Below are 114,181 nucleotides of genomic sequence, written 5' to 3'. Positions count from 1 at the left end.
ACCAGGTGTGGGCCGATGCCGACCCGGCCGATGAGCACGACCAGGACCGTACGGCGGCGCTCCAGGCCCTCGTCGGGCGGCTGCGCCGGGCCCTGGGCCGGGAGGCCGTCGCCGCCGCGCCCGGTGGTTACCGGCTGGCCGCCGACGCGGACGCCGTCGACCTGTACCGCTTCGAGCGCCTCGCGGCCGAGGGGACCGCCGCCCTCGCCGCCGGGGACCCGGCCGGGGCGGCCGCCCTGCTCGACGAGGCCCTCGGGCTGTGGCGCGGCCCCGCCCTCGCGGACCTCCCCGGCCGGGACACCGACCCCCTGGTCGTACGGCTCGACCAGCGGCACACCCAGGCGCGGCGCGACCGGTTCGCCGCCGATCTCGCCCTGGGGCGGGCGGGCCAGATCCTCGCACCGCTCGCCGCCCTCGCCGCCGCACATCCCCTGGACGAGCCGCTCCAGGCGCTGCGGATCCGCGCGCTGCGGGCGGCCGGACGGCCCTCCGAGGCCCTCGCCGCGTACGAGCGGGTCCGCACCGGCCTCGCGGACCGGCTGGGCACGGACCCGGGGCCCGAACTCCGCGCCCTCCACGCGGAGCTCCTCACGGACGGGGCGGCCGCCCCGACCGAGGCGCCGGCGAAGGCCCGGCCGGCCGCCCTGCCCGCCCGGCTGACCTCGTTCATCGGCCGGGACGACGAACTCGGCGCGCTCGCCGCCGACTGGGACGCCCTGCGGCTGGTCACCCTCACGGGACCCGGGGGCGTCGGCAAGACCCGGCTCGCCCTCGAGGCCGCCGAGACGTACAAGGACGGCCCGGTCCACCTCGCCGAACTCGCCTCCGTACGGGAGGAGTCCACGGTCGCCGCCGCCGTGCTCAGCGCGGTCGGCGCGCGCGGGACGCACGTCTGGCACCGCGCGTCGGCCGCCGAGGGGGACCGGGACGACCCGTTCGCCGAGCTCGTCGAGCACTGTGCCGGGCGGCGGATGCTGCTGGTCCTCGACAACTGTGAGCACGTGGTCGCCACCGCGGCCGCGCTCACGCAGGCGCTGCTCACCCGCTGCCCCGGAGTGACCGTGCTCGCGACGAGTCGGGAGCCGTTGGGGGTGCCGGGGGAGGTGGTGCGGCCGTTGGGGCCGTTGCCGTTGGGGATGGCCTTGCGGTTGTTGGGTGAGCGGGGTGCGGCGGCGCGGCCGGGGTTCTCGGTGGGGGAGGACCGGGGTGCGGCGGAGGAGGTGTGTCGTCGGCTGGACGGGTTGCCGTTGGCGATCGAGTTGGCGGCGGCGCGGTTGCGGTTGTTGTCGGTGCGGCAGATCGCGGATCGGCTGGACGACCGGTTTCGGTTGTTGACGTCGGGGGCGCGGACGGTGTTGCCGCGGCAGCAGACGTTGCGGGCGGTGGTGGACTGGTCGTGGGAGTTGCTGGAGGACTCGGAGCGGGCGGTGCTGCGGCGGTTGGCGGTGTTCACGGGGGGTGCGGATCTGGCGGCGGCGGAGGCGGTGTGCGGGGCCGGGGCCGGGTTGGACGTGCTGGATGTGCTGGGTGCGCTGGTCGACAAGTCGCTGGTGGTGGCGGGGGTGGGCCGGGACGGTGAGGAGACGCGGTTCCGGCTGCTCGAGACGGTGGCGGAGTACGCGGGGGAGCGGCTGGCGGAGTCGGGGGAGCGGGCGGCGACGGAGCGGCGTCATCTGACGTACTACCGGGAGCTCGCCCGGCGGACCGATCCCGAGCTGCGCGGAGCCGGCCAGGTCGCCGCCATCGCCCGGCTGGAACGCGAGCACGACAACCTGCGCGGCGCCCTGCGGACGGCCGTGGCGCTCGGCGACGAGCAGGAGGTGCTCTGCCTCGTCCACTCCCTCAGCTGGTTCTGGCAACTGCGCAACCACCAGATCGACGCCCGCACCTGGGCCGTCGAGGCCGGCCGGCTCGGACCCGACCCGTTCCGGGCGCCGGTCCGTCCCGCCGAGCCCTTCGACGGCCGGTGCACGGACGTACCGCCGCCGTGGAGCGGCGAGCGGCTCCGGGAAGCCCGGCGCGGCGGCCGGCTCTACGCGCTCGCCACCCAGGGCGGCGGGGGTTCCGCCGCCTTCGAACGCCCCGAGACCCGCGCCCGGCTCACCGCGCTGGTCTCGGCCTACCGCCCCGGGCTGCCGCAGGTCTGCCGTCAGCCCGGCTCGATGTGGTTCTTCGCCCGCCTCATGACCGGGGAACTCACCGGCCTCGACGAGGCGCTCACCGCGATCGTCGACGCCTGCCGCGACCACGGCCCCGGCTGGGACCTCGCCGTCGCCCTCCTCATCAGGGCCAAGCTCGTCGTCCACGGCCCCGAGGACGCCACCGAGGCACTCACCCTCTTCGAAGCCGCCGGCGACCCCTGGGGCATCGCCGAATCCCTCGCCGCCCGCGGCGAGGCCTACGAGCGGGCGGGCCGGCTCGCCGAGGCCGCCGCCGACTTCGAGCGGGCCACGGACGCCGCCGCCCGGGCCGGCGCGCGCTCCCAGGTGCCGCTGTTCACCGCCCGGCTGGCCTCCGTACGGCTCCGGCTGCGCCCCGAGGGGGACCCGGCGGCCGAACAACTGCTCGCCCGAGCCGCCGAGGAGGCGGGGGAGTGGGGCGCCGAGGGCGCCGGAGCGGCCCGGCTGCTGCTCGCCCAGCACTACGGCCACACCGGTCGCACCGGTCGGGCCAGGGCCCAGCTCGCCCGCCTTGAGGACGAGTTCGGCGATGTGACCCCGGCGCTCTTCTGGGGCCTCGTCGGCGGCACATGGGGCTGGCTCGACTGTCTGGACGGGGCGTACGACAGGGCCATGGAACGGATCGGCAAGGCGCTCGTGGACGTGGAGACCCTGGCCCACCTGGTCGCGCCCTACCTGATCGTCGTCCAGTTCGCCACGGCCGCATGGGCCCTCGGCGGGCGGGGCGGCCCCGGCGACGCCGAGACCGGAGCGCGGCTCCTCGGCGCGTACGACGCCCACGTGGCCGCCGAACCGGGCGGCGGCTTCCGGCCCTTCACCGAGGTGACGGAGACCATGATCAGGACCCGCGCGGAGGCGACCCTGCGGGCGGCGCTGCCCCCGGAGGCGTACACCCGCCGTTACGACGAAGGCAGCGGCCTCGACCTCCGCGCGGCGGCGGCCCTCGTCCACACCGCGGCGGAGACCCCGGCGAGGTGACCGCCGGGGTCTCCCCGGCGCCCCACCGTCAGCCGAGCCAGTGGCGCCAGCGGGCGGCCGGCGGCTCGCACGTCCCCGCGGCGACCATGTCCTGGTAGGCGCTCTCGCCGAGCTCCTCCCAGGTCACCCGCTCGCCGCCGTCACCGATGGGCTGCCCGTCGGCGGTGGTGAACGCGCCGACGGCGACCTTGCAGTCGGGCGGCCGGACGGACCGGGTGGCGTACCACCCGAAGCCGACGAGGGCGACGAGGCAGACGACGGACAGGAGGCGGGCGCGCTGGCTGGGCTTCACCCGCGCATGGTAGAGCGTCTGTTCGACACCGCAGGGGGCAGGTGGTCAGCCGGCGGCAAGCCGCTCCCGGGCCTCCGCGAGGTCCTCGGGCGTCGGGGCGTGATCCTGGGTGAGGCTCTGGCGCCAGTACCCGGTGAAGTGCACGGAGCGCCGGTCGACGCCGCGCTCCTCCACGAGGTGGCGGCGCAGCCCCCGCACCGCCGACGCCTCTCCCGCCAGCCAGACGTACGGCCGCCCCGCCGGCAGCGGTTCGGCCCGCAGGGCGTCGACCGCCGAGACCCCCTCGTACAGCGGGCGCACGGTCAGGTCGCCGGCCGTGGGCAGGGGCTGCAACTCGGCGGCGTCGGCGACCTGGACGCAGGCGAGCGCCCGGTGGCCGGGCGGCAGCGCGGCCACGACGGTGGCCAGCGCGGGCAGGGCGCAGGCGTCCGCGTACAGGAGCGTCCAGTCGCCCGCGCCGGGATCGACGGGTACGGCGAAGGCGGCGGACGGGCCGAACATGCCCACCACGTCCCCGGGGCGGGCGGCCCGCGCCCAGCGGGTCGCGGGCCCCTCGTCGCCGCCGTGCAGGTGGAAGTCGATGTCCACGGTCCCGGCGGCCGGATCGTGGGCCCGCAGGGTGTAGCTCCGCATCCACGGCCGTACGGCCTCGGGAAGCGCCGAGTAGGCCGCGTACCAGCGCATCACGTCCCCGTCGGCCCCGGGCACCGGCAGGACGGGCTCGGCCTGTCCGGGCCGGGGGAAGAACAGTTTGACCTGCTGGTCGGGCCCGCCGAGCGAGAACCCGGCGAGCGCGTCTCCGCCGAGGGTGACGCGCCGCATACGGGGAGTGAGGCGGCGAGCGCCGGTCACGCTCAGGAGCCGAATGGGGAGGGCGTCGGGGGTGGGCCGGGTCTGGGGCATGGACGGACTCCCGGTGAGAGAGGGGCGGGGAACGCCCCCACGTTCCCCGCCCCTCCCGACAGGCCGTCGACACGGCGTCGACACGGCCCCCGTCGGCGCCCGGATGCGGTCCCGGGGGCGGGACACGAGAATGGCGAGTGCCGGACGAACAGTAGGAGGCGGCATGAACGCTGAGCCCGACAAGACGTCCCCGGGGGACTACCCGACGCCCGACCGGCTGCTGCATTCCGGGTCGGAGGGCGAGTTCACGGCGGAGGACCTGGTCCTCGCCTCGGGCCGTGACGTGAACCCGAAGAGCCTGGCCTGGGCGGAACGCCGCATGGCGGAGAAGGGCCGCGCCTCCATGGACGAGCTCCTGCCGTAGGCCGAGCACGGCCCAGGGCAGGGCCCCGGATCGGCGTGCCGGTCCGGGGCCTCGGGCTGTCCGGGGGCGCCGCGAGGCTTCCCCATTTGTGGAACACGTTCTACCGTGGCCGCCGTCGCGCGTCGCACCGCACCGAGGACGACGGCGAGGACGCCGCAGGACCGCCGCCACGGGAGGCCCCATGCACCTCGAGTACACGCCCGAGCAGAACCGCCTGCGCGCCGAGCTGCGTGCGTACTTCGCCGAACTGGTGCCGGACGACGTCCACACCCGCTACGCGGACCCGGCCGCGCAGAAGCGCTTCTACCGGGAGACGGTGCGGAAACTCGGCGCCGACGGCTGGCTGGGGGTGGGCTGGCCGACCGAGTACGGCGGGCGGGGGCTGACCCCGATGGAACAGTTCATCTTCTTCGACGAGGCGGCGCAGGCGGGCGTTCCGCTGCCGCTGATGGCGCTGAACACCGTCGGCCCGACGATCATGAGCTTCGGCACCGACGAACAGAAGGCCTTCTTCCTGCCCCGGATCCTCTCCGGCGAGATCGACTTCGCCATCGGCTACAGCGAGCCCGACGCGGGCACCGACCTCGCCGCGCTGAAGACCCGCGCGGTGCGGGAAGGGGACGAGACCACCGGCACGTACACGGTGAACGGCCAGAAGATCTGGACCACGAACGGCGACACCGCCGACTGGGTCTGGCTCGCGGTCCGCACCGACCCGGACACCCCGCCGCACAAGGGCATCACGATGCTCCTCGTCCCGACGAGCGATCCCGGCTATTCCTGCACGATCATCAACACCCTCGCCTCGCACGACACCACGGCCAGCTACTACGACAACGTCAAGGTCCCCGCCTCGCGCCGGGTCGGCGAGGAGAACAAGGGCTGGCGGCTCATCACCAACCAGCTCAACCACGAGCGCGTCACGCTCGCCGCCCACGGCACGATGGCGATCCGCGCGCTCCACGACGTCCAGCGCTGGGCCGCCGGTACGGAACTCACCGACGGCCGCCGCGTCATCGACCTCCCATGGGTCCGCCGCGGCCTGGCCCGCACCCATGCCCGCCTCGACGCGATGAAACTCCTCAACTGGCAGATGGTGAACGCCGTCCAGCAGGGCACCCTCACCCCCCAGGACGCCTCCGCCGTGAAGGTCTACGGCTCCGAGGCCCGCCGCGACGCCTACGCCTCCCTCATGGAGATCGTCGGCGCCGCGGGCGCCCTGAAGGAGGGCTCGGCGGGCACGGTCCTCCACGGCGAACTGGAACGCGGCTACCGCTCGGCCGTCATCTTCACCTTCGGCGGCGGCAACAACGAGATCCAGCGCGAAATCATCTCCTGGATAGGCCTGGGCATGCCCCGAGTCCGCCGCTAGAACCCCGGGGCACGCCCCGGCACGGAGTCGGGGCGGGCGTAGGACATCGGGTGGTCAGGCGGGGTCGGGCCTGCTGAACTCCTCGATCAGCACCGGGTACTGCTCCTTCCCGTGTCCGGCGGCGATCGCTCGGTCGGCCATCGCCTTGAACAGGCGGGGGAGCTCGGCGTTGACTCCCAGCGCCTCGCTCTCTTCGATCAGGTGCGTCATCGCCCGGGCGTCGGTCTCCAGGGCCGACACCTCGGCCGGGTACGAACCGCTGTCGATCTGCTCGGCGTACCCCGGCAGCCACTCGGCCACCCCGGCGGCGATCTGCCGCGCGAACGGCGCGTACGTGACGGCGTCCACCCCGGCCGTGCGGAGCATCGCCGTCCCCTGGAGCCAGGCGTTGAGGACGCTCCACATCATGGCCAGGCCCGCCACGTCGTACAGGGACGCGAGTCCGTGGTCGGCACCGAGGTGGGTGACGGTGCCGAGGGCTTCGAGGGTGGTCCGGTGGGCCGCGAAGTCCGCCTCCGGCCCGCTGTGCAGGATCACCGCCTCGGCCGTCCCGATGACCGGCGGGACCGCCATGACGGCGCCGTCCAGGTAGCGGGCGCCGCGCCGGCCGGCCCAGCGGGCGGTCTCGCGGGCCTCGGCCGAGTCGCCCGAGGTGAGGTTGACCAGCGTCGTGCCGTCGAGCACGACCCCGTCGCCGCCCAGGAGTTCGCGTACGGCTTCGTAGTCCGTCACGCAGACGACGGTGAGGGGGCTCGCCGCGACGGCGGCCGCGACGGAGGGCGCCAGGTGCGCGCCCGCGGCCACCAGCGGGGCGGCCTTGGCGGGGGAACGGTTCCATACGGTGGTGGGATGCCCGGCCTTCAGGAAGGCGGCGGCCAGGGACCGCCCCATCAGTCCGAGTCCGATGACGGTCACAGCTGCGGTGTTGTCGTTGGTCATGGCAGCATCGTGAACGTTGATACCGGTGTGAAGGTCAAGCGAGGTCGCGATGCTCATCGGGGAACTGGCTCGCCGAACGGGCGTCCACACCCACCAGTTGCGCTACTACGAGGCCCAGGGCCTCCTCGACGCCGGTCGCGGCGCGAACGGATACCGCGAGTACGACGAGAGCGCGCCGCTCCGCGTCCAGCAGATCCGGCACCTGCTCGCCGCCGGGCTGTCCTCCGAGGACATCGCCTATCTGCTGCCCTGCGCGGTCGGCGAGGCCCCGGTCCTGGTCGGGTGCCCCGAGCTGCTGGCCGCCATGCGGTCGCGGCTGCGGCGCATCGAGGACCAACTGGAGAGCCTCGCGCAGTCCCGCGCCGCTCTCGCCGTCTACATCGACGCGGCCGAGCGCGAGGGCGCCGAGAGCTATCCCCCCTTCGACGGCTCGGACCGGGACCCCGTCCCGGCCTGAGGGGAGCGCCTCCGTACGGCCGGTCCGGTATCCGCCCTTCCGGCGTAACCTGACCCGGACGAGGGAGGACGCGCCATGACACAGCACGCCGACCCCGGCCTCTTCGGCCCCCGTTCCGTGACCTGGCAGCTGCACAGCGACCCCGTCATGTGGATCGCGGGCGTGCGCGCCCTGTGGCTGCAGGCCCTGCACCCCGTCGCCGTGCGGGGCGTCATGATCAACAGCAGCTTCCGGCAGGACCCCTGGGGCCGGCTCATGCGCACCGCCACCTTCGTCGGGACCCTGAGCTACGGGACCACCGAGGCCGCCGAGACCGCCGGCGCCCGGATACGCCGGATCCACCGGCGGCTCGGCGTGGACGATCCCGAGCTGCTCCTGTGGGTGCACTGCGCCGAGACCGACTCGTACCTGTCGGTCGCCCGCCGCTCCGGCATCCCGCTCACCGACGCCCAGGCCGACCGGTACGTCGACGAACACCGCACCTCGGCCCGGCTCGTCGGGCTCGACCCCGCCACCGTCCCCGGGTCCACCGCCGAACTCGACGCCTACTTCGAGGCCGTACGGCCCCGGCTCTCCGCCGGCGAGGACGCCCGCACCGTCGAGGACTTCCTGCGTCGACCGCCGGTGAAACCCGCGCTCGTACCGGCGCGCGAGGTGATCTGGCGGCGCGTCAGCGCACTCGCGTACGACACCCTGCCCCCGTACGCCCACGCGCTCTACGGCCGCCCCGCCCCGCCGCCGGAAACCGTCACCCACCGCCTCGTCGCCACGGCCAACCTGCTCCGCTGCGTGCCCGCCCGCCTGCGCTGGCGGCTGCCGCCCCAGCACATCCTGCGCGCCATGGACCGGCTCGGCCCGCAGACCCGACCCGACCCTTACGCGTACCCCGCCCCGTACCCACTGTCCGAACCGACCTCCATACTGGAGGGGCCGGGTAAGGCGCGGAAAATCGACGGGGGCGGCAGCACACGATGGGGGACTCGAGACTGATCCACGGCCGGTACCGCCTGCACGAGGTCATCGGTCGCGGCGGCATGGGCGAGGTGTGGCGGGCCACCGACGAGGCGCTCGGCCGCGGGGTCGCCGTGAAGTGCCTCAAGCCGCTCGGACCGCAGCAGGACCCGCAGGTCCTCACCGTGGTCCGCGAGCGCTTCCGGCGCGAGGCCCGGGTCGCCGCCGCGCTCCAGCACCGGGGCATCACCGTCGTGCACGACTTCGGCGAGTACGACGGGGTCCTCTTCCTCGTCATGGAGCTCCTCGAAGGACGCAACCTCAGCCAGCTCCTCGCGGCCAACGCCCAGCACCCGCTGCCCGTCCAGGACGTCGTCGAGATCGCCGACCAGGTCGCCGACGCCCTCGCGTACACCCACCGGCACGGGATCGTGCACCGCGACCTCAAGCCCGCGAACATCATGCGGCTCGCGGACGGGACGGTGAAGATCTGCGACTTCGGGATAGCGCGCCTCGGCGCGGACATGGGCTTCACGTCCAAGCTCACCGGGACGGGCATCGCCATGGGCACGCCCCACTACATGTCACCCGAGCAGATCGGCGGCGGCGAGGTCGACCACCGCAGCGACCTCTACTCGCTGGGATGCGTGCTGTACGAGCTCGCCACCGGCGCGCCGCCGTTCGACCTCGGCGACTCCTGGGCCATCCTCATCGGCCACCGGGACACGGCGCCGCGGCCGCCGCGCGCCCATCGCGCGGAACTCCCCGACTACTTCGACCGGATCGTCCTCGACCTGCTCGCCAAGGTCCCGGAGGAGCGGCCCGCCGACGCGGGCGACCTGCGCCGCCGGATCGTCTCGGGCCGCGTCTCCCCGCCCCCGGGGGAGACCGCCCCGATCGTCCCGCCGCTCCCCGGCGCCACGGTGGTGCCAGGACCGGGACCGGGGTCGGGGTCGGTGCCGCGGCCAGGGTCGGGACCGGACTCGGGGCTGCGGCCGGGACCGAGCGCGGGGCTGCGGCCGGACGCCGGGCCTGGGACTGGACCCCGACCCGGGCTGGGCGTCGGGCATGGGCATGGACATGGACCGGGAGTGGGCGTCGGTCTTGGGCCTGGGCCTGGCGTGGGCGTCGGTCTTGGGCCTGGGCCTGGGCTTGGCGTGGGCGTCGGCCCTGCGTCTGGCGTGGGCGTGGACGCCGGGACCGGGCCGGGCCTTGCGCCCGGGACCGGGGCCGGCTCCGGTCCCGGCCCCGTCCCCGCGTGGCTCCGGGGCATCACCGGTGGTCACCGGCCCGCTGACGCCGCCGCCGCGCCCCGCCCGGTCGCCCACGACCCCGCCGCGGCCGTCCTCACCACCGAGTGGACCACCGCGACCGCGGCCGGTGCCGCCTCCGTCCCGGCGGCCCCCTCCGGCGGCTCCGTGCCGGACGCGCCCGCCGCTCCTCCCGCCTCCGCCGAACTGATCGCGGTGCTCGCCGGGCGGTACCGGGCCGGCATGGGGCTCGGCCGGCTCGGCCGCTGGGGCGAGGCCGAGGCCGTGCACCGGTCCGTCGCCGAGCACCGCGAGGCCGCCCTCGGCGCGGACCACCCGGACACCCTCGCCAGCCACTACGAGGTCGGCTTCGCCCTCGCCCGGCTCGACCGCCCCGCGGACGCGCTGCGCGTCTTCGACCGGGTCGCCGCCGCCCGGGCCCGGGTCCTCGGCGACGACCACCCCGACACCCTCGCGGCCCGCCAGGAGCGGGCGTACGCGCTGGGGCGACTCGGGCGGCACTCCGAGGCGTACGAGGGGTACGTCGCCGTGCTCGCCGCGCGCGAGCGCACGGTGGGACCCGACCATCCCGACACCCTCCGCTGCCGGCACAATCTGGCCTTCACGCTGGGCCGCCTCGGCCGCATGGAGGAGTCGTACCGCACGGCCCGCGAGGTCGCCGAGGCCCGCGCCAGGCTGCTCGGCGAGGACCACCCCGACACCCTGGTGACCCGGCACGAAGTGGCGTACACGCTGGGACGGCTGGGGCGCGGTGACGAGGCACTCGCCCAGTACCGGGCCGTCGCCGACGCGCGTGCCGCCGCCCTCGGCCCGGACCATCCGGACACCCTCGCCGCCCGGTACGAGACCGGGGTCTTCCTCGGCCGGCTCGGCCAGGCGGCGGACGCCCTCGCCGTCTGCCGCGAGGTCGTCGCCGCCCGCACCCGCGCTCAGGGCGCCGACGGGCACGAGACGCTGCGCGCCCGCCACGCCCTGGCCGTCAACCTCGGCCGGCTCGGCCAGTGGCAGGAGGCGCTCGCCGAGTCCGAGAGCGTCCACGACGACCGGGGACGGGTCCTCGGGCCCGACCATCCGGAGACCCTGCTGAGCCGTCGCGAGACGGCCGTCGCCCTCGGCCGGCTCGGCCGCTGGGAAGAGGCCCTCGCCGCGCACCACGAGGTCTCCGCCGCCCGCACCCGGCTCCTCGGCCCGGCGCACCCCGACACCCTCGCCGCCCTCGACGACGAGGCCCACTGCCTGGAGCGCCTGGGCCGCCACGCCGAGGCGGCGGCCCTCCACCTGAAGGCGGCGACCCTGCCGCCGCCCGCGTAGATCCCGGTGGTCGCCCTTTCATGCGAAGGCACCGGCCCAGTCGCCGTCCTCAGCCGCCGCCCGCGTAGGCCCCCGCGCCCCTTCACCGGTAGGCACCCCGGCCCCGCGCCCTTCCCCGGCTCCTCGGCCCCGTGTGAGCATGAGCCATGACCGTCCCCGCACCGTTCCCCGGCGGCCCGGCCGCCGCCCGTTCCTACGATGCCGTCGTCGTCGGAGGCGGCCACAACGGCCTGGTCGCCGCCGCCTATCTGGCCCGGGCCGGGCGTTCCGTGCTCGTCCTGGAGCGGCTCGGATCCACCGGCGGCGCCGCCGTCTCCACCCGGCCCTTCGCCGGGGTCGACGCCCGGCTCTCCCGCTACTCCTACCTCGTCTCGCTCCTCCCGCAGAAGATCGTCCGCGAGCTCGGGCTGCGGTTCGCCGTGCGGAAACGGTCCATCTCCTCGTACACCCCGAAGGGCGACGGCGGCCTGCTCGTCGGCGGCGGCCCCGACCGCACACGCGCCTCCTTCGCCGCGCTCACCGGCTCCGACCGCGAGTACCAGGCCTGGCAGGCCTTCTACGACCGCACCGGCCGCGCGGCCCGCCGGATCTTCCCCACCCTCACCGAGCCGCTCCCGACCCGCGACGCGCTCCGCGCCCGCGTGGACGACACCGACACCTGGCGGATGCTCTTCGAGGAGCCGCTGGGCGTCACCGTCGAGCGGGAGTTCGCCGACGACCTGGTCCGTGGTGTCGTCCTCACCGACGCCCTCATCGGCACGTTCGCCGACGCCCACGACCCGGGGCTCCTCCAGAACCGCTGCTTCCTCTACCACGTCATCGGCGGCGGCACCGGCGACTGGGACGTGCCCGTCGGCGGCATGGGCGCCCTCACCGACGCCCTCGCCGACGCGGCCCGCGCCGCCGGGGCGCACCTCCGCACGGGGCACGAGGCCACCCGGATCGAGACCGATGGGCGGCGCGCCGCGATCACCTACCGCACCGCCGACGGCGAGGGCACCGTCGAGGCCGGCCACGTCCTCGTCAACGCCTCGCCCCGCGACCTCGCCGCCCTCCTCGGCGACCCGCCCCCGCCCGCCCCGGAGGGCGCACAGCTCAAGGTCAACATGCTGCTCACCCGGCTGCCCAAGCTGCGCGACCGCTCCGTCGACCCGCACGAGGCCTTCGCCGGGACCTTCCACATCGCCGAGGGGTACGGGCAGCTGGCCACCGCCCACGCCGAGGCGGCGGCCGGACGGCTGCCCTCCGCCCCGCCCTCCGAGATCTACTGCCACTCGCTCACCGACCCGACGATCCTCGGCGCCGAGCTCGCCGCCTCGGGCCACCACACCCTCACCCTCTTCGGGCTGCACACCCCCGCCCGGCTGTTCGCCGCCGACAACGACGGCACCCGCGCCGCGCTGCTCAGGGCGACCCTCGACCAGCTCGACGCCCATCTGGACGAGCCGATCGCCGACTGCCTCGCCGTCGACGCGGACGGCCGCCCGTGCATCGAGGCGAAGACCCCGCTCGACCTCGAACGGGAGCTGCGGCTGCCCGGCGGCCACATCTTCCACCGGGACCTCTCCTTCCCGTACGCGGCGGAGGGCACGGGCCGGTGGGGCGTCGAGACCGGTCACGCGAACGTGCTGCTGTGCGGCGCGGGCGCGGTCCGGGGCGGCGGGGTCAGCGGCATCCCCGGCCACAACGCGGCGATGGCGGCGCTGGGGCGGTGACGCCCGAGCGGCCGTGTTGACGTCGCCGCGTCCCCGCCTGTGGTGTGAAGCTGATCTGCGAGCGCGCTTAAGAAATCCTCGATGGACCCCGAGCGCTCCGTACGGAAGATTCTCTTCCAGGGATCTTGGGCGCGCACTCGTGCCCGCACCCCGCACATCACAGGACACGCACGTCGGGAGCCGTGGCATTGAAGGCGTTGGTCAAGCTGAAGGCGGAGCCGGGACTCTGGCTCACGGACGTGCCCGAGCCGGAGACCGGTCCCGGAGACGTGCTGATCAAGGTGAAGCGGACCGGGATCTGCGGCACCGACCTGCACATCCGCTCCTGGGACGGCTGGGCGCAGAGGACGATCGCCACGCCGCTGACCGTCGGCCACGAGTTCGTCGGCGAGGTCGTCTCCGTCGGCCGTGACGTCGCCGACATCACCGTCGGTGACCTGGTCAGCGGCGAGGGCCACCTGGTCTGCGGCAAGTGCCGCAACTGTCTGGCCGGCCGCCGCCACCTCTGCCGCGCGACCATCGGCCTCGGCGTCGGCCGTGACGGCGCGTTCGCCGAGTACGTGGCGCTGCCCGCCTCGAACGTGTGGGTGCACCGCGTCCCCGTCGACCTCGACGTCGCCGCGATCTTCGACCCCTTCGGCAACGCCGTACACACCGCGCTGTCCTTCCCGCTCGTCGGCGAGGACGTCCTGGTCACCGGCGCGGGCCCGATCGGCATCATGGCCGCCGCCGTCGCCAAGCACGCCGGCGCCCGCAGCGTCATGATCACCGACGTCAGCGAGGAGCGCCTGGCCCTGGCCCGCAAGACCGGAGTCACGCTCGCCCTCAACGTCGCCGAGCAGACCATTGCCGACGGCCAGCGCACCCTCGGTCTCAAGGAGGGCTTCGACGTCGGCCTGGAGATGTCGGGCAACCCGCGCGCGATGCGCGACATGGTCGCCAACATGACCCACGGCGGCAAGATCGCCATGCTGGGCCTGCCCAGCGAGGACTTCGCCGTCGACTGGGCGAAGATCGTCACCTCCATGATCACGGTCAAGGGCATCTACGGCCGCGAGATGTTCGAGACCTGGTACGCGATGTCGGTGCTCCTGGAGGGCGGTCTCGACCTGGCCCCCGTGATCACCGGGCGCTACGCGTACACCGACTTCGAGGCCGCCTTCGACGACGCGGCCTCCGGCAAGAGCGGCAAGATCATCCTCGACTGGACTGCGGGAGCCTGACCCATGTTCGATTCCGTACGCGACGACATCCGTGCCACCCTCGACGAGATCCAGCAGGCCGGGCTCCACAAGCCCGAGCGCGTCATCGGCACCCCCCAGTCCGCCACGGTCGCCGTCACCTCCGGCGGCCGCCCCGGCGAGGTGCTCAACTTCTGCGCCAACAACTACCTGGGCCTCGCCGACCACCCCGAGGTGATCGCCGCCGCCCACGAGGCGCTCGACCGCTGGGGCTACGGCATGGCGTCCGTCCGCTTCATCTGCGGCACCCAGGAGGTCCACAAGGAGCTGGAGGCGCGTCTCTCCTCCTTCCTCGGCCAGGAGGACACGATCCTCTACTCCTCCTGCTTCGACGCCAACGGCGGCGTCTTCGAGACAATCCTCGGCCCCGAGGACGCCGTCATCTCCGACGCCCTCAACCACGCCTCGATCATCGACGGCATCCGCCTCTCCAAGGCCCGCCGCTTCCGCTACGCCAACCGCGACATGGCCGACCTGGAGCAGCAGCTCAAGGAGGCCACCGAGGGCGGCGCCCGCCGCAAGCTCATCGTGACCGACGGCGTCTTCTCCATGGACGGCTACGTCGCCCCGCTCGAAGAGATCTGCGACCTGGCCGAGCGCTACGACGCCATGGTCATGGTCGACGACTCGCACGCCGTCGGCTTCGTCGGCCCCGGCGGCCGCGGCACCCCCGAGCTGCACGGCGTCATGGACCGCGTCGACATCATCACCGGCACCCTCGGCAAGGCCCTCGGCGGCGCCTCCGGCGGCTACGTCGCGGCCCGCGCCGAGATCGTCGCCCTGCTGCGCCAGCGCTCGCGCCCGTACCTCTTCTCGAACACCCTCGCCCCGGTGATCGCCGCCGCCTCCCTCAAGGTCCTCGACCTGCTGGAGTCCGCCGGTGACCTGCGCGACCGGCTGCGCGCCAACACCGAGCTGTTCCGCACCCGGATGACGGCGGAGGGCTTCGACATCCTCCCCGGCGACCACGCCATCGCCCCCGTCATGATCGGCGACGCCTCCGAGGCCGGCCGGATGGCCGAGCTGCTCCTGGAGCGCGGCGTGTACGTGATCGGCTTCTCGTACCCGGTCGTGCCGCAGGGCCAGGCCCGCATCCGCGTCCAGCTCTCCGCCGCCCACTCCACGGAGGACGTGAACCGGGCCGTCGACGCCTTCGTCGACGCCCGCGCCGCCCTGCGGGGCTGAGGCGGGCGCAGGCCCCGTGGCCTGCGAGACTAGGGGCATGATCGAAGCGCGGCGGTTGCACATCCTCCGTGCGGTGGCCGACCACCGCACGGTCACGGCGGCGGCCGCCGCGCTCTATCTCACCCCGTCCGCCGTCTCCCAGCAGCTCGCCGCCCTGGAGCAGGAGACCGGCCACCGGCTGGTGGACCGCAGCGCCCGCGGCGCCCGCCTCACCCCGGCCGGCGAGATCCTGCTCAGCCACGCCAACGCCGTCCTCGCCCAGTTGGAGCGAGCCGAGTCCGAACTCGCCGCCTACAGCTCCGGCGAGGCCGGTACGGTCACGGTCGCCGCCTTCGCCACCGGCATCGGACTCGTGGTGGCCCCGGCGATCAGGGCACTGGCCGACTCCGCCCCCGGCATCCGGGTCAGAGTCCGGGACGCCGAGGGCGACGAGAGCCTGCTCATGGTCCTCGACCGGCAGGTCGACGTGGCCGTCGCGGTCGAGTACCGGGGCGCGCCGGGCGAGGACGACGCCCGGCTCACCCGCGTCCCGCTGTACGCGGAGCCCTTCGACGCGGTGCTGCCGTCCGGCCATCCGCTGGCGGCCGGCGAACGGGTCGCGCTCGGCGACCTCGCGAAGGACGCCTGGATCGGCCAGTCCGTCGGCAACCCCTGCCATGATGTGACCGTCCTGGCCTGCGAGTACGCCGGATTCACCCTCAACCCAGAGCACTCCTCCGACGACTTCCGTGCCGTCGTCGCCCTCGCGGCCGCGTCCGCCGGGGTGGCGCTCGTGCCGCGCTCGGCCCTGCGCGGCGTGGACCTCACGGGCGTGGAGGTCCGGCCGATCGAGGGCGTCGCCCCGACCCGCAGGGTGTTCGCCGCCGTCCGGCGGGGCGCGGAGGACCACCCCCTGATCAGCCCGGTGTTGACCGCCCTGCGTGCGGCGTCCGGATCCGGTGCCTGAAGGGCTCGTTGTCGGCCGAACACCGTTCGCCTGCTGGCGGGGCCCTGTGGGGCCCCACCAGACTGGGGACCGTGGAAACCATGGTCTCTGTCACTCACGGTGAAGTCTGGGCGGACGACGCGGGAGCGGAAGGCGACGGCCCGCCGCTGGTCCTGCTCCATCCCGGGGTCGGCGACTCCGCGGTGTGGGACCCGGTCCTGCCGGCGCTCGCCGCGCGGCACCGGGTGATCCGCTACGACGTGCGCGGGTACGGACGCTCGCCCGCGCCCACCGCCGCGTACTCCCCGGTCCGTGATCTGGCCGAGCTCCTCGACCACTTCGCCGTCGACCGGGCGGTACTGGTGGGCTCCAGCATGGGCGGAGCCACCTCGCTCGACTACGCCCTGGAGGCGCCCGAGCGGGTGGCCGGCCTCGCCCTGCTCGTGCCCGGGGTCTCCGGGTACGACGGCCTGGTGACGGGCGAGTTCTTCGAGCGCCTTGAGCCGCTGGCCGCCGCCGGCGACCTGGACGGCATCGTCAGGCTCGGGCTGCGCGCGTGGGCGAAGGCGGGGGGCGGCACTCCCGAGACCGACCCGGTCGCGGCGGAGCTCTGCCGGGCCGTGCTCCCCGCCTGGTTCAGCAACATCGGCCACCAGCTCACCGGCCCGCCCGCCTTCGACCGGCTCGGGGAGATCTCCGCGCCGACCCTGCTCGCGCTCGGCGAGCTGGACCGGCCGGAGGTCGTGCGCTGCAACGAGGAGATGGCCGAGCGCATTCCGGGCTGCCGTCTCGTCCGGCTGCCCGGCTCCGACCACTATCCGACGCTTCGGGAGCCGGATCACGTCGTCCGGCTGATCGAGGAGCTGTACGCCGAGACGGCCTGAGCGCCCGGACCCGTACGCCGGCTACCAGCAGGTCCGCGCCCCGGGCCGGCGGGTGGTACCCCGCCGGCCGGGGGTGGGACCGGTTACCAGATGGTGGTGAAGCCGAGGCGGAGCTTCTCCCGGTCGGTCGCGACGTCGAGGGCGCCGGCCTTCACCCTGGCCGCTTCGGCGTCGGTGAGGGCGGTCCTGAAGAGCCGCACGTCGTCCAGGGTGCCGTGGAAGAGCTGGGCCACCCCGGCCGGCTGGTTGGGGAAGTCGGGACGGGCGCCGATGTGGATGTTGAACTCGGCGGCCGGAGTGACGTTCCGGTCCGCGGCGGAGTTCCCCGCCGGCATGGTCGCGGTGGCCGCCGGCTGCCCGTCCACGGCGAGGCCGATGGTGAGGCCCTGCCGGGTGAAGACCACGTGGTGCCACGTGCCGTCGTTGTACGAGGACGGGAGCGTCACCTCGGTGGAGCCGATGTCCGTGCCGACCGTGGCCCGCAGGAGATTGCCGCCCGGTTCGGCCCGGACCGAGAAGTGACGTCCCTTCTTCAACGGGTCGGTGCCGGGCATGCCGTACGCCCAGATGATCGGCAGTGTGCCGGTCGCGGCGGAGTGCCTGAACCAGGCCGTGACGGTGAAGTCCTTGTCGTCGACCCGCAGCGACGGCGAGCAGACGAGGCGCAGGTAGTCGTCCTGGCCGTCGAACTCCATGGCGACCCCGTCGTGACGCGTTCCCAGCCGCGCGCCGCCGTGGACGATGGCGTGGTTGCCGGCCTCGCCGGCGGCGCGGACGTGGGTGTCGCCGGTGCGCGGGCGGCGCAGCTCGGTCTCCGAGTCCTGCATGGCCTGCTCGGTGAAGGCGCCGAACGCCACGTTGCCGTGCGGGATGTTGCCGGCCGTCTCGTACAGAATGCCGATCGAGCCGCTCGGCAGCAGCGTCAGATCGGAGTAGCCGGTGCGGGCGGCGGAGACGAGGGTGCCGACGGTCCGCCAGGTCTTCCCTTCGTCGTACGAGGAGCGGATGGCCAGTTCGCGCCGGTCCTCCAGCGGGCTGGGGCCGAGCCGGGAGGCACCCGAGTACAGCAGCCTGTTGGGCTTCGCGTCCTGGTCCTGGGCGTGGAGCCGCAGCAGCGAGCCGAACACCGGGGAGGTGTCCAGGTTGGCCACCGGGGTGAAGGGGGCCGCGAAGGAGTCGCCGCCGTCCGGGCTGACGGTCTCCAGCCGGTGCTCGTTGGTGAGGCAGCGCGTGGGCTCGGAGTTGCGGGCGTTGACGTAGACGCCGCCGTCGACGGTCTGGGCGACGGTCAACTCGCCTGGGTAAGCACCGGACTTGGCCGACTCGGACCGGGCGCCGATCGCCCAGGTGAGGCCGCCGTTGTCGCTGATGTACAGCTGACCGCCGGCGGTCGTGTCACCGCCGGCCGTGTGGTCGCCGGGGACGATCAGCCGGCCGTGGTGCGGTCCCCGGCCGAGCTGGATGCCGTGGCCTGGGCCGGTGGAGACCCAGCCCCAGCCGGCGGCCTTGAGCTGCGGCTGCGGCACGCTCGCGGACCAGGTCGCCCCGTCGTCCGTGCTGTGGATCGCGTGCACCGTGCGTGCGTAGCCCGCGCGGGAGGGCTTGGCGCCGTCGTGGTTCCACTCGCTGCTGGAGTACAGCAGGGTGATCCGGCCGGAGACGGCGTCGACGACCGGAGCGGGGTTGCCGTGGGCGAGCTCGTCGCCCGCGCCGACGACGACCTGGAGGGCCTGCCAGGTCGCACCGCCGTCGAGGGACCTCTTGAGCACGAGGTCGTTGTCGCCGACGTCGTGGCAGCCGGTCGTCGTCAGCCGGTTGCGGCCCTCGGCGAAGGCGAGGAGCACGCCCTTCGTGCTGGTGACGAGGGCGGGTATGCGCGTGCAGTAGTAGTTCTCGCGCGCCTTGAACGGCGTGTTGGAGACCTGGGTGGCGAGCGGCGGGGTGGTGGTGCCCGCCGTCGCCGCGGTCGCGGGCGACGGCGGCGACACCGCGAACGCGACCGCGGCCAGGAGGGTGAGGGCGAGCGCGCACAGCCACGCGGACCGTGCGAAGCGGCGCGCGTCCGGTGGACGGCGCTCGGACAGGGACGTCATCGAAGGAACACCTCGTGAGGAAGGGCGAAGGACGGTGGCGCGGCTGGGCCTCGAAGCGGTCGTGCCGCTCGTCGGCGGGCCGGTCGCGGCGGCCCCCGCGGGCCGGAAGGGCACCGCGAACGGGCGACGCGACAGACGCTCGCCCACGCGCTCGTCCCATCCCCCCGGTGAGATCTTCCCGCCGGGACGTTACCTCACAAGATCACTTGTACGTAGTTCAACCAGCTGTGCGGGCGGGGTCAATCGGCCGACCGGGTCCAGCCGTTGGCCTCGATCCGGGACCCGTCCGCCGGCCGGGCCTCGTCGAACACCGGCCGCCCCGTTCCGTCGAACAGCCGGAGGCCGTCCACGTAGACGCCCCGCCCCACGTAGCGCCGGTCCGTCGTGTACCGCCAGCGCAGCCGCGCGACCGGGCCGGGCAGCGCGGCGGACACGGTGTGCCAGACGCGGCCGGACCAGCCGCCGGCCGCGCCCGTCGGGTGTTCGGTGTGCCCGTCGGTGGTGAAGGGCACCGGCTGCCAGGTCGTGCCGCCGTCGGCGGAGGACTCCAGCACGGCGGAGTCGGCGCCCGGCTCGGTGTCCCACCACAGGGCGCAGGCGAGCCGCGCGGCCCCGGGCACCGACGGCAGCGTGAGCGTGCCGGTGGTGCCGCTCGTCATGCCGGAGAACCAGGCCGTACGGCCCCGGGCCGGCCGTACGGGGACGGCCCTGGCAAGGTCGTCGGCGGTGGCGACGCGGGGGGCCGACCCGGAGCGCCAGGAGCGCACCGGGTGCACGGAGTTGCCGAGCACGATGAGGAAGGAGTCGGTCGTCGGGTCCAGGACGAGGCTGGTGCCGGTGAAGCCGGTGTGCCCGGCCGTCCGGGGCGTGGCCATCGCGCCCATGTACCAGTGCTGGTGGAGCTCGAAGCCGAGGCCGTGCGCGTTTCCGGGGAAGGCGGTGTTGAAGTCGGTGAACATCAGCTCCACCGAGGCGGGGGAGAGGATGCGGGCCCGGCCGTAGGCGCCGCCGTTGAGCAGGGTGCGGGCGAGGACCGCGAGGTCCCAGGCGCGGGAGAAGATTCCGGCGTGGCCGGCGACGCCGCCCATTGCGTGGGCGTTCTCGTCGTGGACCTCGCCCCACACCATGCCCCGGTCGAGGCCGGACCAGGGTGGCCGGGCGTCCTCGGTGGCGGCGATCCCGGGCCGCCAGGAGAGCGGGGGATTGAATCGAGTGCGGTGCATCCCGAGCGGAGCAGTGATCTCGTCGTGGAGCAGGACATCCAGACCGAGACCGGTGATCTCCTCAAGGATCAGCTGAAGCGTGATCAGATTGAGGTCCGAGTAGAGGTACGCCGAACCCGGCGGGTTCGCCAGGACCTCGTTCCACAGCAGCCGCAGCCTCCCCTCCCGCGTCGGCTCCTTGTACAGCGGGATCCAGGCCCGGAACCCCGAGGTGTGGGTCAGCAGCTGACGCACCGTGACGTCCTGCTTCCCGCCGCCCCCGAACTCCGGCAGGTACGCGGTGACCCGCGCCTCCAGCTCCAGCGCCCCGCGCTCGATCTGCTGCACCGCAAGGATCGAGGTGAACAGCTTGGAGACCGACGCGAGGTCGAAGACGGTGTCCTCGGTCATCGGGAGCCGCCGCTTCGGCGGCAGCTCGACCCCCGTGTCGGTCTTCTCGTCGTACGCCGCGTACCGCACGGCCGAGCCGATCGCCCGGTGCAGCGCGACCGTACCGCCGCGCCCGGCGAGCAGCACGGCACCCGCGTACCAGGGGTGGTCGGGGGAGGGGGCGAGGAAGCTCTCGGCTCGCGTGACGAGCCGGTCCAGGTGGGGGGCGAGCAGTCCGGCCCGCTCCGCCGAGCCGCGCCGCAGCGTGGTCCGCCGGGCTGCCCCGCCCCCGGGGCCGCCGTCCGACCAGGGGCCACTCCCGTACCCGGAGCCGCCCGTGGGGCCGCCCGGGAGGCCCGCCCCCGGTCCCGGCTCCGAGGCGGCCGCCGCCCCCGGCACCGTACCGATCACCACCGCACCTCCCAGGGCCAGCAGCCCGCCGCCGAACGCGCGGCGGCTCGGTCCGCCCTGACCTCTCGTCGTGTCGCTCGCCATGCCCACCCTCTCCCACCGGGGGCGGCGGCGAAACGCCGACAGGCCGCCAGGCCGCCCCGACAAAGAATCTGACGATGCATCAAAAACCTCTTCCCTCCGGCGCGCCGCTGCGGCATCCTGCCGCCCATGAAGACGGAGCTGAGTCGCACCCTGGGGATCGAGCACGCCATCTTCGGCTTCACGCCCTTCCCCGCGGTGGCCGCCGCACTCACCAGAGCGGGCGGGTTCGGCGTCCTCGGCGCGGTCCGCTACACCGCCCCCGACGACCTCGCCCGCGACCTCGACTGGATGCAGGAACACACCGACGGCCTGCCCTACGGCCTCGACGTCGTGATGCCCGCCAAGAAGGTGGAAGGCCTCACCGAGGCCGAGGTCGAGGCCATGATCCCGGAGGAGCACCGGGCGTTCGTCCGCGCCACGCTCGCCAAGCACGGCGTGCCCGAACTCCCCGACGGAGAGGCCTCCGGCTGGCGGATCACCGGCTGGATGGAGCAGGTCGCCCGCAACCAGCTCGACGTGGCCTTCGACTACCCCATCAAACTCCTCGCCAACGCCCTCGGCTCACCGCCCGCCGACGTCGTCGCCCGCGCCCACGACCACGGCGTACTCGTCGCCGCTCTCGCCGGCAGCGCCCGCCACGCCCGCCACCACGCCGACGCGGGCATCGACATCGTCGTCGCCCAGGGCTACGAGGCCGGCGGTCACACCGGCGAGATCGCCTCCATGGTCCTCACCCCCGAGGTGGTCGACGCCGTCTCCCCGCTGCCCGTGCTCGCCGCGGGCGGCATCGGCAGCGGCGAGCAGATCGCCGCCGGACTCGCCCTCGGCGCCCAGGGCGTCTGGCTCGGCTCCCTCTGGCTCACCACCATCGAGGCCGAGCTGCACTCCCGCGCCCTCACCGCCAAACTCCTCGCCGCCGGCTCCGGCGACACCGTCCGTTCCCGCGCCCTGACCGGCAAACCCGCCCGCCAGCTCCGCACCGAGTGGACCGACGCCTGGGACGACCCGGCGGGCCCCGGCCCGCTCCCCATGCCGCTGCAGGGACTCCTCGTCGCCGAGGCCGTCTCCCGCATCCAGCGGCACGAGGTCGAACCGCTCCTCGGCACCCCCGTCGGGCAGATCGTCGGCCGGATGAACTCCGAGCGCAGCGTCCAGCAGGTCGTCGACGAGCTCACCCGCGGCTTCGAGAAGGCCGTCGACCGCATCAACCGCATCGCCGGAAGGAGCGAGGGATGACCCAGGCAGCCCCCGGATTCTGGGCCCAGGCGACCGTCGACCCGGGCCGTACGGTCCTGGTCGCGCCCGACGGCGAGGAGTGGACCGCCGGCCGGCTGCACGCCGACGCCAACCGGCTCGTCCACGGACTGCGCGCCGCCGGACTCGAACGCGGCGACGCCTTCGCCGTCGTCCTCCCCAACGGCCCCGAGTTCTTCACCGCCCATCTCGCCGCCACCCAGGCCGGGTTCTACCTCGTCCCGGTCAACCACCACTTCGTCGGCCCCGAGATCGCGTGGATCGTCGCCGACTCCGGCGCCAAGGTGCTCATCGCCCACGAGCGGTTCGCCGAGGCGGTGACGCTCGCCGCCGACGAGGCCGGACTCGCCGCCACCCACCGGTACGCCGTCGGGACCGTCCCCGGCTTCCGCCCGTACGCCGAGCTGCTCGAAGGCCAGGACGCCGGCGCGCCCGCCGAGCGCACCCTCGGCTGGGTCATGAACTACACCTCCGGTACGACCGGACGGCCCCGGGGCATCCGGCGCCCGCTCCCCGGGAAGCTCCCCGAGGAGACCCATCTCGGCGGCTTCCTCGGCATCTTCGGCATCCGGCCGGCCGACGGGAACGTCCACCTCGTCTGCTCGCCGCTCTACCACACGGCCGTGCTCCAGTTCGCCGCCGCGGCCCTGCACATCGGACACCCGCTGGTCCTGATGGACCGCTGGGCGCCGGAGGAGATGCTCCGGCTGATCGACCGGTACGCCTGCACCCACACCCATATGGTCCCCACCCAGTTCCACCGCCTGCTCTCCCTCCCCGAGGAGGTACGCGCGCGGTACGACGTCTCCTCCATGCGGCACGCCATCCACGGCGCCGCGCCCTGCCCCGAGCACGTCAAGCGGGCGATGATCGACTGGTGGGGCCGCTGCGTCGAGGAGTACTACGCGGCAAGCGAGGGCGGCGGCGCCTTCGCCACCGCGGAGGAGTGGCTGAAGAAGCCCGGCACGGTCGGCCGGGCCTGGCCCATCAGCGAGCTCGCCGTCTTCGACGACGACGGGGTGCGGCTGCCGCCGGGCGAACTCGGCACCGTCTACCTGAAGATGAACACCGGCGGCTTCCAGTACCACAAGGACGAGGCGAAGACGGCGAAGAACCGCATCGGCGACTTCTTCACCGTCGGCGACCTCGGCGTCCTCGACGAGGACGGCTACCTCTTCCTCCGGGACCGCAAGATCGACATGATCATTTCCGGCGGGGTCAACATCTATCCCGCCGAGATCGAGGCCGCCCTGCTCGCCCACCCCGCCGTCGCGGACGCCGCCGCCTTCGGCATCCCGCACGCCGACTGGGGCGAGGAGGTCAAGGCGGTCGTCGAGGCGGCCGAGGGCCACGAGCCGGGCCCGGCGCTCGCCGACGAGATCCTGGCCCACTGCGCCGACCGCCTCGCCGGGTTCAAACGCCCGAAGTCCGTCGACTTCGTCCCGGCCATGCCCCGCGACCCCAACGGCAAGCTCTACAAGCGCCGCCTCCGCGACCCGTACTGGGAAGGCCGCGAACGACCGCTCTAGCGGCGCCGGTTGGGGCGTCTCACAAATTCGTTTGAGCTCGGGCGCCGGCTCGGACAGGATCGGGCCGACACCGATGAGTTCTTCCAGGCGCCACGGTCTGTGAGTGTGACCTGCCCATGCGGAGGACACCCAGACCACGGAAGGCGCCATGCTCGCACCGCAATCCCCACCGACCCCCTCGCCCGCCCACGTCACCGCCGTGCTGCGGATCCTCGTGCTGTCCACGTTCGTCGTCCTCCTCAACGAGACGATCATGGTCAACGCGATCCCGCGCCTCATGCGCGAGTTCGAGGTCACCGCGGCGGCCGCCGGATGGCTCTCCACCGCCTTCATGCTCACCATGGCCGTCGTCATCCCGGTGACGGGATGGTTCCTCCAGCGCGTCACCACACGGACCGCCTTCGGCCTGGCCATGACGCTCTTCCTCGTCGGCACCGCCCTGGCGGCCGCCGCGCCCGTCTTCCCCGTCCTGCTGGCCGCCCGCGTCATCCAGGCCGGCGGCACGGCCGTCATGATGCCGCTGCTCATGACCACGCTGATGACCCTCGTGCCCCCGCACGACCGCGGCCGCGTCATGGGCAACATCACCCTCGTCATCTCCGTCGCGCCCGCCCTCGGCCCCGCCGTCTCCGGTGTGCTCCTGCAGGCCGGATCGTGGCGCCTGCTGTTCCTGGCCGTGCTGCCCATCGCCGCGGCCATGGCCGTCTTCGGCCGGAGCAAGCTGACCAACATCGGCGAGCCGCAGGCCGGACCGATCGACTGGCCGTCCGTCCCCCTCGCGGCGGCGGGCTTCGGCGCCCTCGTGTACGGGCTGAGCGGACTCGGCGCCGAAGGCGCGGCGGCGGCCCCGCTGCCGCCGGAGGCCACCACCGCCGCCGGCGCCGTGCTCGTGGGCCTGTTCGTCTGGCGACAGCTGGCGCTGCAGCGCTCGTCCACACCGCTGCTCGACCTGCGGGCCCTGACCTTCCGTCACTTCTCCGTGGCGCTCGGCCTGATGTGTCTGTCCTTCATGGCCCTCATGGGCGCGTTCATCCTGCTGCCGATCTACCTCCAGGAGGTGCGCGGCCTGTCGTCACTGCAGACCGGGCTGCTCCTCATCCCCGGCGGACTGACCATGGGCCTGCTCGGGCCGCAGGTCGGCAAGTTGTACGACCGACTCGGCGCGCCCCGCCTGGTCATACCCGGAGCCGCGCTCACGGCGCTCTGCCTCGCGCTGTTCGCCCTCACGGACGCGGGGACCTCGCCGTGGCTGGTGCTGGCCCTGCACGTGGTCCTGAGCGCCGGCATGGCGTTCGTCTTCACCCCCGTCTTCACCTCCGGCCTGGCCGTCCTGCCGCCGCACCTCTACCCCCACGGCTCCGCCATCCTGGGCTCGCTCCAGCAGGTCGCGGCCGCCGCCGGCACCGCCCTGGTCATCAGCGTCATGTCGGGGCACGCCGCCACGGCGGCGGCCGAAGGCGCCGACCCCACCGGCGCCCTGGCCACCGGCATCCGCTGGGGGTTCGGCGTCGGCGCGGTCATCGGTCTGCTGGCCGTAGTGGTGGCGCTGCTGGTCCGCACCCCGCCCGTCCCGCAGCAGCCCGCCGAGCCGGAGACCGAGAACGACGGCGACGGCGCCGGCGCCACGACGGACAAGACCGCCCCCACCCCCGGCTGACCGCCGCGACGAGGCGCCCGCCGCCCGGTCGCGTCACCTCACGAGGTGACGGGGACGGGGGCGGGCGCCTCGTCGGATTCCGGTTCCGGGCTGTCCTCGCCGAGCTGCTCCCGCAGGTAGTTCCAGACGACCGCGACGAGCGCGGCCACCGGGACGGCGAGCAGACTGCCCACGATCCCGGCGAGGCTGCCCCCGAGCGTCACCGCCAGCAGGACGACGGCCGCGTGCAGACCGAGCCCACGACTCTGGATCATGGGCTGGAACACGTTTCCCTCCAGCTGCTGCACCACGACGATGACCGCCAGGACGATCAGCGCGTCGGTCACTCCGTTCGACACCAGCGCGATGAGTACGGCGACCAGGCCGGCGAACAGGGCGCCGACGATCGGCACGAACGCCGACACGAAGGTCAGCACCGCGAGGGGCAGCACCAGCGGGACGTCGAGGATCCACAGCCCCAGACCGATGAGCACGGCGTCGAGGATGCCGACGAAGGCCTGGCTGCGGACGAAAGCGCCCAGGGTGTACCAGCTCCGCTCCACCACCACCGGGACGTCGACGGCGAGCCGGCCGGGGAGCTGGCGGGTGAGCCACGGCACGAACCTGGGCCCGTCCTTGAGGAAGAAGAACATCAGGAAGAGGGCGAGGAACGCGGTGACCAGACCGCTGAACACCGTGCCCACGCCGGTCGCGACCGCGGTGACCATGCTGCCGACACTGTCCTGGACGCGGGCCATCGCCGTGTCGAGGGCGCCGGAGATCTCGTCCTCGCCGATGTTCAGCGGCGGTCCGGCCGCCCACTCGCGCAGCCGCTGGATGCCCTCGACCACGCCCCGGGAGAGCTCCCCGGACTGGGACGCGACCGGGACCGCGATGAGCGCGACGATCCCGGCGACGAGCAGCACGAAGGAGACCGTGACCGCTCCCGCGGCCACGGCGGGAGGCCAGCCGTGCCGCCGCAGGAAGCGGGTCAGCGGCCAGGTGAGCGTGGTGAGGAACAGCGCGACGACGAGCGGCCACACCACCGACCACATGCGGCCCACTATCCACAGGGCCACCCCGGCCATCAGCGCGACCAGCAACGCCTCGGCGGACACACGGGCCGCGGTGCGCAGAGCGGCGGCGGCTTTCCTGGAACTCAACGTGGCAGACATGCGCCCACCCTAGGGAGCCCCGGCCCGCGACCCATCAGCGGGCGGCCTCCGCGGGTGGCGGGGCGTCCCCGGCCGCCGGCTTCGCCGAGAGCGGCGTCGCGATGTCCTCGAGCGAGCGGCCCTCCGCCGCGACGGCGAAGAAGAGGGCCACCAGGCCCGCGAGGACCATCAGGGCGGCACCGACGCAGAAGGCGATCACGGCGTCCCCGACGACCCCGCTCTCCGTCAGTTCGGCGAAGAGCAGCGGCCCGGAGATGCCGCCGGCCGCCGTACCGATGGCGTAGAAGAAGGCGATCGCCATCGCCCGGGTCTCCATGGGGAAGATCTCGCTGACGGTAAGATAGGCCGAACTGGCGCCCGCCGACGCGAAGAACAGGACCACGCACCAGCAGGCGGTCATGGTCGTGGCGTTCAGGCTGCCGCGGTCGAAGAGCCAGGCCGTGCCGAAGAGCAGCAGTCCCGAGAGGATGTACGTCCCCGCGATCATGGGGCGCCGGCCGACCGTGTCGAAGAGGCGGCCGAGCAGCAGCGGACCGAGGAAGTTGCCGAAGGCGATGACGGCGAAGTAGTAACCGGTGTTGCCGGTGGGCACGTCGAAGAACTTCACCAGGATGGAGCCGAAGCCGAAGGTGATGGCGTTGTAGAGGAACGCCTGCCCGATGAAGAGCGAGAAGCCGAGCACCGCCCGTTTCGGGTACGCGTGGAAGAGCGTCCGGGCGATCTCGACGAAGCCGATGGAGCGGCGCTGCTCGATGGTGATCGACCGGCCCGGTTCCGGGAGTCGGACGTGCTTCTCCTCCTCCACCCGGTGCTCCACCGCGTCCACGAGTTCCTCGGCCCCCTCCGAGCGGCCGTGGATGAGCATCCACCGGGGGCTCTCGGGCACGTGGCGCCGCACGAGCAGGATCACCAGGCCGAGCACGACACCGAGCCCGAAGGTGAACCGCCAGCCGACGTCGATGGCGAAGATGTCGGTGTCGAGCGCCACGACGGACAGCAGGGCGCCGCCCACGGCGCCGAGCCAGTAGCTGCCGTTGATGATGAGGTCGACCCGGCCCCGGTACTTGCTCGGGATGAGTTCGTCGATGGCGGAGTTGATGGCCGCGTACTCGCCGCCGATGCCGAAGCCGGTGAGGAAGCGGAAGAGGAAGAACCACCACACGGAGAACGACAGCGCGGTCATCGCCGTCGCCGCCAGATAGACCGCGAGGGTGATCAGGAACAGCTTCTTGCGCCCGTACCGGTCGGTGAGCCACCCGAAGAACAGGGCTCCCGAGCAGGCGCCCGCCACGTACAGCGCCGCTGCCGTGCCGGTGACCTGTGCGTCGGTGATGGGCAGTCCGCTGCCGTCCTCGGAGAGCCGGCCGGCCATGCTGCCGACGATGGTCACTTCGAGGCCGTCGAGGATCCACACGGTCCCCAGCCCGATCACGATCATCCAGTGCCACCGTGACCAGGGCAGGCGGTCGAGCCGCGCCGGGATCCTGGTGGTGACGGTGCCGATCACCTCGTCCTCATGAGTACTCATGACGTGGCTCCTTCCCCGCTTTCGTCGAGAGGCACGTGCCAGGCTGTCGTACGCGGCGCCGCTCCTCGTACGGGGACACGGCCGACGGCGCGCGAACCCGTCGGCTGGCCGAACCCCGACCGCCCCGCCGGCGCGTATGACGCCCCCTTAGACTGCGGCGCATGGAGCAGGAGAGGCACGACACGACGGCGGGCCGCGATCCCTTCGTACTGGACGACCCGGTGGGCGAGTCCCTGCGGGGGCGGCACGCGCGTCTCGCCCGTCGTGTCGGCGGCGCCGCCACCTACCTGCCCGACGTCTCGACCTTCGCCGCCGTGGCCCCCGAGCCCGGTCCGGCGCGGTGGGCCGACCTCGTCGAGCTGCTCGGCCGGGGCGAGTTCGCCGACCTGTTCAGCTGCCCGGTGCTCCCGCCCTCGGACTGGGAGCCCGTCTTCGTCCTGGAGGGCCGCCAGATGATCCGGCCCGGCGGCGGTGCCGCCACCGGGCGCCCGGGCGAGGGGCCGGACGACGGCGTGGTCGAACTCGGCGCGGACAGCGTGCCCGAGATGCTGGACCTCGTCGAACGCACCCGGCCCGGACCGTTCTGGTCCCGCACCCCCGAGCTCGGCACCTATCTCGGCATCCGGGAGAAGGGCACGCTCGTGGCCATGGCGGGCGAGCGGCTGCGGCCTCCGGGGTGGACCGAGATCAGCGCGGTCTGCACCGCGCCCGAGGCTCGCGGGCAGGGTCACGCCGCCCGGCTGGTCGGCGCGCTCGCGGCGCGCATCGAGGCGCGCGGCGAAGGGCCCTTTCTGCACGTCGCCGAGGCGAACACCGGCGCGATCGCCCTGTACGAGAAGCTCGGCTTCGTGACGCGCAGGCCCGTGACCTTCCGGGGCTTCCGCACGCCGTAGCCGCCCCGCCCGGCCTCAGGGGCGGGGCGCCGTCAGCTCGTCCACCTCGGCCCTGAAGAGCAGGGCCGGGTCGAGGTCCATGCCGCTGAAGTGGCCGGCGAGTTCCAGCGACAGGACGCCGTGCAGGCGGGTCCAGAAGACCAGGAACCGGTGGAGGGTGCCGGGCGGGGCGGGGTGCCCTGCGGCCCAGTCCCGGTGGTCCGCCAGATGGTCGCCGAAGGCGCTCGCAAAGGCCGCCCCGGGGAGCGCCGCGCAGGCGTCGAGCAGCGTCGTCATGATCTCGGAGGAGATGGCGGTGGTGTCCTCGGGCGCGTGGTAGCCGGGGACGGGCGTGCCGTAGACGAGGAAGTACCGCTGAGGGTCGGTCAGGGCCCAGTCGCGCAGGGCGTGGGCGAGCGCGGACAGGTCGGCGCCGGCGGCCGCGGCCTCGCGGAGGGTGTCGGCGAGGCTTCGGTACGCCTCCCGGACGAGTGCGGTGATCAGCTCGTCGCGGCCGGCGAAGTAGCGGTAGAGCGCCGGTCCGCTCATGCCCATCTGTTTGGCGATCGCGTTGAGGGAGAGCGCCGAGGCTCCCGCCGTGGCGATCTGCTCCCAGGCGTGTCGGGTGATCTCCGCCCGGATCTGGGCGCGGTAGCGCTCCCGTGGGGTGTTCGTGCCCGTCGCCGTCATGGTCTCCGCCACCGTCCCCGTCCCATCGGCTACACCCTCAAGGGTTGGTGAGAAGTTATCACGCCCCTGTTGACCCGTCAGCGCGCGGTGCGTTAGAAGTTGTAACGAAAGCGTGAGCCTCTATCGCCCGCCGGGCGGGCGGGCTCACGCCCTACCAACACAGGAGAACTCCATGTCCGGCACCCGCGCCCCGCGCACCACCCCCAACTCCCGCCTTCGCGCCGCCCTTTTCGCCGTCCCGGCCGTCCTCGGCCTCCTCGGCGCCGCCGCGGCCCCCGCCGCACCGTCCCCGGCGCCCTCCACCGGCTTACGCGCCATCGCGCCCCTCACCTGCCGCGGACAGGGCGTGGACCCCGACGCACCGGTCCGGCACCGGACCGAGATCGTGATCGACGCCCCGCTGCGCACGATCTGGAAGCTGCAGACCGACGTGGAGAACTGGCCCTCCTGGCAGCCCTCGGTCGAGTCCGTGGACCGGCTCGGCCACGGCCCCCTCCGTCCGGGCGCGGCCTTCCGGTGGACGCTGCCGATCCCGCCGCACCCCTCGACTCCCGCAACGAGCCTGGACATCACCTCGACCGTCCGGCAGATCAAGAACCAGGCGTGCGTCCGCTGGACCGGTCCGGCGATCGGCGAAGGGCTGCGCATCGACGGCGTCCACGTGTGGACCTTCACCGAGGTCGAGGGCGGCGTCCGGGTCGCCACCGAGGAGAGCCATGCCGGCCCGCAGGTCGAGGCGGACGTCCCCACCGCGAGCCTGCTCCTCCGGCAGGGCCTGGAGACCTGGCTCCAGGACCTGAAGTCCGCCGCGGAGGCCCGCACCCACCGGTAGTCGAGCCGATCCGTCGCGCCGCTCAGCTGTCGGGCGGCGCACCGCGCCGCCATCGACGGCTGGCTCGGTCGCAGCGCCGGCGCCTGGCGCGTGGCCCTCGCGCCGCTCGACGCGGCGCAGCGGCGGATGTTCCTGGAGACCCTCGGCGCGTACGAGCACGCCCTCAGCGACCCCCTGGATTGACCGAACCGGGCGAAAGCCCCCTTTGTGGCAGGATGCGGATCATGAGTTCGAGCACGGCGTCATTGACACGGCAGTGGACCACCTGGGGGCCGGTGGTGGCGGCGCTTGCGCTTGTCGCGGCCTGGGGCCGTGACCTGCCCGGCTTCGCCGTCGGCCTGATCGCGCTCTGTCTGATCGCCGCCGTCCTCGCCGCGGTCCACCACGCAGAGGTCATCGCCCACCGGGTGGGCGAGCCCTACGGCTCGCTCGTCCTCGCCGTGGCGGTCACCGTCATCGAGGTCGGACTCATCGTCTCGCTGATGGCGGGAGGCGGCGAGAAAACCTCCACCTACGCGCGCGACACCGTCTTCGCCGCCGTCATGATCACGTGCAACGGCATCGTCGGCCTCTCCCTCACCGTCGCCGCGCTCCGCAACCGGGTCGCGGTCTTCAACGCCGAGGGCTCCGGCGGCGCACTCGCGACGGTCTGCACCCTGGCCACGATGACGCTGGTCCTGCCGACCTTCACCACCAGCCACCCGGGCCCCGAGTTCTCCTCCGCCCAGCTCGCCTTCGCCGCCGTCGCCTCCCTCTGTCTGTACGCGGTGTTCGTCGGCGTCCAGACCGTACGGCACCGGGACTACTTCCTCCCCGTGCCGCGCCCCGGCCAGGACTCGGCGGACGACCACGCGGACCCGCCGACCCGGCGCGACGCCTGGACCAGCCTCGGCCTCCTCGTGGTCGCCCTCGTCGCGGTCGTCGGCAACGCCAAGCTGATCTCGCCCACCATCGAGGACGGCGTCCAGTCGGCCGGCCTGCCCAAGGCGGTCGTCGGTGTCGTCATCGCCCTGATGGTGCTGCTGCCCGAGACCCTCGCCGCCGTCCGCGCGGCCCGCCGCGACCGCGTGCAGACCAGCCTCAACCTCGCCTACGGCTCCGCGATCGCCAGCATCGGCCTGACGATCCCGGCGATCGCGCTCGCCTCGATCTGGCTGTCCGGGCCCCTGGTGCTCGGCCTCGGCCCGCTGCACATGGTGCTGCTCGTCCTCACCGGCGTGGTGAGCGCCCTGACCGTGGTGCCCGGACGGGCCACCCTCCTCCAGGGCGGCGTCCACCTCGCGATGTTCGCCGCCTTCGTGTTCCTGTCGTTCAGCCCCTGACGAGCCCTAAGCCCGGTCTCGCCAGGGGCCGAGCAGAACCGTTCAGCCCCTGGCGACCACCACCCGCAGCGCCGGCGAGCGCAGGATGTCCTTCTCGCAGAACCGGGAGGTCACCCAGCGCTCGCCCGCGTACAGCCGGGTCTGGTCGCTGGAGTGCGGCGACGAGGGGTTCGACGACTGGGAGTACGACAGCAGCGTGCGGGCCACCGGGCAGCGGCTGCCGTCCCAGCCGACCGCCTGCACATGGCTGGTGCCGTGCGCGACCTCGGTGTAGCCGCCGCCCGCCGGGTTCCACACGGGCTCCGCCTTGTTCCAGACGCCCAGCGACTCGGTGCCGCCGCTCACCGGGATCCGGACCCCGTTCCGTACGACGAACTGGTGGTCGCCGAGCGGGGCGTCCAGCGCGATCCCCGCGCCCCGCAACTCCGCCACCGCGTCCGCCAGCGCCTTCGCGAACCCCGGCGCGGCCGTGTTCACGGTGTTCGGGGTACGGACCGGGTCCGCCGGCGAGAACGGCACCGTCCACTGCTGCGCCGACGGCACGGTGGACGTGAACTTCCGCCAGAAGCGGTCGAAGAGCAGCGCGCCCCGGCTGTCCGTGTCCACCGTCCGGTCCCAGGCGCCGATCACCCGACAGGCCTCGGGGTCGTCCGGCAGCGCCGTCGCGCACGCCCGTGCCACATCGGCCGCCGCCAGGTCACCGGCCGGAGCCCGGTTGGCGAACTGCTGGCGCTGGAGGTCGGCGACCGTCAGGCCCCCGCGCGCCGCCATCGCCGCCACGTCCTCGACACCGCCCCGGGTGCGCAGCGAGCGCTGCGTCGCGATCGTGCCGAAGACCCGCTCATAACCGGTCAGCGGCCGGTCGGCGTTGGTCAGCCAGGCGCTGTCGTTGGAGTTCGCCACGTACGGGGTGTCCCGCAGCACCGGCATCCTCGCCGGTCCGAAGACGCCCGGCTGCAGCGCGTCCGGGTCGGAGCCGAGCGCGCAGTCCGACCGCGAGCCGTCGAGCACCGCGACACCCGACGAGGGATAGGTGGCCCGGCCGAGCGGGGTGGAGCAGCGCGCGGCGAGGTCGTCGGTGATCCGGGGGAGCACCTGCGACTGGGTGAAGAGCGAGTGCCCCGCCGAGTCGGCCGCGATCGTGTTGACCCAGGGCAGCCCCTGGGTACGCCGCAGGGTCTCGGCGATGTCCCGGGTGGAGCGCGCCTTGCCGAAGCCGAGCGCGGTGTCGGAGCCGCGCAGGTTGCTCGCGTTGGGGTCGTGGAGCGCGTACGCCGTGGTCGTCGTCCACGGCAGCGGGAGCTGCGGGCCGAGGCCGCCGACGACCGGGCCGTACCGGGTCCACCACTGGGTACGGGTGACGGGGGCCGCGTCCTTGACGCGGACGGTCACCTGACGCGGGGTCATCCGCTCCGGCCGGCCGTCCACCAGGTACGAGGTCGGGTCGCCCGGGGCGAGCGTCAGCTGGTGCAGGTTGAGCGGCACGCCGGTGGCGACGGTGTGGCTCCACGCCACCTTGTCGTTGAAGCCGATGTTGACGACGGTCGTGCCGAGGAGCGAGGCACCCGAGACGTTCAGCTCGCCGGGGATGGTCTGCTGCGACTGCCAGAAGCGCCGGCCGCCCTGCCAGGGGTAGTGGGGGTTGCCCAGGAGCAGCCCGCGCCCGTTCGCCGTGGTGGCGCCCGAGAAGGCGACGGCGTTGGAGCCCATGGTGGCGTTCTCGGCGGCGAACAGCTCCCGGGCGGCCTCGGCGGCCCGGGCGGGATCGGGGTCCTGCCCGGAGGCCCGGGTCGCCGGGGCGGCGGGAGCCGCCGGCGGCCGGGCGGCGGTGATGCCGTCGACGGCACGGCCCTGGCCGCCCAGGACCGAGACCGCGAAGCCGCGCCGGGCCACGTCGAGGGCGGTCACCGGACGGACCCAGTCGGCGTTCGCGCAGGCGGGGTCCGTGACGCGGTTCTTCCGCAGCCAGGCGTTGTAGCCGGCCGCCCAGCCGCGCATGAGTTCCTTCAGGTCGCGGCTGGGGCCGGCCGGCGCGGGGGTCGCGAGCAGCGCCTCGACGGTGCCGGCGTCCTTCACCCCGCGGAAGTACAGGTCGCTGGAGAGGTTCGTGGCGGCGGAGGAGAGCGAGCCGTCCGTGGCCGCGTCGGGGCCGAAGTACCGGGAGCGCTCCCCGTTCACCGTCAGGAAGCCGTCCGCGAGCGTGCAGACCTGGTCGGCGGCCTGGGCCCAGCCCGTCCCGAAGCCGAGGCCGGCATAGTCCGCGGCCACGATGTGCGGGATGCCGTACTCGGTGTACCGGATGACGGCCGAAAGGCCCCGGTCGGACGGGTGGTGGCCCCGGTCCCCGGAGTCGGCGGCCGCCGCGCCCGGCAGGGTGGCGGTGACGGCGGCGAGGGCGGCTCCGGCGAGCGCCAGGCGTTTCAGACGGGTACGGAGGTGCAAGGTTCCTCCCAACGGACGGGTGTGCACTGCGGGTTGGACCATGCACCCAGCTGCGCGCCCCCTTGTCAACATCCCGTTCGGTATCCGAGGTCCGGGCATGTGCGGCGCGCCGCACGGTACTTGACCCGCCACCCGATGCGCGCCGAGGATCACCGCATGGACCGACTCCTGAGCAGCGCCGTCGACGGTGTCCTGCGCACGACCGCCCAGCGCGTCCCCGACCGGATCGCCCTCCGCTACGCCGACCGGACCTGGACGTACGCCGAGCTGGACACGGCCGTCTCCACCGCCGCGGCCGTCCTGCGGGAGCCGCACCACCTGGGCCTTCCCGCGTCCGCCCGGGTCGCCACCTACGGGCACAACTCGGACGCGTACCTCATCGCGTTCCTCGCCTGCGCGCGGGCCGGACTGGTCCACGTGCCGGTCAACCACCATCTGACCGGCGACGACCTCGCGTACCTCCTGGAGCAGTCGGAGACCTCGCTCGTGCTCGCCGACCCGGCCCTGGCGGAGCGCGTACCGGACGGCTTCACGGTCACGGCGCTGCGGGACGCGCCCGGCTCGTTCCTGGACGCGCTCGCCGTACCGGAGGCGTACGACACGGACCGGGACCCACGGGACCTCGTCCAGCTGCTCTACACCTCCGGCACCACCGCCCTGCCCAAGGGCGCGATGATGACCCACCGCGCCCTGGTCCACGAGTACGCGAGCGCCATCGAGGCGCTCGACCTGCGCGAGGACGACCGGCCGGTGCACGCGCTGCCGCTCTACCACTCGGCGCAGACGCACGTCTTCCTGCTGCCCTACCTGGCCGTCGGCGCCGAGAACACCCTCGTCGACGGGCCCGATCCGGCCGTCCTGTTCGACCTCGTCGAGACCGGCCGCGCCGACAGCCTCTTCGCCCCGCCGACCGTCTGGATCGGCCTCGCGAACCACCCCGACTTCGCGAGCCGGGACCTGTCCGCCCTGCGCAAGGCCTACTACGGGGCCTCGATCATGCCCGTACCGGTCCTGGAGCGGCTGCGCGCCCGCCTCCCCGGCCTGCGCTTCTTCAACTGCTTCGGCCAGTCGGAGATCGGCCCGCTCGCCACCGTCCTCGGCCCCGAGGAGCACGAGGGCCGGATGGAGTCGTGCGGCCGCCCCGTCCGCCACGTCGAGGCCCGGGTCGTCGACGAGGACGGCGAGGACGTCCCCGACGGCACCCCCGGCGAGATCGTCTACCGCTCCCCGCAGCTGTGCGAGGGGTACTGGCGCAAGTCCGAGGAGACCGAGGCGGCCTTCCGGGGCGGCTGGTTCCACTCGGGCGACCTCGCCGTCCGCGACGCCGAGGGCTACCTCACGATCGTCGACCGGGTGAAGGACGTCATCAACTCCGGGGGAGTGCTCGTCGCCTCCCGCCAGGTCGAGGACGCCCTCTACACCCACCCCGGCGTCGCCGAGGTGGCCGTGATCGGCCTCCCCGACGAGCGCTGGATCGAGGCGGTCACGGCGGTGGTCGTCCCCCGCGGCGAGGTCACCGAGGAGGAACTGCTCGCCCACGCCCGCGAGAAGCTGGCCCACTTCAAGGCCCCGAAGCGCATCCACTTCCGCACCGAACTCCCGCGCAACGCGAGCGGAAAGATCCTCAAGCGGGAACTGCGCGACCGGTACGCGGGAGCCTGAGACGACCGGCTCCGGCGCCGGGCCCCGGCTACTCCGGCTTCCGCAGGTCCACGATCCGCTTGATCTTGCCCACCGAGCGCTCCAGGGTCTCCGGGTCGACCACCTCGACCCCGACCGAGACGCCGATGCCGTCCTTCACCGCCGACGCGATCGTCCTCGCCGCCTCCGCCCGCTCCTCGGGCGTCGCGCCCGCGCGGGCCTCCGCGCGGACCGTCAGGGTGTCGAGGCGGCCCTCGCGGGTCAGCCGGAGCTGGAAGTGCGGGGCGACGGCCGGGGTGCGCAGGACGATCTCCTCGATCTGGGTGGGGAAGAGGTTCACCCCGCGCAGGATGATCATGTCGTCGCTGCGGCCGGTGACCTTCTCCATCCGCCGGAACACCCGCGCGGTGCCCGGCAGCAGCCGGGTCAGGTCGCGGGTCCGGTAGCGGACGATCGGCATGGCCTCCTTGGTGAGGGAGGTGAAGACCAGCTCCCCCTCCTCGCCGTCCGGCAGCACCTCGCCGGTGAACGGGTCCACGATCTCCGGGTAGAAGTGGTCCTCCCAGATGTGCAGGCCGTCCTTGGTCTCCACGCACTCCTGCGCCACGCCGGGGCCGATCACCTCCGACAGGCCGTAGATGTCGACCGCGTCGATCGCGAAGGCCTCCTCGATCTCCTTCCGCATCGACTCCGTCCACGGCTCCGCCCCGAAGACCCCCACCTTCAGGGAGGTCGAGCGCGGGTCCACGCCCTGCCGCCGGAACTCGTCGAGCAGCGTCAGCATGTAGGAGGGGGTGACCATGATGATCTCGGGCCGGAAGTCCTGGATGAGCTGCACCTGGCGCGCCGTCATGCCGCCCGAGGCGGGGATCACCGTGCAGCCCAGGCGCTCCGCGCCGTAGTGCGCGCCGAGTCCGCCGGTGAACAGGCCGTAGCCGTACGCCACGTGGACCTTGTGTCCGGGGCGGGCGCCGGCGGCGCGCAGCGAGCGGGCGACGACGTCGGCCCACAGGTCGAGGTCGCCGTCCGTGTAGCCGACGACGGTCGGCCGGCCCGTGGTGCCGCTGGAGGCGTGGATGCGCCGGATCCGGGACTGGTCGACGGCGAACATCCCGAAGGGGTAGTGGTCGCGGAGGTCGGCCTTGGCGGTGAAGGGGAAGCGGGCCAGGTCCGCGAGCGTACGGCAGTCGTCGGGGCGCACCCCGGCCGCGTCGAAGGAGTGCCGGTAGAAGTCCACGTTCTCGTACGCGTGGCGCAGGCTCGCGCGCAGCCGTTCCAGCTGGAGCGCCCTCAGCTCCTCGCGCCCGAGCCGCTCGCCGCTGTCCAGCCGTTCCGTCATCGCGCCACTCCTCCACGGTCCTAAAACGGACGACCGATCATTCGGTAGATCCGTTCGGGGTCAGTAAATCCGGAGGCCCCCGGGGGTTGGCAAGGGGGCGGAGCAAGGTTCCCGGCTCCTGCCCCCATCACACCTTGGGGTGTTTTGGGCGGATCCGGGCAAGGCGGGCAGCTTCCGCGGGGAAGGGTGGCCCCGTGACCACCACCACGACCAACGACCCCGACACCCCCCAGGTCCACTTCTGGGCCGTCCCCGACCTCACCGGCCTCGACTTCGACCCGCTGCTCGCCAAACTGCTGCACGAGGACCCCGTCACCCGCGTCCGGCTGCCGCACGGCGAAGGCCACGCCTGGCTCGTCACCCGCTACGAGGACGTCAAGTTCGTCTCCGTCGACCCGCGCTTCAGCCGCCAGGCCGTCTGGGGCCGTTCCATCACCCGCGTAGCCCCCCACTTCATCCCGATGGAGGGCGCCGTCGGCTTCGCCGACCCGCCGGACCACACCCGGATGCGCCGCGTCGTCGCCCGCGCCTTCAGCGCCCGCGCCCTGCGCTCCCTGCGCGACCACGCCCAGGACGTCATGGACCGGCTCCTCGACCGGGTCGAGGAGCACGGCGCGCCCGCCGACCTCATGGAGCTCGTCAACCGCCCCTTCCCCCTCGCCATGGTCAGCGAACTCATGGGCGTCCCCGAGGGCGACCAGCCGCTGATGGCCCACTGGTCCGACACCATCATCTCGGCCGGCGCCGGCCGGGAGGCCAGCGAGACGGCCAAGGCCGAGATGGGCCGGTACTTCACCGAACTCATCGGCCGCAACCACGGCACCGGCAAGGAGACCCTCGCCGCCGTCCTCGCCGACGCCGTCGACGACGACACCCTCACCGAGCACGAGGCCGTCGGCCTCGCCGTCCTCATCCAGATCGGCGGCGCCCACGCCGTCCGGAACAACAGCGCCAACATGGTGTACGCGCTGCTCACCCACCCCGAGCACCTCGCCCGGCTGCGCGCGGAGCCGGAGCTCGTCCCCCAGGCCGTCGACGAGCTCCTCCGCTACATCCCGCACCGCAACGCCGTCGGCCTCTCCCGGATCGCCCTGGAGGACGTCGAGGTCGGCGGGGTCACCATCCCCTCCGGCGACCCCGTCTACGTCTCCTACCTGACGGCCAACCGCGACCCCGCCGTCTTCCCCGACCCCGAGCGGCTCGACTTCGACCGCGCGTACAACCCCCACGTCGCCTTCGGCCACGGCCCCCACTACTGCCCCGGCTCCGCCCTCGCCCGCATCGAGTCGGAGATCCTCGTCGACACGCTGTGGACCCGCTTCCCGAACCTGCGGCTCGCCGTCCCCGAGGACCAGCTGCGCTGGCAGCGCGGCGCCCTCATCCGCGGCCCCGAGACCCTTCCGGTCACCTGGTGACCGGGCGCCCCGTGAGAGGAACCCGCACCCCGTGACAGCCACCGCCATCGGACCGGGCGGCGGCCTCATCGTGCCACCCGGCCACGGAAAGACCCTCACCACCGCCGCCCAGCACGTCACCTTCAAGGTGACCGGCGAGCACACCCGTACCGCCTCCACCTTCGAGGTCGTCGTCCCGCCCGGCTTCGACGTCGGCGCCCACGCGCACGGCCACAGCGAGGAACTCTTCTACGTCCTGGAGGGCGAACTCGACGTCCTCGCCTTCGAACCGCTCGTCCGCACCAAGGACAGCTGGCGGGAGTGGGAGTCCCCCTCCGGCCAGCGGGCCGTACGCGCCACCGCCGGCACCCTCATCCTGGTGCCGCCCGGCTGCCCGCACGCCTTCGCCAACCCCACCGGCGACCCCGTCCGCATGCTCTTCCAGGCCTCGCCCCCGCCCGACCACGAGCGGTACTTCGAGGAACTCATGGACATCCTGGGCTCCGGCGGCGAGGTCGACCACGCCGCCGTCGAGGCGCTCCGCATCCGCTACGACATCGACCAGATCACCCCGCTCCGGCACGACGCCGGCGTCCGGGAAAATCCCGTTGCGGGCCGCTGACCAGGGGTGTTGAAGTGGCCGCATGGAACCCCAGCACCTCCGTGACCTCTACGACCGCCAACTGCGCCGCGAGGCCCGCCCCGACGGGCCCGGCTGCCGCGTCGAGCGGGTCGGCGACGTCGTCCGCCAGACCGGACCCGCGCACGCCTGGAACGGCGTCCTCTGGTCCGGGCTCGACGCCTCCGGCGCCGACCGGGCCATCGCCGAACAGCTCGCCCACTACCGGGCCGAGGGCCTGTCCTTCGAATGGAAGCTGTACGCCCACGACACCCCCGCCGACCTCGGCGACCGGCTCCTCGCCGCGGGCTTCACCGCCGAGGCCCCCGAGACCCTGATGGCCGCCGAGGCCACCGCACTGCCCCACGACGTACCGCTGCCGGAAGGGGTCGAACTCCGCGCCGTCACCGACGAGACGGGCGTACGGCAGGTGGTCGAGGTCCACGAGCGCGCCTTCGGCACCGACTCCGCCCACATCGGACGCCAGCTCCTGGACCGGCTCGCCGCCGACCCCGACACCGTCACCGCCGTCGTCGCCCTCGCCGACGGCGAACCCGTCAGCGCCGCCCGCCTCGAACTCTGCCCCGGCACCGACTTCGCCGGACTCTGGGGCGGCGGCACCGTCGAGGCCTGGCGCGGCCGGGGCCTCTACCGCGCCCTCGTCGCCCACCGCGCCCGGATCGCCGCCGAACGCGGCCACCGCTACGTCCAGGTCGACGCCGCCGACACCAGCCGGCCCATCCTCCACCGCCTCGGATTCCACACACTCTCCACCACGACCCCCTACACGTACGGCGGTTGACGGACCGCCGTCGGACCGGCCCCAGGGCGCGCGGCAGGCGCGGGCCCCGGTGACGGTAGGGTGCCGTCCGGCAACAGAGGTCTGCGTGGGGAGACACGGGTACATGAGTGGTCAGCAGTCGGGTCGGGGTGGCGCGGGAGAGGTCTTCCAGCCTCTCGCGACGGACGATCCCACCACCGTCGCGGGGTACCGCCTCGCAGCGAAGCTGGGCGCGGGCGGCATGGGCAAGGTGTACCTGTCGTACACGCCCGGCGGCCGTCCGGTCGCGATCAAACTGATCCGCCCGGAGTTCGGCGAGGACGCGGAGTTCCGCCGCCGCTTCGCCCAGGAGGTGCGCTCCGCGCAGCGCGTCCAGGGGCTGTTCACCGCGCCCGTGATCGACGCCGACCCCGAGGGCGCGCAGCCCTGGCTGGCCACCGCCTACGTCCCGGGCCCCTCGCTCGCCGACGCGGTCGTCGCGCACGGAGCGCTGCCCGTCGAGACGGTGCTGCTGCTCGTCGCCGGCATGGCCGAGGCCCTGCACGTCATCCACGGCGCCGGGATCGTCCACCGCGACCTCAAGCCGTCGAACGTGCTGCTCGCCGCCGACGGACCCCGGGTCATCGACTTCGGCATCGCCCACGCGGCCGACGCGACCTCGCTCACCGGCAGCGGAGTCACCATCGGCACCCCGTCGTTCATGGCGCCCGAGCAGGCCGCCGGCCGCAAGGTCACCCCGGCCACCGACGTCTTCGCGCTGGGGCAGGTCGCGGCGTACGCGTCGACCGGAGTCCCGGCCTTCGGCGAGGGCACCTCGCACGGCGTCCTCTACCGGATCGTGCACGAGGAGCCGGACCTGAGCGCGGTCCCGGAGCGCCTGAGCGAGCTGGTCACCCGGTGCCTCGCCAAGGACCCCGAGGCGCGGCCGACGCTGGCCGAGATCATCCGGCTCTGCCAGGAGGCGAACGCCTCGACGGTGCTCCGCCGCCCCGAGGACTGGCTGCCGGGTGCGGTCTCCGCCGACATCACGGCGCGCGCCGCCGCCCCGGCGCCGGTCCAGACCCCGCCGCCCCCGACGACCGCACCCGTCGCCGGGTATACGCCCACCGCCCCGGCCGGGCCGCCCGCCCCCGGCGCGGCCTACTCGCCCACCGCGCCGTCCGGCCCGGCGACCCCGGCCCCGCCGGCCGCCCCGCCCGGCGCCTACGGCCCAGGCCACCAGGCGACTCCGCCGCCCGGCCCGTACGGCCCGCCGGCACCGACCGCAGCACCGACGCACGCCGCACCGGCCCACACCGCGCCGACCCACGCGGCAGCGGCGGCCCACACCGGACCGGTCCACACGGGAGCGCCGCACACCGCGCCGACCCACGCCTACCCGCACGCGCAGGGCCCGTACCCGTACCAGCACCCCGGAGCCCCGGGCGGGCCGATGTCCACGCCGCCCGGCCGTCCGCGGAGCTCGGCCAAGAAGGGCCTGCTCATCGCCGTCGCGGCGGTGCTCGCCTTCGGTGCCGTGGGCGGTGTGACGGCCTACACGCTCCTGAAGGACAAGGGGCAGCCGAACGCCTCGGGCAGCGACAAGCCGAGCGGCACCGGCGCACCGGCGACCACCGGGGCACCGGCGACCTCGGCGACCACGGGCACCGGCGGCAGTGGCGGCAGCAGCGGTACCAGCGGCACGCCGAGCGCGAAGCCGCCGGCGGCGGCCGACCCCACGGCCGCCGAAACCAAGAACATCAACCTCGTCGCCGGGTACCACCTGACCTTCGGGGACGAGACGCTGCGGCCCCAGAAGGGCGAGGACGGCGGCTACGAACTCTCCTACGACACCGGTGGCTACCTCGACGCCGAGAGCAAGGGCGGCAGCCTGGTGCTCCTCGACCCCGGGCAGACGGGCTCCCTCGAAGTGTGCCGCGCGGAGACCCGCTTCACCGAGAACGTGGAAGTCAACCGGCTCTCCCAGGGCCGTCAGGTCTGCGTCACCACCGGGACGGGCCACATGGGCCTCGTCACGGTCAGGGGCGTCTCACCGGAGGACTCGCCCAGCACGTACCTGACGCTCGACGTGGCGGTCTGGCGGAACGCGGCCCCGGCCTCGTAGCTCAGGACGCCCAGTGCGCGGGGCGCTCGAAACCCTCCGGGAGGCGGGTCTCGGCGTTCCCGCGCGCCGCGTTCAGCTGGGGCTGCGTCAGGAAGAGGGCGCCCGTCAGGTCCGCCCCGGAGAGATCGGCGTCCCGCAGGTCGGCGCCGATCATGTCGGTGAGCGTCAGATCCGCCCCCGTCAGATCGGCGGCGATCAGCAGCGCCCCGCGCAGATCGGTGCCGCGGAGCTTCGCCCCGCGCAGCCGCTTGCCGATCAGGTCCGCCCCGCGGCGGCTCTTCGGCTTCCCTCCGGCCGTGGCGCGGACCAGCTCGCTCGTCCGCAGCAGCAGCGGGTTCACCTCCGCCCGCACCGCCGCCACATCGAGCTTCTCCAGCTCCTCCGGGGTCCCCCCGGTGAGCTCCTCGACGCGGGCGAGCACGGTCCGCAGCCGGGCGTGGACGGGACTCGCCGTCGGCAGCGCCAGGGCCTCCGTGACGTACCGCAGCAGCTCGTGCAGCTGACGCACCACCGGGAACACCTCGTACATCTGCCGCGCGGTCTCCGGCGCCTCGCGCCAGGACACCCCGCCGAAGGTGACCTGCGAGACCTGCTGGCCCGCCCCGAAGCAGTCGTACACCGTGCAGCCCTGGAACCCGCTCGTCCGCAGCCGGGTGTGGATGCCGCAGCGGAAGTCCTCCTGGAGGTTCCGGCACGGCTCGCCCGACGCCTTGTTCACGGCGAAGTCGGCCGACTTCGCGAAGGGCAGCGCCACACAGCACAGTCCGAAGCAGTTGGCGCAGTCGCCGCGCAGTGCGGACTCCCGGGTCTCGGGCACGATGGAACGGTTCCTTCGCTGGTCGGGGACGATGTCACCCACCGTATCGCGCTCCCGGCGAAATCGATTGCGAAGATCGTCCGGGGCCGGTGAGGATCGGCGGCATGCCGACATTCACGACGTACGACGGAACCGAACTCGCCTACCGCATCGAGGGCGACGGCGAGCCACTGGTCTGCCTGGCGGGCGGGCCGCTGCGCGATTCCGCCTATCTGGGCGACCTGGGCGGACTCACCGCCCACCGCGCCCTCGTCGTGCTCGACGCCCGGGGGACCGGTGCGAGCGCCGAGCCCGCGGACCCGGGCACGTACCGCTGCGACCGGCAGGTCGGTGACGTCGAGGCGCTCCGCGTCCACCTCGGCCTCGACCGGATCGACCTCCTCGGCCACTCGGCCGGCGGGAACCTGGCCACCCTGTACGCCGCCGCCCACCCCGAGCGGGTGCGCTCCCTCGTCCTCGTCACCTCGGCCGCCCGCGCACTCGGCGTCGAAACCACCGACGAGGAGTGGGACGCGGCCGTCGAGGTCTTCGCCGACCAACCCTGGTACGCCGCGGCCAGGGCGGCGCTCGACACCCTCGGCCCGGAGACCCCGCTGCGGCGCGAACGCGAGATCGTCGCCCCCTTCGGGTACGGCCGCTGGGACGAGGCCGCGCGGGAGCACGCTGCGGGCGACGCCACGCAGACGAACTGGGCGGCCGCCCCCGCCTACCACGGGGCCGGCGCGTACGAGCCGGAGACGACCCGCCGCGCGGTGACCGCGCTCACCGCCCGGGTCCTCGTCCTCGCCGGGGAGTACGACGCCGGCCCGACCCCGGCCAAGGCCGCGGAGGCCGCCGCCCTCTTCCCGAACGCCGAGCTCGTCGTGCTGCCCGGCGCCGGACACTTCCCCTGGGTGGACGACGCGGACGCCTTCCGGCGCGCGGTCGCCGCCTTCCTCGACCCGGAGGTCGGCACGGTCACGGTGGACGGGGTACGCCTCGCCTACCGGGTACGGGGCCCGGAGGACGCCCCGCCCGTCGTCCTGGTCCACGGACGCGGCGAGAACAGCACCACCTGGACGCGCGTCGCGGCGGAGCTCGCCGCCGACCACCGGGTGTACGCGGTCGACCTGCGCGGCCACGGCCTGAGCGACCGGCCCGGCGGCTACGGCTTCGACGCCTTCCGCGACGAACTCGGCGGCTTCCTCACGGCACTCGGCCTCACCGGCGCCACCGTCGTGGCGCACTCGATGGGCGGTGGCGCCGCGTACCTGCTGGCCGCGCGGGAACCGGCCCTGATCGGCCGGCTCGTCCTGGAGGACGTCCCGGTGTTCTTCCCGCTGGACCCGCCGCGACCGCGGGCCGTCCGGCCCGGCGGCCGCCTCGGCTTCGACTGGGAGATCGTCCCGTCCACCGACGCCCAGCTGAACGACCCCGACCCGGCCTGGCGCGAGGAGCTCTCCGCGATCACGGCCCCGACCCTCGTCGTCGCGGGCGGCCCGACCAGCCACGTCCGCCAGGACCAGCTGGCCTGGCTGGCCGACCGCATCCCGGACGCCCGGCTCGTCACGATCGGCGCGGGGCACCTCGTCCACACCGACGCCCCGGCCGAATTCCTCTCGGCGCTGCGGGAGTTCGGGGTCTAGGGCCTGTCTTCGGCGTCAGGCCGGCCACGGCGGGGGCGGGTCACCCGCCGTGGCGCTCCTGCGCGGCCATCACCTCGTCGCCGTGCTCGAAGGCCCACGCGCCGAACGCGTCGATCGGACCGAGCAGGGTCCGTCCCAGATCGGTGAGCGCGTAGCTGATCCGGGCCGGCGTGCCGTCCGCGACGCGCCGCTCCACCAGACCGTTGAACTCCAGCCGCCGGAGCGTCTCGGTGAGGACCTTGGAGCTGATCCCGCCGATCCGCTCCCGGAGTTCGCCGTGGCGGCTCTCGCCGCGCCCGAGGGACCAGAGCACCACGGCGTTCCAGGTGTTCGACAGCAGGTCGAAGGCGAGGCGGGCACGGCAGTCGGCGAGATACGCGTCGGAAGTCACGTACCAGATGGTGCCCGACCCGCGCCCTAGTGTCGTTCCCGAGGCGCTGGGAACCGGCGCGGAAAGGGGACCGCGAGGATGCGGATCGGGGTACTGGGAACGGGCGCCATGGCGGATGCCCTGGCCACCCACTGGGTGCGGGCGGGACACGAGGTGTTCGTCGGGGGCCGCGACGAGGGCAAGGCGCGGCGGCTCGCGAGCCGCCTGGGCGGTGGAACGGGACACGGGAGCCTGAGCGCGGCGGCCGGGGCCGGCGACGTGGTCCTCGCCGCCCTGCCGTACGGGGTGGGAGCGCAGGTGGTCGGTGACCTGCGGGCGCAGCTGGACGGGAAGGTGCTGCTCGACTGCTCCAACCCCGTGGGACCCGGTTTCCGGCTGCTCACGGACGGCGGCCCCTCGGCCGCGCGGCGCCTCGCGGAATCCGCGCCCGGGGTCCGGGTCGTCAAGGCCTTCAACCTCTGCCACGAGGACGTGTGGCGGATGTCCCCTCCCGTCTTCGATGGTCAGCGCCTGGCGGTACCGGTGTGCGGCGACGACGACACGGCGCTCGCGCTGGTACGGGAGTTGGTGCGGGACGCGGGCTGCGAACCCTTGTCCGGTGGCGGTCTCGACCGGGCCGGACTGGTCGAGGCGACGGCCGCGCTCTTCATCGGGCTGTGGGTCGGTGAGGCGGCGGACGTCCGGGCGATGGCCCCTCCGCTGGCCTTCGCGACAGGGCCGGGGGGAACGCCGACGGACTCCTGAGCATGCCCGGCCGGAGGCGGTCCGGTGTGCCGTGTGCCGTGCCGTGGGCCGATCGGCCCACGGCACGGCGCGCCTCGGCCGCCCGGGCGGGCATCGGTGGAGGATCGGACGCGCCCACGACGACACCGTTACGGCACGACACGACAGGAGCCAGGTGTGGCCACTCGCCTCAACCCCTACCTCACCTTCACCGGTGAGGCGAAGCAAGCCTTGGAGTTCTACCAGCAGGTCCTCGGCGGCGACCTCAGCCTCAACACGTACGGAGGCTTCGGCGCCGAGGCGCCGCCCGGATTCGAAGAGAAGATCATGCACGGCATGCTGGAGACGCCCAGCGGCTTCACCCTGATGGCCGCCGACAACCCGCCCGGCATGGAGCACACCCCGGGGAACGACTTCGCCGTGAGCCTGAGCGGCGACGACGCGGAGGAGCTGCGCGGCTACTGGAGCAAGCTGTCCGACGGCAGCACCGTGTCCGTCCCGCTGGAGAAGCAGATGTGGGGCGATGTCTTCGGCATGTGCACGGACAAGTTCGGGATCACCTGGATGGTGAACATCACCGAGCAGGGCTGATCGTCTCCCCCGCGACGCCTCAGCCGCGTTCCTCGCCGTCCGCGTCCGCCTCCACCGCCACCGCGCGGGCCCAGCGGTAGTCCGCCTTGCCGCTGGGGGAGCGCTGGATGCGGTCGGTGAGGACGAGCTGGCGGGGCACCTTGTACCCCGCGAGCCGCGGGCGGCAGTGGGTCTGGAGGGACTCCAGGTCCAGCGGGGGCGCGTCCTGCCGGAGCTGGACGACCGCGGCGACGTGGTTGCCCCAGCGGGCGTCGGGGACGCCGGCGACCAGCGCGTCGTACACGTCGGGATGGGACTTCAGCGCCTGTTCCACCTCCTCCGGATAGACCTTCTCCCCGCCGGTGTTGATGCACTGCGAGCCGCGCCCGAGGACGGTGACCACGCCGGTCTCGTCGACGGTCGCCATGTCGCCGAGGAGCGCCCACCGCACCCCGTCCCGCTGGAAGAAGGTCTCGGCGGTCTTGGCCGGGTCGTTGTAGTAGCCGAGCGGCACATGGCCGCGCTGGGCGAGCCTGCCGATCTCGCCGGGGGCGACGGGGGCGAGGGTGACCTGGTCGACGACCTGGGTGCGCTCGTTGACGTGCAGCCGGAAGCCCTTGGCGGGGCCCGAGTCGTCGGTGGCGCGGCCGTTGGAGCCGGACTCGGTGGAGCCGAAGTTGTTGAGGAGCAGCACGTGCGGCATCAGCTCCTGGAGCTGCGCGCGTACGGTCTCCGACATGATCGCGCCGGACGAGGAGAGGCTGAACAGCGCCGACAGGTCCGTGTTCCGCTGCGGCCCGCGCAGGGCGTCCACGAGCGGCCGCAGCATCGCGTCGCCGACCAGGGAGATGCTGGAGACCTTCTCCTTCTCCAGGGTGCGCAGGACCTCCTCCGGGACGTACTTGCGGTGCAGCACGACCCGCTGGCCGTAGTTGAAGGCGATGAAGGCGGTCAGCGTGGAGGTGCCGTGCATCAGCGGCGGCGCGGGGAAGAACGTGATGCCGGCGCCGCCGGCCGCGACCCGTTCGGCCAGCTCCTCGGGGCGTTTCACCGGCTCCCCCGAGGGGTCGCCGCCGAAGAGCCCCGCGAAGAACAGGTCCTCCTGGCGCCACAGGACGCCCTTCGGCATCCCCGTCGTACCGCCGGTGTAGATGATGAAGAGGTCGTCGCCCGAGCGGGGGCCGAAGCCGCGCTCCGGCGATCCGGCGGCCTCCGCCTCGGCGTACGGGACGCAGTCCAGTGCGGCCGCTCCCTCGGGCGGGGTCCCCACCCGCACGAGGTGCCGCAGCTTCTCCGTCTGCGGCAGCGCGGCCGCGACCCGGTCGGTGAACTCGGCGTCGAAGACGAGTCCGGCCAGGTCGGCGTCCCGGTAGAGGTAGACGAGCTCCTCCTCGACGTACCGGTAGTTCACGTTGACCGGCACGATCCGCGCCTTGAGGCAGGCGAGGACGGTCTGGAGGTACTCGACGCCGTTGTAGAGGTGGAGGCCGAGGTGTTCGCCGGGCCGGATGCCCGCGTCGGCGAGGTGGTGGGCGATCCGGTTGGCGGCGGCGTCGAGTTCGGCGTAGGTCAGGCGGCGCTCCGCGCCCGTCCCCGGATGGTCGACGTACACCAGCGCCTCGCGGTCGGGAACCACGTCGACGACCGATTCGAACAGGTCGGCAAGGTTGTACTCCACCATTCCTCCTGACCCCGGTTCGCACTGACTCGGCGGTCATTAGAGCGCCGACCGGTCCAGGGGGGAAGGGGGTGCGCGGAAGAATCTGACTGAGTGTCAGAAAACTATTGAACTGGACCCCCGGCTCCTGCAACCTGTTCCAGAACTGGAGACGGGAGACCCCATGGGTGGCACCGAACACCTCGGCGTGCGGCGCGAGGGCGCCACGCTCGTACTCACCTTGAACCGGCCCGAAGCCAAGAACGCCCTCTCGCTGCCGATGCTCGTCGGCCTCTACGACGGCTGGCTGGAAGCCGACGCCGACGACGGCATCCGCTCCGTCGTCCTCACCGGCGCGGGAGGCACCTTCTGCGCCGGCATGGACCTCAAGGCCCTCGCCGGCAAGGGCATGGAAGGCGAGCAGTACCGGGACCGGCTCAAGGCCGACCCCGACCTGCACTGGAAGGCGATGCTCCGCCACCACCGGCCCCGCAAACCCGTCATCGCCGCCGTCGAGGGGTACTGCGTCGCCGGCGGCACCGAGATCCTCCAGGGCACCGACATCCGGGTCGCGGCCGCCTCCGCCACCTTCGGCCTCTTCGAGGTCCGCCGCGGCCTCTTCCCCATCGGCGGCTCGACCGTCCGGCTGCCCCGCCAGATCGCCCGCACCCACGCCCTCGAAATGCTCCTCACCGGCCGCCCGTACACGGCGGAGGAAGCCGCCCGCATCGGCCTGGTCGGCCGGGTCGTCCCCGACGGCACGGCGCTCGACGCGGCCCTCGACATCGCCGAACGCGTCAACGCCTGCGGGCCGCTGGCCGTCGAGGCGGTGAAGGCCTCCGTGTACGAGACCGCCGAGATGACCGAGACGGACGGGCTGGCCGCCGAACTGAAGCGGGGGTGGCCGATCTTCGACACGGCGGACGCCAAGGAGGGGGCGAGGGCGTTCGCGGAGAAACGACCGCCCCAGTACCGGCGGGAGTGACCCCTCCAGGCCCCGCGCAGCGGCCCACCCCGTCCCACACCCCTTCGCGAAGGAGCCGTCGCATGACAGCCGTCACCCCGCCGCCGGAGACCCTCCGGGCCCCCCTCGTCGTCGAATTCCCCTTCACCCGTTCTCTCGGCCCCGTCCAGTCCGCCTTCCTCACCGGACTCCGCGAGCGCACCGTCCTCGGCGTCCGTACCGGGACCGGCGAGGTCCTCGTCCCGCCCGTCGAGTACGACCCCGCCACCGCCGCCGAACTGCGCGACCTCGTCGAGGTCGGCGCGACCGGCACCGTCACCACGTGGGCCTGGAACCACGAGCCCCGCCCCGGACAGCCCCTCGCGACCCCCTTCGCCTGGGTCCTCGTCCGGCTCGACGGCGCCGACACCGCCCTCCTGCACGCCCTGGACGCCCCCGGGCCCCACGCCGTCCGCACCGGCATGCGGGTCCGCGTCCGCTGGGCCGACGAACGGGCCGGCGCGATCACGGACATCGCCTGCTTCGAGCCGCACGACAGCGACCCGGTGGCCGAACCGCGGCCCCACGACGGCCTGTTCGCCGACCCCGTCACCGGCATCGTCGCCCCCGCCCGCCTCGACTACACCTACAGCCCCGGCGGCGCCCAGACCCGCTACCTGCGCGCCCTCGCCGAGCGCCGCACCGTCGGCGAACGCTGCCCCTCCTGCTCCAAGGTGTACGTGCCGCCCCGCGGCGCCTGCCCCACCTGCGGCGTCGCCACCACCGACCAGGTCGAGGTCGGGCCGCGCGGCACCGTCACCACCTACTGCATCGTCAACATCAAGGCGAAGAACCTGGACATCGAGGTCCCCTACGTCTACGCCCACATCGCCCTCGACGGCGCCGGGCTCGCCCTGCACGGCCGGATCGGCGGCATCCCCTACGACCAGGTCCGGATGGGGCTCCGGGTCGAGCCCGTGTGGAGCGACGACGGCCGCTACCCCGACCACTACCGGCCCACCGGCGAGCCCGACGCCGACTACGACACCTACAAGGAGCTGCTGTGACCCCGCACCGGCCCGACCGGGAGGTGGCGATCGTCGCCTTCGCCCAGAGCGACCACCGCCGCCGCACCGACGACCTCTCCGAGGTCGAGATGGTCATGCCGGTCCTCCACGAGGTCCTCCGGCAGACCGGCCTCAAGACCTCCGACATCGGCTTCACCTGCTCCGGGTCCTCCGACTACCTGGCCGGACGCGCCTTCTCCTTCACGATGGCCCTCGACGGCGTCGGCGCCTGGCCCCCCATCTCCGAGTCCCACGTCGAGACCGACGGGGCCTGGGCGCTGTACGAGGCCTGGGTGAAACTCCTCACCGGCGAGGCCGACACCGCCCTCGTCTACTCCTACGGGAAGGCCTCGCCCGGCTCCGTCCGCGACGTCCTGACCCGCCAGCTCGACCCGTACTACCTCGCCCCGCTCTGGCCCGACTCCGTCGCCCTCGCCGCCCTCCAGGCCCAGGCGCTCCTCGACGCCGGCGCCACCGACGAGCCCGCGCTCGCCGCGATCGCGGCCCGCAGCCGCCAGGACGCCGCGGACAACCCGCACGCCCAGCTGCCCGGCGCCCGCCCCCAGGGCGAGTACCTCGTCCAGCCCCTGCGGACCGGCGACTGCCCGCCCATCGGCGACGGCGCCGCCGCCGTGATCCTGGCCGCCGGGGACCGCGCCCGGGAGCTCTGCTCCCGCCCCGCCTGGATCCGGGGCATGGACCACCGCATCGAGGCCCACTCCCTCGGCGTCCGCGACCTCACCGACTCGCCCTCCACCCGCCTCGCCGCCGAGCGCGCCGGAGCGTTCGAGGCGCCCGTCGACACCGCCGAGCTCCACGCGCCCTTCACCTCCCAGGAGGTCGTCCTGAGGCGGGCCCTCGACCTCGACGAGAGCGTGCGGGTCAACCCCTCCGGCGGAGCACTCGCCGCCAACCCCGTCATGGCCGCCGGCCTCATCCGGCTCGGCGAGGCCGCCGCCCGCATCCACCGGGGCGACTCCGACCGCGCCCTCGCCCACGCCACCTCCGGGCCCTGCCTCCAGCAGAACCTGGTCGCCGTCCTGGAAGGAGAGCCGCATGTCCGGTAAAGCCGTGACATCGAAAGAGCCCGTGGCCGTCGTCGGCATAGGCCAGACCAAGCACGTCGCCGCCCGCAGGGACGTGTCGATCGCCGGACTCGTCCGCGAGGCCGCCGTCCGCGCCCTGGAGGACGCGGAGCTGACCTGGGCGGACATCGACGCCGTCGTCATCGGCAAGGCCCCCGACTTCTTCGAGGGCGTGATGATGCCGGAGCTGTACCTCGCCGACGCCCTCGGCGCCGTCGGCAAGCCCATGCTCCGGGTCCACACCGCCGGGTCGGTCGGCGGCTCCACCGCGCTCGTCGCCGCCAACCTGGTCGCCGCGCGGGTCCACCGGACCGTCCTCACCCTCGCCTTCGAGAAGCAGTCCGAGTCCAACGCCATGTGGGGCCTCTCGCTGCCCGTCCCCTTCCAGCAGCCGCTGCTCGCCGGCGCGGGAGGCTTCTTCGCCCCGCACGTCCGCGCCTACATGCGCCGCACCGGCGCACCCGACACGATCGGCTCCCTCGTCGCGTACAAGGACCGGCGCAACGCCCTCAAGAACCCGTACGCCCATCTCCACGAGCACGACCTCACCCTGGAGAAGGTGCAGGCCTCCCCGATGCTCTGGGACCCGATCCGCTACTCCGAGACCTGCCCCTCGTCGGACGGCGCCTGCGCCATGGTCCTCACCGACCGTACGGGCGCGGCCCGTTCGCCCCGGCCGCCCGCCTGGGTGCACGGCGGGGCGATGCGCAGCGAACCCACCCTCTTCGCCGGCAAGGACTTCGTCTCGCCGCGGGCGGGCCGGGACTGCGCGGCCGACGTCTACCGCCAGGCCGGCATCACCGACCCGCGGCGGGAGATCGACGCCGTCGAGATGTACGTGCCGTTCTCCTGGTACGAGCCGATGTGGCTGGAGAACCTCGGCTTCGCCGAGGAGGGCGAGGGCTGGAAGCTCACCGAGGCGGGCGTCACCGAACTCGACGGCGACCTGCCCGTGAACCCCTCCGGCGGCGTACTCTCCACCAACCCCATCGGAGCCTCCGGGATGATCCGCTTCGCCGAGGCCGCGCTCCAGGTACGGGGGGAGGCGGGCGAGCACCAGGTCGACGGCGCGCGCCGGGCCCTCGGGCACGCGTACGGCGGCGGCGCGCAGTTCTTCTCCATGTGGCTCGTGGGGGACACCCCGCCCGCCGGCTGAGCCCTGGCGGCGGGGCGCGGCTACCCTGACGCCATGGCAGCGGAACGTGACCTGACCCGGCTCCTCGCCGGGATGCGGCCGGAACTCGACCCCGGCCGCTATGTCTTCACCACGGTGGACGGCCCCGCCCCGGCCGGGGTCGCCCCGGTGGTCACCGTCACCGAGAGCGAGGGCCTCACCCTCGTCGTACGCCAGGAGGAGGCGGACACCGCCTCCCTCCCGTACGACTACGTGGCGGCCCGGATCACGCTGCGCGTGCACTCCGCGCTCGACGCCGTCGGTCTCACGGCCGCCGTCGCGGGGGCACTCGCCGAGGCGGGCCTCAGCTGCAACGTGGTGGCCGGCTTCCACCACGACCACCTCTTCGTGGAGCACGCCCGCGCCCAGGAGGCGCTGGCCGTACTCGACCGACTCGCGAAGGCCACCGGCGCGGGCACCCCGGAGTCGGCGTAGCCGGACCAGGGGCCGCAACCTCCATCGACGGCGAACGACAGGTCACCCTGTCCGTCAACACCGGTCTGACCTTGACCGACTCGGCTGGCACGGCCGCGATGAAGGTGCTCACCACCGCTCTGTGCAGGCCTTAATGACCCTTCGGGGTCAACCTGCGGCGTGGCTTGGCGGTTTGCCCGTCCTTGTTCACTCCATCGGGCGTACGCTGGGACTTTGGCGGGGCCACCCGTCCGGCGCTCCCGACTGTGCGCCGGGCGCGCGCCCCCTGTGTGGGGGTGGAACGTGGCACGTCAGGACGGCGGTTCGGCCCGTCAGGGATACGGCCTCTTCGAGCGCGAGGCGGCGCTCGCCGCGGCCGAGGAGGCTCTCGACCTCCTCACGGGCCTGGCCGAGAGCCCGCCGTGGACCGAACACGTCCCCGCGCCCCGCGAACCCCGAGGCCCGCGCCTGGTCGCGGTACCGGACCCCGGCACCGAGCCCCGGACCGGCCACGAAGCCCGGGACGCAGAGGACACGGCGGACCCGTCGGCATCCGCGGCCGGCCCCGGGCGCGCGGCGGCTCCGCACGCCGGTTTCGACGGACCCGCTCGCCCCCAGGTCCTGCGCCGCGGCGGCATACTCGCGTACGCCGCCCCCGCCGGGCTCGGCAAGACCACCCTGCTCGCCGAGATCCGCCGGCGCGCCGCCGCCCGTGGCTGCACCGTGCTGTCCGCCCGCGGCGGCGACCAGGAGCAGCGGGTCGCGTTCCACGTCGCCCGGCAGCTCCTCCAGCCGCAGCTGGCCCACGCCACCGACACCGAACTGCGCGAACGCCTCGGCTCCTGGTACGACATCGTCGGCCCCGCCCTCGGGCTCCGCGCCTCCGTGGAGGGCTCGCCGCCCGACCCGCAGGGCCTGCGCGACGGGCTCGACTGGGTCCTCACCCATCTCGCCGTACGCCGCGCACCCCTCGTCGTCGTCCTGGACGACGTGCACTGGGCCGACCCCGAGTCCCTCGGCTGGCTCGCCGCCTTCGCCCCGCGCGCCGAGGAGCTGCCCATGCTCCTGGTCGTCGCCTACCGGCCCGACGAACCCCCGAGGAGGGCGTCGAGTTCACCGGGCGCAGGTCCGGGCAGCGGCCGCACGGCCTCGCCCCGCTCACCTCGTCGGCCGTGGCCCGGCTCGTCCGCGACCGCGTCGGCACCCACGCCGACGACGCCTTCTGCCACGACTTCTGGGCCGTCACCTCCGGCAATCCCTTCGAGGCGGTCGAACTCGCCGCCAACGTCCGCGACCGCGGCATCGCACCCACCGCCGACGGCGCCCACGAACTCCGCGACCTCTCCGCCGCCCTCAAGGGCACCGGCCTCGTCGCCCGGCTCGAACGGCTCGGCCCCGCCACCGTCCGGCTCGCCTGGGCCTGCGCCGTCCTCGGCACCGAGATCTCGCCCCAGCTCGCGGGCGCCGTCGCGGGACTCGGCGGCGAGGCCGTCGCCGACTGCGCCGCCCGGCTCCGGGAGGCACGGGTCCTCGCCGAGGCCGAAGGGCCCGACGACCCCCTCCAGTTCGTCCACCCGCTCATCGCGACCACCGTCTACCGGTCCATCCCCGACGCCACCCGCGTCGCCCTCCACGGCCAGGCCGCCTGGTGCGTCGTCGACGCCGGACTCGGGCCCACCGCGGCCGCCCGCCATCTCCTGGAGACCCACCCGGAGGGCGACCCGTGGGTCGTCAACCAGCTGCGCGCCGCCGCCGGCGAGAACCTCCGCGCCGGAGCCCCCGACGCGGCCCGCCGCTTCCTCGCCCGCGCCCTGCGCGAACCGCCCGCCCCCGAGCTCCGGGCCGCCGTCCTCTACGAGCTCGGCTGCTCCTCGCTCCTCACCGAACCCGCCACCACCGTCAACCACCTCCGCGCCGCCCTGGAGGAGCCGGTCAGCGATCCGGCGCTCCGGCACGGCATCGTCTACCGCCTCGCCCAGGTCCTGGCCCACAGCGACCGGCTCGTCGAGGCCTCCGAGCTCCTCGGCCACGAGGCGCAGAAGGCCCCCGACGCCCGCAGCCGACTGCGGATGCAGGCCGAGAAGTTCATGTGGGACGCCCTGCGCGCCGACGAGCCCGAGTCGCCCGCACGGTCCCGGCGGCTCGCTGCCCTCGCCGACCGGCTCCCCGGCCGCGACGTCACCGAGCGGTACATCATCGGCCTCCGTGCCTGGGACGCCACCCTGCGCGCCGAGCCCGCCTCCGTCGCCCTCAAGCATGCCGAGCGCGCCCTGGAAGGCGGCCTGACCTGGGCCGACGAGAGCCGGGGCTTCGAGGTGCCGGTCCTCGTGGCCCTGCTCCACCTCTACGCCGACCGGCCCGGCCGCGCCGAAGAACTGTTCGCCGCCGGAACGGCCGAGTTCGAGAAGCAGGGCTGGCGCGGGGCACACCTCGCCTTCGCGTACACCCTCATCGGCTACATCCGCTTCCGGCGCGGCCGGCTGATGGAGGCCGAGGACTTCGCCCGCGCCGGACTCCGCCTCGCCGAGCGCGTCGGCGCCCGCACCCCGGCCCTCTGGTACGCGACCGGCGTCATGATCGAGGTCCTCATCGCCCGCGGCCGTACGGACGAGGCCGAGCGGGTCGCCCGCGAGCACGACTTCGGCGAGCCGTTCCCCGCCGCCGTCACCATCCCCGACTGCGAGACCGTCCACGCCGAACTCCTCCTCGCCACCGGACGCACCAAGGAGGCAGCGGAGGAGCTGGCCGCCGTCGGCCGGCGTCTCGACCCGCGCGGCAAGCGCAACCCGTCCAGCTGCACCTGGCAGCTGCACCTCGCGGTCGCCGAAGCGGCGACCTCCCCGGCGAAGGCCCTCGCCACCGCCCAGGAGGCCGTCGCCCGCGCCCGCCAGTACGGGGCGCCCTCCGCGATCGGCCAGGCGCTCCGGGTGACCGCCGAGGTGTCGGAGCCCTCCGAGCGGGTGAAGCTCCTGGAGGAGTCCGTCGACTGGCTGGACCAGTCGCCCGCCGCGTACGAGCTGGCCCGCTCCCTGGTCGCCCTCGGCGCCGCCCTGCGGCGCACCGAACGGGCCGGGGAGGCCGCCGAGCACCTCCACCGTGGTCTGGAGGCCGCCCAGGACTGCGGGGCCGACGCCCTCGTCGAGGTGGCGCGGGCCGAGCTCGCGGCGGCCGGACTGAGCCCCCGCGCGCTCCATCCGGCGGCCACCGACACGCTCACCGCCCGTGAGCGCGCCGCCGCCGAGATCACCGTCCGCGACCAGGACGCGGCCCTCGTCCTCGGCGTCGACGCGCCCACCGCGGCCCGGCTCCTCTCGGCCGTCTACCGCAAGCTCGGGACCGACCGCGCCGGGCTCGCCCAGGCCCTGGCGAACAGCGGACGCACGCCCCGGGACCCCGTCGGAGAGGGCTGACCGCCCGGAGCCGCCCGGCGCGTCGCATCGCGCGCCGGGGCACGTACCATGGCCGTATGTCCTTCCTCCGCCGCCGCAGCGCCGCCACACCCGCGGGCCCGGACTTCGACGTCCTGGCCATGGATCCGGGGGACTGGCCCGGCAATCTCGGCGCCGGTCTGCTGCCCGCGCCCGACGGCTCCTGCCAGGGTGTCTTCCTCCGGTACGACCTGTTCGGCGGCCGCGGCCCCGCGATGATCATCGGCAACCTCCCCGAGGGCTCCCCGGCGCGCGACCTCTCCGACGGGCAGATCCCCTTCGAGGTGGCCCAGCTCCTCGCCGCCCTGGAGAACGACGAGCCGGTCGAGGTCCTCGACACCGAGGACGTCCCCGTCATGCAGGGCGACAACCTGCTGATCGTCCGCCGGCTCAAGCTCTCCGAGAGCCGCATCTCCTGCGTCCAGTTCGACCGCAGCGACAACGTCCTCGTGACGATCGCCAGTTGGGACCGGCCGATCACCGACGACCTGTACGCACTGCTCAAGCCGCTGCCCGCCGAGCTGTTCCAGCAGGGCTGACGGGGGAGCGGGGGCCGATGAGCGCGCGCGTCGACAGCTGGATCTGGGCGGTCCGTCTCACCAAGACCCGCTCGCAGTCCGCCGCGGCCTGCCGGGCCGGACACGTCAAGGTCAACGGCGAACGGGCCAAGCCCGCCCAGCCGGTGAAGCCCGGCGACGAGGTCCGGCTCTTCCACGGCGGGCGGGAGCGGATCGTCGAGGTCAAGGAGCTGCACACCAAGCGGGTCGGCCCGCCCGTCGCCGCCGAGGCGTACGTCGACAACAGCCCGCCCCCGCCGCCCCGCGAGCACGTGGCCGTCGCCGCCGTACGGGACCGGGGCGCCGGGCGTCCCACCAAGCGCGACCGCCGAGAGCTCGACGAACTCCGCGGCCGCCGCGCCTGACCACGGGAGGGGAGCGGCCCACGGACCGCTCTTCCCCCCGGTCACAGGCCACGGACCGCTCTTCCACCCGGCACGGGCCAGGGGCCAGCTCTTCCACCACCTCGCCGCCTCAGCGGCCCAGCAGGGCCGCCACCCGCGCCGTCGAGGTGCCGAGCCCGGTCGGCCCGCGCAGTAGCGTGCTCCCGCTGCCCGAGCGCACGTCCTCGGCGCCGTAACGCCGCACCTTCCGGTGCCAGTTGAGGATGCCCGCGAGCCAGTCCTCCAGCTCCCGCAGATACGCCTCGAAGGCCTGCCGTCCCGCCGCGTCCAGACCGAACTCCTCGTACATCAACGGGACTTCGCGCGCCTTGAGGTGCTCGTACTGGCGCCTTCGGCCCCGCATCAGGTCGTCGACCATGGCCACCGCCGTCGGGTAGTCGCAGTCGAAGAACGTCTGCAGCACCAGAACGCCGTTGTGCACCTCGCCCTCGACCTCGATCTCCTTCTGGTACGAGAAGAGGTCGTTGATCAGCGCCCCGTAGTCCATCACCGCGTTCTCCAGGGCGCGCACGGTCCCCGAGCGGTACAGCTCCGGCGGCAGCACGTCGTCCTGCCGCAACCGGCACATCAGCATGGTCAGTTCGGAGCCGAAGGTGCTGCGGCGCATCTCGATGTAGTCGACGGGGTCGGGCACCCGGTGCTGCGCCTGGTTGTGCAGCTCCCACATCCAGCTGTCCAGCATCACGTCGAGGGCGTACCGCAGTTGGGCGCGGGCCTCCGGCGACTGCGGACCGGCGGTCCGTGCCCACAGGTCGGCGAGCGAGCGCTCCATCGGGTTCACCGCGAGAGCCGCCCCGGCGGCCGGATCGTCCAGCGGCATGCAGGCCTTGAACCGCTCGGTCTGCTCCTTCGCGCCGAGCAGGTTGCGCGTCCGCCCGAAGACGGCCGGGTAGTAGTCGTCCCCGTACGTCCCCCAGGTCAGCCACTCGGTGCTGAGCTCCAGCTCCTCCAGGGTGGCGTCCGGGTCGAGCCCGGCCGAGCACAGGGCCAGGTCGAAGCCCTCCGCCATCGGCCGGTCCCAGAGGTCGTCCAGGAGGCCGAACCGCTCGGCCCAGTCGAGGGAGAGCCGCCCCGCCTCCGCGTGGTGGGGGCTGAGCGCGAGCGGGTACGGCAGGTCGAACTCGGGCAGCAGCGACGGCCCCACCCGCTGGTGCGGCACGTGCGTGAGCGACCGCAGCCGGGACGCCGCCGGACGCCCGAACAGGGTGCGGATGTCGAACGCCGAGGTCCCCAGCACCCCTTCGAGCCGCGAAGGCCCGCCCACCATGCCCTCGTTCATGTAGCGGCTGGAGCGCATGTGCCACTCGTGGCCCCCGGACTGCCAGTCCTGGAGGCCCTTCGCGTACGCCGCCACGGCCGCGCACTCCGCCGCGCTCAGCCCCTTCTCGGCGGCGAGCAGCGGCACTTCGGTGAGCGCCGTGTTCTCGAACTGCTGGAGCCGTGAGGTCAGCAGGTCGTTGACGGCGTTCGCCGCCTCCTGGGTCGTGCAGCCGAGGAACTTCTCCAGGACCAGGACGCCGTTGCTGTTCTCGCCCTCGTCCTCCACCTCGCGCTGGTACGAGAAGAGGTCGTTGCGCAGGTGGACGGCGTCCGAGAAGGCGTCCCTCAGGACCCGCAGCGGCCGGGAGTACGCCACCTGGGCGGGGACCTCGGCCCCCGCCGCGTACTCGACGAGCCCCGCCGACCAGGGCGCGCCGCCGACCTTGCGCCGCATCTCGATGTACTCGACGGGGTTGGCGACCCGCCCGTCGTTGATGTTGTCGAGCTCCCACAGCGACTCGTACAGCAGGTGCTCCGTCGCCTCCGCGAACCGCACCCGCCAGCCCTCGGACATCGAGGGGACGGTCCGGAGCCAGAGGTCGGCGAGACCCGCCTCGACCGGGTTGGTCGGCTCGGGCATGCCCGCCGCGGGGTCCGCCGGCATGAACAGCGGCAGCCGGTCGAGGTACGCCTTGCCGCCCGACCGGTCCTGGGGCCGCTTGTAGATCTCCAGGAAGTGGTCGTCGAAGAAGAAGACCCACGTGTACCAGTCCGTGACGAGGTTCAGGGCCTCCTCGTCGCAGTCGGGGTGGGTGTACGAGCAGAGCAGCGCGTAGTCGTGGGAGTCGAGGTCGTGCTGCTCCCACACCCCGGAACCCTCCAGCATCCCCATCGCCCGCGCCCAGTCCCGGGTGTGCGTGCGGGCGGCCTCCAGATGGGGATTGAGCCGCGCCGGATACGGAACATAGAAGTCCGGCATAACGAAGGGCTGAGGCATGTGCTGGGGGGCCTTCCGGTGAGCGGGGGGTGTTGTCCGGCCCACCTTTACCCGTCGCCCGTACGGCGCACGCGATCTCCCGAATAGTCCTATGAACGCCGAAGGGGTGGTGCCGGACCGTTCCTCCGGCACCACCCCCCGCGTTTCGGTCACCCGTCCGTCAGGACGGGGAAACCCGCACGTCAGCGGCCTTCACAAAGGCCACCCGATGGCCGAACTGGATCTGGTAGTACTCCTCCTGACCCCGGACCACCTTGTGCCCGCTGCTGTCGAACACCGGCGCGAAGAAGTACTCGCCCGGGGTCCGGCCGCCCACCACGTACCGCTGACCGGCGAGCAGCCGGTACGGCAGCGGCGACACCGCCTGCACCGGCACACCCGCCGGATACGCCGCGGCCTCCGGGTACGCCCGGCCGTACACCGGCACCGACGCGAGCCCCTCGCGCGGCGTCAGGACGAGCCCCCGGGCGTTCACGGCGGTCGGCGCCTTCACGGGGTTGTGGAACCACGCCATCTGCCCGAGGTACCAGACCGCCGTCCAGTCGCCCCGGCGCTCCGCCACCGCGAAGCTCTGCCCCGTCGAGGCACGCGCCCCCGTGTCGTTGACGCCGGTGGTCGAGTCCTGCCCGCCCGGACGCAGCCCGATGTCCTTCACCAGGGGCGCGTCGGCGCTCGGGGCGGTGTGCAGGCGCACCGCCCCGCTGCCGTGCGGCGCGCACGCCTCGCCCGCCGTGACACAGCCCGTGTAGACCGGGCGGTTCGCGCCGTACTCCGGCCGGATCGTCACCACCTCCGCCCGGGGACCGGCGCTCGGCGTGATCGGACGGCCCAGCAGCCGGAAGTAGTGTGCCCAGTCCCAGTACGGACCCGGGTCGGTGTGCATGCCCTTGATCGAGGACGTCACCGTCCCCGGCACGTTGTCATGGCCCAGGATGTGCTGCCGGTCGAGCGGGATGCCGTAACGGGCGGCGAGGTACCGCACGAGCCGCGCCGACGTCCGGTACATCGCCTCCGTGTACCAGGAGTCCGGCGCCGTCAGGAAGCCCTCGTGCTCGAGCCCCACCGACTTGGCGTTCACGAACCAGTTGCCCGCGTGCCAGCCGACGTCCTTCAGCCGCAGGTGCTGCGCGACGTGTCCGTCGGAGGACCGCAGCGAGTACTGCCAGGACACATAGGTCGGGTCCTGCACCAGCTTCAGGGTCACGTCCCAGGTGGCCTCGGTGTCATGGATGACGATGTAGTCGATCGACTGGGAGTCGGGCCGGTTCGCCTTGTCGTGGTTGCCGTAGTCGCCGTCGCCGAACTCCTCGTAGGGCGCCGGGATCCACTCGCAGGCCACCGAGCGCGGGCACTCCACCGGCCCGCCGGCCGGGCGGCGCAGCCCGAGGGCCGCGACCTGCTCCGTGGCCGGCTCCACCGACGGGGCGGCCGGGAGGGTCACCACCTGGCCGCTGTCCGTACGCCGCGACTCCCCGGCCCGGATCACGTCGAAGACGTCGTTCGCGTACGTCGAGGCGGTCGCCGAGTCGTCGGCGCCGGAGTACCGCGCCACCGCCCCGTACCAGTCGCCCGGGTCCGTGCTCGCGGGAAGACCGGCCTCCCGCTGCGCGGCGGCGAGCAGCGCGGCCCCGCCCTCGATGTTCGCGGCCGTCCCGGTCCGCAGCTCCTCGGCCGGAATCCCGGAGAGCGCGGACGCCCGCTCCAGGGTGCGCAGCCGGGCGGGCAGCGACGCGGCGGCCGGGACCGGCGTACCGGCGCCCGAGCGCACGGCGCGCGAGGAGTCGCCGCGCGCGTCCTCCGCCTCCTCCGAGTGGTGCGGCGCGGACCCGGCCAGGGCCGTCACCGCGTCCGTCAGGTGCATCGGCCCGTAGCCGCCGGTCACACTCGGCGCGCCCCCGTGCGCGTCCCAGCGCGACTGGAGGTAGGAGACGGCGAGCAGCACGCTCTCGGGTACGCCGTGCCGGGTGGCCGCCCGCGCGAACTGCTCCTGGAGGGCACCCGCCTCGGGCACCTGGGCACCGGCCTGGGGAGCGGCGGACAACAGGGGGAAGAGCAGGGCGGCGGACGCGAGCACGCCCACCGTTCTCGGTGCACGACGCGAAGCCGTACGTCTGAGGGACGCGGAACGGAGCAAGGCAGCCTCCAGGGGCGGGGGGTGACACCGGGGCGTGCGGGACCGAACCCGTACAGGGGTATCGGCTCCCGGACGATCCGTCAATCACGCCTGCGCGAACGGAAGTTCCCACGTCAGAGCGGGAATGGAGGCCATCTGGCGGAGTTTCGCGAAGACGGGTCCCGGGCCAGCGACGCGTCAGTGGAGTGGACCATTGGCTCCGTCACGGGCGCCGCCGAAGTCGGCGCGGGCGGACGTGCCGGTGCGCCGCGTCCCGGTGTGTCGGCACCGGGCGCACGGCGCACCCCCCGTGTCGTCGGCCGGGGCCCGCGCTCAGCGCGTCCCGACCGCCGCGCGCACGGCCCGCCGTGCCATGGCGCAGTCGTCGTGCAGCCGCCTCAGCAGCAGCCGCTGTTCCTCACCGGGCGCGAGGGCGCCCGTCGGCACCGGTACGGAACCGGCCGGCGGAGCCTCCTTCATGGTCCGCTGCACCGCCGTCTCGTAGGTACGGATCTCCCGGGTCAGCACGATCATCAGGTTCACCAGGAACGCGTCCCGGGAGGCCGGGCCCGCCTGCTGGGCGAGCTGACTGATCTGGCGCCGCGCCAGCGGCGCGTCACCGAGCACCGCCCACAGGGTCGCCAGGTCGTAGCCCGGCAGGTACCAGCCCGCGTGCTCCCAGTCGACGAGGACCGGTCCCGCGGGGGAGAGGAGGATGTTGGAGAGCAGGGCGTCACCGTGACAGAACTGGCCCATGCCCTGGCGGCCGCCCGCGTGCGCCAGACCGTGCAGCAGCTTCTGCAGGTCGTCCCGGTCCCGGTCGGTGAAGAGACCGAGCTCGTGGTAGCGCGCGATCCGGGTGCCGTAGTCCAGCGGGGCGTCGAAGGTCCCGGCCGGCGGCCGCCAGGCGTTCAGCCGGGCGATCGCACCGAGCGCGGCCCGCACGTCGGCCCGGGGCGGAGCCTCGACGGGGTGACGCGACAGCGCCGCCGCCCGCCCGGGCATCCGCTCGATCACCAGCGTGCAGTTCTCCGGATCCGCGGCGATCAGCCGCGGCGCCCGCACCGGCGGACGGTGGCGGACGAAGGAGCGGTAGGACGCTATCTCGTGCCGGAACCGCTCGACCCACGCGGGGGAGTGGTCCAGTAAACACTTCGCGACCGCCGTGGTCCGCCCGGTCGTCCCGACGATCAGTACGGAACGCCCGCTGCGCCGCAGCACCTGGACCGGGTTGAACTCCGGGCAGATGCGGTGCACGGAGGCGATCGCCATCTTCACCTGCGCCCCCTGGGGGCCGGACAGATCGATTCTCCCGCTGATCGGCTGGGTCCCCGTGCCGGCCGCCCAGCGCCTGGGCCGTACGGCCTGCGGGGCGGGAGCGAGGTAGGGTCCGGCGCCGGCCTGGACGATGCGGTGCTGCGGCCGGGGCGGGGCGGACACGGAGGACGATGCTGTGTACATGGAGGTGACAGATCCCTTCGTGTGCCGACGAGTTGCGTGCGTCGCCCCGCCCGCCCCCGGTCCGCACCCTGGGGAATGAGGGCCGGTCGGCGGGGCGGGGTGGCGCTTTCCTACCTGACACCCGGTGGCGGGTGGCGGAACATCTCGCGCACCCTGGCGAAGCCTGGCGAATTGTCGCCAGGCCTATGACAGGGGGTTACTGTCAACTCAGCCGAGAACCTGGGGGCTTAGACGTGACCGAGCAAACCAACACCCGCCTGGCAGACCTGTTCGGCCTGGCCGGCTGGTCCAAGGGCGAACTCGCGAGACTCGTCAACCGGCAGGCGGCGGCCATGGGCCACCCCCAGCTGGCGACGGACACCTCACGGGTGCGGCGCTGGATCGACCGCGGAGAAACCCCGCGCGATCCCGTTCCCCGGGTGCTGGCAGCACTGTTCACCGAGCGACTCGGCCGTGTCGTGACCATCGAGGACCTCGGGTTCGTACGACACGGGCGCAGCGGAAAGAGGCAGGACGTCAGGAAGACGGAGAACCCTGACGGGCTGCCCTGGGCACCCGATCGTACGGCGGCGGTCCTCACCGAATTCACGGGAATGGACCTCATGCTCAACCGACGCGGCCTGGTGGGCGCGGGTGCCGCGCTTGCCGCCGGCTCCGTACTCAGCAATGCCATGCACGACTGGCTGCAGACCGACCCCACACGCCAGAACACCCCCCCACGCGCCATCGATCCCCTCCACGCCGACCCCGCTGGGTTCGACCGCTACGAGGCCGCCCCCATCGGGTCGGAGGAGATCGAGGCACTGGAGCACTCGGTGGAGGTGTTCCGTGCCTGGGACGCCTCACGGGGTGGCGGACTCCAGCGCAAGGCCGTGGTGGGCCAGCTCAACGAGGTGGGCGGCATGCTCGCCTACCGCCACGCCGACCACCTCCAGCGGCGCCTCTGGGGCGTCGCCGCCAACCTGGCCGTCCTGGCCGGCTGGATGTCCCACGACGTGGGCCTCGAACCCACCGCGCAGAAGTACTTCGTGATCGCCGCCCACGCGGCCCGCGAGGGCGGCGACCGGCCCCGGGCCGGCGAGGCGCTCTCCCGCGCCGCCCGCCAGATGGTGCACCTGGGCAGGCCCGACGACGCCCTCGACCTCATGAAGCTCGCCAAGGACGGCTCGGGCGAGCGGGTACTGCCCCGCACCCGCGCCATGTTCCACACCATCGAGGCCTGGGCGCAGGCCTCGATGGGCCGGGGGCAGGCCATGCGGCGCACCCTCGGCGAGGCCGAGGACCTGTTCGTGTCCGACCGGCGCGACGAGAAGAACCCGAGCTGGATGCAGAACTTCGACGAGGCCGACATGCACGGCATGCAGGCCCTCGCCTACCGCACGCTCGCCGAGCACGACCCGGCGGCGGCGATCCCCGCCCAGCGTCACGCCAAGCTGGCGCTCGAACTGCGGCGCGGCGGCCACGACCGCTCGAAGCTCTTCGACCACATCTCGCTCGCCTCGGCCTGCTTCATCGCCGACGACCCCGAGCAGGCCGACCGGTACGCCCGGCTCGCCCTGATGTCCATGGGGGAGACCTCGTCCCACCGCACCTGGGACCGGCTCCGGGAGATGTACCGGCTCACCGGGCAGTACGCGGGATACGCGAGGATCGAGCACCTGCGCGAGGAGATCGAACTGGCCCTGCCCAGGTCACCGGTCAACCGGCCGAGGACGGGGCAGGCCTGAGGCGGCGGGTACGGAGAGGGGCGAGGCGGACGGGACAAGGCGGCCGGGGCGACGCGGCCGGGGGCCCCTCCCCGCCGGGCCGGTCAGCGACCGACCCGGACCACCATCACGCAGGCGTCGTCCTCGCGCAGCTCCTCGCCGAACTCCTGGATCAGCGCGCGCACCCCGTCCTGGGCGTCCCTCGCCGCCACCAGCCGGTGGCCGAGGGCGAGCAGCCGCCGCGTACCGCTGTCGTCGTCGAGACCGCTGCCGCGGGTCAGCCCGTCGGTGTGCAGCACCAGCAGGTCACCGGGGACCAGCCGGGTCTCGGTCTCCCCGTACACGGCCCCGGTCGTCGCTCCGAGCAGGACGCCCTCGGGCCGCCGGAGGACGTGCCCCGTCCCGTCGCGGAACAGCAGCGGGGCGGGGTGGCCGGCCTGCGCCCAGGTCAGTGTCTGGGCGACCGGGTCGTAGCGGCAGCACATCGCACTGCCGAGCGCGGGTTGGGCGGAGGTCTCCAGGAGCTGGTTGAGGTGGCCCATCAGGGCGGCCGGCCGGATACCGGCCACCGCCATGCCGCGCAGGGCGCCGAGGAGCATCGCCATGGACGAGGTCGCGGTGACCCCGTGGCCCGTCAGATCACCGACGGTGAGCAGCGCGTCCCCGTCGGGCAGCGCGAGGGCGTCGTACCAGTCGCCGCCGATGAGACCGGTGCTGGCGGCCGGCAGGTAGTGGGCGGCCACGTCGAGCGGGGCGGGGCCGTCGTGGGCGAAGCGGAGCGAACCGCGCCACGGGGGGAGCACCGCTTCCTGGAGCTCGACCGCGACCCGCCGCTCGGTCAGTTCGATGTGACGGCTGCGCTCCAGACTGTCCCGGGTCTCCCGCACCGCCCGCTGGCTGCGCCGCAGTTCGCTGACGTCGCGGAGCACGGCCCACATGGACGCGGTGCAGCCGTCGGCGTCCAGGACGGGCTCGCCGGTCATGTGCACCGTACGGACGCGGCCGTCGGTCCGGACGATCCGGAACTCCCCGTCGATCGGCTTCCCGTCGATCAGGCAGTCGGTCACCAGGCCCTGGAGCACGGGCTGGTCCTCGGCGAACACCATGGTGGGCATCTCGTCCAGCGACATGGGGCCGCTCTCGCGCGCGCGTCCGAAGATCTGGAACAGTTCTTCGGACCAACTGACCTCGTCGGTCAGCAGGTTCCACTCGGCGCTGCCGACGCGGGAGAGCAGCGAGCCGGTGCGCGGCGGGGCGATCTCGCCGTACGCCGTGCCGGGGTCGGTCGCGAGCGCCGTGTCGGGAGCGGCCTCGGCGATCGGCTCGGGGGCGACCTCCTCCGGAGCGCCCGCCCGGAGCTGACCCAAGTGCGCGCCCAGGTCGTCGAGTTGGTGAACCGCCAGGTCGCAGAGGGCGCGCTGCCAGCGCTGCTGGGGGTCGTCGTCGTTGACCACGGCTTCCCGGCGCACGGCGACGAGCTCGCCGCGCAGGCGACGGGTCTGTGAGATCAGCGCGTCCACCGCGCCCGGCTCCGGCTGCTGGGCGGGGCGATCCGCGAACAGGGGGGACGGCATGTCGTACTCCGATACAGGCGCGGCACGGCCAGGCCAGGTGGGAAAGTGAGGCCCGCATACGACTGTTGCACAGCCCGCGACAGCCCGTAAGGGATTTGGCAACACTCGATCCGGTGGTGCTTCTGGCATATGTCAAAGGCCCAGCGATTATCGGCCAGGGCCCGACGCGTTACGGTGCGGGGGTGGTGAACGACGAGGACAACGGCACGATGGGCATGCGTACGGGGGTCAACGGGACCACTGGTACGGGAGTTACGGAAGCGGCGAGAGAGGCACGTCCGAGGGGGAGAGGCACGACGGTGAAGGGCCCCGGCGCGACACCTGCCGCGACCACCACGGCAACCGGCTCCCCGGCCGCGCACGGCAACGGGTCCACGGCCGCGCACGGCAACGGGTCCACGGCCGCGCACGGCAACGGCTCCCCGGCCGCGCACAGCAACGGGTCCTCGGCCGTGCACGGCAACGGGTCTCCGACCGCGTATGGCAACAACTCCCCGGCCGTGCACGGCAACGGCTCTCCGGCCGTGCACGGCAACGGGTCTCCGACCGCGTATGGCAACAACTCCCCGGCCGTGCACGGCAACGGCCCCGTGGCCGCCGCCGGCTCCGTCGTCGTCGGCCCCACGGGCACCACCGGACCCACCGCCACCCCTGCCGCCCCCGCCGTCACCGGTACCGCCGTGCTGCTCGCCGCCGCGCCCGCCGGGCGCGGGCGGGCCATGGACGCCGCCTCCGTACTGCCCGCCCTCGCCGCCGTACCGCCCGGGGTCCTCACCGGCACCCCCACCGCCACCGTCGTCGAACTCGCCGACCCCCTCGACCCGCAGACCGTCCTCACCCGGCTCCGCGCCGCGGCGGCCGGCCCCGGCCCCCTGGTCCTCTGCCTCGCGGGCCAGCTCCACCTCGACCGCCGCCAGCAGCTGCCGCACCTCGCGCTCGCCCGCACCACCCCGGCCACCCTCCGCTACACCGCACTGCCCTGGCACTGGCTGGCCGGCGAACTCGGCGCCCGCACCCCCGGCACCACCACCGTCGTCGCCGACCTCGCCGCCGACCCCGCCGTCTGGGAACGCCTGCGCACCACACCCGACCTGCTCCACCTCGGACCGGGACCGCTCCTCTACGGACGGGTCGCCCCCGCCCCGCGACGGGGCGAGCCCATGACCCCCGGGTACCTCAGATCCTGGGCTGAACTCTGGCGCTCCGGCGCCCGGCTGCCCCACGCGACCCTCCACGCCGAGGCCGCCGCGCACGCCGCCGCGGCCGCACCCGAAGCGCTCCTGCTGGCACCCGCTCCCGCTACCGCGCCGGCCCCGGAGCAGGACCCGCACCCCGCGATCCTGGCCGCCGCGATGGCCGGACGGCACGGGGAGGCGGCGTCGGTCGCCGCGGCCTGGGAGCGCGAGGCGCTCCGCCGCCACGGACCCCGGTCGGCGGAGGCCGTCCACTGGACCGAGGTGCGGGCCGACCTCGCCCGTCTCGCCGGCGACCCCGCCCGCAGCTGCGAACTGTGGCTCTCCGCCGCCGAGGCCCGGCTCGCCCTGCGGCAGCCGGCCGACGACCCCGACGTCGAGGGGGCCGTCGACCGGGCACACCACCAGTGGGAACAGATCGGCGACCGGGAACGGGCCCGCGCCCTCGGCGCCCCCCTCGTCGCCCTGCGGCAGCGGGTCCCCGGCCGCCAGGCCGGAGCCCTCGCCGCCCTCACGCGACGCATGGCCGGCTGAGCCCCGCGTCCGCCGCCCCCGAAAGGAACCCGCGTGACCTCGCTCGCCACCGCCCAGCGTTCGCTCGCCGACCCGTCGGTACGCCATCCGCTCTGGCCCCCGCTCACCCGCGGCTGCCCGGTCACCTCCACCGAGGAGGTCGCGTACCCCCTCGACATCGACTACGCCTACGACGAGGTCCCCGCCGACCTGTTCACCGCCCCGCCGCCCACGGCCTCGAACGGTGGGCCCCGCTGCTCCCGCCGCTGGCCGCGCCCGGCCTCGGCGAGGGCAACACCCCGCTGGTCGAACTGCCCGACGGCGTCTGGATCAAGGACGAGTCCCGCAACCCCACCTGGAGCCACAAGGACCGGCTCAACCGGGTCGCCGTCAGCGCCGCCGTCGCCTCGGGCGCGCGGGGCGTCGTCGTCTCCTCCTCCGGCAACCACGGCGCGGCGGCCGCCGCCTACGCGGCCCGCGCCGGACTGCCCTGCGCGGTCTTCACCTCCCCGGACGCACCACCCGCGGTCGCCTCCCACCTCCGGGCGTACGGGGCGACGGTGCTGACCGTTCCGGTCGCCTCGGTGCGGCCCCTGATGCGCCGCATCGTGGACGAACTCGGCTTCCAGAGCGTCAGCAGCGTCACGGACACCGCCCACACCGGGCACCCCTTCGGCCCCGAGGGGTACAAGACCCTCGCCTACGAGATCGCCCTCGGTCTCGGCCGCGCACCCGCGGCCGTCCATCTCCCCACCGGATACGGCGAGTTGCTCTTCGGCGTGGCCAAGGGCTTCCAGGAGCTCGCCCGGCTCGGGGTCACCGGCTCCGTGCCCCGGATGTACGCCACCGAGCCCGCGGCGGCCGGCGCCCTCACCGAAGCACTCCGCACCGGCCGCCCCGTCGCCCGGGTCCCCGTGACCCCGACCACCGCGTACGCCATCGACTGCGAGATCAGCGGCTACCGCGGCGTCCTCGCCGTCCGGGACACCGGCGGGGCGGCAAGGAAGGTGACGGATAATCAGATGACTGCGGCGCGAGCGGAATTGGCGGCCCAGGGCCTCTGGTGCGAGACCTCGGCGGCCGCCGGCCTCGCCGGCCTGCGCGCCCACGGTCCGCACGACGACGACGGGCCGGTCGTGTGCGTGGTCACCTCCAGCGGCTACAAGGACATCGGCACGGCACGGGAGACCCACGCACCGACGCCCCCGGACTGGACGGCCATCGAGGCCGCCCTGACGCGGCCCTAGGGGGCGCCCTGTCCGTGAGGCAGCCCCTGGGAGCCGGTCCCGGCCGTGTCGGGGAGGACGACCCGGATGCCGAACTCGTAGGTGCCGGTGGCCGTCGCGATGCCCATGAAGAGCAGGGCGAAGTGCTCCTGGCCCCGCGCGGTGCCGATGCCGCCGAGGTCGAGGAGCGCGTCGTCGGCCCAGCCGAGATCGGTGACCAGACCGCGCACCACCGTCTTGGCCTCCGCGTCCTCACCCGAGAGGAAGACCGTGGCCGGACCCTCCAGGGACTCCGGCGCGACCATCACCTTCCGGTCGATGGTGCACAGCGTCTTCACCACCCGGGTCTCCGGGAAGGCCCGCTGGATCTCCTCGCCGAGACTGACGTCCGGGTGCGAGAGCGAGCCGTCCTCCAGGAAGCCGACCCCGACGTCCAGAACGATCTTCCCGGCGAGCGCCGGGGCGCCGATCGTGCGCAGCAACTCCACGGAGGCCGTGCCCGGCGTGGCGTTCACCAGTACCTCGGCGTGCGCCGCGGCCGCCGCGCAGCCCTCGACCCGTAATCCCGACGTGATGAGTTCCTTGAGCTCGGTGAGCCGTTCCGGGTCGTCCGGCCGGCGTGATCCGACGACCACGTCATGGCCGGCCCGCGCCCACGCCGACGCGAGTGCCTGTCCCACATTTCCTGTTCCGAGAATTCCGATACGCATGAGCTCCACCCTGCCGCCCCCGCACCCGACCGCGCCTCGGCCTCGGGGCCGTGCCCGCGTCCGCCCCTTGCCCTAGGCCGCGTGACGGACGACCCGGGCGGGGCTGAGATGATCGGAGGTATGGCCAACTCGCCGATCTCGGCCCCGACACCGCGAGCCGCTTCCGTCGCCACGGAGCGGCTCCTGCTGCGCCCCGTACGCCAGGCCGACGTGCCGGCGATCACCCGGCTGTGGACGGACCCTCAGGTCAGGCACCATCTGGGCGGGCCGGTCGCCGAGCAGGTCGTCCGGATCCGGCAGCGGCGGGTCGTCGGCGCGCCCGGTGTGCACGCCGTGGTGCGGGCGGCCGACGGCGTACTGCTCGGCATCGTGACGGTGGAACCGGAGGCGCGGGAGGGGGAGACGGAGGTCTCGTACCAGTTCCTGCCCGAGCACTGGGGCCACGGCTACGCCCGCGAGGCGGTCGCCGCGGTCGTCGAGGCGACGCTCGCCGGCACCCCCAGCGTGGTCGCCCTGACCCAGGAGGCGAACCACCGCTCCCGGCGGCTCCTGGAGGCCGTCGGCATGACGCACGTCTCCTCGTTCGTCGAGTACGACGCCCACCAGGTCCTCTACCGCCGCAGCCGCTGACCCGCCGGCCGCCCGCGGCTCACGCGGGCTTCTCGCCCGCCGCCAGCTTCGCGATCGTCCGCTCCAGCCGCTGCGCGCGGCCCTTCGCGGTGCGCGCCTGCCACAGCCGCATGATGATCAGGTACTGGTCGGTCTTCCCGAGCGTCTCGTAGCCGGCTCGGGCGGCTTCGTCGGCGGCCAGCGCCGCCGCGAGGTCGTCCGGCACGGTGGCCTCCGCCTGGGAGGGGTACGCGGATTCCCACCGGCCGTCCGCCTGCGCGGCCCGCACCTCGGCGAGACCCGGCTCCCGCATCCGCCCCGCCTCGGTGAGCACCGCGACCTTGCGGACGTTCACCTGGGACCAGAGGCTGCGCGAGCGCCTCGGGGTGTATTTCTGGTGGTAGTAGGCCTCGTCGCCGCCCTTGCGCTGCCCGTCGATCCAGCCGAAGCAGAGCATGCAGTCGAGGATCTCGGGATTCGTCAGCGACGCGCCGCCCTTGCCCTTCTTGGCGATCCGCAGCCAGACCCCCGGCCGGTCGGCATGGTGCTCCTCCAGCCACGCCTCCAGCTCCGCGGTCTCCGTGAAGGTCATCAAGTCGAGTCCCTCGTACTGCTCCACCGGAGCGGCCCCCTGTCGTCGGTCGTCGTCGGTCGTACGGTCCGGGCGTCGCCCGGAGCGCTCGCGCCCCAGGATAGGGACACCGCCGGGGGAGCGGCCGGAGTCGGCCCGCACGGGCCGCGTACGATCTGCGGATCGTCCACCGGGACACCCGATCCGAGGAGCTCTGCCCCATGTCCTTCCTGGTGATCGGCGAGTGCGTCGCCGACATCGTGCGCGCCCCGGCCGGATCCGGCGACGCCGACCGCGTCCACCCCGGCGGCAGCCCCGCCAACGTGGCCTACGGTCTCGGCCGACTCGGCCGGCCGGTCACCCTCCTCACCCAGCTCGCCGACGACCCCACCGGACGGCTCATCGAGGCCCATCTCCAGGGCGCGGGCGTACGGGTGGAGGTCGTCGACCCGCCGGTACGCACCCCCTCCGCGGTCGTCGGTCTCGACGCGCGCGGCCACGCCTCGTACACCTTCGACATCGCCTGGACGCTGACCGGCGGGGCGCCGGCCGACCTGGCGCCCGGCCATGTGCACATCGGCTCGATCGCCGCCGTCACCGCACCCGGCGCGGCCGCCGTCCTCGCCGAGACCGAACGGCTCCGGGACCGGGCCACCGTCAGCTACGACCCCAACGTGCGGCCCGCCCTGATGGGGGAGCACGGTCCGGCCGTCACCCGGGTCGAGCGCTGTGTCGGCCTCAGCGACCTGGTCAAGGCGAGCGACGAGGACCTGGCCTGGCTGTACCCGGGCGAGGAGCCGAACGCGGTCGCCGCCCGCTGGCTCTCCCTCGGCCCCGCCGTCGTCCTCGTCACCCGGGGCGCCCAGGGCGCGCTCGCCTTCACCCGCGACCACACGGTCGCCGCCGACGCGCCCCGGGTCACCGTCGTCGACACCGTCGGCGCGGGTGACTCCTTCATGTCCGCCGCCCTCGACGCGCTCGTCGGACGCGGTCGGGACGCCCTGGGCGCGCTCGGTGCCGGGGACCTCGCCGAGCTGCTGCGGGTGGCCGCGGCGGCCGCGGCCGTCACCGTCTCCCGGGCCGGCGCCCAGCCGCCCGACCGGGCCGAACTGGACGCCGCCCTGGAGCGGTTCGCCGCTCTCAGGTCCGGGCGTGCGTGGTGATGTCCGAGGCGAACTGCTCGACCATCGCCGGGGTCACGGTCGGCCTGCACTCCGCGATGGCCGCCAGATAGTCCGCGGTGCTCGCCCCCGGCACCGGAGCGTCGCCGCCCCGGCCGGCGACGGCGAGCAGGTCCCGCTCGAAGGACGCCTGGGCCGCGATCCGGGCCGCGTGCTCGATGTCGGCGGGGGTGAACAGGTCGCTCGCCAGGACCAGTTCGTCGATGTCGACGTCCGCCCTGCCGTCGGTGTACCGGGACCAGATCGCCGCCCGCGCGGCCTTGTCCGGCGTACCGATCGGGATGAGGTAGTCGAAACGGCCAGGGCGCAGGAACGCCGGGTCCAGGGAACGGATCGAGTTGGTCGCGCAGACCAGCAGCCGCTCGTCCCGCTCCCGGAAACCCGGTATCAGCTTGAGCAGTTCGTTCGTGACCCCGTGCATGCCACCGGGCTGCGCGGGCTCCGAACGCACCGGCGCGATCTCCTCGACCTCGTCGATGAAGACGAGCACCCGGTCCAGCTCGGCGATCCGGGCGAACGCCGACCGCAGGGCGGCGGCGAGGTTCCCCTCGTCGGCCAGCCGGGACGGCAGGATCTCCACGAAGGGCCAGCCCAGGCGGGAGGCGATGCCGCGCGCGAACGTGGTCTTCCCGGTGCCCGGCGGACCGAACAGGCAGACCGCGCGCGGCGGTCGCACCCCGTGCCGCCCGGCCCGCTCCGGCTCCGCGAGCGGCAGCACCACCCGGCGCTCGATCAGATCCTTCTCCCGCTCCATTCCGGCGACCTTGGCCCACAGGTCGCCGGGGAGCAGCCGGCCGCCGAGGTCGTCGAGGAGCCCGGCGGCGGGACCGTGCAGCGGCTCCACCTTCTCGAAGTACGCGACGGCGGGCTGACGGGTGTACCCGGCGTTGAGCAGGCCTTCGCCGAGGAGCTCCTCCTCGGGCAGGACGTACGCGATGCGTCCGACGCGGGCCGCCACGAGCCGCCGCTCGAGCTCCACGAGGAGCGCGCTGGCCAGACCGCGGCCGCGCCAGGCCGAGGAGATCGCGATCCGCATGACCCAGGCCCGCTCGCCGGAGACGCAGGCGAGCGCGGCCCCGATGGGTACGCCCTGGTGGACGGCGACCACGGCCGGCTGGCGGGTGGTCAGGGCGCCGATGCACTCGGCCAGCGAGAACACGGACTCCTGGCCCAGTTCCGCCGTGGTGTCGATCAGGTGGACGACGGCGGCGAGATCGCTCTCGCGGTAGTCGTGGATGTGCCAGTTCACCGGTGGTACCGCCCCTCGTTGGTGCCGTTGCGGCGAGGCTAGGCGGGGCCAGGGAGGCAGGTCGTGCGCCATCCTGCACAAGGCGGCCGGGGCGAACGCGCCGTACCGGCTCTATGCGCCGGCCGGTCGCGGACGGTCCGGACACGCGAAAGCCCCCGGAAGGGATTCCTTCCGGGGGCCGCGTGCGCGAACGGTGCCTGGGTCAGGCGGACGGTGCCTGGGTCAGGCGGACGGTCCCTGGGACAGGCGGGGCCGTGGGGACGGCCGGGACCGTGGGGACGGCCGGGACCGTCAGTAGGCCGGGGCCAGCTTGGGGTTCGGGCCGTGCTCGTTCTCGTGCTGGTCGCCCTCGGTGCAGGCGAAGATCAGGAGCACGATGAAGCCGACGAGCGGGACCAGGCCGATGAGGACCCACCAGCCCGAGCGGCCGGTGTCGTGGAGGCGGCGGACCGTCACCGCGAGGGACGGCAGGAAGATGCCGAGCGAGTAGATCGTGCTCAGCAGCTGCATGTCGAGCGACAGGTCGACGACGGTGAGGACGATCGAAATGATCACGTTGATCAGCTCGAACATCCAGAATTCCTTGCGGCGGGCCCGGCCGTTGAAGACGACGTACTTCTTCAGGACTTCGAGGTACCAGTTCACTTTGTCCCCCCAAGGACTGGGTATGCGAGCGGGAGCCTGTCCCTGTGGAGCAAGCTTTACGCAGAACTTAGGTGGCTCAAACCGCGTGGGTCAATTCGTTACCGGGCAGTGGCCGTTCCGCCGTGGGAAACAGTGAACGGCGGCACCTCCGGGGTGGGAGGGGCCGCCGTTCCGGGAGAGGATCAGAACGTCACGTCCTTCTCTTGGTCATGAGCAGTCCGCCGGCCGTGAGGGAGAACAGGCAGACGCACGCGCCGGTGATGACGTTGCTGAGGATGGTGCCGGTGTCGGGGCTCTGTCCGACCACCCACGGGGCGATGATCAGCCACGCGCCCATCAGCAGGACCACGAAGTTGAGGTCCTGGGACCGCTCGGGAACCATCGACATACACAGGCCGAGGACCGCGAGGGCGATGCCGACGACCAGGTTGCTGATGGCGAGCGCCGGCTGGGTGGCGGAGAAGTGGACCGTCCACGCGGAGATCGCGGCGTAGATACCGGCGAGGATCACGAGCTCCTAGACCGCCGCGACACCCCTGGTCTGGAGCATACGGGCATATCGGTCCCGCATTTCCGGTGCATCGGGGTGTCCTGCGATATCACCAGGACGGTGAGAGACGTCGGCCATACGACTCGCCTCCTTCTGGCGTCATGCACGTCTGACCGCACTTGCGACGAATATCGTCGCTGCTTCATTGTGCTCTTATCTGGCCTTTATGTGTAGGTCTGTCCGATAAGGGATGTCCACAGAATTCGGGCCGTGGATATGCGTGGAACCACCAAATGCCGATCATCGTTCAGTAAATGTCCAGGTAAAAGCGACCCGGCCCGTTCGGATCGGTCCGCGGAGGGTGGCCGACGGCATCCCGGCGTAGCCTGGAAGTGGACTCGGGGACCCCCTTCTCCAGCGCCGGGAGCGGATGATGGCCGGCATCGTCAAGAAGAACTTCGACGCAGCGGACGAGACCCGTCCCTTCGAAGACGGCAAGGGCAGGCTCGATCTGGTCAACGGGGAACGCGGAGCGGTCGGCCGCGCCGTCTTCGAACCCGGCTGGCAGTGGTCCAAGCACGTCAAGCCGATCGCGGGCACCGACAGCTGTATGGCCTCCCATGTCGGATACATCGTCAGCGGCCGCATGAAGGTCGTCATGGACGACGGTGAGTCGACGGAGTACGGAGCCGGCGACTACATGGAGGTCCAGCCCGGCCACGACGCCTGGGTCCTCGGCGACGAGCCCTGCATGGCCGTCGACTGGACGGGCTTCAGCGACTACGCGAAGCGGTCCTCCTGAGGAACGTCCGTGCCCGAGGGGGAGTTCAGCTCAGCCGTACGCGTCGGTGACGCAGTCGACCGCGCACCGCGCGTGCTCGTACCGGCGGCGCAGCGCCGCCGCCGCGTGCTGTCGCTCCACCTCGGCGTAGCCGTACCGCTCCCGGGCCATCCGCACCACGGCCTCGACGGTCACGATCGCCGGTTCGCCCTCGTCGGCGGCCCGGCGGGCCGCAGCGATCACCTGGTCGGCAGCCCGCTGAAGGTGCCGGTCGTACTCCCGCTGCGCCATCCGCCGGGCCCGTTTGGCGGCGAACGGCCGCGCCGCCCGCCCCTTCCAGACCGTGCCGGCCGTCATCAACCCGACAGCGACGAGGGCGAAGAGAGACACCCCCACCACCGCACCGACATCCCACTTCAGCACCCGCCGCCATCCCCCTTGACCTGCCCGCCGACCGGGGCGGTCCGAGTCTAGGACGGGCGGCACCGCCCCCGCGGCAGGCCCGCAGAGGCGACGGCGTCCGGGCCCCTCGGGCCGGGGGCTCTCCGGCCGGACCCTCCGCGAGGGCCCCTCGGCTCCCGCCCGCCCCACCGTTCCGGCGACTCCGCTCCGGGGAGAGCAGCGATGACGACCACCGAGAGTTTCAGCCTTCTGCAGCCGTACAAGATCGCCGAGGAGACGTTCGTCATCCCGTGGGCCCTGGAGGCCCCGCCGGTCGGCCACTTCCCGATGAACTCGATGGTGATCCGGGGAACCGAACCCGTCCTCGTGGACACCGGGGCGCCAGCGGTGCGCTCCCAGTGGCTGGAGGCGGCCTGGTCCGTCGTGGACCCGCTCGACGTACGGTGGATCTTCCTCACCCACGACGACCGCGACCACGCGGGCAACCTCCTCGCGGTCCTCGCCGAATGCCCGAACGCGACCCTGCTGACGACGTGGTTCTCCATCGGCCGCATGGCGGAGGAGTGGGAGACCCCCGTCAACCGCTGCCGCTTCATGACCGACGGCGACACGATCGACGCGGGTGACCGCACCCTGGTCGCCAAGCGGCCGCCGCTGTACGACAACCCCACGACCCGCGCCCTCTTCGACGCGAAGACCAGCGTCCTGTGGTCGGTCGACACCTTCGCCACGAACGTGCCGGCGCCCATGCCCGAAACGGCGGCGCTGTCGCCGGACGAGTTCCGCGACGGCCAGTTCTTCGGCGGCAGACTCGTCTCCCCCTGGGTCGCCCTGCTGGACCCCCAGAAGTTCGGGGCGGTCGTCAGCGACTTCCAGCACCTGAACGCCGAGGTCGTCGCCGGCTGCCACTGCCCCGTACTCCGCGGCCCCCACATCCCCGAGGCCTACGACCTCCTCCGCCGACTCCCCGAGATCCCCCCGTGGACGGAGTTCACCCAGGCGGACCTGGACCAGTGGATGGCGACCGCCGAAAGCTCGGTCCCTCCGGAACAACCACACCCCTCGGGGACGTGACCGCCCCTCCCCGGGAAGCGGCGCTCGCCGCCACGGGATGGCGCGGCCGCACTCGGCCGCGCCGACCAGCACCCCGCGGGGGGAGTGACACTCCCTAGTCCCGCCGGACGTCCTTCACGAACACCAGGCCGTCGATGGTCGCCAAGTGGGTCGGGTCCAGGGGGGCGTAGCCGAACCATGGGGACACGCGCGGTGCCGGGAGGGGGTCCCCCAGGGTGGTGGCGAGGCGCGGGGCGTCGACGAGGGAGGTGTCCTCCGGGAGCCCGTACAGCAGCCCCTCGACGGTGCCGGGCGGCGGTGTGTCCACCCCCTGGTGCGGGATCGTGCCGAGGGCCGTGGCCACGAAGGCGTACTCCTCGCCGAGCCGGGCGCTCACCAGCGCACCCGCGCTCCACCACTCGACCCGTCCCTGCCACATCTGCATCGAGCTCTTCACCCGCTGGAGATGGGAGTTCTGGGCGTGGACGAGGACCGGGCCGCGCGCGGCCAGCGCGAGGAGGTTCTCGGCCATCATCAGGTCCCGCAGCGCGCACAGACGGGTCATCCGCGTCTCCGAGGGGTCGGCCATCGCATGGTGGTAGCGCAGCAGACCGGTCGCCGTACGCCCGTGGAGCCGCGCCCGGTCCCACTCCTCCCGCGAGGACGTCGCCAGCAGGTGCGGGGTCTGCGCGTCCAGCAACGCCACCAGGTCGTCGGCGAGCAGCCGCAGCCGGTCGGCCTCCGCCGAACGCCCCACGGACCGGGCCGGGTCCATCATCGCGGCGGGCTCGGTCCACCGGTCCTCGGCACCCAGCAGCCGGTCGAGCGTGTCCGTGGCACAGGGGAGCAGCTCGGCGTCGACCCGGGCCGCGAGGTAGCCGTGCAGGGCGACGAGCGCCTCCCGGGGGCTCGCGGCCGCGGTGATCTCCAGGGGGCCGTCGAACCCGGCGAACCGGACGCGCTCGGACTCCGGCCGGCCCTCGTTGTACGCGCGCATCCACCGCACGAGCTCGCGGTTGCCCGCGAACGCGCCCCACTCATGACTGAATCCGCGCTCCATGACCTCGTCGAGTGTCCCGGTGCCCGACGTGACGTGGTCGTCCACGAGCCGGCCCGCCAGGCAGTCGGTCTCCAGCGCGATCGTCCGGTAGCCCTCCTGCTCGACGAGCTGCCGGAAGAGGGCGTTGCGCATGCGGAGGAGCTGGTCCTCGCCGTGGGTCGGCTCGCCCAGGGCGAGCACGCGGGGGCGGGCCGGGAGGAGCCGCAGGACGGACGCGGCCTCGACGGCATGGACGGTCTCTTTGATGTCGGTCGTCATGCCTTCCACGCTATCGTTGAAGGCTCGATTGAGACTTTTGCGCGAGATCGGGGGAACGATGGGGCGAAACCTTCAAAGCGGTGTGCGGCTCAGGCCGGTCGACCTGGCCCGGGAGCACGGTCTGTCCACCCAGGCGGTCCGAAACTACGAGGAGGCCGGCATCCTCCCGGCCGCCGCGCGCACGCCCCACGGCTACCGCGGCTACACCCCGCTGCACGCGGCGGCCCTGCGCGCGTTCCTCGCCCTCGTGCCCGGCCACGGGCACGCGACGGCGACGGCGATCATGCGGGCGGTGAACGAAGGCGCGACCGAGGAGGCCTTCCGCCTCGTCGACGAGAGCCACGCCCAGCTCCTGGACGACCGCCGGACCCTCCGCGCCGTCGAAACCGCCCTCCGCGACCTGGACCCGGCGCCGGCGCGCCCACGTGAAGCGGGGGCGGGGGCGAACGCGGCTGGGGGGACGGTTGCGGGCGCCGGGCCGGTCCCTGCCGAGGGCCCGGTCCCGGCCGGTGAGTCGGTCCCGGCCGTCGGGCCGTCGCCAGACGTCTGGTCGGCCAAGGTCGTCCGTCCCTCCCCGGCCGGCGGGTCGGCCCCGGCCGCCGGGCCGGTCGGTACGTTCATCGGGCCGCTCGCGCGGCAGCTCGGCATCCGGCCCGCGACCCTGCGCGCCTGGGAGGACGCAGGCCTGGTCCGCCCCCGCCGCGACCCGCGGACCGGCTACCGCGTGTACGAGGAGGCCGACGTACGGGACGCCCGGCTGGCCCACCAGCTCAGGCGGGGCGGCCACCCGTTGGAGCAGATCGCCGCGCTGATCGCCCAGGTCCGGGCGGCCGGCGGTCTGGAGCCCCTGGCGGCCACCCTCGCCGGCTGGCACGGCCGGCTGACCGCCCGGGGCCGGGCACTGCTGGCCGGGGCCGCGGAATTGGAGGCGTACCTCCGCGCGCGGGGGTGAGGCACGCGCTGATGCCGCTCCTCCGGGCGTCACCAACGCCGCTCCTCCGGCCGCTACCGGCGCCGCTCCTCCGGCCGCCACCGACGTCGCCCCCCTCGGGCCCCCGGTTTGATCCGGCCGTCCCGATTGGCTTTGATGACGGGTCGGCGCGATCCTCCCGCCGGCCTGCGAGAGGGGTACGGGCATGGCGGGCGGGACGTCCCTCGGGCGGGATTTCGGGTGGCTGTGGGGGGCCTACACCGCGAGCACGCTCGGCACCTGGGTCGCCTTCAACGCCTTCCCGCTGATCGCCGTCACCGTGCTGCACGAGGGCACCACCGCCGTGGCCGCCCTCGCCGCCGTGGGGGCGGCCGTGGGCGCGGCGGTCGCGCTGCCGCTCGGCCCCTGGGTGGAGTTCCGGCGCAAGCGGCCGGTGATGGTCGCCATGGACCTCGTGCGCTGCGGCGCGATGCTCAGCATCGCCGCCGCGTACGCGTTCGACCGGCTCGGCTTCACCCAGCTCCTGGTCGTCTCGGCGGTCGTCGCCACGGCGGACATCACCTTCGGCGCGGCTTCGGGCGCCTGTCTGAAGGCGCTCCTCGGCCCCGAGGAGCGGCTCGTCGCCCAGGCGAGGTTCGAGTCCACGCTCTGGACGGCCACCGTGCTCGGACCACCGCTCGGGAGCGGTCTGGTCGCGCTGCTCGGCCCGGTCGCGACGGTGGCGGTCGACTCCGCGAGCTATCTGCTCTCGGCGGCCGGCATTCGCGCGATCCGGGCTCCTGAACCCCCGCCCGCCCGCGGACCGAGCGCGCGGATGGGGATCGGCGACGTCCTCGAAGGGTGGCGGCACATCCTCGCCCACCCCGTGCTGCGGCCGCTCTTCCTGAACGGCGTCCTCGTCAACGGACTCATCATGGCGACGGCGCCGCTCCTCGCCGTCCTGATGCTGGGGCCGCTCGGTTTCGCCCCCTGGCAGTACGGTCTCGCGTTCGCCGTGCCCTGCCTGGGCGGGCTGCTCGGCTCCCGGCTGGCCCGGCCGCTCGTCGCGCGGTACGGCAGGCACCGGGTGCTGCTCACCTCGGGGGTGCTGCGGGTCTGCTGGCCCGTCGGGCTGGTCCTCGTCCACCCGGGGACGACGGGGCTGCTGCTGGTCATGGGGGTCGAGTTCGCGCTGATCACCTGCGCGGCGGTGTTCAGTCCGGTGCTCGCGGCCCACCGCCTGGACCTGACGGCGAACGACCGGGTCGCCCGCACCCTGACGGCCTGGTCCGTCTCCGCCAAGGCCTCCGTGGCGGGTCTGACCGCGTTGTGGGGGCTGCTCGCCTCCTTCGTCGGGCCCCGGGCGGCGATCGGCCTGGCGGGTGTCCTGCTGCTCGCGACGCCGGTATTGCTGCCCCGGGGGCAGGGGGCCGTCGTGACTAGGGAGAGCAGCTGCCCCGGTAAGGGGTGACCGCCGCGACGCGGAGAGCCGACGTCCCCGGAAGGGGTGAGCGCCGCGATCCGGGATTGACACGTGTAAGTAGCCGGTGACAGGCTCCTTCCCAGGCCTCGTGCGCCCCGGGCAGAACACGTGCGGCCCCGTTCGAGCCCCGTTCGGGCCCCGTGCGCCCCGCGCCGAAGAGCCGCGTGCCCCCGTGCAGAAGGAGCAGCACCCATGAGCACCACCGTCACCACCGCCCGAGGACCCGTCCGCGGTGAGCGCCGCGCCGACGGCAGCCTCCGCTTCCTGGGCATCCCGTACGCGCAGCCGCCCGTCGGCGACCTGCGCTTCGCCGTTCCCGTACCGCCCGAACCGTGGGCGGAGCCGCTGGACGCCACCGCGTACGGCCCGACGGCCCAGCGCCGCCCCTTCGCCGAGGTCACCACCATCCCCGAGCCCTCGGTCCCGGGAGCCGGAGTCCTGAACCTGAACGTGTTCACGCCCCGCGCCGACCCGTCGGCCGCGCTGCCCGTCCTCGTCTGGATCCACGGCGGCGGCTACGTCGCGGGCTCGGCGGCCAGCCCCTGGTACGACGGGGCGGCGTTCAACCGGGACGGCGTCATCCTCGTGTCGGTGGGCTACCGGCTCGGCATCGAAGGCTTCCTGCACCTGGAGGACGCCCCCGACAACCGGGGCGTACGCGACTGGATCGCCGCCCTGGAGTGGGTACGGGACAACATCGCGGCCTTCGGTGGCGACCCCGCCAAGGTCACCGTCGCCGGGCAGTCGGCGGGCGGCGGCGCCGTCCAGACCCTCCTCGCCGTGCCCGCCGCCAAGGGCCTGTTCCGGGGCGCGCTCTCCGTCTCGGGAGCCGTCCCGCAGCCCGACGGCCCCGAGGCCGCCCGCGCCGCCGCCCGGCTCCTCACCTCCCGCACCGGCGTCCCGGCGACCGTCGCCGCGCTCCGTGACCTGTCCGACGACGAGATCCTGGACCTTCAGGACCGCCTGGCCGCACCGGGCCCCGACCGCGAGGGCCTGCCGCCGATGCTGGCCCTCGCCCCCTTCGCGGACGGCGAGCTGATCCCCCGGCCCGCCCTCGAAGCGCTCACCACGGGCGAGGCGGGCGCCGACGTCCCGCTGATGCTCGGCTTCACCGAGCACGAGTTCACGATGTTCCCCGCGCCCGGGCCGGACGGCCCGCCGCTGCCGGTCCTGCTCGGCGGCCTCGGGCTCGACCCCGCGCGGGCCGACGCCGTCACACGGGCGTACGGGGCGGACGGCCCGGAGCGGGTCTTCGGCCAGGCGCTCACCGACGCGACCTTCCGCGCCCCGAACCTGGCCGTCGCCGACGCCCGCGCCGCCCGCGAACGGCCCACCTGGCTCTACGAGTTCACCTGGCGCTCACCGGTCACGGGCCTCGCCTTCCACTGCCTCGACCTGCCCTTCGCCTTCGACCTCCTCGACGCGGAGGGAGTACGGGCCGTCGCCGGGGACACCCCGCCGCGTGAACTCGCCGACGCCCTGCACCGAGCCTGGGTCTCCTTCGTGACCCACCAGGACCCGGGCCCCGACTGGCCCCGCTACACGGCGGAGGGCCGTGTCACGAAGATCTGGGACGAGCACCCCCGCACCGCCGAAGACCCCCTGAGCCCGGTCCGCGCCCTCTGGCTCACCTGACGGCGGCAGCCCCCTCACGTCTCCGGTGGGACGCAGAGGACCGGCACCGTCGACATGTGGAGAAGTTTGTGGGGGGTGGAGCCGAGGAGGGCGCCGCGCATGGGGCTTTCGCCCCAGCTGCCCACCACGATGACGCGGGCCGCGTGCCGGGTCGCCGCGTCGATCAGGGCCTGCGCCGGTTTCTCGTCGAGCACCTCGACGACGGTCGGCACGCCCGCCCGGTCCGCCTCCGTCACCGCCTGTTCGAGACCCGCGCGCCCGGCCTGGCGGATGGCCTCGTAGTGGGAGCGGTACTCCTCGCCCACCGGGCCGGGCGCCGCCGCGCCGAAGACCAGCACCAGCCGCTCGTCGAACGCGGCGGCCACCTCGACGGCGATCCGCAGGGCCCGGGCCGCGCCCGGTGACTCGTCGTATCCGAGTACGACCGACATCTCAGCGCCCCTTCCGGCCGTGGACCAGGTCGGGGTCGGCCACGCCCGGCCGCTCCGCCCAGAAGGCGGGCGACCGCAGCCGCCACACGATCATGACGACGACCCCGGTGAGGGCGATGCCGATCCCGATGACGAGCGGCGGCCCCATGCCGAACCACGAGTCGCCGCTGTACGAGTTCTCGGGATCGGACATGTCCGAGACCGACCGCACCAGGAGCCAGGTCAGGAGCCCGGCGCCGACCAGCGGGCCCAGGCCGATCAGCAGGAAGTTGTGGACGCTCTCGAAGAGATGGCGCCGGTAGTAGACCGCGCAGGCGAGCCCGGTGAGCGCGTAGTAGAACGCGATGAGCAGCGAGAGCGCGGTCAGCGAGTCGAGGAGCGCGTTCTCGCTGATCTGGTTGACCACGAGGTACCAGGCGATGGCGATGCCGGCCACCCACCAGGTGCTCACGTCGGGGGTGCGGAAGCGTGGGCTGATGTGTCCGTAGTGCGCGGGCAACGCCCGCCGGCGGGCCATCGACAGGGCGGTCCGCGAGGCGGGGATGATCGTGGTCTGGGTGGAGGCGATGGCCGAGGTGGAGACGGCCAGGAGCAGCACCCAGTCCCAGCCGCCCAGCACGTCCGTGGCGAGCTGGGCGAAGATGAACTCCTCCTCGTCGGCGTTCTCCGCGAGGAACGCCGGCCCCGCGTACGCGACGACCGCGAACCCCACCGACACGTACGTGACCAGCAGGATCACCGTGGACCAGAGACCCGCCTTGCCCGGCGCCGTCGCGGAGTCCTCCACCTCCTCGGTGAGGTTGACCGCCGACTCCCAGCCCCAGTAGATGAACACACCGAGCAGCAGCCCGCCGGTCAGCGCCGCCCCTCCGGCACCGAACGGATTCAGCCAGTCGACGGAGGGCTCGACGGAGTCGTACGTGCTCGTGCCCGCGTACACCCGGTACAGCGCCACGCCCACGAACACCAGCAGGAACGCGACCTGCGCCAGGATCAGCACGTTCTGCACCTTCGCCGACAGCTCGGTCCCGACGACGCAGGCGGCCGTCATCACCAGGATCAGCAGCACCGTCAGCGACTGCTGTACGAAGGCGTTGTCCACCCAGCTGTCGAGGCCGAAGGAGAGCAGGGCGAAGCTCACGGCCACGTCCGCGAGCGAGCCGACCACCAGGACGCCGGTCATCGCGATGGCCCAGCCGCCGAGCCACCCGGCCCAGGGCCCCATCGCGCGGGTCACCCATGAGAACGTCGTCCCGCAGTCCTGGTCGACCTTGTTGAGGTAGTAGAACGCCGAGGCGATGAACAGCATCGGGACGAAGGACGCGAACATCACCCCGGGCGCGTAGATTCCGGCGAGCGCGACGATCGGGCCGATGACGGCCGCGAGGGAGTACGCGGGGGAGGTGGAGTTGAGCCCGATGACGAGGGCGTCGACGAACCCGATCGCGTTGGCCTTCAGGCCCACGGGCGGATCGGTGCGCGAGGCGCGGTCCTCAGCGGCCATGGTCCCTCGCTCCCGAGAGAAGTGTCCCTTCATGGTAGGAAGACGGCGCCCCGGCTGCACGCCGGGCGCCGGGAGACCCGCCGTACCGGACCGGAACAGAACGGAAGCCCCGATGCAGCCGCTGAAGGAATTCGCCGAGCTCTCCACCCCGCTGATCGCCGACGCCTGCGTGCGGCTCGGGGAACCCCTGCGCGTCGCGCCCGCCGGCATCCTGCCCGTCGTCGCGGGCCGGCGCGTCGCCGGCCGGGCCCTGCCCGTACGGCACTACGGCAGCGTCGACGTCTTCCTGGAGGCGTTCGGCGAGGCCGAGCCCGGTGACGTCCTCGTCATCGACAACGCGGGCCGCGTCGACGAGGCCTGCATCGGCGACCTCGCCGTCCTGGAGGCGGCGGCGGCCGGCATCGCCGGGGTCGTCGTGTGGGGCCTGCACCGGGACACCCCCGACCTCGTCGAGATCGGGCTGCCCGTCTTCTCCTACGGACGCCACGCGCCCGGCCCCGTGCGCGTCGACCCCCGGGACCCGGACGCGCTGACGACCGCGCGGTTCGGCGAGCACGAGGTGACCGCCGCCGACGTCGTGTTCGGCGACGACGACGGCGTGGTCTTCGTCGCCGCCGCCCGGGCCGGCGCCGTCCTGGAGGCGGCCCGGGCCCTGTTCCGTACGGAGCGCGAGCAGGCGCGGCGGATCAGGGCGGGGGAGACGCTGCGCGCCCAGACCCGGTTCGACGCGTACCTGGCGGGCCGGGCCGAGGACCCCTCGTACACCTTCCGGCAGCACCTGCGCCGGATCGGCGGCGCGATCGAGGAGTGAACCCGGCGCACGCGCGCCGGGCCGCCGTCCGGCGGGCTCAGCCCTCGAAGCCCACCGAGCCGTCCGGCAGGATCGCCTCCACGCGCGCGCCGTGCTCCACCGTGCGGCTCACCGTGCAGAACTTCTCGTGCGTCAGGCGTACCCCGCGGGCGAACACTTCGGCCGCCCGCGGGTTGTTGTCCGGGAGCTCGAACTCGTAGCTCACCCTGATCCGCCCCACCCGGCCGTCGTCCTCCGGTCCCGAGACCGACTCCACCACGATCTTCAGGTCGTCGTGGTCCACGGCCCGCGCGGTCCGGTCCACGACGAGACCGCCGCAGCCGCCCATCGCCGCGAGCAGCAACTCGACCGGCGTGAACGAGGGCTGGGCGTCCGCGTCGTCCGCGGCGGCCATCCGGACCTCCGCGCCCCGGTCGTTGCGGGCGGTCCAGTTCCGGTACCCGGTACGGACGGTCTCGATCCGGTAGTCGGCCATGGCGGCGGTCTCCTTCGCGTGGGAACGTGTCCCCGTACGGTACGGTCGCCCGCCCGGGCAACCCCACCGCCCCCGCCGGACCGGAGCGAACCGTGTCGCCCCGGCCGCTGGAGGGCGTCGGCCGACCCGGCCTCCACCCCTCCCGGCAACCTCACCTGAGTACGCGCGTCCGCCCGTCTGAGTACCCCGACCGATACGCCCGGGCCCCCTCCTCCGCTGGAATGTCACCATGACCTCCGACACCGGGCGCCCCCGCCATCTCCAGCACGTCGCCGCCACCGGCACGGCCCTGGCCGTCGCGCTCGGGCCGTTGGTGATCGGTGCCCTGATCGCCAGGTCGGTGGGCGGCGACCCGATGGTCTCCGTCAACGCCCTGATCGCGGGCGGCGGCCAGCGCGCCAGGATCTCCCGGGCGCAGCTCCGTTCCGGTGCCCGGATCCCGGCCCGGCTCCGGCCCCGTGTCCCCGTTTCGGTCCGCCGCCCGGCCGGCTCCCGTACGGTGCGCGGGCGGCGCCGAACTGCTTGACGGTGACCTGACACTCACTCGGCCGAACGGGTACCCGCAGTCCCCCAGATGAGCGATGATCAACACATCTGAGGAGCCCGGCGCGCGGCACCGGGCCACGGCGAAGGGCACACCCATGGCGAGGCGGCACCCCGTGCGGGACGACCACCCCACGAGCGGCACCGGGGACCGGACCGCGCGCACCGAGGGCGCGGACGGCGCCGACGCCCCCGGCGTCAGCCGGCGCCGGTTCCTCGGCTACGTCCTCGCCGCGCCCACCCTCACCGTCGCCGCCCAGCTCGGCGCCGAGGCCCTCGCGCCCCGGCAGGCCGCCGCGGCCGTCCCGGCGCTCGTCCCGAGCCTCCCCGGCCCCGCCGAACTCCTCGACCTCAACGAGCTGCTGACCCTCGCGGCCCTGCCCACCAGCCACCTCATCACCATCCGTCTCGAAGCGGACGGCACGGCCCACCTCGCGCTGCCCCGCGCCGAGGTCGGCCAGGGCATCACCACCTCCAGCGCGATGATCGTCGCCGAGGAACTCGACCTGCCCCTGGACAAGGTCAGGGTGACGCTCGCCGACGCCCGGCCCGAGCTGCTCTTCAACCAGCTGACCGGCGGTTCCAACACCACGTACTCCACCTACCGGCCGCTCCGCGTCGCGGCCGCCGTCGCCCGGGGCCGGCTCCTGAAGGCCGCTTCCCTCGTCCTCGGCGAGGCGGTCGGCACCCTCACCACCAAGGCCGGCGCCGTCCTCTCACCGGCGGGAGCCCTGCTCGGATACGGCGAACTCGCCGTCAAGGCCGCCGCGGTGTCGGACACCGCCGTCGCGGTCACCCTCAAGGACCCCGACCGCTTCCGGATCATCGGCACCGGGCAGCGCCGGGTGGACGCCCTGGCAGCGGTCACCGGCCGCAAGAAGTTCGCGATGGACCTCCAGGTCCCGGACGCGCTGCCCACCATGGTCTGCCGCCCGCCCACCATCAACGGCACGGTCCGCTCCGTCGCCAACCTCGCCGAGGTCCGGGCCCTGCCCGGCATCACCGACGTCGTCACCGTCTCCACCGGTGTCGCCGTGCGCGGACGCACCTTCGGGCAGTGCATCGACGCCGTGCGCGCCCTCCGCGTCGACTGGGGCCCCGGCACCGCCGAGGGCGCCTCCGACGCCACCGTCCTCGCGAAGCTCCGCAGGGCCGAACTGCCCCTCGTGGTACCGCCGCTGCCGCTGCTCACCAAGGCCGTCGACGCCCGCTTCACCTTCCACTTCGCCAGCAACGCCGCCCTGGAGACCAACTGCGCGATCGCCGACGTCCGGGAGGACTCGGCGGAGATCTGGGGCTCGCTGAAGGCCCCGATCGTCGCCCAGGAGCAGATCGCCCTGAAGCTCGGTCTGCCGGTCTCCGCCGTCCGCGTCCACGTCACCGAGGGCGGCGGCTCCTTCGGCCGCAAGCTCTTCCACGACGCCGCCCACGAGGCCGCCGAGATCTCCCGCGCCATGGGCAAGCCCGTCAAGCTGATGTGGCACCGCACCGACGACTTCCGCCAGGGCCGTACGCACCCGATGTCCACCTCGCGGGTCCGTGCCACGTACACGCTCGGCGAGGTCCTCACGTACGAGCAGCGGCACACCTCCGTGGCCACCGACTTCGGGCACGGCATCGGCGAGGTCCTCACGGCGGGGGTTGCCCAGCTGCCCGTCGCCGACCTCACGTTCTCCGAGACGATGTTCCAGCTCACCCAGATCAGCCCCTACCACCTCGGCGTCACCACCCAGCTGCTCGCCGAGACCGACAAGGGCTTCAACACCGGGTCCATGCGCAACATCTACTCGCCCAACGTCCGCTGCGCCCAGGAACTCGTCATGGACGAACTGGCGCGGCGCATGGGCCAGGACGGGTACGCGCTGCGCCGCCGGCTCATGAAGGACCCGCGGGCCCGCGCGGTCCTCGACAAGGTCGCCGAGGTGGGGGAGTGGGGCCGGAGCATGCCGGCCGGCACGGCTCAGGGCATCGCCGTCCACACCGAGTACCACTCCGTCGTCGCCATGCTGGCCGAGATCGACTGCCGGCCGGAGACCACCGGCCGGAAGATCCCCGGCGCGGTCACCGGGCCGAGGGTGACCAAGGTGGTCTGCGCCGTCGACGTGGGCCTCGCGGTCAACCCGCGTGGCCTGGAGGCGCAGATGATGGGCGGCATCTCCGACGGCATCGCCGTCACCCTCACCTCCGGCCTCCATCTGCGCGACGGCCACTTCCTCGAAGGCAGCTGGGACCAGTACTTCTACACCCGGCAGTGGAACACCCCGCCCGAGCTGGAGATCATCGTGATGCCCCCGACCGGCGACAAGCCCGGCGGCGCGGGCGAACTGGCGGTCGCCGGCGCCATGGCCGCGGTGGCCTGCGCCTACGGCCGGGCCACCGGCACGATGCCGACGGTCTTCCCCGTGAACCACGCCGACCCGCTCGCCTTCACGCCCCTGCCGACCGTTCCTCCCGTCCCCGCCTCGCCGACCGACGGCCGCGACCGCGCCCTCTGAGACCTGGAGCAGCATCCGTGCCGCAGCACACCTTCATCCTGAACGGCAAGGCCGTCACCGCCGACGTCGAGGGCGACGTACGGCTCCTCTGGGTCCTCCGGGACGTCCTCGGCGTCACCGGACCCAAGTACGGCTGCGGGGTCGGCGTCTGCCGGGCCTGTACGAGCCACCTCAACGGCAAGGCGATCACGCCCTGCGCCGTGCCCGTCGAGGACCTCGGCCCCACCGACGAGGTCACCACCATCGAGGGGCTCGCCGACACCGTCGGCGGCGAGCTCCATCCGATGCAGGAGGCCTGGCTGGACCTCGACGTGGCCCAGTGCGGCTTCTGTCAGCCGGGCCAGATCATGACGGCGGTCGCGGAGGTCCGCCGGGCCCGGGAGGCCGGCCGGGAGATCACCGAGGCCGACCTGGACACCATCCGCAACATCTGCCGCTGCGGCACTTACCACCGCATCCGCCAGGCCGTCCTGGAAGGCGCGCGCCGGATGGAATGACAGCGCGCCGGGGGAGTGCGGCAGCGCGCGCGTGGACCTGGAAGGATCGGCTCATGCGCGCTGCCCGGCTCCTCTCCCTCGTTCTCCTCCTGCAGAACCGGGGCAGGCTGACGGCCGACGAGCTCGCGGCGGAGCTGGGCGTCTCGGCGCGGACCGTCTACCGGGACATCGACTCACTGAGCAGCGCCGGCGTCCCGGTCTACGGGGACGCCGGGCACCGTGGCGGCTACCAGCTGCTCGGCGGCTACCGGACCCAGCTGACCGGACTGCACGCCGAGGAGGCCGAGTCGCTGTTCCTCGCCGGGCTGCCCGGTGCGGCGGCGGACCTGGGGCTGGGCGAGGTGCTCGCGGCGGCACAGCTGAAACTGACCGCGGCGCTCCCGACCCCGCTCCGGGACCGGGCAGGACGGATCCGCGAACGCTTCCACCTCGACGCGCTGGGCTGGTACCGCGAACAGGACTCCCCACCCGCTCTCGTGGCGCTCGCCGACGCCGTGTGGAACCAGCGGCGCATCCAGGTGCGCTACCGCCGCTGGGCCGAGCCGCAGGAGGTCGAGCGCTTGCTCGACCCGTACGGCCTGGTCCTCAAGGCGGGCGTCTGGTACCTCGTCGCGGCGGTGGACGGCACGGTGCGGACCTACCGGGTCTCGTCGATCCTCGGCCTGACCGTCACGGAGACGGGCTTCGACCGCCCCGAAGGCTTCGACCTGACCGCCCACTGGCGCGACTACCTCACCGCCTACGACGCCCGCAGGCTGAGGCTTCAGGCCTCCGTCCGGATCGCTCCGGCGCTCCTCGCCGCACTGCCGGACCACCTGGACGCGGCACTGGTCCGCGCCGTCGAAACCTCGGCAGCACCGCCGGACGGCGACGGCTGGGTGACGGCGACCATCCCGCTGGAATCGGTCGGCCTGGCGGTGCCCACGCTGCTGTCACTGGGGTCGGACATCGAGGTGCTGGCCCCCGCGGAGCTGCGCCGCAGGATCGCGGAGACGGCGGCGGCCGTGCTCGACCGGTACCGGCCGGTGGACGCGTCGGGCCGGGCGGAGGCCGGTGACCTCAGCAGCAGCCCGGCGGAAAGGGTCGCGGCCAGCGCGAGGCAGGCGAGCACCGCGAAGCCGTAGCGCGTGTCGCTGTGGTCGGTGACCGTCGCGACCAGCAGCATCACCCCCACCGTGGCCGCAAGCCCGGCGCCGTTCGCCAGGCCGAAGACCCTGCCCACCGAGGCGTCGTCGGCCGAGGCCATCAGCATGGTGCGGGAGGCGATCCGGGCCTGCCCGAAGAAGAACGCGCCCACCGGCACCCCCACGAGGTAGCCGACGAGCCCGAACTGGCTCTGAAGCACCAGGCCGACGTTGCAGAGCAGGAAGCAGACGACGGCGATGCGCAGGTCCGGACTGCGCCGGCTGACGATCCGGTAGGCACCGGCGGCCGCCAGGAAGCCGAGGCACCCCAGGGCGTCGACGACACCGAACACCGCCGCACCCAGGTGGAGTTCCCCGATCATCGCGGTGGGGAGCAGAGCGTTGAAGACCGTGACGACCACGCTCCCCTGGGCGTAGAGCAGGATGAAGTGGCGCATCCGCAGCGGCCGGCGCACGGCCGCCCCGGCCGGTGCCTGATCCGGGGCGACGGCGGTCGTCGGCGCCGGGTCCGGGGTGACGGCGGCCGTCGGCGCCTGGGCCGGGCGCCGCCCCACCGCGGCGACGCAGAGCGCCGAGACCAGGAACGTACCGGCGTTGAAGGCCAGCAGCGGCACGGCACCGAACGCCTGGACGCACAGCCCGCCGATGGTCGCCGACAGCAGCATCCCGGCCTGGGTCCCCATCTCGTAGCGGGCGTTGAAGCGCCGCAGCCGGCCCGCCGGAACCCGTTCCTTGATCAACGCGGAGCTCGCCGGCAGGAACAGCGCGCCGACCACGGCGAGCGCCAGGTTGGCGGCGTAGATCCCGGGCCCCGCCGCACCGCCGAAGGCCAGCCACAGCGGCAGCCCGAGGGCCAGTGCCGCGCTGACGACATCGCAGCCGACCCACAGGGTCCGTCGGTCGAAGCGGTCGGCGAGTCGGCCGAAGAACGGCGACAACAACGCCTGCGGCCCGGCGACGGCGATGAACAGCCAGCCCACGGCCACCATGGTCTGCTGCTCCCTGATGACGAGCAGCGCCCCGACGATGAGCTGGACGTTGTTGCTGAGAGCGGTGGCGAAGGCGGCGGGCACGAGCAGTCGCTCGGCGCGACGGGAGTGGTGACTGAGGATCATGGACACCACTATCCGGAGGTTCACTGACACCTTGTGTCAGTGAAGTCCGCGCCCCGTACCGCGTCCAGATACTCCGCCACCGCGTCCCGGTTGCGGGTGAGGCAGCGGATCCGCTCGGTCATCCGGTCCCGCTCGTTCTCCAGGGTGGCCAGCATCTCCGGGGTGGCGTCGGGGAAGTGGATGATCCGGGGCTTGTTCAGGCAGGGCAGGATCTGCTTGATGATCCGGGTCGGCAGACCCGCGTCGAGCAGGCCCCGGATCTGCATGACCCGGTCGACGTTCGACGCGTCGTAGACCCGGTAGCCGTTCGGCAGCCGGTCGGCGACGATGAGACCCTGCTCCTCGTAGTAGCGCAGCAGCCGGCGCGGTGTCCCGGTGCGCTCCGACAGTTCCCCGATCCGCATGGACGCCCCTCCAGGGACTCGCTTGACCTTCACATCAATGTGAGGGTTCGAGCATAGATCCATGGCCAACCACCCGACAGCGGCGGCCCGTTCCGCCGCGCACACCGAGCCCGCCGAGATTCCCGCACCCCTCGCGAAAGGCCGGCTGCCGCTCCTCGCCCTGCTCGCCCTCGCCACCGCCGTCTTCGTCACCAGCCTCACCGAGACCCTCCCCGCCGGCGTCCTGCCCGCCATGAGCGCCGACCTCGGCGTCGGCGAGGCCGCCGCCGGCCAGGCGGTCACCGTCTACGCCCTCGGTACGGCCCTCACCGCCGTACCCCTGGCCGCCCGCACCGCCGGCTGGCGCCGCAAGCGCCTGCTGCTCACCGCGGTCGCCGGATTCGCCGCCGCCAACACCGTCACCGCCGTCTCCTCCTCGTACGCCCTCACCCTGGGCGCCCGGTTCCTCGCCGGGGTCGCCGCCGGTCTCGCCTGGGCCCTGCTCGCCGGGTACGCCCGCCGGATCGCCCCGCCGCACCTCCAGGGCCGGGCCGTCGCCGTCGCCATGACCGGCATCCCGCTGGCCCTCTCCCTCGGTGTGCCCGCCGGCACCTTCCTCGCCGACGCGGTGGGCTGGCGGGCCGCCTTCGCCGCGATGACCGTGATCGCCGTCGGACTGCTCGGCTGGATCGCGCTCGCCGTCCCCGACCTGCCGGGCGAGGCCCGCGGCGGGCGAGCCCCCGTCGCCAGGACCCTGAGGACGCCCGGTGTGCTCCCCGTACTGGCCGTCACCTTCACCCTCGTGCTCGCCCACACCGTCCTCTACACGTACGTCGCCGCCTACCTCGGCCACCTCGGTCTGGCCGGCTCCACCGGCCTGGTCCTGCTGGTCTTCGGCGCCGCCTCGCTCGCCGGGATCTGGTTCACCGGGCGGCACATCGACCGCGCGCTCCGGTTCCTGACCCTGGGCGGAACGATCCTCTTCGCGGTGGCGGCGGCCGGGCTCGCCCTCCCGGCCGCCGGTACCGTCCTCGTCCTGACCGCCGCCGTGCTCTGGGGACTCGGCTGGGGCGGCGCCCCCACCCTGCTCCAGACCGCCGCCGCCGACGCGGGCGGCGAGCACGCCGACACCGCCCAGACGCTGCTCGTCAGCCTCTGGAACGCGGCCATGGCGGCGGGCGGCATCGCCGGCGGGGTCCTGCTCGACGGCCTCGGCGCGGGCGCCCTGCCCTGGAGCGTGCTCGCCCTCCTCGTCCCGGTGACGATGCTCGTGGCGGGCGCCCGCACCCACGGGTTCCCGGCCCGCCGGTGAACGGGACGCGCCGGTGAACGGGACGCGCTGAGCAACGCCCGAAGGCCCCCACCGCGCCCGTGCGGTGGGGGCCTTCGTCGGCCGTGGGAGCCGGTCAGACGGCCGGCGGGACCCGGGGCGGGCGCCCCGTGCCGCGCGTCAGCACATAGCCGCCGACACCCGCGAGGGCGGCGAGCACACCGCCCGCGGCGGTCCAGAGCCAGCGGTCCGACCACCAGCCGGAGGACCAGCCGTCCTCCGGGGCCGCGGCCTCGACCGCGGAGGGCCGGCCGGCGTCCGCGTCGGCGTCCGCCTGGTCGGCGGTGGTCGCGCCGGGCACCAGCGGCGCGGCGAGCGAGCCGTCCGTGGCGTAGGCGCCGCCCTTGTCGAGGGTGCTCACCCCGACGAGGGCGGTGAACGGCTGGCCCAGGTCCTCGTCCGGCAGCGAGGTGACGGTCAGCCGTACGTAGTAGCTGCCCGGCAGCGGGTCGTTCGCCCAGGCGTCGGCCGAGGCGCGGACCGGCCGCAGCACACAGGTGAGCCGTACGGTCGTGGCCTCCTTGGCGGCGGCCCGGGCCTGGGTCCCGTACATGCACGGCTGGCGCCTCCGGAGCCCGTCGTACACGTCGATCCGCCAAGTGGCGGGCCCGTGCCGCAGCGCCGCGTCGGGCAGGGTGACGGTGGCGTCCACCGTCGGCCGCTGCCCGGTGTCGGCGGGGAACACCCAGTACAGGTAGTCACCCGTGGCGGCCTGCGCGGTGGCCCGCTGCCCGGGGAGGAAGCGCGCGGCGGTACGGAACGTGGTGCCCGCCTCCGTCGGCCCGGCCGTGGAGCCGGTGTCCCCGCCGGGGGACGCCGAGGCGGAGGGGGAGTCGGCCAGGGCGGCCGGGGCCACCGGACCGAGCAGGGCGGCGCCCGCGAGCGCGGCCGCGGCGAGCATGCGTACGGTACGCATCAGTGGGTCCTCCAGACAGCGACGCGCCAGCGGGACAGCCAGCCCCAGAGCAGACCGGCCACGAAACCGACCAGCACGAGGACGCCGAGCAGCCACCAGCCGCGGCCGAGGCCGAACGAGGCCACGTCCGAGGCCGCCGACGGGCCGTCGACGACGTCGACCGTCAGCTCGATCGGCATGCCCGGGGTCGTCTTGACCGACGGGGGAGCGGAGAACGAGTTGCTGACCTGGAGGCAGACCGTCTCGGCCGCCGGCTTGGCGTCCCCTGGCCCGTCGTCGAGGTCCGGCTTCGGGTAGCGCAGACCGGTCGAGATCACATCGGTGCGCCCGTCGCCGGCCTCAGAGCCGCGGACGATCTCCCGGCCGTGCCGGGTGACGGCGCGGAGCAGCACGCCGTAGTCGTTGTTGACGGCCCGGTCGGCCGACACGCTGACGGAGGCGCGCAGTTCCTGTCCGGGCAGCAGGTCCACCCGGTACCAGCGGTGCTGGCCGAAGGACTCCCGGTCGGTGTACAGACCGGGCTTCAGCTGCGGGGCGTCGGCGCAGCGGAGGGCGCCCGCGGTGGCCACCGGCGTGACGACCGGGTCGGCGGCGCGGTCGACCAGCTGCCGCACCCTTCGCGAGAGGTCCTCGGTGCGGTGGACCGAGGTGTACGTGCCTCCGGTGGCCTCCGCGATGCAGGTCAGCTGCTGCCGGGTCTTGGCGTCCGGCACCAGGCCCAGCGTGTCGATGACGAGGTGGATGCCCTTGGCCGCGATCTCCCGTGCCACCTGGCACGGGTCGAGCGGGGCGCAGGTGTCCTCGCCGTCGGTGATGAGCACGATCCGGCGGGTGGCGTCGCCGCCCTCCAGGTCCTTGGCCGCGCCGAGCAGCGCGGGACCGATCGGGGTCCAGCCCGTCGGGGCCAGGGAGGCCACGGCGGTCTTGGCCTCGGTGCGGTCGAGCGGGCCCACCGGGTAGAGCTGCCGGGTGTCCTTGCAGCCCTGCTTGCGGTCCTGGCCCGGGTAGTCGGCGCCCAGGGTGCGGATGCCGAGCCGTACCTCCTCGGGGACCGCGTCGAGGACCTCGTTGAAGGCCTGCTTCGCCGCGGACATACGGGACTTGCCGTCGATGTCCTTGGCCCGCATGGAGCCGCTGACGTCGAGGACCAGCTCGACCTTGGGGGATTCCTTCGTGACCGGCTCGTCGGCGGTCGCGCTCGTCGGCAGGAGCGCGACGCTCAGGGCGGCGAGCAGCGCGCAGGCCCCGGTCGCCAGCCGTTTTCTCGTGATCATCGCCGGATCGTATTGATGATCGTGCGACAAACCAAAACGGGGGTGGGACCGCGGGCCTGACCTGCCGTCGGAACGTCCCGGTTCAGGACCGGCTGTCGCGGTCCGTGGTCAGCGGTGTTCCGGGTTCTCGAAGTCGAAGCGGCAGCCGGCGTCCCACTCGGAGCGCTGGTTGCCGTGGGCCGGGATGCCGCCGGCGTCCTTGAGCATTCTCGCCAGGTGGAGCTGGTTCCAGGTCATGAACGTCGTGTTGCGGTTGGTGAAGTCGTTCTCCGGGCCACCCGAGCCCTCGTCCAGGTACGAGGGGCCCGGGCCGGCCGGGCCGACCCAGCCCGCGTCCGCCTGCGGCGGGATGACGTACCCGAGGTGCTGGAGGCTGTAGAGGACGTTCATCGCGCAGTGCTTGGCGCCGTCCTCGTTGCCGGTGATCAGGCAGCCGCCGACGCGACCGTAGTAGGCGTACTGGCCGCGCTCGTTGAGGATCGACGAGCAGGCGTACAGCCGCTCGATCACCTGCTTCATGACCGAGGAGTTGTCCCCCAGCCACACCGGCCCCGCCAGGGTCAGGATGTCGGCGGCCATCACCTGGGAGTAGATCACCGGCCACTCGTCCGTCTCCCACCCGTGCTCCGTCATGTCGGGCCAGACGCCGGTCGCGATGTCGATGTCCACCGCCCTGAGCACGTCGACCCGCACGCCCTGGCGCTCCATGATCCCGGTGCTGATGTCGATCAGACCCTGGGTATGACTGCGCTCCGGGGAGCGTTTCAGGGTGCAGTTGATCACCAGGGCACGCAGGTCGGCGTACGACGTCGTCGAGTCCGGCACGGAATCCTCCTCCATACGCTGCGGGAGTTCGGATCCGATGGCGCCGGAGATCTCCCCGTACAGCTCACCAGGCCTGTGCCGCGGGCGCGCGCGGGGCTGGTCCGGTTGCCTGACGGCCCGTCCCCGGCCCGAAGGCCAGGGCTCCCGTCACCCCCGCGCGGGCGGCTGCGGGGGCACGGCGTCCACGAGGGCCGCCAGGGCGGCCCCGAGGGCTTCCGCTCCCGGGCCCGCCGGGCCGCCCGGCTCGTCCATGTAGACGTCACGGCGTATCTCGATCATCAGGGCGCTGACCCGCGGGTCCTTCCCGTAGTACGCCAGCGGTACGTACGTCCCGGCGAACGGCGTGTCCGTCGCCAGGCCCCCGAACCCCGCGAACGCCTCCCGCGCCGCGTCGAGCAGGGCCGGCGGGGTGTGGAAGGCGTCGGTGCCGAGGCAGACCGGCGGGCGGGGGCCCTCGCCGTGCAGCTCGTACGGCAGGGGTCCGGTCGGGTACGAGTGGACGTCCACGATCACCGCGCGTCCCGTCGCCGCGAGCCGCCCCGCCACCGCCTCGGCCATGCCCTCGGCGTACGGCGTGAAGTACCGCTCGATCAGCGGCGCCGGATCGAACCCGGCCGGCCGGAGCGCCGCCCGGTGTGTCGTGCGGGTGTACACCGCCCCCATCCCGACCGCCAGCATCTCCTCCCGCTCGTCCGGGAACCGCTCCGGGTCCACCACCAGCCGCGAGAGCCCGTTGACGAACCGCCACGGGGCCGCGGCCGCCCGCGCCGCGGCCGTGGCGGCGATCTCCGCCGTGTGGGCGTCGGTGATGTGGTCCAGCTCGGCCGCCAGCTCCGCGTCCCCCAGCAGGATGTCCGCGCGCACGTCAGGGGGTATCACCCGGGAGGAGTGCGGCACATGAAGGAGGACGGGGGAGTCCGGGGCACCGGCGAGGACGTCGTACGCGCGTGAGGTCATCCGCTCAGCCTTCCACAGGAGGCATCCGTCTAGGCAGGGCCCGCGGTGCGGTCAGCCCGGCTTGACGGCCCGCGTCGCGAAATAGCCCGACATGTACTGCGCGGACGCGTTGGACTGGTGCGGAGCTTCCGCGAAGCCGGTGAGGACGAACCCGGCGGCGAGCTGCCCGCCGATCTGGTCGGTGAGCGTGTGGCTGTACTCGAGAGCCGCGTCCGCGCCGAACTTCGCGGCGCGTTCCTCGGCGGAGTACCACGTGACATCGCTGTAGGGCAGCTTGTGCACGACGACCAGTTCGCCGCGCTCGTCGAGCGCCTCGTGGTCGAACAGGTACACATCGGGGTTGAGGAAGCCGGACAGCAGGGTCCCGCCCGGTCGCAGGACGCGGAAGCACTCACGCCACACCGCCGCCAGTTCGGGCACGAACAGGTTGGAGACCGGATGGAACACGACGTCGAACGCCGCGTCGCCGAACACGCCGAGGTCCCGCATGTCGCCCAGGACCGTGCGCAGTTCGAGTCCGTCGCGCGCCGCCACCGTCCGGTCCTGGCCGAGCTGGCCGGGCGAGTTGTCGAACACGGTGACCCGGGCCCCCGCGGCGGCGAGGATCGGACCCTGCTGGCCCCCGCCGGACGCCAGGCACAGCACGTCCTTGCCGGTCAGGTCCTTCGGCAGCCAGGAGCGGTCGACCGGCTCGTGCCCGACGAGAACGATCGACCAGTCGCCCCGGCGGGCCCGCTCGACGTCCTCGCTGCTCACCGGCGTCGACCACTCGTTGCCCTCCTGGACGTACTTGTCCCAGGCCGCCCGGTTGTGGGCGACCGGGTCGACATCCCTGTCCTGCACGTTCGACTCCCTGCTCCAGGCGGGCGGTGACCCCTGCGGTACGGACGGTCCGGTGCCGCCAGCCAACACGATCGCGCGGTGCGGGCTCAACGGAATTAGCGGGCGCCGAGGGGCGGTCGGACCCGGACGTCACCTCGGGGGCGGCGGTGAGGTCTCCGGCGGCCGGTCGACCGCGACCGCCGCGCGGATGGTCTTGCCGTCCGGTCCGGCGTCTACGGTCACCTCGCGGCACAGGCTCAGCACGATCGGCCAGCCGAATCCGCCGGGCCGCAGCTCCCCGCGGAGCTCGTACAGCGGGGTGTCGCCGCTCGCGTCGGACACGGAGACCGTCACCTGGTCGCGTCCGACGCCGATCCCGAAGCCGGTGAGGCCGCCCCCGTGGCGCTGTGCGTTCGTGACGAGTTCCGAGGTGACGAGCAGCAGGTCCTCGACCTGGGACGGCGGCAGGGGGCCGAGGGCGGCGAGGGCGTGACGGACGAGCTGCCGGGCCTGGGCGGGCGTACGGACCGAGGGCGCTCCGGCGTTCCCGGTGCCGTACCGCTCCGTCCCCGGCGTCCGGGACCGGGTGTCGCTCCGGGTGTTCATGGCAGGTCCCCTTCTTCCTGATTCGTCAGTGGATGATGCCTTTCGCCTGCCCGTTCGGATCGGGCTGATGCGCCCCCGTCACCGCGGAGACCGGCGCCCACCCGAAGATGCGTGCGCCGCAGAAGTGGGGGTAGGCGAACCCGGACGGCTGAACGCACCGCAAGCCAGAGGAGGTTGTCCCGTGCGGACCGAACCGGCCCAGGCGACGACGACGCACGCGACGAACGGCACGGGTGAGGAACTGCCCGTACTCGAGGCACCGCATGAGCTTCCGCCCAAGGACGCCCGTGCGCTGTCCAAGGTCTTCCTCCGCGAACTGGCGGCCCGGGAGGAGGGGACGGAAGGTCACCAGTACGTCAGGAACACGCTGATAGAGATGAACATGTCGCTGGTGGTGTACGCGGCGGGCAGGTTCCGGGCCCGGGGCGACGAGATGGAGGACATCGTCCAGGTCGGCATGATCGGTCTGATCAAGGCGATCGACCGCTTCGACCTGAGCCGCGAGGTGGAGTTCGCCACCTTCGCCGTGCCGTACATCGTCGGTGAGATCAAGAGGTTCTTCCGCGACTCCACCTGGGCGGTGCACGTGCCGCGCAGGCTGCAGGAGGCGCGGGTGGAGCTCGCGAAGGCGACGGACGAGCTGAGTTCACGGCTCGGCCGGGCGCCCCGGGTCGCGGAACTGGCGCCGGCCATGGACCTGTCCGAGGAGCAGGTCGTCGAGGCCCAGGTCGCCGCCAACGGCTACCACTCGACCTCCCTGGACGCCGCCGTCGCCGGCGGCGACAGCGAGGACGACGACGCCGCCCTCGCCGACCTCATCGGCCAGGAGGACCCGGCCATCGAGCTGTTCGAGGACTTCCACACGCTCGCCCCGCTCGTGGAGGCGCTCGGCCCCCGCGACCGGCTGCTGCTGCACCTCCGCTTCGTCGAGGAGCTGACCCAGTCGGAGATCGGCGAGCGGCTCGGCGTCTCCCAGATGCACGTCTCCCGCCTCCTGGCCCGCAACATCGAACGGCTGCGGGCAGGCATGGTCGAGACGGGGACGGACGACTGAACGCGCGTGCGCGGCCCGGCGAGAACCGGACCGCGCACCACACGCCGGCGGGGCGGGCTCAGCGCCCCGAAGCCGGCGAGCGCCGGGCGCGGTTCGCGCCCGACGCCCGCCGCGAAGACCTTCCCGTCACGAGTGCTCCCAGGGGCGCGCGGCGATGAACGAGGGCCGGCGGACGGGGGCGGCGAACGGTGCCTCCGGCTGGTTCTCGACGCTGTTGAAGACGAGGAACACATTGCTCCGGGGGAACGGGGTGATGTTGTCCCCCGAGCCGTGCAGCGCGTTGCAGTCGAACCAGGTGGCCGATCCGGCGGGGCCGGTGAAGTGCCGGATGCCGCAGGCCTCGGCGAAGGTGGTGAGCGCCTCGTCCGACGGGGTGCCGGCGTCCTGCATCTGGAGCGACTTCTTGTAGTTGTCCTTCGGGGTGGCCCCGGCGCAGCCCAGGAAGGTGCGGTGCGAACCCGGCATGATCATGAGGCTGCCGTTGGTGGTGTGGTTCGGGGTGAGCGCGATCGACACCGAGACGGTCCGCATCCTCGGCAGGCCGTCCTCCGCGTGCCAGGTCTCGAAGTCGGAGTGCCAGTAGAAGCCGCTGGCGCCGAAGCCGGGCTTGACGTTGACCCGTGACTGGTGGACGTACACGTCGGAGCCGAGGATCTGGCGGGCGCGCCCGAGGACCCGCGGGTCCTCGGCCAGCCGGGCGAAGACCTCGCTCATCCGGTGCACCTCGAAGACGGACCGTATCTCCTGGGAGCGGGGTTCGACGATCGAGCGCTCGTCCGCCCGGACGGCCGGGTCGGAGACGAGCCGGTCCAGCTCCGCACGGAGCACGTCGACCTCGTCGGGGGTGACGAGCTCGTCCACCGTGACGAAGCCGTCGCGGTCGTACTCCTCCAGTTCACGGGCCCAGAAGGGGCCCGCCGTGCCGGGCTCGGACCACACGACGGGGTCCTTCCGGCCGATCAGTTCCTCCTGGGGGCCACGGGTGGGGTAGAGGTCGACGGGGCGGGTGGGTGCGGAGGTCATGGGAGAACGTGCTTCCTCTCTCGTACGGGTGGGGCGGCGGGCCCGGGGCTCAGGCGTCGTCGGAGGCGGGCTCGGGTTCGGTGAGCAGCGGGTAGACGCCGTTCTCGTCGTGGTCCTCGCGGCCGGTGACGGGCGGGTTGAAGACGCACAGGCAGCGGAAGTCCGTCTTGACCTTGAGGGTGTGCCGTTCGTGCCCGTCGAGCAGGTACATCGTTCCGGGCACGATCGTGTACGTGCGGCCGGTCTCGTGGTCGGTGAGCTCGGCCTCGCCGGCTGTGCAGACCACGGCCTCGACGTGGTGTGCGTACCACATGGAGGTCTCGGTGCCGGCGTAGAGCACCGTCTCGTGGAGGGAGAACCCGACCCGCTCGCGGGCCAGGACGATGCGCTTGCTCTCCCAGGTGCCGGACGCGGCCTTCACGTGCCGCTCGGTGTTCTCGAGTTCGTCGAAGGAACGGACGATCATGGGTGATCCCTTTCTGATCCGGGGAGGAGGTGAGAGGCGGCGTGGTCAGGGGTCAGGCGGAGTGGCGCACGGCGCGGGCGAGGATGCCGAGGCCCTCGTCGAGCTCGTCGTCCGTCACGGTCAGCGGCGGCAGCAGCTTGACCACTTCGCCGCGCGGGCCCGAGGTCTCGACGAGGAGACCGGTCTCGAAGGCGCGCCGGCAGACGGCTTCGGCGCGCTCCCCGTCGGTGAACTCCAGGCCCCACACGAGCCCCCGGCCGCGGACCGAGAGGCCCGCGCGCCGGTCGCCGCCGCACAGGTCGAGGAGGGCGCGCTCCACCCGGTCCGCCCGCTTCAGGGTGCGCTCGCGCAGGGCGCCGTCGCGCCAGTAGGTGTCGAGGGCGGCCGTCGCGGTGACGAAGGCGGGGTTGTTGCCGCGGAAGGTTCCGTTGTGCTCGCCGGGCTGCCAGACGTCGAGCTCCGGCCGGAAGAGGCAGAGCGCCATGGGCAGGCCGTAGCCGCTGATGGACTTGGAGAGGGTGACGATGTCGGGCGTGATGCCCGCCTCTTCGAAGGAGAAGAAGTCACCGGTGCGCCCGCAGCCCATCTGGACGTCGTCCACGATGAGCAGCATGTCGTGCTTGCGGCAGAGCTCGGCGAGCGCGCGCAGCCACTCGGCGCGGGCGACGTTGATGCCGCCCTCGCCCTGGACGGTTTCGACGATCACGGCGGCCGGGTGGTCGAGGCCGGAGCCGGCGTCGTCGAGGAGCCGCTCGAACCAGAGGAAGTCGGGGAGCCGCCCGTCGAGGTAGTCGTCGAAGGGCATGCGGATGGCGTGGGGCAGCGGGACGCCCGCGCCGGCCCGCTTGGCGGCGTTGCCGGTGACGGCGAGCGAGCCGAGGGACATCCCGTGGAAGGCGTTCGTGAAGGAGACCACGGTCTGTCGACCGGTGACCTTGCGGGCGAGCTTCAGTGCGGCTTCCACGGCGTTGGTGCCGGTGGGGCCCGGGAACATCACCTTGTAGGGCAGGGCGCGCGGCTCCAGGACCGTGGAGTGGAACGTCTCCAGGAAGTCCCGTTTGGCGGTCGTCGACATGTCGAGGCCGTGGGTGACGCCGTCGTTGCCGAGGTAGTCCAGGAGGGCGCGCTTGAGGACCGGGTTGTTGTGCCCGTAGTTCAGCGAGCCGGCACCGGCGAAGAAGTCGAGGTACGGGCGGCCCTGCTCGTCGTACAGCCGGCTTCCGCTGGCACGTTCGAAGACGACCGGCCAGGCGCGGCAGTAGCTGCGGACCTCGGATTCGACGGTCTCGAAGACGGTGGGCGTGGCGATGTCGGTCAGGGTCACGGAGTCTCTTCTCCAGGGTGTGGTTCGGGGGCGTGCAGGAACGCGGTCGGTGGTCGGCTCAGGAGGCCGGGCGGCCGAGGGGACCGATCCGGTACAGCACCTCGGACTCGTGTCCCGCCGCGGGGAAGGCGGCGGACGGGAACAGGACCTCCTGGGTCAGTTGCGCGCCGTGCCGACGGGCGTAGGACCGGAACAGCCGGTCGGAGGCCACGTTCCCCGGGGTGACGGTCGCCTCGACACGGCTGACGCCGTGCTCGGCGGCCACCTGTGCGGACAGAGCGTCGAGCAGGGTCCCGGCTACCCCGGTTCCGCGGCGCGAACCCTCGACGGCGATCTGCCAGACGAAGAGGGTGTCCGGCGCGTCGGGGCGCAGATAGCCGGTGACGAAGCCGACCGGGCGTCCGGAGGTGTCACGGGCGACGGTGGTCGTGTCGGCGAAGTCGCGGCACCACAGCAGGTAGCTGTACGGCGAGTTGAGGTCCAGTTCCCCCGAGCCGCGGGCGATCCGCCAGAGCTCGGCGCCGTCCTCGACGGTCGGGGGTGTCGTACGGATGGGGGTCGTCGTACGGGTGGTCGGCGTGCGGGTGGTGGTCGTCCGTGCGGTGGTCATGGGCGCCGAAGGTACCGAGTGGATCTCGGAACTTCCTGGTCCGAAGGGGTTGTTGCGGGCGCGACGGCGTGATAGGTGCACCGAGGTCGATCGTGAGGGGATTGTGGCTCGCGCCACACGGAAAAGGTGCAGAAATCAGGGCAAAATGACCGTTTATAACGGATGGGTAACGCCTTCGGGGTGCATCCTGCCTTCTCGCCAAGAACGTGAGAAAATCCGCCATTTGACGTTTGAAGGGCCCGGGAGCGGTCAGGCGTAGGGGCCGGTCGCGTGCGGGGCCCGCCGCGCACACCTCGGAACGCGCCGGAGCCGGGCCGGGTACCGCGAGCCCGGCCCGGCTCCGTTCGGTGCTGCTCCCTGCCGTCGCGTGGGGGCGGCGGCGGGGCGGTCTACCAGATCGCCTCGACCCACTCCGGGTGGTCGATGAACGGGTTCCGGTTGCCCTGGTAGGTGGTGAAGATGATGTCGTTGCGGCGCTCCTCGAAGGCGCTCGGCGGGTCCTGCTCGTTCCACTGCTTCAGGACCGAGAGACGGCCGTGGAAGCGGACGCTGCCGTTGGTGGTCGACTCGTTCGGCTCCAGGTCGGCCCAGGCGTCGTCGCCCTCGTAGCGGACGGCCATGTAGAGGATCATCCGGGCCACGTCGCCCTTGTCCGCGTCGCGCGGCTCGAAGGAGTCGCTGTCCGTGTAGCTGCCGGGCGCGCCGCTGACCGCGCTGCCGCCGTTGTCGAAGTCCTTGTTGCCGCGAATGCTGTTGACCTGGACGTCCGCCGCGCGCAGGTGGTGCAGGTCGGTGCCCGGGCCGGCCGAGGTGCCGAAGTTGCCGTGGGACTGCGCCCAGGTGTGCTCGCGGTTCCAGTCGCCGACGGCACCGCCGTTGAGGTTCTTGCTCCGCGAGGTGCCGCTGTAGAGCAGGACCACGTTGGCGGTGTTGTTCGGGTCCTGGTCGGTGGTCTTCAGCGCGTTCCAGACGGCGTCGTACGAGATCTTGCTCTGGCTGCTGATGATGGTGTGCAGCGAGGACTTGAGGCTCGTACCGGTCTTGCCGATCGCGTTCTTGTAGTACGTGCTGTCGTACGCGGTGGTCGTCGCGGCGGCGGGGGTCGCGGTGACCGTCGGAAGGGTGAGCGTCACGAGGACGGCGGATATGGCCGCCGCCCACGCCTTGCCTCTGGGGATCCGTGCAACGGACATGGGGGGCCCTTTCCCGGGGAGGACACGCGTCGGGGCACGGCGGCCGCCCGAACGGCACCGTGTTCTACGCGTGTTGACTGGTGGTTGCCGGGAGCGTCGCACAGCCGAGCGGATGCCTGTGTAACCGGGAGAAGGCGGTTCCATGACGTTCTCGCATACGGAGGAACCGTTGACGGGGCATCAGTTTCCGGACAGGGGTGCCTCTTCGGGGTCAGTTGCCCCGCACGTCCACCGGCATCCCCTTCGGCTCCTTGATCCGCTTCATGATGATCTGCGAGTTCACCTCGGTGACCCCGGTCAGAGTCGTCAGCCGCTCGATCCACAGCCGCTCGTACGCCGCGAGGTCGGCCACCGCGATCCGCAGCAGGCAGCCGGGGCTGCCGAACAGCCGGTACGCCTCGATGACGTCCGGCACGTCCTGGAGCGCCTCCTCGAAGGCCTCCACCGTCTCCCGGTCCCGCCGCACCTCGACCGAGACGAGCACCTCGAAGCCGCGCCCCACCGCCTCCGGATCGATGATCGCCCGGTAGCCCCGGATCACCCCGTCCTGCTCCAGCTGGCGCACCCGGCGCAGGCAGGGGGAGGGGCTGAGGCCGACCCGCTGGGCCAGCTCCTGGTTGCTCAGCCGACCGTCGTTCTGGAGCTCGCGCAAGATGTGGAGATCAATTCGGTCCATGGCGCAATTATCTACCACGCTGAAACAATTCTGCGGACCATTTCGCAATCGCCTTGCGCGCCTCCTGTCCTATCGTTGCGGCGCAGCACGATTTCGGTACGGAGTAAGGACGGCAGGCATGAAGCGGACGAACGACGGGGGAGCGCGCCGGATCGTCGTCATCAGCACAGGCGGCACGATCGCCAGCCGCTGGCAGGGCACCGGCTACGCGGCCGACGCCTCCGGCGACGACGTGCTCGCCACCGCCCCCCTCCCCGAGGGCGTCACCGTCGAGGTCGTCGACCTCTTCAACGTCAACAGCTCCCGCATGACCGCGGCCCACCAGCTCGCCCTGCTGCGCACCGTCCACGAGACCTTCGCCGACCCCGGCGTCGACGGCATCGTGATCACCCACGGCACCGACACCCTCGAAGAGACCGCCTTCTTCCTGGACCTCCACCACACCGACAACCGCCCGGTCGTCCTCACCGGCGCCCAGCGCCCCTTCGGCACCGGAGACGGGGACGGCCCCGGCAACCTGTACGACGCGCTCCAGGTCGCCTCCTCCGTCAGCGACCTCGGCGTCCTGGTCGTGTTCGACGGGCGCGTCCACGCCGCCCGCGGCACCGTCAAGACCCAGACGCTCGCCGCCGACGCCTTCTCCGACCCCTCGGCCGAGCGCCTGGGCCGCGTCGGCTTCTCCCGCGTCGACATCGAGCGACAGCCGGAGCGCCCGACGCCGCTGCCCCTGCCCGCCGCCGCCCACACGGCGGTTCCCGGCGCGACCGGCCCCGACGCCGTGCCGCTGCCCCGGGTCGACATCATCACCCACCACTCCGACGGCGACCCCTTCCTCCTGAACGCGGCCGTCGCCGCCGGATCGCGCGGCATCGTCCTGGTCGCCACCGGCGCAGGCAACGCCACCCCGGAGATCGCCGCCGCCGTCGCCGACGCGGTCGCCCAGGGCGTCCTCGTCGCCGTGACCACCCGTGTCCCCGCCGGACCGCTCGCCGAGATCTACACGGGCGGCGGCGCCGTCGACCTCGTCGCCGCCGGGGCCCTGCTCACCGGCACCCTCCGTGCCGCCCAGGCGCGGATCGCCGTCCTCGCGACCCTCCTCGCCGACGGCGGCACCGGTGCGGGCGACCCCGCCCGCAGCACCGCCCTGCTGCGCCGGCTCCTCGACGGACCGGTCCGCGCCGAACCGGCCCTCGCCACCGGCGGCTCCCGCTCGGCCTCGGCCGTCGCCGCCCGCGCCTGACCGGCGCCCCCCGAACCCCGGCTCGCGGGCGGCGCCCTCCCGCCCTCCCGCGAGCCGGAGCCCAACCCCACCGAGGCGCGGCGGCCTCACGGCTCCGCGACACCAGGGCTGTCGCGGTGCCGCGGCACAGTGCTCCGCGAGCCCGAAGCTCCGTGGTGCCACTGCGGCACGGCTCCCCGCCCGGACCCGCCACGCCGACCGGCCCCGCCGTAGACCCCGTACGCGCGGTACGCATCCCGGGTCCGCCGCACCCGCGGCACCCGCCGTACGCCTGCCGCGCGGCCGTCGTCCACGGGCCGGCCGTACCCCTCGTACGGCCCTCAGCCCGGCGCCGTCCCGACGCCCCGCCGGCCGGGCGCGCCCCCCACGTACCACCCAGCCCACCCTCCCCGCAGGCCCCCTCGTTCAAGGACGGCAACCATGCTTCCCGCTCCCGCCCCGCACCCCGCTCCCGTCCGTCGCGAGCACGACCTGCTCGGCGACCGGGACGTCCCCGCCGACGCCTACTGGGGCGTCCACACCCTGCGCGCCACCGAGAACTTCACCGTCACCGGCACCCCGATCTCCGTCTACCCGCTGCTGATCGACGCGCTCGCCGCCGTCAAGGAGGCCGCCGCCCGCGCCAACGAGGAACTGGGCCTGCTCCCCGCCGACAAGGCCGCCGCCATCGCCGGCGCCTGCCGGGAGATCCGTACCGGACAGCTCCACGAGCAGTTCGTCGTCGACGTCGTCCAGGGCGGCGCGGGCACCTCCACCAACATGAACGCCAACGAGGTCGTCGCCAACCGCGCGCTGGAACTCCTCGGCCACGCCAAGGGCGACTACCACCGTCTCCACCCCAACGAGGACGTCAACCTGGGCCAGTCCACCAACGACGTCTACCCGACCGCGATCCGCATCGCGGCGATCGGGGCGGCCCGCGAACTCCTCCTCGCCATGGCCGTGCTCCAGGACGCCTTCGCCGCCAAGGCCCTGGAGTTCCGCGACGTCGTCAAGATGGGCCGCACCCAGCTCCAGGACGCCGTGCCCATGACCCTGGGCCAGGAGTTCTCCACGTACGCCGTGATGCTGGAGGAGGACCGCAGCCGGCTCGCCGAGGCCGTCGAGCTCATCCACGAGATCAACCTCGGCGCCACCGCCATCGGCACCGGCCTCAACGCCGCCCCCGGCTACGCCGAGACCGCCCGCCGCAACCTCGCCGAGCTCACCGGCCTGCCGCTCGTCACCTCCGCCAACCTCATCGAGGCCACCCAGGACTGCGGCGCCTTCGTCCAGCTGTCCGGGGTCCTCAAGCGCATCGCGGTCAAGCTCTCCAAGACCTGCAACGACCTGCGGCTGCTCTCCTCCGGGCCGCGCGCGGGCCTGAACGAGATCAACCTGCCGCCGGTCCAGGCCGGTTCGAGCATCATGCCGGGCAAGGTCAACCCGGTGATCCCCGAGGTCGTCAACCAGGTCGCCTTCGAGGTGATCGGCAACGACATCACCATCACCATGGCCGCCGAGGCCGGACAGCTCCAGCTCAACGCCTTCGAACCGGTCATCTTCCACGCCCTGTCGAAGAGCCTGCTCTCCCTGCGCGCCGCCTGCCTGACCCTCGCCGAGCGCTGCGTCAGCGGCATCACCGCCAACACCGAGGCGCTCCGGGCGGCCGTGGAGAACTCCATCGGCCTGGCCACCGCGCTCAACCCGCACCTCGGCTACACCGCCGCCACGGCCATCGCGCAGGAGGCGCTCGCCACCGGGCGCGGGGTCGTCGAACTCACCCTGGAGAAGGGCCTGCTGCCCGCCGAGCGGCTCGCCGAGCTCCTCACCCCGGAGCGTCTCACCGGCGCCCCCGGGGCCGCCCTCGCCTGACCTCTCCGCCCCCTCGGCCCCGGGTACGGTGACGGGTTCACACCCCACGCATCCGGAGCCGAGGAGGCCACGCATGACCCACGCGGAGGGAAGGGACCAGGCCGAGCACGTCGTACGGCTGGTCCGTGACGTACTCGGAGCCGAGGTGCTCGCGGCCTCCCTGCACGGTTCGGCCGTTCTCGGCGGACTGCGGCCGGGCAGCGACATCGACGTGCTCGTGACCGTGCGCCGCGGCACCACCGCGGTCGAACGCCGTTCCCTCGTCGAGGCGTTGCTCGCCGTCTCGGGCGAGCGGGCGTACCGGGGCCCGGCCAGGCCCGTGGAACTGAGCGTCGTGGTGCGCTCCGAGGTCCGTCCCTGGCGGTACCCGCCGGTCTGCGACTTCCTCTACGGGGAGTGGCTCCGCGACGACTTCGAGGCGGGCGTGGTCCCGGCGCCCGCGCCGTGCCCGGATCTCGCGCCACTGATCACCATGGCGCGGGCCGGGAACGCCCCGCTCTTCGGACCGCCTCCCGTGGAGGTCTTCGACCCCGTCCCGGAGGACGACCTGCGCGCCGCGATCGTCGCCGGTGTCCCCGAGCTGCTCGACGACCTGGACGGGGACACCCGGAACGTCCTGCTGACCCTGGCGCGGATCCTCAGCACCCTGGCCACCGGTGAGATCCGCGCGAAGGACGCCGCCGCCGACTGGGTCCTGGAGCGCCTTCCGGCCATCCACCGCCCGGTCCTCGCCGAGGCCCGTGCGCTCTATGTGGCGGGGGAGTACGGGAGTTGGACGGAGAGACGGCCGGAAGTCCGTGCACTCGCCCGGTATCTGACGGCATCCGTTCGAGAGGTGTACCCGAGCTGAAGTTACCCGTCGGTTTCTCGTGACTTCCCCGATGGCCGACAGTAGAACATGTTCCCATTCCCTCACGAGTGAGGAACATCACATGAGTGAACTCCCCCTGCCTGCAAGGGGAATGGGTGGCGTGAGTCGCCGTCGATTCCTCGCAGGAACAGGTTCTGTTCTCGGCGCCGCGGCCCTCGCCGGCCACAGCACCCCCGCCCACGCGGAAACCCGCCTCGCCGACACCCCCCTCCCCACCGGCTCCCACGTGCCCGCCCTCGTCATCGGCACCGGGTACGGCGGCTCCGTCGCCGCACTCCGCCTCGCCCGGGCGGGCATCGCCGTCCACATGGTCGAGATGGGCATGGCCTGGAACACCCCCGGCCCCGACGGCAAGATCTTCGCCAACACCACCCGGCCCGACTACCGCTCCTTCTGGCTGCGGACCCGCACGAAGCAGCCCCTCAGCAACTTCCTCGGCTTCCCCCTCGACAAGGACGTCCCCAGCCACACCGGCATCCTCGACGCGGAGGACTTCGCCGGCATCACCGTCTACCAGGGGCGCGGCGTCGGCGGCGGCTCCCTCGTCAACGGCGGCATGGCCGTCACCCCGCGCCGCGAGAACTTCGCGGCCATCCTCCCCACCGTCGACGCGGCGGAGATGTACTCCACGTACTACCCGCGCGCCAACGCCGGACTCGGCGTCACCTCCGTCGACCAGACCTGGTGGGAGAGCGCCGCCTGCTACCAGTACGCCCGCGTCGGCCGCAAGCACGCCCAGCGCTCCGGCTTCCCGTTCGTCTTCGTCCCGAACGTGTACGACTGGGACTACATGAAGCAGGAGGCCGCCGGAGCCGTCCCGAAGTCGGCCCTCGACGGCGAGGTCATCTACGGCAACAACGCCGGCAAGAAGAGCCTCCAGAAGACCTACCTGGCCCAGGCCGCCGCCACCGGCAGGGTCACCGTCTCGGCCCTCCACAAGGTCACCTCCGTCACCCCGGCGGCGGGCGGCGGCTACACCGTCGCCATCGACCAGATCGACACCACCGGCGCCACCCTCGCCAGCAAGACGGTGACCGCCGACAAGGTGTTCTTCGCCGCCGGAAGCATCGGCACCAGCAAACTCCTCACCCGCCTCAAGGCCACCGGCGCCCTCCCCGCGCTCAACAACGAGATCGGCAAGGGCTGGGGCGACAACGGCAACGTCATGTGCGGCCGCGCCAACCACATGTGGGACCCGACCGGCAAGCTCCAGTCGTCCATGCCCACCGCGGGCATCGACAACTGGGACGCGGGCGGCGCCTTCGCCGAGGTCGCCCCGCTGCCCACCGGCATCGAGACCTACGCCTCCTTCTACCTCTCCATCACCAAGACCCCCCACCGGGCCGAGTTCACCTATAACCCGGCGACCGGAAAGGTCGACCTGAGCTGGGACAGGGCCTGGAAGCAGACCTCCATCGACGCGGCGAAGACCATCTTCGACAAGATCAACGCCAAGGAGGGCACGATCTACCGCACCGACCTGTTCGGTGCGTACAAGATCTGGGGCGACCACCTCACGTACCACCCGCTCGGCGGCGCGGTCCTCGGCAAGGCGACCGACAACCACGGACGGCTCCACGGCTACTCCGGGCTGTACGTCATCGACGGCTCGCTGATCCCGGGCAACGCCAGCGTCAACCCGTTCGTCACCATCACGGCCCTCGCCGAACGCAACATCGAACGGATCGTCGCCGAGGACTTCTGAGCCCGAACGGCGCTACGGGCACGGCGCCACCCACGAGCGCGGCGCACGGGAAGGGCCGGCCGGTGACCACCGGCCGGCCCTTCCCCCGCGCCGCGCTCAGTGCGTCGGCAGGACGCACACCTCGTCGAGCCCGAGGACCCGGTTGAGCCGCCCGAACGCCAGCCACGACCCCAGACTCATCGTCAGCTCCACGATCTCCGCTTGGCTGTACCGGGCCGTCATCCGCTCCCAGAACTCCTCGTCCAGACCGTGATGGTCCAGCGCGTACCGCTCGGCGTACTCCGCCGCGAGCCGCGTCCGCTCGTCGAAGGCCTCCGAGACCTCCGTCTCCCGCCACGCCGCCACGAGCTCGTCGAAGCCCTCCTCGACCTTCACCCCGTCCCGGTCGGTGCGCCAGTCCAGGCAGAACCCGCAGCCGTTGATCTGCGCGATCCGCAGCCGCGCCGCCTCGAACTCGCGCAGCCCCAGCGTCGTGTGCGCGTACACCGACAGCGAGAAGTTCGCCGCCGCCGTCCCGATCTCCGGGACCATGTCGCCCCACACGTACCCGATCGGCTCCTGGCCCTCGGGAATGTCGATGATCACCGTGGTCTCCTTCCCAGCTTCCCGACCGCCGGACGCAGCGGCACGTCCAGCGCGTCGTACAGTCCCGGCTCCGCCGCCACCAGCCAGTCGATCGCCCCGACCAGACGGCCCACCGCCGTCGCGTTCCCGCCCGCCGACCTGTTCTCGCCCTCTGCGGTCGCCGCGACCGTCACCTCGATCCGGGGGCTCCCCTCGACGATCACCCGGTGCGCCCCCGCCCCGTCCGGCGGCACCGGCCAGTCCGGCGCGCACGAGGGATGGATGCGGGTCACGTGTTCGATCACGAGGAGCGGCTCCCCGCCGACGATCCCCTGCACCTCGAAGCGGATCGCCCCCTGCGTGCCCGCCTCGAAGACCCCCATCGTCCGGGTCTTCACGGTCGACTCCAGCGGGCGCCGCTCCATCGTCTCGCGGATCTCGTCGAGTTCGGCCCCGAGCGCCCGGGCCATCAGACGTATCTGACCGCCCCAGATCATGGTCGGCACCGAGGGCCACAGCATCGGCGGCTCGTACTCCAGCGGCCGGCCCATCCCCACCAGTTCCCGGACCGACTCCTCCTGCTCGTACGTCGAGTAGTCGAAGATCTCCTGGCAGCGGATCGCGTCCACGGTGCTGCCGAGGCCGCTCACGAGCAGCGGCAGCACGTCGTTGCCCCAGCCCGGGTCGACCCCCGACACGAACAGCGAGCCGCCCCCCTCGGCGACGGCCGCGACCATCGGGTCGCGGAACTCGGGCGGCGCGTTGCGCTGGTCGTACAGCGGGTAGAGCGCGGGGGTCACCACCACCGCGCCCGACCGGACCGCGCGCGCCACGTCCTCGATCGCGCCGTCGGGCCGGGTGTCGCCGGAAGCCGCGTACACCACCGCCCCCGGCCGGGCGTCGAGCACCGCGCCGACGTCGTCGACGGCCGCGACCCCGAGGTCGTGGCCGAGCCCCGCGAGCCGCCCCGCGTCCCGGCCGACCTTCGCCGGGTCGGAGACCAGTACGGCCGCGAGTTCAAGCCCTGGATGGGCGTCCACGGCGCGGATCGCCGCGCGCCCGACATTTCCGGTACCCCACACCACCGTCCGAATCATGCGCGGAGGGTAGCGCCGGGCCCCGAAGGTTCCCAGACCCGTGACGCGATGAACTGACGAATCGTCAGATCTGCTCGTCGCCGGCCAGCCGCAGCGCCACGAACGGCACGGTGTCACCCGGCAGCAGATACCGCTCCACCTCGACGAAGCCGCGTGCCAGCGCGAACCGCAGCCCGTCCTCGTTCGAGGCCTGCACCACCGTCTCGACGCCCTCCTCGCTCAGCGTCCGCGCGTGCGCGAGCCCCCGCTCGTACAGCGCGGTCCCCACGCCCCGCCCGCGGAACCCGGGCAGCGTCCGCGCGATGACGGTCGCCGCCGCGGTCTCCTCGTCGGGCGGACGCACCGTCGAACAGCCGACCACGACGTCCCCGAGGTACGCCACGTCCAGCCGGTTGCGGCCCGCGCGCTCCCGCACCTCGTCCGGGGAGAGGACGGCCGTGGGAATGATCGTGTTGTGGACGGCCCGCCAGTCGGCGAGCTGGGCGTCGGTCCGAGCCCACTCGATACGAAGATCGTTCATCCGAGCAGGAAACCGCCCCCCGGCCCGGCGGGTCAACCGGATTGGGAAGCGGGTACGTGGCACCGGCGCCCGGCGGGCCGGGCCGACAGGCCCGGGACCCCCGACCGGGGCGAGACCCCGGCCGTACGGGTGAGGGCGCCGGTGCCGTGGCAGCGGGAGCCGCCGAACGGGTACGGATCGCAGCACCGCCCCCGGCCAGAAGGATCCGTCCATGTCCGTCCGCAAGGGCGCCCCCGCGCTGCTGGGCGCCGGCACGCTGTGCGCGGCCCTGTTGCTCTCCGGCTGCGCGAGCACCGCGCCCCCCACCCCCGCCGCGCCCGCAGGGACGGCCGCCGCGGCACCGCCCGCCGGTGACGCCCGCCCCCAAGGAGCCCGGCCCGGCGCCGCTCCCGAGGCCGGCGGGCCGGGGGAGCCGGCCAACACCCTCGCCTCCGCACCGGTCCCCGCCCCCCGGCTCCCCGGCGTCGGCCCCGTCACCCAGGCCCTCGTCCCCGACGGCACCACCCAGGCCCTCGTCGTCACCGGCGCCACCGCCGACGACAACACCTCCACCGCCACCCTGTACGAGCGGGACCCCGGCGGCCGCTGGACCGAGTCCGCCGGCCCGTGGCCCGCCCACAACGCGCTCCAGGGCTGGACCTCCGACCACACCGCGGGCGACCTGCGCACCCCGATCGGGGTGTTCCGGCTCGGTGACGCGGGCGGGCGACTCCCCGACCCGGGCTCCCGCCTCCCGTACGACCAGGACGAGGAGTTCGCCATCAGCGGTACGGGCTTCTCCGGCGAGTCCCTCGAAGGCTCCTTCGACCACGTGGTCGCCATCGACTACAACCGGGTGCCGGGCAGGACGCCGCTGGACAAGGAGCGCCCGCTCGGCGCGGAGAAGGGCGGCGGGGTCTGGATCCACGTCGACCACGGCGGCCCCACCCAGGCCTGCGTGGCCCTGGAACGCGAGTCGCTGCGCGAACTGATCCGCGCGCTCGACCCGGCGAGGGAGCCCGTGATCGTCATGGGCCCCGCCCCCGAACTGGCCCGCTGAGGAAGGCGGAGAGGGGGGCGCGGGACCGGGACCGCGGGTCGGCCGGGCCCGCCGGCGCCGCCGGGTCGAGGCCCGCCGCCGGACTCGACCCGGCGTGCGGCCGGCCCCGGCGCCCGGGGTCAGGACCCGCCGCTTCCCACCGTCCCCCGGAACGCGCCCGTGTGCAGGCGGACCTGTTCCGGGGTCAGATACGCGTCGGTGTACTCGAAGTCCCGCAAGGTGCCCGACTTCGCCGCCAGGAACCCGGTCCGTACGAAGTCGTCCCCGGCCACCGCGTTCAGCAGCCAGTTCGTCATCACCCGGGTCTTGGCCACATTGGTCCGCAGCGCCGCCCAGTGGTAGGCGCGGGCCACGGCCTGCGCGGGCGCCCCGTGCAGCTCGACGCCGAGCGGCTTCGACACCCCGTCGAGACCGCCGAGGTCGACCACGAGGCCCAGGTCCTTGTGGGTGTACGGGCGGGTCGGCTCGCCGCGCAGCGTCGCGACCAGGTTGTCGGCGAGCGCCTTTCCCTGCCGCATCGCGTGCTGCGCGGTGGGCGGGCAGATCGCGCCCTCCTCGCCCTTCGCGAGGTCGGG

Annotated in this window: 98 protein-coding genes and 3 pseudogenes (2 of these 101 only partly in view); 56 read left to right on the top strand and 45 right to left on the bottom strand. The window is 73.3% G+C overall.

Annotated elements, in window-relative coordinates; all coding sequences use genetic code 11:
• Positions 1-3,158: the 3' portion of an AfsR/SARP family transcriptional regulator gene (locus DEJ43_RS01535; protein ID WP_041661954.1), read on the top strand. Its footprint begins 151 nt before the window's first position; 3,158 of the gene's 3,309 nt are visible here — the last part of the coding sequence; the start codon falls outside the window, past its left edge; the stop codon is at positions 3,156-3,158.
• 28 nt (positions 3,159-3,186) lie between these two features.
• On the opposite strand, the gene DEJ43_RS01530 is transcribed toward DEJ43_RS01535, so the two are convergent.
• Positions 3,187-3,450, bottom strand: a complete 264-nt coding sequence (locus tag DEJ43_RS01530; protein WP_015031526.1) for a hypothetical protein — start codon at positions 3,448-3,450, stop codon at positions 3,187-3,189.
• A 45-nt stretch (positions 3,451-3,495) separates the two neighbouring features.
• Positions 3,496-4,353 carry a siderophore-interacting protein gene (locus DEJ43_RS01525; protein ID WP_015031525.1) on the bottom strand — a complete coding sequence of 286 codons (858 nt, stop codon included), beginning with the start codon at positions 4,351-4,353 and terminating at the stop codon, positions 3,496-3,498.
• Between the two features lie 163 nt (positions 4,354-4,516).
• Between DEJ43_RS01525 and DEJ43_RS01520 the strand changes: the two genes are divergently transcribed.
• Together DEJ43_RS01520 and DEJ43_RS01515 are read left to right on the top strand one after the other, a co-directional pair.
• Positions 4,517-4,717 carry a hypothetical protein gene (locus DEJ43_RS01520; RefSeq protein ID WP_015031524.1) on the top strand — a complete coding sequence of 67 codons (201 nt, stop codon included), beginning with the start codon at positions 4,517-4,519 and terminating at the stop codon, positions 4,715-4,717.
• 181 nt (positions 4,718-4,898) lie between these two features.
• Positions 4,899-6,089, top strand: coding sequence for an acyl-CoA dehydrogenase family protein (locus tag DEJ43_RS01515; RefSeq protein ID WP_015031523.1), 1,191 nt, complete (start codon positions 4,899-4,901; stop codon positions 6,087-6,089).
• 54 nt (positions 6,090-6,143) lie between these two features.
• Here DEJ43_RS01515 and DEJ43_RS01510 read toward each other — a convergent pair whose 3' ends face one another.
• A complete protein-coding gene (locus DEJ43_RS01510) occupies positions 6,144-7,028 on the bottom strand; it encodes an NAD(P)-dependent oxidoreductase (RefSeq protein ID WP_041661952.1) in 885 nt (294 codons plus the stop codon).
• Between the two features lie 49 nt (positions 7,029-7,077).
• On the opposite strand from DEJ43_RS01510, the gene DEJ43_RS01505 reads away from it, so the two are divergent.
• The 8 genes from DEJ43_RS01505 to DEJ43_RS01470 all read left to right on the top strand — a co-directional run bounded on the left by DEJ43_RS01505 (position 7,078) and on the right by DEJ43_RS01470 (position 16,968).
• The gene (locus DEJ43_RS01505; protein WP_015031521.1) at positions 7,078-7,485 is read left to right on the top strand and encodes a MerR family transcriptional regulator; all 408 of its coding nucleotides are present in this window, start codon (positions 7,078-7,080) and stop codon (positions 7,483-7,485) included.
• Positions 7,486-7,560: 75 nt separating this feature from the next.
• Positions 7,561-8,475: an oxygenase MpaB family protein gene (locus tag DEJ43_RS01500; protein WP_015031520.1), complete on the top strand. Its 915-nt coding sequence runs from the start codon at positions 7,561-7,563 to the stop codon at positions 8,473-8,475.
• Positions 8,457-11,018 (top strand): serine/threonine-protein kinase, encoded by a 2,562-nt coding sequence (locus tag DEJ43_RS01495; RefSeq protein WP_015031519.1) that lies wholly within the window; start codon positions 8,457-8,459, stop codon positions 11,016-11,018. The genes DEJ43_RS01500 and DEJ43_RS01495 overlap by 19 nt, the downstream gene beginning before the upstream one ends.
• A 146-nt stretch (positions 11,019-11,164) precedes the next feature.
• On the top strand, positions 11,165-12,733 hold the full coding sequence (locus DEJ43_RS01490; RefSeq protein WP_015031518.1) for a phytoene desaturase family protein: 1,569 nt from the start codon (positions 11,165-11,167) through the stop codon (positions 12,731-12,733).
• A gap of 188 nt (positions 12,734-12,921) precedes the next feature.
• A complete protein-coding gene (tdh, locus tag DEJ43_RS01485; protein ID WP_041661950.1) occupies positions 12,922-13,956 on the top strand; it encodes an L-threonine 3-dehydrogenase in 1,035 nt (344 codons plus the stop codon).
• A gap of 3 nt (positions 13,957-13,959) precedes the next feature.
• On the top strand, positions 13,960-15,159 hold the full coding sequence (locus DEJ43_RS01480) for a glycine C-acetyltransferase (protein WP_015031516.1): 1,200 nt from the start codon (positions 13,960-13,962) through the stop codon (positions 15,157-15,159).
• A 37-nt stretch (positions 15,160-15,196) separates the two neighbouring features.
• Positions 15,197-16,105, top strand: a complete 909-nt coding sequence (locus DEJ43_RS01475; protein WP_015031515.1) for a LysR family transcriptional regulator — start codon at positions 15,197-15,199, stop codon at positions 16,103-16,105.
• Positions 16,106-16,185: 80 nt separating this feature from the next.
• A complete protein-coding gene (locus DEJ43_RS01470) occupies positions 16,186-16,968 on the top strand; it encodes an alpha/beta fold hydrolase (protein WP_015031514.1) in 783 nt (260 codons plus the stop codon).
• 83 nt (positions 16,969-17,051) lie between these two features.
• Here the strand turns inward: DEJ43_RS01470 and DEJ43_RS01465 are convergent, their stop codons facing one another.
• Positions 17,052-19,061, bottom strand: a complete 2,010-nt coding sequence (locus tag DEJ43_RS01465) for a sialidase family protein (RefSeq protein WP_015031513.1) — start codon at positions 19,059-19,061, stop codon at positions 17,052-17,054.
• Between the two features lie 239 nt (positions 19,062-19,300).
• Positions 19,301-21,148 (bottom strand): serine hydrolase domain-containing protein, encoded by a 1,848-nt coding sequence (locus DEJ43_RS01460; protein ID WP_015031512.1) that lies wholly within the window; start codon positions 21,146-21,148, stop codon positions 19,301-19,303.
• 126 nt (positions 21,149-21,274) lie between these two features.
• Here DEJ43_RS01460 and DEJ43_RS01455 point away from each other — a divergent pair, with 126 nt between their 5' ends.
• The 3 genes from DEJ43_RS01455 (at position 21,275) to DEJ43_RS01445 (ending at position 25,588) form a co-directional block, all read left to right on the top strand.
• The gene (locus tag DEJ43_RS01455; protein WP_015031511.1) at positions 21,275-22,384 is read left to right on the top strand and encodes an NAD(P)H-dependent flavin oxidoreductase; all 1,110 of its coding nucleotides are present in this window, start codon (positions 21,275-21,277) and stop codon (positions 22,382-22,384) included.
• On the top strand, positions 22,381-23,931 hold the full coding sequence (locus tag DEJ43_RS01450; RefSeq protein ID WP_015031510.1) for an acyl-CoA synthetase: 1,551 nt from the start codon (positions 22,381-22,383) through the stop codon (positions 23,929-23,931). The genes DEJ43_RS01455 and DEJ43_RS01450 overlap by 4 nt, the downstream gene beginning before the upstream one ends.
• Before the next feature lie 148 nt (positions 23,932-24,079).
• The gene (locus tag DEJ43_RS01445; protein WP_015031509.1) at positions 24,080-25,588 is read left to right on the top strand and encodes a DHA2 family efflux MFS transporter permease subunit; all 1,509 of its coding nucleotides are present in this window, start codon (positions 24,080-24,082) and stop codon (positions 25,586-25,588) included.
• A 38-nt stretch (positions 25,589-25,626) separates the two neighbouring features.
• Here the strand turns inward: DEJ43_RS01445 and DEJ43_RS01440 are convergent, their stop codons facing one another.
• On the bottom strand, positions 25,627-26,742 hold the full coding sequence (locus DEJ43_RS01440; protein ID WP_015031508.1) for an AI-2E family transporter: 1,116 nt from the start codon (positions 26,740-26,742) through the stop codon (positions 25,627-25,629).
• Positions 26,743-26,776: 34 nt separating this feature from the next.
• Positions 26,777-28,270, bottom strand: coding sequence for an MFS transporter (locus DEJ43_RS01435; RefSeq protein WP_015031507.1), 1,494 nt, complete (start codon positions 28,268-28,270; stop codon positions 26,777-26,779).
• 161 nt (positions 28,271-28,431) lie between these two features.
• Here DEJ43_RS01435 and DEJ43_RS01430 point away from each other — a divergent pair, with 161 nt between their 5' ends.
• The gene (locus DEJ43_RS01430; RefSeq protein ID WP_015031506.1) at positions 28,432-29,163 is read left to right on the top strand and encodes a GNAT family N-acetyltransferase; all 732 of its coding nucleotides are present in this window, start codon (positions 28,432-28,434) and stop codon (positions 29,161-29,163) included.
• Positions 29,164-29,178: 15 nt separating this feature from the next.
• Here DEJ43_RS01430 and DEJ43_RS01425 read toward each other — a convergent pair whose 3' ends face one another.
• Positions 29,179-29,832, bottom strand: a complete 654-nt coding sequence (locus tag DEJ43_RS01425; RefSeq protein WP_041663449.1) for a TetR/AcrR family transcriptional regulator — start codon at positions 29,830-29,832, stop codon at positions 29,179-29,181.
• A 172-nt stretch (positions 29,833-30,004) separates the two neighbouring features.
• Here DEJ43_RS01425 and DEJ43_RS01420 point away from each other — a divergent pair, with 172 nt between their 5' ends.
• Together DEJ43_RS01420 and DEJ43_RS01410 are read left to right on the top strand one after the other, a co-directional pair.
• On the top strand, positions 30,005-30,664 hold the full coding sequence (locus tag DEJ43_RS01420; RefSeq protein WP_015031504.1) for an SRPBCC family protein: 660 nt from the start codon (positions 30,005-30,007) through the stop codon (positions 30,662-30,664).
• Positions 30,665-30,888: 224 nt separating this feature from the next.
• The gene (locus DEJ43_RS01410) at positions 30,889-31,986 is read left to right on the top strand and encodes a calcium:cation antiporter (RefSeq protein WP_015031502.1); all 1,098 of its coding nucleotides are present in this window, start codon (positions 30,889-30,891) and stop codon (positions 31,984-31,986) included.
• Between the two features lie 42 nt (positions 31,987-32,028).
• On the opposite strand, the gene DEJ43_RS01405 is transcribed toward DEJ43_RS01410, so the two are convergent.
• Positions 32,029-34,470 (bottom strand): penicillin acylase family protein, encoded by a 2,442-nt coding sequence (locus DEJ43_RS01405; RefSeq protein ID WP_181399497.1) that lies wholly within the window; start codon positions 34,468-34,470, stop codon positions 32,029-32,031.
• Positions 34,471-34,584: 114 nt separating this feature from the next.
• Between DEJ43_RS01405 and DEJ43_RS01400 the strand changes: the two genes are divergently transcribed.
• Positions 34,585-36,090 (top strand): fatty acyl-CoA synthetase, encoded by a 1,506-nt coding sequence (locus DEJ43_RS01400; protein WP_015031500.1) that lies wholly within the window; start codon positions 34,585-34,587, stop codon positions 36,088-36,090.
• Positions 36,091-36,118: 28 nt separating this feature from the next.
• Here the strand turns inward: DEJ43_RS01400 and paaK are convergent, their stop codons facing one another.
• The gene (paaK, locus tag DEJ43_RS01395) at positions 36,119-37,408 is read right to left on the bottom strand and encodes a phenylacetate--CoA ligase PaaK (RefSeq protein ID WP_015031499.1); all 1,290 of its coding nucleotides are present in this window, start codon (positions 37,406-37,408) and stop codon (positions 36,119-36,121) included.
• Between the two features lie 194 nt (positions 37,409-37,602).
• Between paaK and DEJ43_RS01390 the strand changes: the two genes are divergently transcribed.
• The 4 genes from DEJ43_RS01390 to DEJ43_RS01375 all read left to right on the top strand — a co-directional run bounded on the left by DEJ43_RS01390 (position 37,603) and on the right by DEJ43_RS01375 (position 42,306).
• Positions 37,603-38,823 carry a cytochrome P450 gene (locus DEJ43_RS01390; protein WP_015031498.1) on the top strand — a complete coding sequence of 407 codons (1,221 nt, stop codon included), beginning with the start codon at positions 37,603-37,605 and terminating at the stop codon, positions 38,821-38,823.
• A 31-nt stretch (positions 38,824-38,854) separates the two neighbouring features.
• Positions 38,855-39,424 (top strand): cupin domain-containing protein, encoded by a 570-nt coding sequence (locus DEJ43_RS01385; protein ID WP_015031497.1) that lies wholly within the window; start codon positions 38,855-38,857, stop codon positions 39,422-39,424.
• Positions 39,425-39,446: 22 nt separating this feature from the next.
• On the top strand, positions 39,447-40,223 hold the full coding sequence (locus DEJ43_RS01380; protein ID WP_015031496.1) for a GNAT family N-acetyltransferase: 777 nt from the start codon (positions 39,447-39,449) through the stop codon (positions 40,221-40,223).
• Positions 40,224-40,326: 103 nt separating this feature from the next.
• Positions 40,327-42,306 (top strand): serine/threonine-protein kinase, encoded by a 1,980-nt coding sequence (locus DEJ43_RS01375; protein ID WP_041661948.1) that lies wholly within the window; start codon positions 40,327-40,329, stop codon positions 42,304-42,306.
• A gap of 1 nt (position 42,307) precedes the next feature.
• Here the strand turns inward: DEJ43_RS01375 and DEJ43_RS01370 are convergent, their stop codons facing one another.
• Positions 42,308-43,123, bottom strand: coding sequence for a pentapeptide repeat-containing protein (locus DEJ43_RS01370; protein ID WP_308339645.1), 816 nt, complete (start codon positions 43,121-43,123; stop codon positions 42,308-42,310).
• A 104-nt stretch (positions 43,124-43,227) separates the two neighbouring features.
• On the opposite strand from DEJ43_RS01370, the gene DEJ43_RS01365 reads away from it, so the two are divergent.
• Positions 43,228-44,748, top strand: coding sequence for an alpha/beta fold hydrolase (locus tag DEJ43_RS01365; RefSeq protein WP_071891078.1), 1,521 nt, complete (start codon positions 43,228-43,230; stop codon positions 44,746-44,748).
• A gap of 40 nt (positions 44,749-44,788) precedes the next feature.
• Here DEJ43_RS01365 and DEJ43_RS01360 read toward each other — a convergent pair whose 3' ends face one another.
• Positions 44,789-45,139: a winged helix-turn-helix transcriptional regulator gene (locus DEJ43_RS01360; protein WP_015031490.1), complete on the bottom strand. Its 351-nt coding sequence runs from the start codon at positions 45,137-45,139 to the stop codon at positions 44,789-44,791.
• A gap of 78 nt (positions 45,140-45,217) precedes the next feature.
• Between DEJ43_RS01360 and DEJ43_RS01355 the strand changes: the two genes are divergently transcribed.
• The gene (locus DEJ43_RS01355) at positions 45,218-45,883 is read left to right on the top strand and encodes an NADPH-dependent F420 reductase (protein WP_015031489.1); all 666 of its coding nucleotides are present in this window, start codon (positions 45,218-45,220) and stop codon (positions 45,881-45,883) included.
• Between the two features lie 156 nt (positions 45,884-46,039).
• Positions 46,040-46,453, top strand: coding sequence for a VOC family protein (locus tag DEJ43_RS01350; RefSeq protein WP_015031488.1), 414 nt, complete (start codon positions 46,040-46,042; stop codon positions 46,451-46,453).
• Positions 46,454-46,472: 19 nt separating this feature from the next.
• Here the strand turns inward: DEJ43_RS01350 and DEJ43_RS01345 are convergent, their stop codons facing one another.
• Positions 46,473-48,110 (bottom strand): acyl-CoA synthetase, encoded by a 1,638-nt coding sequence (locus DEJ43_RS01345; protein ID WP_041663445.1) that lies wholly within the window; start codon positions 48,108-48,110, stop codon positions 46,473-46,475.
• 163 nt (positions 48,111-48,273) lie between these two features.
• On the opposite strand from DEJ43_RS01345, the gene DEJ43_RS01340 reads away from it, so the two are divergent.
• The 9 genes and pseudogenes from DEJ43_RS01340 to DEJ43_RS01305 all read left to right on the top strand — a co-directional run bounded on the left by DEJ43_RS01340 (position 48,274) and on the right by DEJ43_RS01305 (position 57,122).
• Positions 48,274-49,074: a crotonase/enoyl-CoA hydratase family protein gene (locus tag DEJ43_RS01340; protein WP_015031486.1), complete on the top strand. Its 801-nt coding sequence runs from the start codon at positions 48,274-48,276 to the stop codon at positions 49,072-49,074.
• 62 nt (positions 49,075-49,136) lie between these two features.
• Complete coding sequence (locus tag DEJ43_RS01335) at positions 49,137-50,099, top strand: Zn-ribbon domain-containing OB-fold protein (protein ID WP_015031485.1); 963 nt, start codon at positions 49,137-49,139, stop codon at positions 50,097-50,099.
• Entirely contained in the window at positions 50,096-51,166 is a 1,071-nt protein-coding gene (locus tag DEJ43_RS01330) for a thiolase domain-containing protein (RefSeq protein ID WP_015031484.1), read from the top strand. The genes DEJ43_RS01335 and DEJ43_RS01330 overlap by 4 nt, the downstream gene beginning before the upstream one ends.
• On the top strand, positions 51,156-52,340 hold the full coding sequence (locus DEJ43_RS01325; RefSeq protein ID WP_015031483.1) for a thiolase domain-containing protein: 1,185 nt from the start codon (positions 51,156-51,158) through the stop codon (positions 52,338-52,340). Before DEJ43_RS01330 ends, DEJ43_RS01325 begins: the two co-directional genes overlap by 11 nt.
• A 33-nt stretch (positions 52,341-52,373) precedes the next feature.
• Positions 52,374-52,793 carry an ACT domain-containing protein gene (locus DEJ43_RS01320; RefSeq protein WP_071891075.1) on the top strand — a complete coding sequence of 140 codons (420 nt, stop codon included), beginning with the start codon at positions 52,374-52,376 and terminating at the stop codon, positions 52,791-52,793.
• Between the two features lie 159 nt (positions 52,794-52,952).
• Positions 52,953-53,783, top strand: a pseudogene (locus tag DEJ43_RS38665) (AAA family ATPase); the annotation flags it as partial.
• Between the two features lie 161 nt (positions 53,784-53,944).
• On the top strand, positions 53,945-56,182 hold the full coding sequence (locus DEJ43_RS01315) for an ATP-binding protein (RefSeq protein WP_308340063.1): 2,238 nt from the start codon (positions 53,945-53,947) through the stop codon (positions 56,180-56,182).
• Between the two features lie 56 nt (positions 56,183-56,238).
• Positions 56,239-56,739 carry a hypothetical protein gene (locus tag DEJ43_RS01310; RefSeq protein ID WP_015031478.1) on the top strand — a complete coding sequence of 167 codons (501 nt, stop codon included), beginning with the start codon at positions 56,239-56,241 and terminating at the stop codon, positions 56,737-56,739.
• Between the two features lie 17 nt (positions 56,740-56,756).
• Positions 56,757-57,122, top strand: coding sequence for an RNA-binding S4 domain-containing protein (locus DEJ43_RS01305; protein WP_015031477.1), 366 nt, complete (start codon positions 56,757-56,759; stop codon positions 57,120-57,122).
• A gap of 109 nt (positions 57,123-57,231) precedes the next feature.
• Here the strand turns inward: DEJ43_RS01305 and DEJ43_RS01300 are convergent, their stop codons facing one another.
• The 3 genes from DEJ43_RS01300 to DEJ43_RS01290 form a co-directional block, all read right to left on the bottom strand.
• The gene (locus tag DEJ43_RS01300; RefSeq protein ID WP_015031476.1) at positions 57,232-59,418 is read right to left on the bottom strand and encodes a terpene synthase family protein; all 2,187 of its coding nucleotides are present in this window, start codon (positions 59,416-59,418) and stop codon (positions 57,232-57,234) included.
• A gap of 160 nt (positions 59,419-59,578) precedes the next feature.
• On the bottom strand, positions 59,579-61,498 hold the full coding sequence (locus DEJ43_RS01295) for an N-acetylmuramoyl-L-alanine amidase (protein WP_015031475.1): 1,920 nt from the start codon (positions 61,496-61,498) through the stop codon (positions 59,579-59,581).
• Positions 61,499-61,864: 366 nt separating this feature from the next.
• The gene (locus tag DEJ43_RS01290) at positions 61,865-62,992 is read right to left on the bottom strand and encodes an aminoglycoside phosphotransferase family protein (protein WP_015031474.1); all 1,128 of its coding nucleotides are present in this window, start codon (positions 62,990-62,992) and stop codon (positions 61,865-61,867) included.
• A 233-nt stretch (positions 62,993-63,225) separates the two neighbouring features.
• Here DEJ43_RS01290 and DEJ43_RS01285 point away from each other — a divergent pair, with 233 nt between their 5' ends.
• Positions 63,226-64,719 carry a DNA-binding protein NsdB gene (locus DEJ43_RS01285; protein WP_015031473.1) on the top strand — a complete coding sequence of 498 codons (1,494 nt, stop codon included), beginning with the start codon at positions 63,226-63,228 and terminating at the stop codon, positions 64,717-64,719.
• Positions 64,720-64,802: 83 nt separating this feature from the next.
• Here DEJ43_RS01285 and DEJ43_RS01280 read toward each other — a convergent pair whose 3' ends face one another.
• Entirely contained in the window at positions 64,803-66,272 is a 1,470-nt protein-coding gene (locus tag DEJ43_RS01280) for a PP2C family protein-serine/threonine phosphatase (RefSeq protein WP_015031472.1), read from the bottom strand.
• A 299-nt stretch (positions 66,273-66,571) separates the two neighbouring features.
• Here DEJ43_RS01280 and DEJ43_RS01275 point away from each other — a divergent pair, with 299 nt between their 5' ends.
• Both DEJ43_RS01275 and DEJ43_RS01270 read left to right on the top strand, forming a co-directional pair.
• Positions 66,572-67,999 carry a hypothetical protein gene (locus DEJ43_RS01275; protein WP_015031471.1) on the top strand — a complete coding sequence of 476 codons (1,428 nt, stop codon included), beginning with the start codon at positions 66,572-66,574 and terminating at the stop codon, positions 67,997-67,999.
• Positions 68,000-68,032: 33 nt separating this feature from the next.
• Positions 68,033-69,225: pseudogene (locus DEJ43_RS01270) on the top strand (threonine synthase).
• Here DEJ43_RS01270 and DEJ43_RS01265 read toward each other — a convergent pair.
• Positions 69,222-69,914, bottom strand: a complete 693-nt coding sequence (locus DEJ43_RS01265; RefSeq protein ID WP_015031468.1) for an NADPH-dependent F420 reductase — start codon at positions 69,912-69,914, stop codon at positions 69,222-69,224. The pseudogene DEJ43_RS01270 and the gene DEJ43_RS01265 overlap by 4 nt on opposite strands.
• Positions 69,915-70,034: 120 nt before the next feature.
• Between DEJ43_RS01265 and DEJ43_RS01260 the strand changes: the two genes are divergently transcribed.
• Complete coding sequence (locus DEJ43_RS01260) at positions 70,035-70,544, top strand: GNAT family N-acetyltransferase (protein ID WP_233447905.1); 510 nt, start codon at positions 70,035-70,037, stop codon at positions 70,542-70,544.
• Between the two features lie 19 nt (positions 70,545-70,563).
• Here DEJ43_RS01260 and DEJ43_RS01255 read toward each other — a convergent pair whose 3' ends face one another.
• Positions 70,564-71,115 (bottom strand): YdeI/OmpD-associated family protein, encoded by a 552-nt coding sequence (locus DEJ43_RS01255; protein WP_015031466.1) that lies wholly within the window; start codon positions 71,113-71,115, stop codon positions 70,564-70,566.
• 200 nt (positions 71,116-71,315) lie between these two features.
• Between DEJ43_RS01255 and DEJ43_RS01250 the strand changes: the two genes are divergently transcribed.
• Positions 71,316-72,257: a carbohydrate kinase family protein gene (locus DEJ43_RS01250; RefSeq protein WP_015031465.1), complete on the top strand. Its 942-nt coding sequence runs from the start codon at positions 71,316-71,318 to the stop codon at positions 72,255-72,257.
• Here the strand turns inward: DEJ43_RS01250 and DEJ43_RS01245 are convergent.
• From DEJ43_RS01245 to DEJ43_RS01235, 3 genes are all read right to left on the bottom strand, one after another.
• Positions 72,235-73,524: an ATP-binding protein gene (locus tag DEJ43_RS01245; RefSeq protein WP_041661946.1), complete on the bottom strand. Its 1,290-nt coding sequence runs from the start codon at positions 73,522-73,524 to the stop codon at positions 72,235-72,237. The genes DEJ43_RS01250 and DEJ43_RS01245 overlap by 23 nt on opposite strands.
• Positions 73,525-73,815: 291 nt before the next feature.
• On the bottom strand, positions 73,816-74,169 hold the full coding sequence (locus DEJ43_RS01240) for a DUF805 domain-containing protein (RefSeq protein WP_015031463.1): 354 nt from the start codon (positions 74,167-74,169) through the stop codon (positions 73,816-73,818).
• 190 nt (positions 74,170-74,359) lie between these two features.
• Entirely contained in the window at positions 74,360-74,680 is a 321-nt protein-coding gene (locus DEJ43_RS01235) for an SPW repeat protein (RefSeq protein WP_244322126.1), read from the bottom strand.
• A 412-nt stretch (positions 74,681-75,092) separates the two neighbouring features.
• On the opposite strand from DEJ43_RS01235, the gene DEJ43_RS01230 reads away from it, so the two are divergent.
• Positions 75,093-75,461: a cupin domain-containing protein gene (locus DEJ43_RS01230; protein ID WP_015031461.1), complete on the top strand. Its 369-nt coding sequence runs from the start codon at positions 75,093-75,095 to the stop codon at positions 75,459-75,461.
• A gap of 30 nt (positions 75,462-75,491) precedes the next feature.
• Here DEJ43_RS01230 and DEJ43_RS01225 read toward each other — a convergent pair whose 3' ends face one another.
• The gene (locus DEJ43_RS01225) at positions 75,492-75,863 is read right to left on the bottom strand and encodes a hypothetical protein (protein ID WP_015031460.1); all 372 of its coding nucleotides are present in this window, start codon (positions 75,861-75,863) and stop codon (positions 75,492-75,494) included.
• A 201-nt stretch (positions 75,864-76,064) separates the two neighbouring features.
• On the opposite strand from DEJ43_RS01225, the gene DEJ43_RS01220 reads away from it, so the two are divergent.
• Entirely contained in the window at positions 76,065-76,916 is an 852-nt protein-coding gene (locus tag DEJ43_RS01220; RefSeq protein ID WP_015031459.1) for an MBL fold metallo-hydrolase, read from the top strand.
• A gap of 94 nt (positions 76,917-77,010) precedes the next feature.
• Here the strand turns inward: DEJ43_RS01220 and DEJ43_RS01215 are convergent, their stop codons facing one another.
• Positions 77,011-78,213 carry an erythromycin esterase family protein gene (locus DEJ43_RS01215; RefSeq protein ID WP_015031458.1) on the bottom strand — a complete coding sequence of 401 codons (1,203 nt, stop codon included), beginning with the start codon at positions 78,211-78,213 and terminating at the stop codon, positions 77,011-77,013.
• Positions 78,214-78,271: 58 nt separating this feature from the next.
• Between DEJ43_RS01215 and DEJ43_RS01210 the strand changes: the two genes are divergently transcribed.
• The 3 genes from DEJ43_RS01210 (at position 78,272) to DEJ43_RS01200 (ending at position 82,241) form a co-directional block, all read left to right on the top strand.
• Entirely contained in the window at positions 78,272-79,165 is an 894-nt protein-coding gene (locus DEJ43_RS01210) for a TioE family transcriptional regulator (RefSeq protein WP_015031457.1), read from the top strand.
• A gap of 184 nt (positions 79,166-79,349) precedes the next feature.
• Positions 79,350-80,594 carry an MFS transporter gene (locus tag DEJ43_RS01205; RefSeq protein ID WP_015031456.1) on the top strand — a complete coding sequence of 415 codons (1,245 nt, stop codon included), beginning with the start codon at positions 79,350-79,352 and terminating at the stop codon, positions 80,592-80,594.
• Between the two features lie 204 nt (positions 80,595-80,798).
• Positions 80,799-82,241 carry a carboxylesterase/lipase family protein gene (locus DEJ43_RS01200; protein ID WP_015031455.1) on the top strand — a complete coding sequence of 481 codons (1,443 nt, stop codon included), beginning with the start codon at positions 80,799-80,801 and terminating at the stop codon, positions 82,239-82,241.
• A gap of 14 nt (positions 82,242-82,255) precedes the next feature.
• Here DEJ43_RS01200 and DEJ43_RS01195 read toward each other — a convergent pair whose 3' ends face one another.
• A complete protein-coding gene (locus DEJ43_RS01195; protein WP_015031454.1) occupies positions 82,256-82,672 on the bottom strand; it encodes a universal stress protein in 417 nt (138 codons plus the stop codon).
• A gap of 1 nt (position 82,673) precedes the next feature.
• Positions 82,674-84,176, bottom strand: coding sequence for an APC family permease (locus DEJ43_RS01190; RefSeq protein WP_015031453.1), 1,503 nt, complete (start codon positions 84,174-84,176; stop codon positions 82,674-82,676).
• Between the two features lie 112 nt (positions 84,177-84,288).
• On the opposite strand from DEJ43_RS01190, the gene DEJ43_RS01185 reads away from it, so the two are divergent.
• Positions 84,289-84,987, top strand: coding sequence for an RraA family protein (locus DEJ43_RS01185; protein ID WP_015031452.1), 699 nt, complete (start codon positions 84,289-84,291; stop codon positions 84,985-84,987).
• Positions 84,988-85,024: 37 nt separating this feature from the next.
• Here DEJ43_RS01185 and DEJ43_RS01180 read toward each other — a convergent pair whose 3' ends face one another.
• On the bottom strand, positions 85,025-85,462 hold the full coding sequence (locus DEJ43_RS01180; RefSeq protein ID WP_015031451.1) for an OsmC family protein: 438 nt from the start codon (positions 85,460-85,462) through the stop codon (positions 85,025-85,027).
• A 229-nt stretch (positions 85,463-85,691) separates the two neighbouring features.
• On the opposite strand from DEJ43_RS01180, the gene DEJ43_RS01175 reads away from it, so the two are divergent.
• The 4 genes from DEJ43_RS01175 to DEJ43_RS01160 all read left to right on the top strand — a co-directional run bounded on the left by DEJ43_RS01175 (position 85,692) and on the right by DEJ43_RS01160 (position 90,121).
• Positions 85,692-85,988: a hypothetical protein gene (locus DEJ43_RS01175; RefSeq protein ID WP_015031450.1), complete on the top strand. Its 297-nt coding sequence runs from the start codon at positions 85,692-85,694 to the stop codon at positions 85,986-85,988.
• A 115-nt stretch (positions 85,989-86,103) separates the two neighbouring features.
• Positions 86,104-88,500, top strand: a complete 2,397-nt coding sequence (locus DEJ43_RS01170) for a molybdopterin cofactor-binding domain-containing protein (RefSeq protein ID WP_015031449.1) — start codon at positions 86,104-86,106, stop codon at positions 88,498-88,500.
• Positions 88,501-88,517: 17 nt separating this feature from the next.
• Entirely contained in the window at positions 88,518-88,997 is a 480-nt protein-coding gene (locus tag DEJ43_RS01165) for a (2Fe-2S)-binding protein (RefSeq protein ID WP_015031448.1), read from the top strand.
• A 53-nt stretch (positions 88,998-89,050) separates the two neighbouring features.
• Complete coding sequence (locus DEJ43_RS01160; protein ID WP_106433666.1) at positions 89,051-90,121, top strand: helix-turn-helix transcriptional regulator; 1,071 nt, start codon at positions 89,051-89,053, stop codon at positions 90,119-90,121.
• Positions 90,122-90,195: 74 nt separating this feature from the next.
• On the opposite strand, the pseudogene DEJ43_RS01155 reads toward DEJ43_RS01160, so the two are convergent.
• A pseudogene (locus DEJ43_RS01155) lies at positions 90,196-91,257 on the bottom strand (MFS transporter); the annotation flags it as partial.
• A gap of 20 nt (positions 91,258-91,277) precedes the next feature.
• Positions 91,278-91,661, bottom strand: coding sequence for a MerR family transcriptional regulator (locus DEJ43_RS01150; protein ID WP_015031445.1), 384 nt, complete (start codon positions 91,659-91,661; stop codon positions 91,278-91,280).
• A gap of 61 nt (positions 91,662-91,722) precedes the next feature.
• On the opposite strand from DEJ43_RS01150, the gene DEJ43_RS01145 reads away from it, so the two are divergent.
• A complete protein-coding gene (locus DEJ43_RS01145) occupies positions 91,723-92,952 on the top strand; it encodes an MFS transporter (protein ID WP_015031444.1) in 1,230 nt (409 codons plus the stop codon).
• A gap of 94 nt (positions 92,953-93,046) precedes the next feature.
• Here the strand turns inward: DEJ43_RS01145 and DEJ43_RS01140 are convergent, their stop codons facing one another.
• From DEJ43_RS01140 to DEJ43_RS01115, 6 genes are all read right to left on the bottom strand, one after another.
• Positions 93,047-93,886, bottom strand: a complete 840-nt coding sequence (locus DEJ43_RS01140) for a hypothetical protein (RefSeq protein ID WP_015031443.1) — start codon at positions 93,884-93,886, stop codon at positions 93,047-93,049.
• Positions 93,886-95,160 carry a VWA domain-containing protein gene (locus DEJ43_RS01135; RefSeq protein WP_015031442.1) on the bottom strand — a complete coding sequence of 425 codons (1,275 nt, stop codon included), beginning with the start codon at positions 95,158-95,160 and terminating at the stop codon, positions 93,886-93,888. Before DEJ43_RS01135 ends, DEJ43_RS01140 begins: the two co-directional genes overlap by 1 nt.
• Before the next feature lie 108 nt (positions 95,161-95,268).
• A complete protein-coding gene (locus DEJ43_RS01130; RefSeq protein ID WP_041661940.1) occupies positions 95,269-96,000 on the bottom strand; it encodes a flavodoxin family protein in 732 nt (243 codons plus the stop codon).
• A 132-nt stretch (positions 96,001-96,132) separates the two neighbouring features.
• Positions 96,133-96,942, bottom strand: coding sequence for an N-formylglutamate amidohydrolase (locus DEJ43_RS01125; RefSeq protein WP_015031440.1), 810 nt, complete (start codon positions 96,940-96,942; stop codon positions 96,133-96,135).
• Positions 96,943-96,993: 51 nt separating this feature from the next.
• Positions 96,994-97,785, bottom strand: a complete 792-nt coding sequence (locus tag DEJ43_RS01120) for a class I SAM-dependent methyltransferase (RefSeq protein ID WP_015031439.1) — start codon at positions 97,783-97,785, stop codon at positions 96,994-96,996.
• Positions 97,786-97,914: 129 nt separating this feature from the next.
• Positions 97,915-98,370, bottom strand: a complete 456-nt coding sequence (locus DEJ43_RS01115) for an ATP-binding protein (RefSeq protein ID WP_015031438.1) — start codon at positions 98,368-98,370, stop codon at positions 97,915-97,917.
• 181 nt (positions 98,371-98,551) lie between these two features.
• On the opposite strand from DEJ43_RS01115, the gene DEJ43_RS01110 reads away from it, so the two are divergent.
• Positions 98,552-99,424 carry an RNA polymerase sigma factor SigF gene (locus DEJ43_RS01110; RefSeq protein ID WP_015031437.1) on the top strand — a complete coding sequence of 291 codons (873 nt, stop codon included), beginning with the start codon at positions 98,552-98,554 and terminating at the stop codon, positions 99,422-99,424.
• A gap of 126 nt (positions 99,425-99,550) precedes the next feature.
• Here DEJ43_RS01110 and thpD read toward each other — a convergent pair whose 3' ends face one another.
• From thpD to DEJ43_RS01080, 6 genes are all read right to left on the bottom strand, one after another.
• Positions 99,551-100,447, bottom strand: coding sequence for an ectoine hydroxylase (gene thpD / locus DEJ43_RS01105; protein WP_015031436.1), 897 nt, complete (start codon positions 100,445-100,447; stop codon positions 99,551-99,553).
• 49 nt (positions 100,448-100,496) lie between these two features.
• Positions 100,497-100,913 (bottom strand): ectoine synthase, encoded by a 417-nt coding sequence (locus DEJ43_RS01100; RefSeq protein WP_015031435.1) that lies wholly within the window; start codon positions 100,911-100,913, stop codon positions 100,497-100,499.
• Positions 100,914-100,965: 52 nt separating this feature from the next.
• The gene (ectB, locus tag DEJ43_RS01095; RefSeq protein ID WP_015031434.1) at positions 100,966-102,237 is read right to left on the bottom strand and encodes a diaminobutyrate--2-oxoglutarate transaminase; all 1,272 of its coding nucleotides are present in this window, start codon (positions 102,235-102,237) and stop codon (positions 100,966-100,968) included.
• A 58-nt stretch (positions 102,238-102,295) separates the two neighbouring features.
• Positions 102,296-102,847, bottom strand: a complete 552-nt coding sequence (gene ectA / locus DEJ43_RS01090; protein WP_015031433.1) for a diaminobutyrate acetyltransferase — start codon at positions 102,845-102,847, stop codon at positions 102,296-102,298.
• A gap of 389 nt (positions 102,848-103,236) precedes the next feature.
• The gene (locus DEJ43_RS01085) at positions 103,237-104,040 is read right to left on the bottom strand and encodes an endonuclease I family protein (protein WP_015031432.1); all 804 of its coding nucleotides are present in this window, start codon (positions 104,038-104,040) and stop codon (positions 103,237-103,239) included.
• 211 nt (positions 104,041-104,251) lie between these two features.
• On the bottom strand, positions 104,252-104,716 hold the full coding sequence (locus DEJ43_RS01080; protein WP_015031431.1) for an Lrp/AsnC family transcriptional regulator: 465 nt from the start codon (positions 104,714-104,716) through the stop codon (positions 104,252-104,254).
• A 118-nt stretch (positions 104,717-104,834) separates the two neighbouring features.
• Between DEJ43_RS01080 and DEJ43_RS01075 the strand changes: the two genes are divergently transcribed.
• The 4 genes from DEJ43_RS01075 to DEJ43_RS01060 all read left to right on the top strand — a co-directional run bounded on the left by DEJ43_RS01075 (position 104,835) and on the right by DEJ43_RS01060 (position 110,386).
• The gene (locus tag DEJ43_RS01075; protein ID WP_015031430.1) at positions 104,835-105,956 is read left to right on the top strand and encodes an asparaginase; all 1,122 of its coding nucleotides are present in this window, start codon (positions 104,835-104,837) and stop codon (positions 105,954-105,956) included.
• 420 nt (positions 105,957-106,376) lie between these two features.
• A complete protein-coding gene (locus tag DEJ43_RS01070; protein WP_015031429.1) occupies positions 106,377-107,810 on the top strand; it encodes an aspartate ammonia-lyase in 1,434 nt (477 codons plus the stop codon).
• 73 nt (positions 107,811-107,883) lie between these two features.
• Complete coding sequence (locus DEJ43_RS01065) at positions 107,884-108,660, top strand: aminoglycoside nucleotidyltransferase ANT9 (RefSeq protein WP_015031428.1); 777 nt, start codon at positions 107,884-107,886, stop codon at positions 108,658-108,660.
• An 82-nt stretch (positions 108,661-108,742) separates the two neighbouring features.
• Positions 108,743-110,386, top strand: coding sequence for a GMC oxidoreductase (locus DEJ43_RS01060; RefSeq protein ID WP_015031427.1), 1,644 nt, complete (start codon positions 108,743-108,745; stop codon positions 110,384-110,386).
• A 96-nt stretch (positions 110,387-110,482) separates the two neighbouring features.
• Here the strand turns inward: DEJ43_RS01060 and DEJ43_RS01055 are convergent, their stop codons facing one another.
• The 3 genes from DEJ43_RS01055 to DEJ43_RS01045 form a co-directional block, all read right to left on the bottom strand.
• Entirely contained in the window at positions 110,483-110,971 is a 489-nt protein-coding gene (locus DEJ43_RS01055) for a carboxymuconolactone decarboxylase family protein (RefSeq protein WP_015031426.1), read from the bottom strand.
• Positions 110,968-112,047, bottom strand: a complete 1,080-nt coding sequence (locus DEJ43_RS01050) for an NAD(P)H-dependent amine dehydrogenase family protein (protein ID WP_041661939.1) — start codon at positions 112,045-112,047, stop codon at positions 110,968-110,970. The genes DEJ43_RS01055 and DEJ43_RS01050 overlap by 4 nt, the downstream gene beginning before the upstream one ends.
• Positions 112,048-112,111: 64 nt before the next feature.
• Complete coding sequence (locus DEJ43_RS01045) at positions 112,112-112,567, bottom strand: GNAT family N-acetyltransferase (protein WP_015031424.1); 456 nt, start codon at positions 112,565-112,567, stop codon at positions 112,112-112,114.
• Between the two features lie 211 nt (positions 112,568-112,778).
• Between DEJ43_RS01045 and DEJ43_RS01040 the strand changes: the two genes are divergently transcribed.
• Positions 112,779-113,606: a hypothetical protein gene (locus DEJ43_RS01040; RefSeq protein WP_015031423.1), complete on the top strand. Its 828-nt coding sequence runs from the start codon at positions 112,779-112,781 to the stop codon at positions 113,604-113,606.
• A 119-nt stretch (positions 113,607-113,725) separates the two neighbouring features.
• On the opposite strand, the gene DEJ43_RS01035 is transcribed toward DEJ43_RS01040, so the two are convergent.
• Positions 113,726-114,181, bottom strand: the 3' portion of a protein-coding gene (locus DEJ43_RS01035; RefSeq protein ID WP_041661937.1) for an NAD(P)/FAD-dependent oxidoreductase. Its footprint extends 924 nt past the window's final position; only the last 456 of its 1,380 coding nucleotides appear in the window; the start codon falls outside the window, past its right edge; the stop codon is at positions 113,726-113,728.

It is taken from the genome of Streptomyces venezuelae ATCC 10712 (assembly GCF_008639165.1).
Lineage (GTDB): Bacteria > Actinomycetota > Actinomycetes > Streptomycetales > Streptomycetaceae > Streptomyces > Streptomyces venezuelae.
Note: the sequence above shows the minus strand (reverse complement) of the source record. Positions and strands in the feature narration are given on the sequence as shown.

Coding starts and splice junctions, on each gene's coding strand:
- DEJ43_RS01525 (WP_015031525.1), bottom strand. CDS start 4,353: ATGCCCCAGACCCGGCCCACCCCCGACGCCCTCCCCATTCGGCTCCTG.
- DEJ43_RS01520 (WP_015031524.1), top strand. CDS start 4,517: ATGAACGCTGAGCCCGACAAGACGTCCCCGGGGGACTACCCGACGCCC.
- DEJ43_RS01515 (WP_015031523.1), top strand. CDS start 4,899: ATGCACCTCGAGTACACGCCCGAGCAGAACCGCCTGCGCGCCGAGCTG.
- DEJ43_RS01510 (WP_041661952.1), bottom strand. CDS start 7,028: ATGACCAACGACAACACCGCAGCTGTGACCGTCATCGGACTCGGACTG.
- DEJ43_RS01505 (WP_015031521.1), top strand. CDS start 7,078: ATGCTCATCGGGGAACTGGCTCGCCGAACGGGCGTCCACACCCACCAG.
- DEJ43_RS01500 (WP_015031520.1), top strand. CDS start 7,561: ATGACACAGCACGCCGACCCCGGCCTCTTCGGCCCCCGTTCCGTGACC.
- DEJ43_RS01495 (WP_015031519.1), top strand. CDS start 8,457: ATGGGGGACTCGAGACTGATCCACGGCCGGTACCGCCTGCACGAGGTC.
- DEJ43_RS01490 (WP_015031518.1), top strand. CDS start 11,165: ATGACCGTCCCCGCACCGTTCCCCGGCGGCCCGGCCGCCGCCCGTTCC.
- DEJ43_RS01480 (WP_015031516.1), top strand. CDS start 13,960: ATGTTCGATTCCGTACGCGACGACATCCGTGCCACCCTCGACGAGATC.
- DEJ43_RS01475 (WP_015031515.1), top strand. CDS start 15,197: ATGATCGAAGCGCGGCGGTTGCACATCCTCCGTGCGGTGGCCGACCAC.
- DEJ43_RS01470 (WP_015031514.1), top strand. CDS start 16,186: ATGGTCTCTGTCACTCACGGTGAAGTCTGGGCGGACGACGCGGGAGCG.
- DEJ43_RS01465 (WP_015031513.1), bottom strand. CDS start 19,061: ATGACGTCCCTGTCCGAGCGCCGTCCACCGGACGCGCGCCGCTTCGCA.
- DEJ43_RS01460 (WP_015031512.1), bottom strand. CDS start 21,148: ATGGCGAGCGACACGACGAGAGGTCAGGGCGGACCGAGCCGCCGCGCG.
- DEJ43_RS01455 (WP_015031511.1), top strand. CDS start 21,275: ATGAAGACGGAGCTGAGTCGCACCCTGGGGATCGAGCACGCCATCTTC.
- DEJ43_RS01450 (WP_015031510.1), top strand. CDS start 22,381: ATGACCCAGGCAGCCCCCGGATTCTGGGCCCAGGCGACCGTCGACCCG.
- DEJ43_RS01445 (WP_015031509.1), top strand. CDS start 24,080: ATGCTCGCACCGCAATCCCCACCGACCCCCTCGCCCGCCCACGTCACC.
- DEJ43_RS01440 (WP_015031508.1), bottom strand. CDS start 26,742: ATGTCTGCCACGTTGAGTTCCAGGAAAGCCGCCGCCGCTCTGCGCACC.
- DEJ43_RS01435 (WP_015031507.1), bottom strand. CDS start 28,270: ATGAGTACTCATGAGGACGAGGTGATCGGCACCGTCACCACCAGGATC.
- DEJ43_RS01430 (WP_015031506.1), top strand. CDS start 28,432: ATGGAGCAGGAGAGGCACGACACGACGGCGGGCCGCGATCCCTTCGTA.
- DEJ43_RS01425 (WP_041663449.1), bottom strand. CDS start 29,832: ATGACGGCGACGGGCACGAACACCCCACGGGAGCGCTACCGCGCCCAG.
- DEJ43_RS01420 (WP_015031504.1), top strand. CDS start 30,005: ATGTCCGGCACCCGCGCCCCGCGCACCACCCCCAACTCCCGCCTTCGC.
- DEJ43_RS01410 (WP_015031502.1), top strand. CDS start 30,889: ATGAGTTCGAGCACGGCGTCATTGACACGGCAGTGGACCACCTGGGGG.
- DEJ43_RS01405 (WP_181399497.1), bottom strand. CDS start 34,470: ATGGTCCAACCCGCAGTGCACACCCGTCCGTTGGGAGGAACCTTGCAC.
- DEJ43_RS01400 (WP_015031500.1), top strand. CDS start 34,585: ATGGACCGACTCCTGAGCAGCGCCGTCGACGGTGTCCTGCGCACGACC.
- paaK (WP_015031499.1), bottom strand. CDS start 37,408: ATGACGGAACGGCTGGACAGCGGCGAGCGGCTCGGGCGCGAGGAGCTG.
- DEJ43_RS01380 (WP_015031496.1), top strand. CDS start 39,447: ATGGAACCCCAGCACCTCCGTGACCTCTACGACCGCCAACTGCGCCGC.
- DEJ43_RS01375 (WP_041661948.1), top strand. CDS start 40,327: ATGAGTGGTCAGCAGTCGGGTCGGGGTGGCGCGGGAGAGGTCTTCCAG.
- DEJ43_RS01365 (WP_071891078.1), top strand. CDS start 43,228: ATGCCGACATTCACGACGTACGACGGAACCGAACTCGCCTACCGCATC.
- DEJ43_RS01355 (WP_015031489.1), top strand. CDS start 45,218: ATGCGGATCGGGGTACTGGGAACGGGCGCCATGGCGGATGCCCTGGCC.
- DEJ43_RS01340 (WP_015031486.1), top strand. CDS start 48,274: ATGGGTGGCACCGAACACCTCGGCGTGCGGCGCGAGGGCGCCACGCTC.
- DEJ43_RS01335 (WP_015031485.1), top strand. CDS start 49,137: ATGACAGCCGTCACCCCGCCGCCGGAGACCCTCCGGGCCCCCCTCGTC.
- DEJ43_RS01325 (WP_015031483.1), top strand. CDS start 51,156: ATGTCCGGTAAAGCCGTGACATCGAAAGAGCCCGTGGCCGTCGTCGGC.
- DEJ43_RS01320 (WP_071891075.1), top strand. CDS start 52,374: ATGGCAGCGGAACGTGACCTGACCCGGCTCCTCGCCGGGATGCGGCCG.
- DEJ43_RS01310 (WP_015031478.1), top strand. CDS start 56,239: ATGTCCTTCCTCCGCCGCCGCAGCGCCGCCACACCCGCGGGCCCGGAC.
- DEJ43_RS01305 (WP_015031477.1), top strand. CDS start 56,757: ATGAGCGCGCGCGTCGACAGCTGGATCTGGGCGGTCCGTCTCACCAAG.
- DEJ43_RS01300 (WP_015031476.1), bottom strand. CDS start 59,418: ATGCCTCAGCCCTTCGTTATGCCGGACTTCTATGTTCCGTATCCGGCG.
- DEJ43_RS01290 (WP_015031474.1), bottom strand. CDS start 62,992: ATGTACACAGCATCGTCCTCCGTGTCCGCCCCGCCCCGGCCGCAGCAC.
- DEJ43_RS01280 (WP_015031472.1), bottom strand. CDS start 66,272: ATGCCGTCCCCCCTGTTCGCGGATCGCCCCGCCCAGCAGCCGGAGCCG.
- DEJ43_RS01265 (WP_015031468.1), bottom strand. CDS start 69,914: ATGCGTATCGGAATTCTCGGAACAGGAAATGTGGGACAGGCACTCGCG.
- DEJ43_RS01260 (WP_233447905.1), top strand. CDS start 70,035: ATGGCCAACTCGCCGATCTCGGCCCCGACACCGCGAGCCGCTTCCGTC.
- DEJ43_RS01255 (WP_015031466.1), bottom strand. CDS start 71,115: ATGACCTTCACGGAGACCGCGGAGCTGGAGGCGTGGCTGGAGGAGCAC.
- DEJ43_RS01250 (WP_015031465.1), top strand. CDS start 71,316: ATGTCCTTCCTGGTGATCGGCGAGTGCGTCGCCGACATCGTGCGCGCC.
- DEJ43_RS01230 (WP_015031461.1), top strand. CDS start 75,093: ATGGCCGGCATCGTCAAGAAGAACTTCGACGCAGCGGACGAGACCCGT.
- DEJ43_RS01220 (WP_015031459.1), top strand. CDS start 76,065: ATGACGACCACCGAGAGTTTCAGCCTTCTGCAGCCGTACAAGATCGCC.
- DEJ43_RS01215 (WP_015031458.1), bottom strand. CDS start 78,213: ATGACGACCGACATCAAAGAGACCGTCCATGCCGTCGAGGCCGCGTCC.
- DEJ43_RS01210 (WP_015031457.1), top strand. CDS start 78,272: ATGGGGCGAAACCTTCAAAGCGGTGTGCGGCTCAGGCCGGTCGACCTG.
- DEJ43_RS01205 (WP_015031456.1), top strand. CDS start 79,350: ATGGCGGGCGGGACGTCCCTCGGGCGGGATTTCGGGTGGCTGTGGGGG.
- DEJ43_RS01200 (WP_015031455.1), top strand. CDS start 80,799: ATGAGCACCACCGTCACCACCGCCCGAGGACCCGTCCGCGGTGAGCGC.
- DEJ43_RS01195 (WP_015031454.1), bottom strand. CDS start 82,672: ATGTCGGTCGTACTCGGATACGACGAGTCACCGGGCGCGGCCCGGGCC.
- DEJ43_RS01190 (WP_015031453.1), bottom strand. CDS start 84,176: ATGGCCGCTGAGGACCGCGCCTCGCGCACCGATCCGCCCGTGGGCCTG.
- DEJ43_RS01185 (WP_015031452.1), top strand. CDS start 84,289: ATGCAGCCGCTGAAGGAATTCGCCGAGCTCTCCACCCCGCTGATCGCC.
- DEJ43_RS01180 (WP_015031451.1), bottom strand. CDS start 85,462: ATGGCCGACTACCGGATCGAGACCGTCCGTACCGGGTACCGGAACTGG.
- DEJ43_RS01175 (WP_015031450.1), top strand. CDS start 85,692: ATGACCTCCGACACCGGGCGCCCCCGCCATCTCCAGCACGTCGCCGCC.
- DEJ43_RS01170 (WP_015031449.1), top strand. CDS start 86,104: ATGGCGAGGCGGCACCCCGTGCGGGACGACCACCCCACGAGCGGCACC.
- DEJ43_RS01160 (WP_106433666.1), top strand. CDS start 89,051: ATGCGCGCTGCCCGGCTCCTCTCCCTCGTTCTCCTCCTGCAGAACCGG.
- DEJ43_RS01150 (WP_015031445.1), bottom strand. CDS start 91,661: ATGCGGATCGGGGAACTGTCGGAGCGCACCGGGACACCGCGCCGGCTG.
- DEJ43_RS01145 (WP_015031444.1), top strand. CDS start 91,723: ATGGCCAACCACCCGACAGCGGCGGCCCGTTCCGCCGCGCACACCGAG.
- DEJ43_RS01140 (WP_015031443.1), bottom strand. CDS start 93,886: ATGCGTACCGTACGCATGCTCGCCGCGGCCGCGCTCGCGGGCGCCGCC.
- DEJ43_RS01135 (WP_015031442.1), bottom strand. CDS start 95,160: ATGATCACGAGAAAACGGCTGGCGACCGGGGCCTGCGCGCTGCTCGCC.
- DEJ43_RS01130 (WP_041661940.1), bottom strand. CDS start 96,000: ATGGAGGAGGATTCCGTGCCGGACTCGACGACGTCGTACGCCGACCTG.
- DEJ43_RS01125 (WP_015031440.1), bottom strand. CDS start 96,942: ATGACCTCACGCGCGTACGACGTCCTCGCCGGTGCCCCGGACTCCCCC.
- DEJ43_RS01115 (WP_015031438.1), bottom strand. CDS start 98,370: ATGAACACCCGGAGCGACACCCGGTCCCGGACGCCGGGGACGGAGCGG.
- thpD (WP_015031436.1), bottom strand. CDS start 100,447: ATGACCTCCGCACCCACCCGCCCCGTCGACCTCTACCCCACCCGTGGC.
- DEJ43_RS01100 (WP_015031435.1), bottom strand. CDS start 100,913: ATGATCGTCCGTTCCTTCGACGAACTCGAGAACACCGAGCGGCACGTG.
- ectA (WP_015031433.1), bottom strand. CDS start 102,847: ATGACCACCGCACGGACGACCACCACCCGCACGCCGACCACCCGTACG.
- DEJ43_RS01085 (WP_015031432.1), bottom strand. CDS start 104,040: ATGTCCGTTGCACGGATCCCCAGAGGCAAGGCGTGGGCGGCGGCCATA.
- DEJ43_RS01080 (WP_015031431.1), bottom strand. CDS start 104,716: ATGGACCGAATTGATCTCCACATCTTGCGCGAGCTCCAGAACGACGGT.
- DEJ43_RS01075 (WP_015031430.1), top strand. CDS start 104,835: ATGAAGCGGACGAACGACGGGGGAGCGCGCCGGATCGTCGTCATCAGC.
- DEJ43_RS01070 (WP_015031429.1), top strand. CDS start 106,377: ATGCTTCCCGCTCCCGCCCCGCACCCCGCTCCCGTCCGTCGCGAGCAC.
- DEJ43_RS01065 (WP_015031428.1), top strand. CDS start 107,884: ATGACCCACGCGGAGGGAAGGGACCAGGCCGAGCACGTCGTACGGCTG.
- DEJ43_RS01060 (WP_015031427.1), top strand. CDS start 108,743: ATGAGTGAACTCCCCCTGCCTGCAAGGGGAATGGGTGGCGTGAGTCGC.
- DEJ43_RS01050 (WP_041661939.1), bottom strand. CDS start 112,047: ATGATTCGGACGGTGGTGTGGGGTACCGGAAATGTCGGGCGCGCGGCG.
- DEJ43_RS01045 (WP_015031424.1), bottom strand. CDS start 112,567: ATGAACGATCTTCGTATCGAGTGGGCTCGGACCGACGCCCAGCTCGCC.
- DEJ43_RS01040 (WP_015031423.1), top strand. CDS start 112,779: ATGTCCGTCCGCAAGGGCGCCCCCGCGCTGCTGGGCGCCGGCACGCTG.